At 65.2% G+C, this 113527-nt stretch carries 104 protein-coding genes and 1 pseudogene (1 of these 105 cut by a window edge); 45 read left to right on the top strand and 60 right to left on the bottom strand.

What is annotated here, in order from left to right; translation table 11 throughout:
- The 9 genes from B7Y64_RS07930 to B7Y64_RS07890 all read left to right on the top strand — a co-directional run.
- Positions 1-779: the end of an AMP-binding protein gene (locus B7Y64_RS07930; protein ID WP_291328635.1), read on the top strand. 1156 nt of this gene lie to the left of the window's left edge; only the last 779 of its 1935 coding nucleotides appear in the window; the start codon falls outside the window, past its left edge; the stop codon is at positions 777-779.
- A gap of 18 nt (positions 780-797) precedes the next feature.
- On the top strand, positions 798-1583 hold the full coding sequence (locus B7Y64_RS07925; RefSeq protein ID WP_024813131.1) for an ABC transporter ATP-binding protein: 786 nt from the start codon (positions 798-800) through the stop codon (positions 1581-1583).
- 109 nt (positions 1584-1692) lie between these two features.
- Complete coding sequence (locus B7Y64_RS07920) at positions 1693-2622, top strand: branched-chain amino acid ABC transporter permease (RefSeq protein WP_024813132.1); 930 nt, start codon at positions 1693-1695, stop codon at positions 2620-2622.
- 117 nt (positions 2623-2739) lie between these two features.
- Entirely contained in the window at positions 2740-3816 is a 1077-nt protein-coding gene (locus B7Y64_RS07915; RefSeq protein WP_024813133.1) for a branched-chain amino acid ABC transporter permease, read from the top strand.
- A gap of 122 nt (positions 3817-3938) precedes the next feature.
- The gene (locus B7Y64_RS07910; protein ID WP_291325877.1) at positions 3939-5267 is read left to right on the top strand and encodes an ABC transporter substrate-binding protein; all 1329 of its coding nucleotides are present in this window, start codon (positions 3939-3941) and stop codon (positions 5265-5267) included.
- A gap of 210 nt (positions 5268-5477) precedes the next feature.
- Complete coding sequence (locus tag B7Y64_RS07905) at positions 5478-6287, top strand: ABC transporter ATP-binding protein (protein ID WP_024813135.1); 810 nt, start codon at positions 5478-5480, stop codon at positions 6285-6287.
- A gap of 227 nt (positions 6288-6514) precedes the next feature.
- A complete protein-coding gene (locus B7Y64_RS07900) occupies positions 6515-7762 on the top strand; it encodes an AMP-binding protein (RefSeq protein ID WP_291325879.1) in 1248 nt (415 codons plus the stop codon).
- 250 nt (positions 7763-8012) lie between these two features.
- On the top strand, positions 8013-8999 hold the full coding sequence (locus B7Y64_RS07895; RefSeq protein ID WP_291328633.1) for a tripartite tricarboxylate transporter substrate-binding protein: 987 nt from the start codon (positions 8013-8015) through the stop codon (positions 8997-8999).
- Positions 9000-9189: 190 nt separating this feature from the next.
- Entirely contained in the window at positions 9190-10215 is a 1026-nt protein-coding gene (locus B7Y64_RS07890) for a tripartite tricarboxylate transporter substrate binding protein (RefSeq protein ID WP_111867444.1), read from the top strand.
- A gap of 25 nt (positions 10216-10240) precedes the next feature.
- On the opposite strand, the gene B7Y64_RS07885 is transcribed toward B7Y64_RS07890, so the two are convergent.
- The 3 genes from B7Y64_RS07885 to B7Y64_RS07875 form a co-directional block, all read right to left on the bottom strand.
- The gene (locus B7Y64_RS07885; protein ID WP_291325883.1) at positions 10241-10555 is read right to left on the bottom strand and encodes a DUF1840 domain-containing protein; all 315 of its coding nucleotides are present in this window, start codon (positions 10553-10555) and stop codon (positions 10241-10243) included.
- On the bottom strand, positions 10516-11832 hold the full coding sequence (locus tag B7Y64_RS07880; RefSeq protein WP_291328631.1) for a class I SAM-dependent methyltransferase: 1317 nt from the start codon (positions 11830-11832) through the stop codon (positions 10516-10518). The genes B7Y64_RS07885 and B7Y64_RS07880 overlap by 40 nt, the downstream gene beginning before the upstream one ends.
- A gap of 338 nt (positions 11833-12170) precedes the next feature.
- Positions 12171-13136: an EamA family transporter gene (locus tag B7Y64_RS07875; protein ID WP_291325887.1), complete on the bottom strand. Its 966-nt coding sequence runs from the start codon at positions 13134-13136 to the stop codon at positions 12171-12173.
- A 97-nt stretch (positions 13137-13233) separates the two neighbouring features.
- Between B7Y64_RS07875 and B7Y64_RS07870 the strand changes: the two genes are divergently transcribed.
- From B7Y64_RS07870 to B7Y64_RS07855, 4 genes are all read left to right on the top strand, one after another.
- The gene (locus B7Y64_RS07870; RefSeq protein WP_291325889.1) at positions 13234-13695 is read left to right on the top strand and encodes an Lrp/AsnC family transcriptional regulator; all 462 of its coding nucleotides are present in this window, start codon (positions 13234-13236) and stop codon (positions 13693-13695) included.
- A gap of 52 nt (positions 13696-13747) precedes the next feature.
- A complete protein-coding gene (locus tag B7Y64_RS07865) occupies positions 13748-14473 on the top strand; it encodes a DUF1045 domain-containing protein (RefSeq protein ID WP_291325891.1) in 726 nt (241 codons plus the stop codon).
- A 136-nt stretch (positions 14474-14609) separates the two neighbouring features.
- Entirely contained in the window at positions 14610-15032 is a 423-nt protein-coding gene (arsC, locus tag B7Y64_RS07860) for an arsenate reductase (glutaredoxin) (RefSeq protein ID WP_114656290.1), read from the top strand.
- Positions 15033-15092: 60 nt separating this feature from the next.
- On the top strand, positions 15093-16310 hold the full coding sequence (locus B7Y64_RS07855) for an MFS transporter (RefSeq protein WP_291325892.1): 1218 nt from the start codon (positions 15093-15095) through the stop codon (positions 16308-16310).
- A 49-nt stretch (positions 16311-16359) separates the two neighbouring features.
- Here the strand turns inward: B7Y64_RS07855 and B7Y64_RS07850 are convergent, their stop codons facing one another.
- Both B7Y64_RS07850 and B7Y64_RS07845 read right to left on the bottom strand, forming a co-directional pair.
- Positions 16360-16719 (bottom strand): hypothetical protein, encoded by a 360-nt coding sequence (locus tag B7Y64_RS07850; RefSeq protein ID WP_111867454.1) that lies wholly within the window; start codon positions 16717-16719, stop codon positions 16360-16362.
- A 55-nt stretch (positions 16720-16774) separates the two neighbouring features.
- Positions 16775-17434, bottom strand: coding sequence for a DNA-3-methyladenine glycosylase I (locus B7Y64_RS07845; protein WP_024813147.1), 660 nt, complete (start codon positions 17432-17434; stop codon positions 16775-16777).
- Between the two features lie 164 nt (positions 17435-17598).
- On the opposite strand from B7Y64_RS07845, the pseudogene B7Y64_RS07840 reads away from it, so the two are divergent.
- The 3 genes and pseudogenes from B7Y64_RS07840 to B7Y64_RS07830 form a co-directional block, all read left to right on the top strand.
- Positions 17599-18681, top strand: a pseudogene (locus B7Y64_RS07840) (aminopeptidase); the annotation flags it as partial.
- Between the two features lie 15 nt (positions 18682-18696).
- Positions 18697-19098, top strand: coding sequence for a polyhydroxyalkanoic acid system family protein (locus tag B7Y64_RS07835; protein ID WP_024813149.1), 402 nt, complete (start codon positions 18697-18699; stop codon positions 19096-19098).
- 1 nt (position 19099) lies between these two features.
- A complete protein-coding gene (locus B7Y64_RS07830) occupies positions 19100-19819 on the top strand; it encodes a nitroreductase (protein ID WP_291325894.1) in 720 nt (239 codons plus the stop codon).
- Between the two features lie 84 nt (positions 19820-19903).
- On the opposite strand, the gene B7Y64_RS07825 is transcribed toward B7Y64_RS07830, so the two are convergent.
- The 3 genes from B7Y64_RS07825 to B7Y64_RS07815 all read right to left on the bottom strand — a co-directional run bounded on the left by B7Y64_RS07825 (position 19904) and on the right by B7Y64_RS07815 (position 22664).
- Positions 19904-20158 (bottom strand): acyl-CoA-binding protein, encoded by a 255-nt coding sequence (locus tag B7Y64_RS07825; RefSeq protein WP_024813151.1) that lies wholly within the window; start codon positions 20156-20158, stop codon positions 19904-19906.
- A gap of 66 nt (positions 20159-20224) precedes the next feature.
- The gene (locus tag B7Y64_RS07820) at positions 20225-21343 is read right to left on the bottom strand and encodes a M14 family metallopeptidase (RefSeq protein WP_291328629.1); all 1119 of its coding nucleotides are present in this window, start codon (positions 21341-21343) and stop codon (positions 20225-20227) included.
- 115 nt (positions 21344-21458) lie between these two features.
- Positions 21459-22664, bottom strand: a complete 1206-nt coding sequence (locus B7Y64_RS07815) for a M20 aminoacylase family protein (protein WP_291324094.1) — start codon at positions 22662-22664, stop codon at positions 21459-21461.
- Positions 22665-22741: 77 nt separating this feature from the next.
- On the opposite strand from B7Y64_RS07815, the gene argE reads away from it, so the two are divergent.
- The gene (argE, locus tag B7Y64_RS07810; protein ID WP_291324095.1) at positions 22742-23899 is read left to right on the top strand and encodes an acetylornithine deacetylase; all 1158 of its coding nucleotides are present in this window, start codon (positions 22742-22744) and stop codon (positions 23897-23899) included.
- A gap of 25 nt (positions 23900-23924) precedes the next feature.
- Here argE and B7Y64_RS07805 read toward each other — a convergent pair whose 3' ends face one another.
- Entirely contained in the window at positions 23925-25073 is a 1149-nt protein-coding gene (locus B7Y64_RS07805; protein ID WP_291324096.1) for an ABC transporter substrate-binding protein, read from the bottom strand.
- A 124-nt stretch (positions 25074-25197) separates the two neighbouring features.
- On the opposite strand from B7Y64_RS07805, the gene B7Y64_RS07800 reads away from it, so the two are divergent.
- Positions 25198-27279, top strand: coding sequence for a molybdopterin oxidoreductase family protein (locus tag B7Y64_RS07800; protein WP_291324097.1), 2082 nt, complete (start codon positions 25198-25200; stop codon positions 27277-27279).
- Positions 27280-27445: 166 nt separating this feature from the next.
- On the opposite strand, the gene B7Y64_RS07795 is transcribed toward B7Y64_RS07800, so the two are convergent.
- The 4 genes from B7Y64_RS07795 to B7Y64_RS07780 all read right to left on the bottom strand — a co-directional run bounded on the left by B7Y64_RS07795 (position 27446) and on the right by B7Y64_RS07780 (position 31418).
- On the bottom strand, positions 27446-28126 hold the full coding sequence (locus tag B7Y64_RS07795) for a type 1 glutamine amidotransferase domain-containing protein (protein WP_291324098.1): 681 nt from the start codon (positions 28124-28126) through the stop codon (positions 27446-27448).
- A gap of 77 nt (positions 28127-28203) precedes the next feature.
- Positions 28204-29364 carry an iron-containing alcohol dehydrogenase gene (locus tag B7Y64_RS07790; protein WP_114656300.1) on the bottom strand — a complete coding sequence of 387 codons (1161 nt, stop codon included), beginning with the start codon at positions 29362-29364 and terminating at the stop codon, positions 28204-28206.
- Positions 29365-29484: 120 nt separating this feature from the next.
- Positions 29485-30129, bottom strand: a complete 645-nt coding sequence (locus B7Y64_RS07785; protein WP_291324099.1) for a TetR/AcrR family transcriptional regulator — start codon at positions 30127-30129, stop codon at positions 29485-29487.
- Between the two features lie 275 nt (positions 30130-30404).
- Entirely contained in the window at positions 30405-31418 is a 1014-nt protein-coding gene (locus tag B7Y64_RS07780) for a fumarylacetoacetate hydrolase family protein (RefSeq protein WP_291324100.1), read from the bottom strand.
- A 103-nt stretch (positions 31419-31521) separates the two neighbouring features.
- Here B7Y64_RS07780 and B7Y64_RS07775 point away from each other — a divergent pair, with 103 nt between their 5' ends.
- The 3 genes from B7Y64_RS07775 (at position 31522) to B7Y64_RS07765 (ending at position 34022) form a co-directional block, all read left to right on the top strand.
- Entirely contained in the window at positions 31522-32304 is a 783-nt protein-coding gene (locus B7Y64_RS07775) for an IclR family transcriptional regulator (protein ID WP_024813161.1), read from the top strand.
- A gap of 20 nt (positions 32305-32324) precedes the next feature.
- Positions 32325-33548 (top strand): DUF3108 domain-containing protein, encoded by a 1224-nt coding sequence (locus tag B7Y64_RS07770; protein ID WP_291324101.1) that lies wholly within the window; start codon positions 32325-32327, stop codon positions 33546-33548.
- 177 nt (positions 33549-33725) lie between these two features.
- Positions 33726-34022, top strand: a complete 297-nt coding sequence (locus tag B7Y64_RS07765; RefSeq protein ID WP_024813163.1) for a DUF3567 domain-containing protein — start codon at positions 33726-33728, stop codon at positions 34020-34022.
- A 71-nt stretch (positions 34023-34093) separates the two neighbouring features.
- Here B7Y64_RS07765 and B7Y64_RS07760 read toward each other — a convergent pair whose 3' ends face one another.
- From B7Y64_RS07760 to B7Y64_RS07685, 16 genes are all read right to left on the bottom strand, one after another.
- Positions 34094-35161 (bottom strand): AbrB family transcriptional regulator, encoded by a 1068-nt coding sequence (locus B7Y64_RS07760; protein WP_291324102.1) that lies wholly within the window; start codon positions 35159-35161, stop codon positions 34094-34096.
- A gap of 153 nt (positions 35162-35314) precedes the next feature.
- Entirely contained in the window at positions 35315-35875 is a 561-nt protein-coding gene (locus B7Y64_RS07755; RefSeq protein WP_291324103.1) for a hemerythrin domain-containing protein, read from the bottom strand.
- An 8-nt stretch (positions 35876-35883) separates the two neighbouring features.
- Positions 35884-36297: a ribonucleotide reductase subunit alpha gene (locus B7Y64_RS07750; protein ID WP_291324104.1), complete on the bottom strand. Its 414-nt coding sequence runs from the start codon at positions 36295-36297 to the stop codon at positions 35884-35886.
- Positions 36298-36332: 35 nt separating this feature from the next.
- Positions 36333-37004 (bottom strand): nitroreductase, encoded by a 672-nt coding sequence (locus tag B7Y64_RS07745; protein WP_291328627.1) that lies wholly within the window; start codon positions 37002-37004, stop codon positions 36333-36335.
- Positions 37005-37019: 15 nt separating this feature from the next.
- On the bottom strand, positions 37020-38351 hold the full coding sequence (locus B7Y64_RS07740; RefSeq protein ID WP_291328625.1) for an NnrS family protein: 1332 nt from the start codon (positions 38349-38351) through the stop codon (positions 37020-37022).
- Positions 38348-40780, bottom strand: coding sequence for an adenosylcobalamin-dependent ribonucleoside-diphosphate reductase (locus B7Y64_RS07735; RefSeq protein ID WP_114655312.1), 2433 nt, complete (start codon positions 40778-40780; stop codon positions 38348-38350). Before B7Y64_RS07735 ends, B7Y64_RS07740 begins: the two co-directional genes overlap by 4 nt.
- Before the next feature lie 56 nt (positions 40781-40836).
- Positions 40837-41517: a carbonic anhydrase gene (locus B7Y64_RS07730; protein WP_111866300.1), complete on the bottom strand. Its 681-nt coding sequence runs from the start codon at positions 41515-41517 to the stop codon at positions 40837-40839.
- Between the two features lie 24 nt (positions 41518-41541).
- On the bottom strand, positions 41542-42303 hold the full coding sequence (locus B7Y64_RS07725; RefSeq protein ID WP_236637053.1) for a peptidylprolyl isomerase: 762 nt from the start codon (positions 42301-42303) through the stop codon (positions 41542-41544).
- A gap of 202 nt (positions 42304-42505) precedes the next feature.
- Positions 42506-43240 (bottom strand): respiratory nitrate reductase subunit gamma, encoded by a 735-nt coding sequence (narI, locus tag B7Y64_RS07720; RefSeq protein ID WP_024813172.1) that lies wholly within the window; start codon positions 43238-43240, stop codon positions 42506-42508.
- On the bottom strand, positions 43237-43938 hold the full coding sequence (gene narJ / locus B7Y64_RS07715) for a nitrate reductase molybdenum cofactor assembly chaperone (RefSeq protein WP_291328623.1): 702 nt from the start codon (positions 43936-43938) through the stop codon (positions 43237-43239). Before narJ ends, narI begins: the two co-directional genes overlap by 4 nt.
- Positions 43939-43958: 20 nt before the next feature.
- Positions 43959-45482, bottom strand: coding sequence for a nitrate reductase subunit beta (gene narH, locus B7Y64_RS07710; protein ID WP_291327093.1), 1524 nt, complete (start codon positions 45480-45482; stop codon positions 43959-43961).
- A gap of 20 nt (positions 45483-45502) precedes the next feature.
- Positions 45503-49303 (bottom strand): nitrate reductase subunit alpha, encoded by a 3801-nt coding sequence (locus tag B7Y64_RS07705; RefSeq protein ID WP_291327095.1) that lies wholly within the window; start codon positions 49301-49303, stop codon positions 45503-45505.
- Positions 49304-49337: 34 nt separating this feature from the next.
- Positions 49338-50750: a NarK family nitrate/nitrite MFS transporter gene (locus tag B7Y64_RS07700; protein ID WP_291327097.1), complete on the bottom strand. Its 1413-nt coding sequence runs from the start codon at positions 50748-50750 to the stop codon at positions 49338-49340.
- Positions 50751-50767: 17 nt separating this feature from the next.
- Entirely contained in the window at positions 50768-52060 is a 1293-nt protein-coding gene (locus tag B7Y64_RS07695; protein ID WP_291327099.1) for a nitrate/nitrite transporter, read from the bottom strand.
- 158 nt (positions 52061-52218) lie between these two features.
- Positions 52219-52932 (bottom strand): response regulator, encoded by a 714-nt coding sequence (locus B7Y64_RS07690; protein WP_291328621.1) that lies wholly within the window; start codon positions 52930-52932, stop codon positions 52219-52221.
- A gap of 17 nt (positions 52933-52949) precedes the next feature.
- A complete protein-coding gene (locus tag B7Y64_RS07685; protein WP_291326996.1) occupies positions 52950-54857 on the bottom strand; it encodes a type IV pili methyl-accepting chemotaxis transducer N-terminal domain-containing protein in 1908 nt (635 codons plus the stop codon).
- 72 nt (positions 54858-54929) lie between these two features.
- Between B7Y64_RS07685 and B7Y64_RS07680 the strand changes: the two genes are divergently transcribed.
- The gene (locus B7Y64_RS07680; protein ID WP_291326998.1) at positions 54930-55754 is read left to right on the top strand and encodes a ChaN family lipoprotein; all 825 of its coding nucleotides are present in this window, start codon (positions 54930-54932) and stop codon (positions 55752-55754) included.
- Positions 55755-55806: 52 nt separating this feature from the next.
- Here B7Y64_RS07680 and B7Y64_RS07675 read toward each other — a convergent pair whose 3' ends face one another.
- Positions 55807-58491 (bottom strand): bifunctional diguanylate cyclase/phosphodiesterase, encoded by a 2685-nt coding sequence (locus B7Y64_RS07675; protein ID WP_291328619.1) that lies wholly within the window; start codon positions 58489-58491, stop codon positions 55807-55809.
- 51 nt (positions 58492-58542) lie between these two features.
- Between B7Y64_RS07675 and purU the strand changes: the two genes are divergently transcribed.
- From purU to B7Y64_RS07660, 3 genes are all read left to right on the top strand, one after another.
- Positions 58543-59391: a formyltetrahydrofolate deformylase gene (gene purU / locus B7Y64_RS07670; RefSeq protein WP_111866313.1), complete on the top strand. Its 849-nt coding sequence runs from the start codon at positions 58543-58545 to the stop codon at positions 59389-59391.
- A 199-nt stretch (positions 59392-59590) separates the two neighbouring features.
- Positions 59591-60496, top strand: coding sequence for a LysR substrate-binding domain-containing protein (locus tag B7Y64_RS07665; RefSeq protein WP_291326999.1), 906 nt, complete (start codon positions 59591-59593; stop codon positions 60494-60496).
- A gap of 287 nt (positions 60497-60783) precedes the next feature.
- The gene (locus tag B7Y64_RS07660) at positions 60784-62289 is read left to right on the top strand and encodes an FAD-linked oxidase C-terminal domain-containing protein (RefSeq protein WP_024813184.1); all 1506 of its coding nucleotides are present in this window, start codon (positions 60784-60786) and stop codon (positions 62287-62289) included.
- 191 nt (positions 62290-62480) lie between these two features.
- Here the strand turns inward: B7Y64_RS07660 and B7Y64_RS07655 are convergent, their stop codons facing one another.
- The 9 genes from B7Y64_RS07655 to trpE form a co-directional block, all read right to left on the bottom strand.
- Complete coding sequence (locus B7Y64_RS07655) at positions 62481-63200, bottom strand: uracil-DNA glycosylase (protein ID WP_291327009.1); 720 nt, start codon at positions 63198-63200, stop codon at positions 62481-62483.
- A gap of 226 nt (positions 63201-63426) precedes the next feature.
- Positions 63427-64227 (bottom strand): indole-3-glycerol phosphate synthase TrpC, encoded by an 801-nt coding sequence (trpC, locus tag B7Y64_RS07650; protein ID WP_111866317.1) that lies wholly within the window; start codon positions 64225-64227, stop codon positions 63427-63429.
- Positions 64228-64253: 26 nt separating this feature from the next.
- Positions 64254-64865 (bottom strand): hypothetical protein, encoded by a 612-nt coding sequence (locus tag B7Y64_RS07645; RefSeq protein ID WP_291328617.1) that lies wholly within the window; start codon positions 64863-64865, stop codon positions 64254-64256.
- Positions 64862-65020: a hypothetical protein gene (locus tag B7Y64_RS07640; RefSeq protein ID WP_291327003.1), complete on the bottom strand. Its 159-nt coding sequence runs from the start codon at positions 65018-65020 to the stop codon at positions 64862-64864. Before B7Y64_RS07640 ends, B7Y64_RS07645 begins: the two co-directional genes overlap by 4 nt.
- A gap of 65 nt (positions 65021-65085) precedes the next feature.
- Positions 65086-65301: a hypothetical protein gene (locus B7Y64_RS07635; protein WP_111866321.1), complete on the bottom strand. Its 216-nt coding sequence runs from the start codon at positions 65299-65301 to the stop codon at positions 65086-65088.
- Positions 65301-66335, bottom strand: coding sequence for an anthranilate phosphoribosyltransferase (trpD, locus tag B7Y64_RS07630; protein ID WP_024813191.1), 1035 nt, complete (start codon positions 66333-66335; stop codon positions 65301-65303). The genes B7Y64_RS07635 and trpD overlap by 1 nt, the downstream gene beginning before the upstream one ends.
- Before the next feature lie 138 nt (positions 66336-66473).
- Complete coding sequence (locus B7Y64_RS07625; RefSeq protein WP_291327005.1) at positions 66474-67061, bottom strand: aminodeoxychorismate/anthranilate synthase component II; 588 nt, start codon at positions 67059-67061, stop codon at positions 66474-66476.
- 4 nt (positions 67062-67065) lie between these two features.
- Positions 67066-67395 carry a chorismate mutase gene (locus B7Y64_RS07620; protein ID WP_024813193.1) on the bottom strand — a complete coding sequence of 110 codons (330 nt, stop codon included), beginning with the start codon at positions 67393-67395 and terminating at the stop codon, positions 67066-67068.
- Complete coding sequence (gene trpE / locus B7Y64_RS07615) at positions 67392-68891, bottom strand: anthranilate synthase component I (RefSeq protein WP_291328615.1); 1500 nt, start codon at positions 68889-68891, stop codon at positions 67392-67394. Before trpE ends, B7Y64_RS07620 begins: the two co-directional genes overlap by 4 nt.
- A gap of 345 nt (positions 68892-69236) precedes the next feature.
- Here trpE and B7Y64_RS07610 point away from each other — a divergent pair, with 345 nt between their 5' ends.
- Positions 69237-69836 (top strand): chalcone isomerase family protein, encoded by a 600-nt coding sequence (locus tag B7Y64_RS07610; protein ID WP_291325709.1) that lies wholly within the window; start codon positions 69237-69239, stop codon positions 69834-69836.
- A 225-nt stretch (positions 69837-70061) separates the two neighbouring features.
- Positions 70062-71717, top strand: coding sequence for a methyl-accepting chemotaxis protein (locus B7Y64_RS07605; protein WP_291325711.1), 1656 nt, complete (start codon positions 70062-70064; stop codon positions 71715-71717).
- Between the two features lie 13 nt (positions 71718-71730).
- Here B7Y64_RS07605 and gph read toward each other — a convergent pair whose 3' ends face one another.
- Positions 71731-72429, bottom strand: coding sequence for a phosphoglycolate phosphatase (gene gph, locus B7Y64_RS07600; protein WP_291325713.1), 699 nt, complete (start codon positions 72427-72429; stop codon positions 71731-71733).
- Positions 72430-72445: 16 nt separating this feature from the next.
- Entirely contained in the window at positions 72446-73129 is a 684-nt protein-coding gene (rpe, locus tag B7Y64_RS07595; protein WP_114655298.1) for a ribulose-phosphate 3-epimerase, read from the bottom strand.
- Positions 73130-73158: 29 nt separating this feature from the next.
- On the opposite strand from rpe, the gene apaG reads away from it, so the two are divergent.
- The 5 genes from apaG to thiL all read left to right on the top strand — a co-directional run bounded on the left by apaG (position 73159) and on the right by thiL (position 79162).
- Complete coding sequence (gene apaG / locus B7Y64_RS07590; RefSeq protein WP_291325715.1) at positions 73159-73566, top strand: Co2+/Mg2+ efflux protein ApaG; 408 nt, start codon at positions 73159-73161, stop codon at positions 73564-73566.
- On the top strand, positions 73563-75542 hold the full coding sequence (locus B7Y64_RS07585; RefSeq protein WP_291325717.1) for a site-specific recombinase: 1980 nt from the start codon (positions 73563-73565) through the stop codon (positions 75540-75542). Before apaG ends, B7Y64_RS07585 begins: the two co-directional genes overlap by 4 nt.
- 167 nt (positions 75543-75709) lie before the next feature.
- Positions 75710-76966 (top strand): cation:proton antiporter, encoded by a 1257-nt coding sequence (locus B7Y64_RS07580; protein ID WP_024813249.1) that lies wholly within the window; start codon positions 75710-75712, stop codon positions 76964-76966.
- On the top strand, positions 76956-78077 hold the full coding sequence (locus tag B7Y64_RS07575) for a YbdK family carboxylate-amine ligase (RefSeq protein WP_291325719.1): 1122 nt from the start codon (positions 76956-76958) through the stop codon (positions 78075-78077). Before B7Y64_RS07580 ends, B7Y64_RS07575 begins: the two co-directional genes overlap by 11 nt.
- 104 nt (positions 78078-78181) lie before the next feature.
- Complete coding sequence (gene thiL / locus B7Y64_RS07570) at positions 78182-79162, top strand: thiamine-phosphate kinase (protein ID WP_291325721.1); 981 nt, start codon at positions 78182-78184, stop codon at positions 79160-79162.
- Here thiL and B7Y64_RS07565 read toward each other — a convergent pair.
- Positions 79144-79824 (bottom strand): TetR/AcrR family transcriptional regulator, encoded by a 681-nt coding sequence (locus B7Y64_RS07565; RefSeq protein ID WP_291325722.1) that lies wholly within the window; start codon positions 79822-79824, stop codon positions 79144-79146. The two genes, thiL and B7Y64_RS07565, sit on opposite strands and share 19 nt — an antisense overlap.
- 151 nt (positions 79825-79975) lie before the next feature.
- Here B7Y64_RS07565 and B7Y64_RS07560 point away from each other — a divergent pair, with 151 nt between their 5' ends.
- From B7Y64_RS07560 to B7Y64_RS07525, 8 genes are all read left to right on the top strand, one after another.
- Positions 79976-81721: an alpha/beta fold hydrolase gene (locus B7Y64_RS07560; protein ID WP_291328613.1), complete on the top strand. Its 1746-nt coding sequence runs from the start codon at positions 79976-79978 to the stop codon at positions 81719-81721.
- A 2-nt stretch (positions 81722-81723) separates the two neighbouring features.
- Complete coding sequence (locus B7Y64_RS07555; RefSeq protein ID WP_291328611.1) at positions 81724-83184, top strand: efflux transporter outer membrane subunit; 1461 nt, start codon at positions 81724-81726, stop codon at positions 83182-83184.
- Positions 83185-83205: 21 nt separating this feature from the next.
- A complete protein-coding gene (locus tag B7Y64_RS07550) occupies positions 83206-84279 on the top strand; it encodes an efflux RND transporter periplasmic adaptor subunit (protein WP_291326843.1) in 1074 nt (357 codons plus the stop codon).
- A gap of 3 nt (positions 84280-84282) precedes the next feature.
- On the top strand, positions 84283-87060 hold the full coding sequence (rbbA, locus tag B7Y64_RS07545; RefSeq protein WP_291326844.1) for a ribosome-associated ATPase/putative transporter RbbA: 2778 nt from the start codon (positions 84283-84285) through the stop codon (positions 87058-87060).
- 2 nt (positions 87061-87062) lie between these two features.
- Positions 87063-88193: an ABC transporter permease gene (locus B7Y64_RS07540; RefSeq protein ID WP_291326846.1), complete on the top strand. Its 1131-nt coding sequence runs from the start codon at positions 87063-87065 to the stop codon at positions 88191-88193.
- Positions 88194-88373: 180 nt separating this feature from the next.
- Positions 88374-88775, top strand: a complete 402-nt coding sequence (locus B7Y64_RS07535) for a universal stress protein (RefSeq protein ID WP_291326848.1) — start codon at positions 88374-88376, stop codon at positions 88773-88775.
- A 206-nt stretch (positions 88776-88981) separates the two neighbouring features.
- Entirely contained in the window at positions 88982-89455 is a 474-nt protein-coding gene (locus tag B7Y64_RS07530; RefSeq protein WP_111866409.1) for a phosphatidylglycerophosphatase A, read from the top strand.
- Positions 89456-89556: 101 nt separating this feature from the next.
- Positions 89557-89976: a CinA family protein gene (locus B7Y64_RS07525; protein WP_291326878.1), complete on the top strand. Its 420-nt coding sequence runs from the start codon at positions 89557-89559 to the stop codon at positions 89974-89976.
- A 92-nt stretch (positions 89977-90068) separates the two neighbouring features.
- Here the strand turns inward: B7Y64_RS07525 and B7Y64_RS07520 are convergent, their stop codons facing one another.
- From B7Y64_RS07520 to B7Y64_RS07465, 12 genes are all read right to left on the bottom strand, one after another.
- On the bottom strand, positions 90069-90914 hold the full coding sequence (locus B7Y64_RS07520) for a UPF0149 family protein (RefSeq protein WP_291326850.1): 846 nt from the start codon (positions 90912-90914) through the stop codon (positions 90069-90071).
- Positions 90915-91007: 93 nt separating this feature from the next.
- The gene (locus B7Y64_RS07515; protein WP_291328609.1) at positions 91008-91550 is read right to left on the bottom strand and encodes a putative toxin-antitoxin system toxin component, PIN family; all 543 of its coding nucleotides are present in this window, start codon (positions 91548-91550) and stop codon (positions 91008-91010) included.
- The gene (locus B7Y64_RS07510) at positions 91540-92838 is read right to left on the bottom strand and encodes a THUMP domain-containing protein (protein ID WP_291326852.1); all 1299 of its coding nucleotides are present in this window, start codon (positions 92836-92838) and stop codon (positions 91540-91542) included. The genes B7Y64_RS07515 and B7Y64_RS07510 overlap by 11 nt, the downstream gene beginning before the upstream one ends.
- A 23-nt stretch (positions 92839-92861) precedes the next feature.
- Positions 92862-93311, bottom strand: a complete 450-nt coding sequence (locus B7Y64_RS07505) for a thioesterase family protein (RefSeq protein ID WP_114656249.1) — start codon at positions 93309-93311, stop codon at positions 92862-92864.
- An 89-nt stretch (positions 93312-93400) separates the two neighbouring features.
- On the bottom strand, positions 93401-94999 hold the full coding sequence (locus B7Y64_RS07500) for an RNA polymerase factor sigma-54 (protein ID WP_291328607.1): 1599 nt from the start codon (positions 94997-94999) through the stop codon (positions 93401-93403).
- Positions 94999-95781, bottom strand: coding sequence for an LPS export ABC transporter ATP-binding protein (lptB, locus tag B7Y64_RS07495; RefSeq protein ID WP_291326854.1), 783 nt, complete (start codon positions 95779-95781; stop codon positions 94999-95001). The genes B7Y64_RS07500 and lptB overlap by 1 nt, the downstream gene beginning before the upstream one ends.
- Positions 95778-96428 (bottom strand): lipopolysaccharide transport periplasmic protein LptA, encoded by a 651-nt coding sequence (gene lptA, locus B7Y64_RS07490; RefSeq protein ID WP_024813267.1) that lies wholly within the window; start codon positions 96426-96428, stop codon positions 95778-95780. The genes lptB and lptA overlap by 4 nt, the downstream gene beginning before the upstream one ends.
- 95 nt (positions 96429-96523) lie before the next feature.
- The gene (locus B7Y64_RS07485; RefSeq protein ID WP_291326856.1) at positions 96524-97180 is read right to left on the bottom strand and encodes a thiol:disulfide interchange protein DsbA/DsbL; all 657 of its coding nucleotides are present in this window, start codon (positions 97178-97180) and stop codon (positions 96524-96526) included.
- Positions 97181-97265: 85 nt separating this feature from the next.
- Positions 97266-97931, bottom strand: a complete 666-nt coding sequence (locus tag B7Y64_RS07480; RefSeq protein WP_291326858.1) for an SPOR domain-containing protein — start codon at positions 97929-97931, stop codon at positions 97266-97268.
- 12 nt (positions 97932-97943) lie between these two features.
- Positions 97944-99653 (bottom strand): arginine--tRNA ligase, encoded by a 1710-nt coding sequence (gene argS, locus B7Y64_RS07475; RefSeq protein WP_291326860.1) that lies wholly within the window; start codon positions 99651-99653, stop codon positions 97944-97946.
- A 148-nt stretch (positions 99654-99801) separates the two neighbouring features.
- Positions 99802-100248, bottom strand: coding sequence for a DUF2214 family protein (locus tag B7Y64_RS07470; RefSeq protein ID WP_291326862.1), 447 nt, complete (start codon positions 100246-100248; stop codon positions 99802-99804).
- A 58-nt stretch (positions 100249-100306) separates the two neighbouring features.
- A complete protein-coding gene (locus B7Y64_RS07465) occupies positions 100307-101230 on the bottom strand; it encodes a LysR family transcriptional regulator (protein ID WP_291326864.1) in 924 nt (307 codons plus the stop codon).
- 276 nt (positions 101231-101506) lie between these two features.
- Here B7Y64_RS07465 and B7Y64_RS07460 point away from each other — a divergent pair, with 276 nt between their 5' ends.
- A complete protein-coding gene (locus B7Y64_RS07460) occupies positions 101507-103714 on the top strand; it encodes a malate synthase G (protein WP_291328605.1) in 2208 nt (735 codons plus the stop codon).
- A 100-nt stretch (positions 103715-103814) separates the two neighbouring features.
- Here the strand turns inward: B7Y64_RS07460 and B7Y64_RS07455 are convergent, their stop codons facing one another.
- From B7Y64_RS07455 to B7Y64_RS07430, 6 genes are all read right to left on the bottom strand, one after another.
- On the bottom strand, positions 103815-104156 hold the full coding sequence (locus B7Y64_RS07455) for a Na+/H+ antiporter subunit G (protein ID WP_114656257.1): 342 nt from the start codon (positions 104154-104156) through the stop codon (positions 103815-103817).
- A 10-nt stretch (positions 104157-104166) separates the two neighbouring features.
- Complete coding sequence (locus tag B7Y64_RS07450; protein WP_111866376.1) at positions 104167-104442, bottom strand: K+/H+ antiporter subunit F; 276 nt, start codon at positions 104440-104442, stop codon at positions 104167-104169.
- Positions 104439-105014, bottom strand: a complete 576-nt coding sequence (locus B7Y64_RS07445; protein ID WP_291326868.1) for a Na+/H+ antiporter subunit E — start codon at positions 105012-105014, stop codon at positions 104439-104441. Before B7Y64_RS07445 ends, B7Y64_RS07450 begins: the two co-directional genes overlap by 4 nt.
- On the bottom strand, positions 105011-106645 hold the full coding sequence (locus tag B7Y64_RS07440; RefSeq protein ID WP_291326870.1) for a monovalent cation/H+ antiporter subunit D: 1635 nt from the start codon (positions 106643-106645) through the stop codon (positions 105011-105013). Before B7Y64_RS07440 ends, B7Y64_RS07445 begins: the two co-directional genes overlap by 4 nt.
- Positions 106645-107031, bottom strand: a complete 387-nt coding sequence (locus tag B7Y64_RS07435; RefSeq protein ID WP_291326880.1) for a Na+/H+ antiporter subunit C — start codon at positions 107029-107031, stop codon at positions 106645-106647. Before B7Y64_RS07435 ends, B7Y64_RS07440 begins: the two co-directional genes overlap by 1 nt.
- Positions 107032-107092: 61 nt before the next feature.
- Positions 107093-109936 (bottom strand): monovalent cation/H+ antiporter subunit A, encoded by a 2844-nt coding sequence (locus B7Y64_RS07430; protein WP_291326872.1) that lies wholly within the window; start codon positions 109934-109936, stop codon positions 107093-107095.
- Positions 109937-110480: 544 nt separating this feature from the next.
- Here B7Y64_RS07430 and B7Y64_RS07425 point away from each other — a divergent pair.
- From B7Y64_RS07425 to B7Y64_RS07410, 4 genes are read left to right on the top strand one after another with little or no spacing between them, the layout of a single operon-like run.
- Positions 110481-110723, top strand: coding sequence for a cysteine-rich CWC family protein (locus B7Y64_RS07425; protein ID WP_111866383.1), 243 nt, complete (start codon positions 110481-110483; stop codon positions 110721-110723).
- Positions 110724-110750: 27 nt separating this feature from the next.
- Entirely contained in the window at positions 110751-110939 is a 189-nt protein-coding gene (locus B7Y64_RS07420; protein ID WP_291326874.1) for a 4-oxalocrotonate tautomerase, read from the top strand.
- Between the two features lie 10 nt (positions 110940-110949).
- Positions 110950-112419, top strand: a complete 1470-nt coding sequence (locus tag B7Y64_RS07415; RefSeq protein ID WP_291326876.1) for an MFS transporter — start codon at positions 110950-110952, stop codon at positions 112417-112419.
- A 38-nt stretch (positions 112420-112457) separates the two neighbouring features.
- Positions 112458-113237, top strand: coding sequence for a class II glutamine amidotransferase (locus B7Y64_RS07410; protein ID WP_111866388.1), 780 nt, complete (start codon positions 112458-112460; stop codon positions 113235-113237).
- The last annotated feature ends 290 nt before the right edge of the window (positions 113238-113527 follow it).

The raw sequence follows: 113527 nt of genomic DNA, 5'->3' as shown, positions 1-113527 counted from the left end.
GCATCCAGAAGAACGGCCAGGTCAAGCTCAACACCGTGGGCCAGGCCGCGCCCGGCATTGAACTGAAGATTGCTGACAACGGCGAAGTGCTGGTCAAGGGCGTGTCGGTGCTCAAGGAGTACTACAAGCGCCCCGACGCCACAGCCGAGGTCATCGATGCCCATGGCTACTTCCACACGGGCGACGCCGGCGTGCTTGACCAGGACGGCCACCTGCGCATCATCGACCGCGCCAAGGACGTGGGCAAGCTCATTGGCGGCGCCATGTTCGCGCCCAACTACATCGAGAACAAGCTCAAGTTCTTCCCGCAGATCAAGGAAGCCGTGTGCTTTGGCCATGGCAAAGACCAGGTCTGTGCCTTCATCAACATCGACTACGAGGCCGTGGGCAACTGGGCCGAGCGCCAGGGCCTGCCTTACGGCGGCTATGTGGACCTGGCCTCCAAGTCGCAGGTGCTGCAGCTCATTGCCGAGTGCATCGGCCAGGTCAATGCCGACCTGGCAGGCGAGCCTGGCATGTCGGACACGCAGGTGGCACGTTTTCTGGTGCTGCACAAGGAACTCGACCCCGACGACGACGAACTGACCCGCACCCGCAAGGTGCGCCGCGGCTTCATCGCTCAGAAGTACGGCGTGCTGGTGGATGCGCTCTACGGCGGGCGCACCGAACAATTCATCGAAACCCAGGTCAAGTTCGAGGATGGCCGCACCGGCAGCGTCAGCGCCACGCTGCAGATCATCGACGCCAAGATCCATGCGCCTGCCAAGGTCAGTGCCTGAGACACCGGAAAGCACCCCATGACCCAGAAAAAGATTGGCGACGTCATCCTGGACGTCAAGAACATCAGCCTGCGCTTTGGCGGCGTGAAGGCCCTGACCGACATCTCGTTCAACGTGAAGGAGCATGAAATCCGCTCCATCATCGGCCCCAACGGGGCCGGCAAGAGCTCCATGCTCAACTGCATCAACGGCGTCTACACGCCCTCGGAGGGCTCCATCACCTTCCGTGGCAAAACGTTCGACCACATGAACAGCCGCCAGGTGGCCGAGATGGGTGTGGCTCGCACCTTTCAGAACCTGGCGCTGTTCAAGGGCATGAGCGTGATCGACAACATCATGTCGGGGCGCAACCTCAAGATCAAGAGCAACCTGTTCCTGCAGGCGCTGCGCTGGGGCCCGGCAGAGCGCGAGGAAATCGCGCACCGCGAGAAGGTCGAGCACATCATCGACTTCCTCGAAATCCAGGCCTTCCGCAAGACCCCCGTGGGCCAATTGCCCTACGGCCTGCAAAAGCGCGTGGACCTGGGCAGGGCCCTGGCCATGGAGCCGCAGGTGCTGCTACTTGATGAGCCCATGGCCGGCATGAACGTGGAAGAAAAGCAGGACATGTGCCGCTTCATCCTGGACGTGAACGACGAGTTCGGCACCACCATCGTCCTGATCGAGCACGACATGGGCGTGGTGATGGACATCTCCGACCGCGTGGTGGTTCTGGACTACGGCAAGAAGATTGGCGACGGCGCGCCACAGGAAGTCCGCGACAACGAAGACGTGATCCGCGCCTATCTTGGCACCAGCCACTAAAAGTCTATGACCCCGACGCTTATCACTTCGAGCAATGCGCTGCCCCTCAAAAGGGCCTCGATCGCCTTGGGGCGGCCCGGCGCCGACCGACTTTGAACGGAACAAACAAATGGCATTCTTTCTTGAAACACTGATTGGCGGCCTCATGGCCGGCATGCTCTATTCCCTGGTGGCCCTCGGCTTCGTGCTGATCTACAAGGCCTCGGGCGTTTTCAACTTCGCGCAAGGAGCGATGGTGCTGTTCGCAGCGCTGGCCATGGCCCGGTTTGCCGAGTGGATTCCCCAATGGACCGGCATCGACAACATGATCGTTGCCAACCTGCTGGCCTTCGTGATCGCGGGCATCTGCATGTTTGCAGTGGCCTGGCTCATTGAGCGCCTGGTGCTGCGCCACCTGGTCAACCAGGAAGGCGCCACGCTGCTCATGGCGACGCTGGGCATCACCTACTTTCTTGAAGGCTTGGGCCAGACGTTTTTTGGCAGCGACATCTACAAGATCGACGTCGGCATGCCCAAGGAGCCCGTGTTCCTGCTCGAATCGATGTTCGAGGGCGGTGTGCTGGTGAACAAGGAAGACGTGATCGCCGCCGGCATTGCGGCCGCGCTGGTGGTGATATTGAGCATCTTCTTCCAGAAGACCAAGACCGGCCGCGCCCTGCGCGCCGTGGCCGACGACCACCAGGCGGCGCAATCCATCGGCATTCCGCTCAACCGCATCTGGGTCATCGTCTGGTGTGTGGCGGGTGTCGTGGCCCTGGTGGCCGGGATGATCTGGGGCTCCAAGCTGGGTGTGCAGTTCTCGCTGACCACCGTGGCGCTGCGCGCCCTGCCGGTGGTGATTTTGGGCGGCCTGACCTCGGTGCCCGGCGCCATCATCGGCGGCCTGATCATCGGTGTGGGCGAGAAGCTCTCCGAGGTGTACCTGGGCCCCTTCGTGGGCGGTGGCATCGAAATCTGGTTTGCCTATGTGCTGGCCCTGGTGTTTCTGCTGTTCCGGCCCCAGGGTCTGTTTGGCGAAAAAATTATCGATCGTGTGTGAAACACACGATTCGCCCGAAGGGCGCTTCGCGCAGCGAAGAATGATTTTTCGGCGAAGGGCACGCAGTGCCCGCAGCCAAAAGATCATCGCCCTTGGTTGAAAGTTTAGGAGTAAATAATGTTCTACCGCGAAAACGGCCAGTTCAAGACCAGCTACCGGGCTGACCAGCAGGTCTTTCCGATCGCCCAGGACCGCATCGCCATTGCCCTGCTGCTGGCGGTGGCCTTCCTGGTGGTGCCCATGCTGGCCACCGATTATTTTTACCGCGCCATCCTGATTCCGCTGGTCATCATGTCGATGGCGGCCCTGGGCGTGAACATCCTTGTGGGCTACTGCGGGCAGATTTCGCTGGGCTCGGGTGCCTTCATGGCAGTGGGTGCTTACGGCGCCTTCAACTTCTTCGTGCGCTTTCCGGGCATGCCACTCATCCCCGCGCTGATCCTGGGCGGACTGTGCGCCACGTTCTTCGGCATCCTGTTCGGCCTGCCCAGCCTGCGCGTCAAGGGCCTATACCTCGCGGTGGCCACGCTGGCCGCGCAGTTCTTCAGCGACTGGATGTTCCTGCGCATCAAGTGGTTCACCAACAATTCCGATTCGGGCTCGGTGTCGGTGAACAACCTGCAGGTCTTTGGCATACCCATCGACAGCGCCATGAGCAAGTACATCTTCTGCCTGGCGCTGCTGGTGGTGGTGGCCATGCTGGCAAAGAACCTGGTGCGCGGCGCCATCGGCCGTGAATGGATGGCCATTCGCGACATGGACGTGGCTGCTGCGGTGATCGGCATCCGCCCCATGTATGCCAAGCTCAGCGCGTTCGCGGTCAGCTCCTTCATTGTCGGCATGGCCGGTGCACTGTGGGCCTTCGTGCACCTGAGCTCGTGGGAGCCGGCAGCGTTTTCTGTCGAAATCTCGTTCCGCCTGCTGTTCATGGTGATCATCGGCGGCATGGGTTCCATCATGGGCGCGTTCTTTGGCGCTGCCTTCATCGTGGTACTGCCCATTTTCCTGAACCAGTTTCTCCCGGCACTGGCCTCAACGTTTGGATTTGACATTTCCACGGCGGCGGTGTCGCACGCCGAATTGATGATTTTTGGCGCCCTGATCGTCTGGTTCCTGATTGTCGAACCCCATGGACTGGCAAAGCTGTGGTCCATCGGCAAGCAGAAGATGCGCCTGTGGCCGTTCCCACACTGATACCCGCCACTGCAGGAAACCACTTACACGCAATTCCGGATACCGGCAGCCCTGATGGGCGCGTCCACTACCCATTTCGCATTTCCCCCGCGCTTCAATACTTTCATTCAAAGGAGACATCCATGAAGCTTTCGAAACTTGTGATTGCCGCAGCCGCCGTGGCCGCCTGTGCATCGTCGCTGAGCACCAGCGCTTTCGCACAGGCCAAGGAGCAGTTCTTCCCGCTCCTGTCCTACCGCACCGGCCCCTACGCGCCCAACGGCACGCCCTGGGCCAACGGCAAGCAGGACTACATCAAGATGATCAACGCCCGCGATGGCGGCATCAACGGAGTGAAGATCGCCTTTGAAGAGTGCGAAACCGGCTATGCGACCGACCGTGGTGTGGAATGCTACGAGCGCCTCAAGAGCCGCCCGGGCGTCGCCATGTTCGATCCGCAATCGACCGGTATCACCTTCGCCCTGACCGAAAAAGCCCCTGCCGACAAGATCCCGCTGATGACGCTGGGCTATGGCCTGTCGGTTTCGCAGGACGGCATGGCATTCAAGTGGAACTTCCCGCTGATGGGCAGCTATTGGACGGGCGCCGACATTTTGCTGCAGCACATTGGCAAGGGCCTGGGCGGCATGGACAAGCTCAAGGGCAAGAAAGTCACCCTCGTGTACCACGACAGTCCGTTCGGCAAAGAGCCCATCCCGCTGATGCAGGAACGCGCCAAGATGCACGGCTTCGAGCTGCAGATGCTGCCTGTGACTGCCCCTGGCGTCGAACAGAAGGCCACCTGGCTGCAGGTGCGCCAGAGCCGCCCCGACTACGTGCTGCTGTGGGGCTGGGGTGTGATGAACTCCACCGCCCTGAAGGAAGCCCAGGCTACGGGTTACCCACGCGAGAAGATGTATGGCGTGTGGTGGGCCGGTGCCGAACCCGATGTGCGCGACGTGGGCGAAGGTGCCAAGGGTTACCACGCACTGGCGCTCAATGGCTCGGGACAGCAGCCCAAGGTGATCCAGGACATCCTCAAGAACGTGCACGACAAGGGTCAGGGCACGGGTCCCAAGGACGAAGTGGGCTCGGTGCTGTACACCCGTGGCGTGATCATCCAGATGCTGAGCATCGAAGCCGTGCGCCGCGCGCAGGAACGCTTCGGCAAAGGCAAGGTCATGACCGGCGAGCAGGTGCGCTGGGGCATGGAAAACCTCGCCCTCGACCAGAAGAAAATCGACTCCCTGGGCTTCAACAACGTCATGCGCCCTCTGTCTACCAGCTGCGCCGACCACATGGGTTCGTCGTGGGCTCGCGTGCAAACCTGGGACGGCAAGAAGTGGGACGTTGGCGCCGACTGGTACCAGGCGGACGAGCAGATCCTCAAGCCCATGGTCAAGGCTGGCTCTGAGAAGTATCTGGCCGACAAGAAGATGACGCGCCGCGATGCGGCGGACTGCCAGAGCTAAGGACATCCCCCTGAGGCGCTGCGCGCCTTCCCCCTTCTCTTGCAGCGCTACGCGCTGCGGAAGGGGGACAACGCCAGCGCTGCGGGGCGGCCCTTGCGCGGCGTTCCTGGCCTGGGCCGCGCCAGTTATTACCGGCTGTGTTTACAGCCGCCAATTGAAAGGGCTGGCATTGCCGCCAACCCTTTCAATTGGCAAAGCGAAGGCAACACAATGGACTCCAAAAACATCGTTCTGAACGTCAACGGCATCGAGGTCATCTACAACCACGTGATCCTCGTGCTCAAGGGTGTCTCACTGCAGGTGCCCGAGGGCAGCATCGTCGCCATCCTGGGCGGCAATGGCGCCGGCAAGACCACCACGTTGCGCGCCGTCTCCAACCTGCTCAAGGGTGAACGGGGCGAGGTCACCAAGGGCAATATCGATCTGCGCGGCGAGCGCATCGAGAACCTCTCGCCGGCCGACCTGGTCAAACGCGGCGTGGTGCAGGTGATGGAAGGGCGTCACTGCTTTGCCCACCTCACCATCGAGGAAAACCTGCTCACCGGCTCCTACACGCGGTCGAGCAAGGCCGAGATCGCTGCCAACCTGGAAAAGGTCTACAACTATTTTCCGCGCCTCAAGACGCGCCGCACCTCGCAGGCGGCCTACACCTCAGGGGGCGAGCAGCAGATGTGTGCCATTGGCCGCGCCCTGATGACCAACCCCAGCATGGTGCTGCTCGACGAGCCGTCCATGGGCCTGGCGCCCCAGATCGTGGAAGAGGTGTTCAACATCGTCAAGGACCTGAACACCAAGGAAAAAGTGACCTTCCTGCTGGCCGAGCAGAACACCAACATGGCCCTGAAGTACTCCGACTACGGCTACATCATGGAATCGGGCCGCATTGTGATGGACGGTCCATCCTCCGACCTCGCCAGCAACGAAGACGTGAAGGAGTTCTACCTGGGCGTGGGCGGTGGTGAGCGCAAGAGCTTCAAGGACGTCAAGAGCTACAAGCGCCGCAAGCGCTGGTTGGCTTGAGGAGCCCCCTGTGGCACTGCGCGCCTTCCCCCTCAGGGGGACGCACCCGGTGGCCTGGCAAAGCCAGTTCCACGGGTGCGCTGGCGATCGCCGCGCCGGGATTCAAGGCAGCGCCCTTTGTTGATCTCAGTTCAAAACGTTTTCGCTCTTAATTTGATAGCTGCTTGCGCTTTATAGATAAGCGCCAGAGGCATTTTTGACTCAAACCTACCCAAAGGAACCCAGGCATGAGCACGTTCTATGACGCCTTGGAAACGCGCAGCCCAGCAGAGCGTGAAGCGGCGCTGATGGCGGCGCTGCCGCAGCAAATCGCCCATGCCCAGAAGGCATCACCCGCATTTGCCAGCATTCTGGCGGGGGTGGATGCCGGGTCCGTCACCAGCCGCGAGGCGCTGGCTGCGCTGCCGGTCACACGCAAGCACGAGCTGCTGGAGCGCCAGCAGGCTGGCCGCGCCACCAACGTGTTTGGCGGCTTCAGCGCGCTGGGCTTTGGGCCGGGCATGACGCGCGTGTTTGCCAGCCCTGGAACCATCTACGAGCCCGAGGGCACGCGGCCCGATTACTGGCGCATGGCGCGGGCCATCCACGCCGCAGGCTTTCGACCCGGCGAGTTGATACACAACAGCTTCAGCTACCACTTCGTGCCCGCAGGCTCCATGATGGAAACCGGCGCGCATGCGCTGGGCTGCACGGTCTTCCCCGGCGGCACGGGCCAGACCGAGCAGCAGGTGCTGGCCATGGCCGAACTGCAGCCTGCGGGCTACATCGGCACGCCCAGCTTCCTCAAAATCATTATCGAGAAAGCTGCTGAACTGGGCGTGCCCCTGCCGAGCGTGAAAAAGGCCCTGGTCTCTGGCGAGGCGTTTCCACCCAGCCTGCGCGACTGGTTCGCCGAACGCGGCATCGCCGGCTACCAGTGCTACGCCACGGCCGATCTGGGGCTGATTGCCTATGAGACCACGGCACGCGAAGGCCTGGTGCTGGACGAAGGGGTGATCGTCGAGATCGTGCGCCCCGGTACGGGAGACCCGGTGCCGGAGGGCGAGGTGGGGGAAGTCGTGGTGACCACCCTGAACCCCGACTACCCGCTGATCCGTTTTGGCACCGGCGACCTGTCTGCCGTGATGCCCTGCATGTGCCCCACCGGCCGCACCAACACGCGCATCAAGGGCTGGATGGGGCGTGCCGACCAGACCACCAAGGTGCGCGGCATGTTCGTGCACCCGGGCCAGGTTGCCGACATTGCCCGCCGGTTTCCACAGGTGCTGCGGGCCAGGCTGGTGGTCAGCGGCGAAATGGCCAACGACGAGATGGTGCTGCAGGTCGAGACGCACGAAACCGCCGAGGGCCTGGCGCAACAGCTGGCCGAGGTCACCCGCGAAGTGACCAAGCTGCGCAGCGAAGTGCAAATGGTGGCCCCAGGCTCCCTGCCCAACGACGGCCGCGTCATTGAAGACGCACGCAGCTATCGCTGAAATGCCACACCGGGGCTGGCGCGGTTTGCTCCAGCGCAAAAACCCGGTGGTGGATCGCGCGCAGGGAGTGCAAAGTTTGCCTAGCGTTTACCCTGATTTTGCTATGTTATTAATAGCATAACACGCTTACCACATAAGCGCTAGGCGGTGATATTAATAAAATTCATCCCTGACAAGCGCTAAGTGATTTCCTCAATACGCCCTTTGGGAGGGCTCGCTATCATGGCGCGTCCAAGTACAGGAGCCTTTCATGAAAAAAATGCCGAAACTCGCACTGATTGCCATCGCTGCGGCCGCCTCGCTGGGTGCCCACGCCCAGGATTACCCCGCCAAGGACAAGACCGTCACTCTGGTGGTGCCCTTCACTGCAGGCGGCCCTACGGACCGCGTAGCGCGTGACCTGGCCGAAGCCTTGCGCAAGCCGCTGGGCGTTACCGTGGTCGTGGACAACACGGCAGGTGCAGGCAGCTCGATCGGTGCAGCCCGCGTGGCCCGCGCCACCCCCGATGGCTACACCCTGCTGCTCAACCACATCGGCATGTCCACCATGCCTGCGCTGTATCGCAAGCTGTCGTTCAGCGTGCCCAACGATTTCGAATACCTGGGCATGGTCAACGATGTACCCATGACCCTGATCGCACGGCCCAACATCCCTGCGAACAACATGAAGGAGCTCACCGGCTGGATCGCCCAGAACAAGGGCAAGATCAATCTGGGCAATGCAGGCTTGGGCGCTGCGTCCCACCTGTGCGGCCTGATGTTCCAGAACGCCATGCAGGTCGAAATGACCACGGTGCCTTACAAGGGCACGGCGCCAGCCATCACCGACCTGATTGGCGGCCAGATCGACCTGCTGTGCGATCAGACCACCAACACCACTTCGCAGATTGAAGGCAAGAAGGTCAAGGCCTTTGCCGTGACCACCTCCAAGCGACTCACCACCCCCGCACTCAAGGACCTGCCCACGCTGGCCGAATCGGGGCTGAAGAACTTTGAAGTGACCATCTGGCACGGCCTGTATGCGCCCAAGGGCACGCCAGCGGCCATCGTGACCAAGATCAACGATGCCCTCAAGCTTGCCTTGAAAGACCCCGAATTCATCAAGAAGCAGGAGGGTCTGGGTGCCGTGGTGGTAACGGACAAGCGCATCGAGCCCGCAGAGCACAAGAAGTTTGTTCAGGCTGAAATCGACAAGTGGGGCGCCGTCATCAAGGCCGCTGGCACCTACGCCGACTGAGCCTCAACAGCGTTCCGCCTATTGGCTTAAAGCCGCCTGCCCCTAACGGCCAGGCGGCTTTTTTCATGGAACATGCCCGCCACACCACCGCCTTCGTGGGCATTAGGGCAGCAGTGTGCCTGGGGTTATCCACCTGCACCGCCCGGCACAGGACGCGTAGAACCAAGGGGTCTTCACAGAAAGGAACACCATGACCCCACGCATCAACACCTTCCGTCGCCGCAGCCTTGCCACCGTGGCGGCTGTCACGTTCGGCTGCACATTCGCGGTGCTGCCATCCGCGCATGCCCAGGGCGTTTGGCCCACCAAGCCGGTGCGCATCGTCGTGCCCTTTGCGCCCGGTGGCACTACCGACATCCTGGCGCGTGCGCTGGTGCCGGACCTTAGCCGTGCGTTTGGCCAGCAGTTCATCGTGGACAACCGGGCGGGCGCCGGAGGCAACGTGGGCGCAGAGATCGTGGCCCGGGCGCCCGGCGATGGCTACACCCTGCTGATGGGGACCGTGGGAACGCACGGAATCAACCGGGCCCTTTACGCCAAGCTGCCCTACGACCCCATCAAGGACTTTGCCCCGGTGACGCTGGTGGCTGCGGTGCCCAATGTAATGGTGATGAATGCCGACAAGGCCATGGCGTTGGGCGTGAAAAACGTGCAGGACTTCATCCGTGTGGCCAAAGCCAGTCCGGGAAAGATGAACATGGCGTCCAGCGGCAACGGCACGTCCATCCATCTGGCGGGAGAACTGTTCAAGAGCATGACAGGTACCTACATGCTGCACCTGCCGTACCGAGGTTCAGGGCCGGCGCTGATGGACATGGTGGCGGGCAATGCCGATGTAATGTTTGACAACCTGCCATCGTCCATGGCGCAGATCAAGGCAGGCAAGCTGACCGCGCTGGCGGTGACCAGTGGCGAGCGCTCTGCCGCGCTGCCCGACGTGCCCACGGTGGAGCAGGCCGGGGGCCCCGCGCTCAAGGGCTATGAGGCGAGTTCATGGTTTGGCCTGCTGGCGCCTGCAGGAACGCCACCCGACATCGTCAACCGCATTCAGCAGGAAGTGGCCAAGGCCCTGGCATCACCGGCCATGAAAGAGCGGCTGCTGGCGCAGGGGGCCATCCCCGGAGGCAATACCCCCGCCGAGTTCACCCGGCATATTGACAATGAGCACCGCAAATGGGCGGGCGTGGTGAAAGCCTCGGGCGCAAAGGTCGATTGAGGACTGCGCAAAACCAGGGGTCGCTTCAGGCGCCCCACACCACGTCGTGCTCTTGCGCCACAGAACGGCGCAGCATTTCAAGAAACGGCGCCGCGCGCTGGTGCAGGCGCACGGTGTCCGGGCGCTCGACGGCCTCATCGTCCGTCGGCTCCTGCGCATCGGTTAGCGCCTCGTCGGCCGCAACAGCGGCTTGCAGCGCAGCCATGGCCGCCGGAATCTGTGCGGCCGTGATGATGCCGGTGGGACCGGGCGTCTTGCCGAGAATCTGAAGGATCTGGCGCCCGTGGGGTTCGAGCATGATCAGATCGGGAGCGGAGCGGGATTTGAATTTGTAGAGCATGAAGTGGGTGCCTCGGTGTAGATGTAGTCGCGCGTGAACGGATAAGCCGATTGTGCCCCCGTCAACGTGCCAGAGCCCATGTTGCCATCGGGGTGCACTGCCAGCATCTGGTGCAGTGCCATCCAGCCGCGCTCAAACCCCAGGGCACTGCCCGCCAGATACAGACGGTAGGCGCGCAATGCCTTGTCTGCCCGCTCCGGCCCCGTCTGCGCCAGCAGCACCTGGCGTGCAGGTTCCAGCGCGGCTTCCAGCGCATCCGACCAGGCCCACAGCGTGCGAGCGTAATGGGGGCGCAGATTTTCGGTGTCCACCATCTCCAGCCCGGCCTGCGCCATGTCGTGCAACACGGCACTGGCGTGCAGTAACTCGCCACCCGGAAAGATGTATTGCTCGATGAAATCGCCCATGCCGGCGCCCAGTTGCGCGTTGTCCACACCACCGGCGGTGATGCCGTGGTTGAGCAGCAGTCCGCCGGGGTGCAAGAGGTTTCGCACGGTGGCGAAGTAGGCGCTCATCTTCGCCCGCCCCACATGCTCGAACATGCCCACGGATGCCACCTTGTCGAAAGGCTTTTCGGCCTGGAGTTCCCGGTAGTCGCACAGCTGCACGCGCACCCGCCCCGCGAGCCCGCGTGCCGCTATGAGTTGCTGCACATGCGCATGCTGGTTGCGCGATACCGTGATGCCCGTCGCATCCACACCATAGTGCTCCGCAGCCCACAGCAGCAGGGCACCCCAGCCGGCGCCTATGTCCAGAAAACGCTCACCCGGCTGAAGACGCAGCTTGCGGCAGATCAGATCCAGCTTGGCCTCCTGCGCGCGCGCCAGCGTCATGGTGGGGTCGCGAAAATAGGCACACGAATACACCCTGAGCGGGTCCAGCCAAAGCGCATAAAAATCATCCGACAGGTCGTAGTGAAACTGCACCTGGCGCGCATCCTGCGGCACGGAGTGCACCGCCATCGATCGCGCACGCGCCAACACCTGGCGCCACCAGTGATGGCGCGAGTCCTGCACCGGGTTGCGCGCCAGCAGCCCGGCGGCAGCGGCCATCAGTGCGCGCATGCTGCCTTCCAACGCCACCTTGCCCTCGACAATCGCCGCACCGACCTTGCCAATTTCCCCGGAGGCCAGGGCCACCAGCGCCATGCGGTCCCGAAACCGCAAAGTTACGACCGCGTCACGCGCACCCAGCTGCTGCCCCGCAGGCAGCTGAACCGCCATGCGGACCGGCAGCGTCTGAAGACGCCCTTCCAGTATGTGCAGCAAGTGCTTCATGGTTGCGCATTCTTGAAGTTGCCATCCGGCGCGTCAACACGCCATCGGCGCATCAAAGGAATGCGCCACTCAGCGGCTCAGCCCCGCCTGTGGCCAGCAGCAGGCCTCTCGCCGCCCTCCCGTTGGAGGGGCACGGGTCTGAAACCCGTTTTTGGCGCAGCAAAGGTTCGATCTACTTACCTTTGGTTTCTGCGTTCCTGCGTACCCAAAAATTCGCGCCTGCATCCGCAACGCCCGGGTGAATCCCGGCAACCCTGCAGTGCATCGAAAGTACCGAACGCTCGCCACCAGCACGTCAACTTTGCCGGGCAGCGCGCACCGCGCCCACCCGGCAAACGTCAGGCAGGGGGCCGCTGCACCTCACAGGCCGGGTGTGGGGCCACACGCCGCCATTTCACCCACCAGACCCGCATCGCCGAGCCATACAGAATGAATGCCAGCGCAGCTCCCACCAGCGGTAGCGCAGCGAACACCCAGCCCGTCAATCGCTCGCCCCCCATGCCCACGCCAACCAACAGAGCCACGGCCGGATTCACAAACGAATAGCTGCCAGCCAAAGCAGCCGAGGTGTTTTGCAACAGCCACAGGTAGGCATTGAGCGCAACCAGGGTTCCAAAGACCAGCAGGTACACCCAGGCCATCCACGAAGCGGCACTCACCTGCGCCAGTGCACTCAGGGGCTCCACCCACAAGGCCACGCCCAAACCCATGGCACCTCCCGTGAGCCATTGCGCTGCTGAAGCCATGGCGGGCGCCGGCAACAACAATTTGCGCGAGGCGTAGGAGCCGACGCTCCAGCACAGCGGCGCACCAAAGGCCAGCAGCGCACCGAGCCAGGTGGCCGAGAAATCTCCCGCCAGCGCCAGCAGCAGTGCACCGGCCACGCCCAGCGCCAGCCCGATCCAGCTCGTGGATGGCACCCGCTCGCCGCCCCAGCGCGACCACAGCGCCAGCCACATGGGCATGGTGGTGACCACGGTGGCCATCAGGCCCGAACCGATGCCCAGCTTTTGCGCAAAGCCGATCAGGTTCATGGCCAGAAACACCATCAGCCCGCCAACCAGGGCCGAGTTGCGCCACTGCTGCGCCGTTGGCAGCGCATGTCCCTGCATGGGGGCGATCAGCAGCATCACGCCGCCGGCGCACAGGAAGCGGATCGCGTTCATCAGCAGGGGCGGCATGGTCTGCAGTGCGATACCAATGGCGAAATACGTGGTGCCCCACACCACATAGACCAGCAGCAAGGCCACCGCAACGGCCCAGGTGCGCTGCACACGGGCTTGCGCATTGAAAATTGCCGGCATATTCTTCCTCTTACCGAATAATTTATGGAAACCACGAGGTTTTCAGAGTTTTTACCAAAATTTAGCCGTCATGCAAGCAAATATTCAGACAGATGACATGGACGCCAGAATAATTTCGGCGCTTGGCGCGGATGGCCGGCGTTCCTATGCCGACGTGGGGACTGAAGTGGGGTTGTCCACCGCTGCCGTGCATGAGCGCGTGAAGAAGCTGCTCGACAAAGGGGTAATCCGTCGCTTCTCGATCAGCGTGGCCCCGGAGCGGGTGGGGCTGAACTTCACGGCTTTCGTGGCCATCCGCAACGACGGCGGCATCCACTGCCGTGACGTGGCACCGCGTCTGCGTGCCATGCCGCAGGTGCAAGAGCTGCACAGTGTGGCGGGCGAATACGACTTTTTGGCCAAAGTGCGCACCACCCATGCGCGCGCGCTGGAGGATGTGCTGTACGAGATCAAGGCCATTGCGGGCGTGGCACGCACCACCAGCACCGTGGTGCTCAACACCGAGTTTGAAGACCGCCCACTGGACATGGGCTGGGTGAACGGAGACAAAGGCGGCTGAGCAATGCGACCACTGCCCGCGCCCCGTTTGCAGCCCGCACCACAATCCCGCCATGCACCACAGCACGCCCTCCGCCGCCCACCGCTACGCGGTGTCTTACGCACCCAACCCTGGCAGCCTGGGCTGGCTGGCCGGAAGCCACTGGCTGGGCCGCTGCGCCGCACTGCTGCAGCCCCTGCAGCAACCAGAAATTGAAGGCGTGAGCCCGCAAGACCTGCAGCAGCTGACCGCTGCGCCACGCATCCATGGCTGGCATGCCGCACTCATGGCTCCGTTTGCGCTGGCTGCCGGCACCGACTGGGTCACGCTGCACCACGAAGTTCAAACGGTGGCGCACAGCCTGGAACCGGTGGTTTTGCCACCCCTGCATGTGGAGCGCATCGACGACTTTCTGGCGCTCGTACCGCTCGCCTCCCCCGCTGCCAATGCGCTCATCCACAAGGCTGCCGCACGGTGCATGACCCAGCTGCAACCGCTGGCAGCGCCGCCGTCCGACGCCGGTTTGGCCCATCAGCAGTCCGCAGACCTGACGCACCGGCAGGCCCAATTGCTGCAGCACCCAAGCCACCCGCTCAAGCTGGACGAGTACCGGTTTTACCTGCCCATCACCGGCCCCCTGCAACAGGTGGACGCCCAGACACAGGCCCTGGTGTTCGACGCCGCACAGGAGTTCTTCTCCGACCTGCCCCCGCTGCGTTTCAACAGCCTGGCGTTGTTCGCCCAGCCGGCACCGGGCACGGATTTCGTGCTGCTGGACCACCTGGAGATGGCGCGCTAACAGTCGCCCCTGCAAGCCGCCTGATCATGGCTACCATCTTGCCGTCGCTGCACAGGCCCGCGCCCCGCGCGGCGGATCCATTCACGCCCCGACCTGCCAGCGCCTGAAGCTGCACTCCCCCACCACCGACCCAGCCATGCCCCGCATCACCATCTATCACAACCCCCAATGCGGTACGTCCCGCAACACCCTGGCCATGATCCGCAACAGCGGCGCCGAGCCCGAGGTCATCGAATATCTGAAGACCCCACCCGACCGCGCCACGCTGCTAGCACTGATTGCGGCCACCGGCCAGCCAGTGATCAACGCAGTGCGGACCAAGGAAGCGCTGTTCACAGAACTGCACCTGGGCGCCCCTGGCGTGACCGACACGCAGCTCATTGATGCCATGCTGGCCCACCCCGTCCTCATCAACCGTCCTATCGTCGTCACGCCGCTGGGCACGCGGCTGTGTCGCCCGTCCGAGCAGGTGCTGGACATCCTGCCCACACCGCAGAAGGGAGCCTTCACCAAGGAGGACGGTGAAGTGGTCATCGATGCCAAAGGCCGACGCGCCTGACGCACCGCCCGCAGCACACCCTCGCGCCCCCCGTCTGCACACCGTGCCGCACAACCTGCCATGAGGCCATCGTCCCAACGCTGGACCGTGGCACGCCTGGGCTGCGCGCAAACGCTGGCCTGGGCCTCGACCTACTACCTGCCCGCCATGCTGGCGGTACCCATGGCGCGCGACCTGGGCGTGGCAACGTCCATGGTGTTTGCCGCGTTCTCGCTGGCGCTCATCGTGTCGGCCTTGCTGGGGCCGCTGGCGGGCCGGGCGATTGACCGGCACGGCGGCCGCCCGGTGCTGGTCGGCACCAATCTGTTGTTTGCCGCCAGCCTGGCGGGCATGGGCATGGCTCAGGGCCCCGTGGGGTTGTTCGCGGCCTGGGCGCTGATGGGCGTGGCCATGGGCTCGGGCCTGTACGAAGCGGCCTTTGCCACGCTGGTGCGTCTGTACGGCCAGGGCGCACGCGGGGCCATCACCGGCATCACCCTGATTGCGGGTTTCGCGAGCACCGTGGGCTGGCCGCTGTCGGCCTGGATGGAATTGCAATGGGGCTGGCGTGGCGCATGTTTTGGCTGGGCGGCCTTGCACCTGCTGGTGGGCTTGCCACTCAATGGCGGATTGCCCGGCATCGAGAACGCGGCAACCGGGCAGAACGCACCGGCACCGGCACCGGCACCGGCGCCCGCCTCGGAGAAAGCCACGCAGGCATTGCCGACGCCTGCGGCCTCCGACGCGCCCCACGCGCTGCGCACTGCGGTGTTGCTGTCGTTTGTCTTTGCCGTGACCTGGTTCACCAGCACGGCCATGGCCGCCCACCTGCCGCGCCTGCTGCAGGCCAGCGGCACATCACTGCAGGCGGCGGTGGCCATCGCAGCGCTGGTGGGCCCCGCCCAGGTGGTGGCACGCCTGCTGGAGTTTGGCCTGCTGAGTCGCCTGCACCCGCTGCTGTCGGCCCAGCTGGCCGCCGCCGCCCACCCGGTGGGCGCGGCCATCCTGATGGTGGTGGGCGCCCCGGCAGCGGCGGTGTTCACCGTACTGCACGGCGCGGGCAATGGCATCCTGACCATCGCCAAGGGCACGCTGCCGTTGGCGTTTTTCGGCCCGGCGGGCTACGGCGAACGCCAGGGCCTGATGATGGCACCCGCCCGCGTGGCACAGGCCTTTGCGCCGCTGCTGTTTGGACTGCTGATCGATGGCGTGGGCGCTGCGGCCTTGTGGGTTACCTCCCTGCTGGGTGTGGCGGCGCTGGCGGCGTTGTGGATGCTGCGGCCGGTAGTGCGGCAATAGTCGCTGGCACCCCGGGCCTGTCGCACCCTGATCCGCCCGTCTGCCAAGGTCAGCCCAGGAACGCCATTACTGCCGAAACAAGCGCAGCCGCCCAGCCCACACGGCGCGCAGTTTGTGCGGTCTTTCTCTCTGTCGGAAACAGCTCGCACCGGCGCCACATCCACACATTGCCCAAACCCGCCACCAGCAAGCCAGCCACCACAATCCCAACGGACGCAAACGCCGCGCCCAGCACCAGGCCACCGATCGGCGTCATCCAGGTGAACACGCCAATGGCGTTGGCCGTGCTGGCCAGCACATGCGACAGCCCGCCGCAGTCACTGCATTGCGCAGGGCCCTCTCGCGTGGACCAGCGAAGCGCTGCGTTGCTGACGCCGGGCTGCTGGCAATGGGGGCAAACGTGCTTCATGCGGGCAGGGCCGGTCGGCGGCGCAGCCTGGCATGTCGGCCGTACAGCACGGTCTTCACGGCACCACAAACTTTGCCCGCGCCTTCAAGGCCAGGGTGCGCGCATGGCAACCTTCCAGATGGTCGTTCACCAGCCCCATGGCCTGCATGAAGGCATACACCGTGGTGGGCCCCACAAAACTCCAGCCGCGCTTTTTCAGGTCTTTGGCCAGGGCAATGGACGCGGGCGACGTGGACAGGGTGCGCGCCACCTCGCGCGTGATGCGACCGGGCCGGTCGGCGGCCGCAGGCTCATGGCGCCACACGTAGTGCGCCAGCGAACCAAACTCGCGGCGCAGCTCCAGCACGCGCCGCGCATTGTTGATGGTGGACTCGATCTTGCCCCGGTGACGCACGATGGCTGCGTCCTGCACCAGGCGCTCCACGTCGCGCGCGCCCAAGGCCGCGACCTGCTCCGCATCGAAGTGGGCAAACGCCGCACGAAAGCCCTCGCGCTTGTTCAGGATGGTGAGCCAGCTCAGGCCCGACTGAAAGCCCTCCAGACACAGCTTCTCGAACAGACGTCGGTCGTCTGCCACGGGGAAACCCCATTCATGGTCGTGGTAGTGGCGATAGCCGGGGGTGGCCTGGCACCAGCTGCAGCGCGGGCAACCGGCGTCATCCACACACAGGCCCGTGGGCACATCGGCGGTCGGCTCGGGAACAACGTGGGTCATGGTGCATTCTAGGGATGACCTGCACGCGCACAACCCCGTATCCGTTTCGCAGAAACTGGTGGGCAAGCCCTGCCCGGGCCTTGTGTCTACACTGCAGACTCCCCCTTTTTTGCCCTGCCGCCATGCCCCCTTCGTTTCTGCCACGCCTTGCCCTGCTCTGCCTCATGGTGCTGGCACTGCCGGGATGCGCCAGCCAGGGCAGCACGCTCGGGTACTACTGGCAATCCGTGCGTGGGCACCTGCAGATCATGCAGGCGGCCGATCCCATCGACCAGTGGATCACCCGCACCGACACCACCCCCGCACTGCGCGAGCGCCTGCATCTGGCCCAGCGCGCCCGCGCCTTTGCCGTGGCCGAGCTGGGCCTGCCCGACAACGCCAGCTACCGCCGCTATGCAGACCTCAAGCGCCCCGCTGCGGTGTGGAACGTGGTGGCCGCGCCGCCCTATGCGCTCACGCTGCACACCTGGTGCTTCCCCGTAACGGGCTGCATTGGCTACCGCGGTTACTTCGCCGAAGCCGATGCCCGGGCCGAGGCCGCACAACTGGCACAGCAAGGCCTGGAAGTCGAGGTGTATGGCGTGCCCGCCTACTCCACCCTGGGTTACATGAACTGGGCGGGCGGCGACCCGCTGCTCAGCACGTTCATCGCCTGGCCCGAGGGCGAGTTTGTGCGCCTGCTGTTCCACGAGCTGGCGCACCAGGTGGTCTATGCACCGGGCGACACACTGTTCAACGAATCGTTTGCCACGGCGGTAGAGCGGTTGGGCAGCGCGCAGTGGCTGGCGACCCAATCCACACCACAGGCCCGCCAGGCTTTTGCCACCAGCGATGCGCGACGCAGCGCCTTCCGCGCACTGACACGCACGACGCGCGCACGGCTGTCGGTCATTTATGAGCAAAAAGAGGCTCTAGCGCTTGATGAGAAAGCGCTAGCAGCTATGAAAACAGAAGCAATGCAATCCTTTCGAAGCGACTACGCCGCGCTGCGGGCCGGCTGGCTGGAGGCCCCCAGCGATCGCCCCACCGCCATGAATGCCGCGCAGCTGGCGGGTTATGACCGCTGGGTGGCCCATGCCAACAACGCCAGCTTTGCCGCACAGGCCGCCTACGACGAACTGGTGCCCGCGTTCGAAGCCCTTTTCGCGCGTGAGGGCCACCAGTGGCCCCGGTTTTATGATGCTGTCAGACAACTGGCAAAACAGCCCGAAACGCAACGCCACCAGAGCCTGCGCGCACTATCACCCCCAAGGAGCCACCCGGTGCCTGACATCCACATCCACCGCGAACACCACCTGGGCTTCCAAGAAGCCCGCAAGGTCGGCGTGTCCTGGGCCGAAAAGGCCGAAAAAAAATTCGACATGGACTGCAGCTATGAAGAAGGCGATACGCAGGACACCCTGTATTTCAGCCGTGCCGGCGTGAAAGGCACCCTGCTGGTGGATGCCCACCAGTTTGAAATGAAGGCCGCGCTGGGCTTTTTGTTTGGCGCCTTTAAGGACCGCATCGAAGCAGAAATCGGTGAGCAGCTCGATGCACTGCTCAACGCCCCCCACCCCGCTGCGCACATGGCACCGGCGACCCAAAAGAAACCGGCCAAGGCCGTCAAAGACAGCACCACGGCCCGCCGCGCGCCCGCCAAGGCTGCGGCCCGCAAAGCCTGAAATGACAGCACCCCACACACCGCCGTCCGCCACCACACCGGCCGGGACAACGCCCGCCTACGAAACGCTGTCCGCCCTGCTGCACACCCGCTACAGCTGCCGCGCTTTCCTGCCGCAGGCGCTGGACCGCGCCACCATCGACCGCATCCTTGCCGCCGCGCAGCGCACGGCCTCATGGTGCAATGCGCAGCCCTGGCAGCTCACCATTGCCAGCGGTGCCACGCTGGCGCGCCTGCGCAGCGCCCTGCAGGCCCATGTGGCCGCCGAGTCCCCGGCGCCCGACCTGCCCTGGCCGCGTGAATACCGGGGCGTCTACCAGGAGCGGCGCCGCGAATGCGGCTGGGGCCTTTACGAAGCCCTGGGCATTCCCAAGGGCGACCGCGAGGCCTCGGCACGGCAGGCGGCCCAGAACTTCACCATGTTCGGTGCGCCGCATGTGGCCATCGTCAGCAGCGACGAGGCCCTGGGCATGTATGGCGCGGTGGACTGCGGCGCCTACGTTGGCAATTTTTTGCTGGCCGCCCACAGCCTGGGCGTGGCGACCATTGCGCAAGCCGCGCTGGCCGCCTACCCCAGTGTTCTGCGCGAGGCGCTGGGCATTGCGCAAGACCGCAGCATCGTCTGCGGCATCTCGTTCGGCCTGGCCGACCCGGCGCATCCGGCCAACGGGTTTCGCACGCAGCGCGCAGCACCGGGCGACAGCGTGACCTGGCGCGACTGACGCACTTTGGGACGCACTGTGCGCCGCATCGGCCCATGAAAAAAGCGGCATGAAGCCGCTTTTTTCATGGACGTGACCCGCGCTTCAGCTGAGCGACTCAATCAGGTCGATGTACTGCTGCTTGGCAGCATCCAGACCGGTGCCCTTGAGCTTTTCCCATGCGTCCCACTTGGCGCGGCCCACCACGTCGGAGAAGCTGGGCTTCTTTTCGGTGTTGTCGCCCGCCGTGGCCTGCTTGTACAGCGCATAGATCTTCAGCAGCGTGACGTTGTCGGGACGCTCGCTGAGGTTCTTGGAATTGGCCACAGCGGCTTCGAAAGTGGCGTTCAGGTCGGCCATGTCGTTGGTCCTTGATGGAAAAGTTGGAAAGAGAACGGTGTCGGCAAAATTTTGCTGCGCTGTATCTTAGAACGATTCACGCCCCCAGGGCCGCTTCAGTCCCTGCACCGCCTGGAACATCGACTGCCGCGCCTGGCTGATGATCTGACCCTTCCAGGCGTCGGTGTCGGTATAGAACGCCGCCAGCATCTGCGCCTTGATCTGCGCGGCCTGTACAGCGGGGGTCTCGGGATGCAGATAAAGCCAGTGCTCGGCACGCAGGACCTGCAGCACGTCCTGCAATGGCAGCGTGCCGTATTCCATGGCAATGCCGGTGAACTCGGCCTGGGGGCATTCGTCCAGGATGGCGCTCCACATCAGCCCGGTAAGAAAAGCCGAGGTGGACGAACCGTCGTAGATGGAAGTGACGGGCGTGGCGCCATCGCCTGCCCACCAGTGGCGCGCGCGCTGCACGGCGGCGGCATCGTCAGGCCCGCAGTAGATGCGCTCGCCCAGGCCACTGGGCCCCAGGCCTGTATGCAGATCAATCCAGCCCACGCGCGATGCCCGGCGGCCATGCTGGCGCAGCACCGCGCGCAGCGTCTGGTTGCTCCAGGTCGGTGCCGTGCCGCCGAAGTACAGACCCTGGGCAAACTCGTGCTGCCCGCGCGTGATGGCCGCCTGCCAGGCGGCTCCGCCATGCTCAGCGATATAGGCCTGCACGGCACGCTCGTTGTCCGCCTGCGGCGGCCACGCATCGGGCAGCAACAACGGCGCCACTTCGCGGTAGGCGGCATTGACGGGCAGGGGCTGGCGGAAGTCGTGAAAATTGCGGTTCAGATCCACGTTCTCGTGCGTGGTGCGGCGCAGGTGCGAGAACCCATAGGGGTTGAGCGCGTGGATGTAGAGCACGGCCACGCCCTGGGCGTGCGCCAGGTCGCGCCACTCCTGGTCGTGCAGCGCAAACACCTGCACGCCACTGCCGCAAAACCCCTCCACGCCATGGCAGCCGCTGCTCACGATGAGCAGCTTGTCCGCGTCAGGTGGGCCATCCCGCACCACGTCCATGGCCAGGTCTTCGCCATCGCGCCCCAGCAAAGGATGGCGGTGCGATTCGATCGGCAGGCTGGCCGTGGCGGCGGCCTCCAGAAACTGCGTGCGTGCACGCGCGTAGGTGGGAGCAAACGCCTGGACGATACCGATCATGGGGTTTCCTGAACCGATGGCAAAAAGAGCGTGCGCGGTGGTGCCGCCTGAGAACTCGCGCCCGATTCGTGAAGATGCCCAGCGTCCCGGCTGCCTTGCACCGGCCAGTCGCCGGTCAATCGCGGGCCTGCGCCAGCCATTCTTCGGCCAGCCGCACCCAATAGGTGGCGCCCAGCGGAATCAGGTCGTCATTGAAGTCGTAGCTCGGGTTGTGCAGCGTGCAGGGGCCGCCGCCGTGGCCCATGTCGCGGTGCCCGCCGTCGCCGTTGGCAATAAAGCAGTAGGCGCCGGGCCGGGCCTGCAGCATGAAGGCGAAGTCTTCGGCGCCCATGGTGGGCTCTTGCACCAGCACGTTGGCCTCGCCCACGATGCTGGCCATCACCTTGCGCGCAAAGTCGGCCTCGGCAGCCGAATTCACGGTGGGCGGGTAGTTGCGCACAAACTCGAAATCGCAAGTGGCTTCATGCGCGGCGCAGGTGTGTTCGGCCACCTGTTTCATGCGCGCCTCGATCATGTCCAGCACCTCCAGCGTGAAGGTGCGCACGGTGCCCTGCAACTCGCAACTGTCGGGTACCACGTTGGTAGCCTCGCCCGTGTGGATCATGGTGACCGAGATCACGCCCGCATCCACCGGCTTCTTGTTGCGGCTGATGATGGTCTGAAAGGCCTGCACCATCTGGCAGGCAATGGGCACCGGGTCGATGCCGGTGTGCGGCATGGCGGCGTGGCCACCCTTGCCGTGGATGGTGATCTTGAACTCGTTGCTGGAAGCCATCACCGGTCCCGGGCTCACGGCAAACTGGCCCATCTTCATGCCCGGCCAGTTGTGCATGCCAAACACGGCCTGCATGGGGAACTGCTCCAACAGGCCGTCCTCGATCATCACGCGCGCGCCGCCACCGCCCTCTTCCGCTGGCTGAAAGATCAAGTACACGGTGCCATCGAAATTGCGGTGTTTCGCAAAGTGCTGCGCCGCCGCCAGCAGCATGGCCGTGTGCCCATCGTGGCCGCAGGCGTGCATCTTGCCGCGGTGCTGGCTCGCATGGGCAAAGGTGTTGAACTCCTGCATGGGCAGCGCGTCCATGTCGGCGCGCAGGCCGATGGCACGGCCGCTGGCGCCGCCGTCCCGCCCCTTGACGATGCCGACCACGCCGGTCTTGCCCAGCCCCCGGTGGATGGGAATGCCCCACTCGGTGAGCTTTTGTGCCACCACATCAGCGGTGCGCACTTCTTCAAAACACAGCTCGGGGTGGGCGTGAATGTCCCGGCGCACTGCGGCAATACCGGCGGCCTGGGTGACGATGGAATCAATAACGTTCATGATGTGCATCCTTACGAATTCACAGTCTAGCCCGGCTTGCAGATGGCCGCCCACCCGTACGTTGACGCCCCCACGCCATGATTTCACCCCACGCCCTGGAACTTGCGCAAACCCTGGTGCGCATGAACACCGTCAGCCACCGCTCCAACCTGGAGCTGATTCATTTCATCCGCGACCATCTGGCGCAACTGGGCGTGAAAAGCCGCCTGACCTGGAACGCCGATAAAACCAAGGCCAACCTGTTTGCCACGCTGGGCGAGGGCAAGCCCGGCGGGGTCATCCTGTCGGGCCACACCGACACGGTGCCCTGGGACGGACAGGACTGGAGCATGGACCCGCTGGGCGCCGTGGTGCAGGACGGCAGGCTTTTTGGCCGTGGCAGCGCTGACATGAAGGCCTTCATTGGCATCGCCCTCTCGCAGGCCGAGCAGTTTTTGAACAGCGACGCCCCCTTTGCCGTGCACTTTGCCTTCACCTACGAAGAAGAGATCGGCTGCTTTGGTGTGAAGGAACTGATTGCCGACCTGCGCGACGCAGGCATCCGGCCTCTGGCCTGCATCGTGGGAGAACCCACCAGCATGGTGCCCGCCATCGCGCACAAGGGGGTGTACCGCTACAAGTGCTGCGTGCGCGGCAAAGAGGCCCACTCGTCGCTCACGCCGCACTCGGTCAACGCCATCGAAATGGCGGCCCGCGTGGTGGGCCGGGTGCGCGACATGGCCGAGGGGTTCGAGCGCAACGAGCCGCGCTTTGCGGGCTTTGACGTGCCGTTCTCCACGGCCAGCGTGGGCCAGTTTCACGGCGGCATCGCCGACAACGTGGTGCCGCGCGATGCCGAGTTTCGCTATGAGTTTCGCAACCTGCCCACCGCTAACGCCGCCCAGATGCAGGCCGAGGTGGTGGCCTACGCCCAGGCGCTGGAGCCGGCCATGAAGACGGTGGCGCCCGCGGCAGGTTTCAGCTTCGAGACCATCTGCGAAATCCCCAGTTTTCTGGGCAGCAAGGACGATGCCGTAACGCGCCTGGCGCAAGAGCTCACCGGCGAGAAGGGCACCACGCTGGTGGCCTTTGGCACCGAGGCCGGCCTTTTCAAGAACGCCGGCATTCCCACCGTGGTGTGCGGCCCCGGCAGCATTCAGCAGGCGCACCAGCCCGATGAATTTGTGAGCCTGGAACAGTTGGCGCGCTGCGAGGCGTTCATGCAGGGACTGGCGCGCACGCGCGCCTTGGGCTGAAAGAACGCCCGCCGCGCTGGCGGAGTCAGGTTCTGACGCGGCCGTCGCCTGTGAGCATGGACATTTCCACAAAACTCGATGCCGTGTGGTCCGAGCTGCTGAAGGACACCGGGAACCCGGAAATCACCTGCGACCCCAGCGATTCCATGCCTGCGATGAAGCTGTCGTGGCTGAGCTTGCCACCGGCCAGCGCCGGACGCAGGCCTTCGGTGAAAACGCGGGCTGCCAGGTACCCTTCCAGGCTGGAATAGTTGGCCTGCACCTTGTCGCCGCCCTTCTTGATGGCCTCCAGAAACTCGCGTGTGATCTGGCGTGAGGGCTGGTAGGGTGAGGGCACCACCTGCGACACCACCACACCTGCACCGTCCTTGCCCAGCTCGTCGGCCAGCGCCTGGGTGCCTACAAACGACACGTTATAGAACGTGCCGCCAAAGCCCGCCTGGCGCGCAGCGCGCACAAACGCAGCACTGGCCCCATAGGACGAAATCTGCACCACGGCGTCGGGCATGGCGGGCACCAGCTTGTCCACGGCGGCCTTCACGTCGGTGGTATTGCGCTCCACCGTGGCCGTGGCTACGGGCGCAAGCTTGAGATCGGCGAGCGCCTTGGTCACGCCATCCAGCCCCGCCTTGCCATAGGCATCGTTCTGGTAGAACACGGCGATCTTCTTGAGCCCCAGGTTGGTGAGCTGGCGCACGATGAGCGCGGTTTCGTCGTAGTACGAAGCGCGCACATGAAAAATCAGGCGATTGAAGGGCTGGCGCAGCGCCTCAGCCCCGGTGAAGGGACCAAAAAACGGCACTTTGGCCTGGGTGAAAATCGGCAGCGCCGCCAGGCTGGTAGGGGTGCCGATGTAGCCAAACAGCGCAAACACGTCGTCGGCAATGAGCTTTCGGGTGTTTTCGGCGCAGCGGTCGGGCTCGTAGCCGTCGTCCATGGTGCGGATTTCCACCGTGCGCCGGCCCACGCCGCCCTGGGCATTGAGTCGGTCAAAAAAGAGCTTGGCGCCCAGGTTGAACTGGATGCCCAGCTGGGCCGAAGGGCCGGTGAAGGGGGCCGACTGCCCCAGCACGATGCGGCCTTCGCCTTGCGCCTGTGCGAGATTGAAGCCGCCCAGCGCTGCAGCGCCCAAGCCTACTGAAAATTGTCTGCGCCCTATTGCCTTTTGGTTCATGGTGAAATCTCTGCTCTTGTGAATCGAGTGCGCCCCCCGGTGCTGCCGGTAGGCAGCCTTCCTGGACAGGGCACAAGGTATGCACTTTATTACCTATCCTGCAGTTTACCGACCGACCCACCAAATGCCCTCGCCATCTGCCGCTAATTTCCTGCCGTCTGCCCCCTTGCAGGTGCGTGGAGCCTGCCCGCACGACTGCCCCGACACCTGCGCCCTGCTCACCACGGTGGAAAACGGCGTGGCCACCCGCGTGCAGGGCAACCCCGACCACCCGCACACCGATGGCGTGCTGTGCACCAAGGTCTCCCGCTACACCGAGCGCAGCTACCACCCCGAGCGCATCCTCACGCCCCTCAAGCGCACGGGCCCCAAGGGCAGCGGCCAGTTTGCACCCGTCAGCTGGGACGAAGCCCTGGCCGAGATCACGCAGCGTCTCGGCGCCATCGCAGCGCGCAACCCAGAGGCCATCCTTCCCTACAGCTACGCGGGCACCATGGGCATGGTGCAGGGCGAAAGCATGGACCGGCGCTTCTTCCATCGCCTTGGCGCCTCGCAACTGGACCGCACCATCTGCGCGTCGGCCGGGGCCGAAGCCCTGGTGCAAACGCTGGGCGGCAAGGTGGGCATGAAGGTGGAGTTTTTTGCGCAGGCAAAGCTCATCCTGATCTGGGGCAGCAATTCGATTGGCAGCAACCTGCATTTCTGGCGCTATGCCCAGCAGGCCAAACGCAACGGCGCACGGCTGGTGTGCATCGACCCGCGCAAGACCGAAACCGCCGACAAGTGCCACGAGCACATTGCCCTGCGCCCCGGCACCGATGCCGCGCTGGCCCTGGCACTGATGCACGAGCTGATCAAGAACGACTGGCTGGACCACGACTACATCACCCGCCACACGCTGGGCTGGGAGCAGCTAAGCGAGCGCGCCCTGCAGTGGCCGCCCGAGCGCGCCGCCGAGGTGTGCGGCGTGCCCGTCGAACAAATCCGCCAACTGGCCCGCGACTACGGCACCACCCAGCCCGCCGCCATCCGCCTGAACTACGGCATGCAGCGCGTGCGCGGCGGCGGCAACGCGGTGCGTGCCGTGGCCTGCCTGCCCGCGCTCACCGGCGCCTGGCGCCACCGCGCGGGCGGCATGTTGCTGTCCAGCTCAGGCCAGTTTCCGGCGCAGCGCGCAGCGTTGCAGCGGCCCGACCTGATGCCTGCGCGCACGCCACGCACGCTCAACATGGTGCAAATTGGTGACGACCTGATGCGCGAGGCCTCGCCCGCTTTCGGGCCCCGCGTCGAGGCCCTGGTGGTTTACAACAGCAACCCGGTGGCCGTGGCGCCCGATTCCGGCAAGGTGGTGCAGGGCTTTGCGCGCGAAGACCTGTTCACCGTGGTGCTGGAGCATTTTCAGACGGACACGGCCGACTACGCCGATTTCATCCTGCCCGCCACCACGCAGCTCGAACACTGGGACGTGCACCTGGCCTATGGCCACACCGATGTGTTGCTCAACCGCCCCGCCATCGCCCCCCTGGGCCGGGCCCGCAGCAATGCGCAGATCTTCCGTGACCTGGCTGCGCGCATGGGGTTCACCGAGCCCTGCTTTGCCGACAGCGACGAAGCGCTGTGCCGACAGGCCTTTGGCGATGCGGTGGACTTTGCCCTGCTCGAAACCCAGGGCTTTGCCACGCTGGCGCTGCCCGACGCGCCGTTTGCCGAAGGCGGTTTTGCCACGCCCAGCGGAAAGTGCGAATTTTTCAGCGCCCGCCTGGCCGCGCAGGGCCTGGACGGCCTGCCCGACCACCTGCCCAACCACGAGCTGCAGGGCAGCTCGGCACACTACCCGCTGGCCATGATTTCACCGCCAGCGCGCAATTTTTTGAACTCCACCTTTGTGAACGTGCAAAGCCTGCGCGACATCGAAGGCCGCCCCGTGCTGGAGATCCACCCCGACGACGCACTGGCGCGCGGCATTGGTGACGGCGCCGTGGTGCGCGTGTTCAACGACCGCGGCAGCTACCGCTGCCACGCTGCGGTGTCGCTGCGCGCGCGGCCCGGCGTAGTCAACGGCCTGGGCATCTGGTGGCGCAAGCTGGGGCTCGACGGCACCAACGTAAACCAGCTCACCAGCCAGGCGCTGACCGACATGGGCCGGGCGCCCACGTTTTATGACTGCCTGGTGGAGGTGCAGGCCTGTGCCCCGCACGCGGCTTGATCCCTCGGGTGCTTTGCACACCCGGACCATTCACCTATCGTATCAAAAACCATAGCTGCTAGCGCTTATCAGATAAGCGCTAGCAGCCAATTTCTCTCAAATTTTCTCCGCCAGCGCCCGGCACCCTGCTGGCGCTCCTGCCTGCAGGCAACCGGTGCTGCGGGCTTCAGCCCAGCTTTTTCAGCAACGCATGCGCCGCGGGCTCCGACGACGCGGGGTTCTGCCCCGTGACCAGCAAGCCGTCGGTGATTGCATAAGGCTGCCAGTCACCCAGCTTGGCGTAGTGCCCGCCGTTGGCCTTGAGCATGTCTTCCACCAGAAACGGCACCACCTGGGTCAACCCCACGGCGGCTTCCTCGGTGTTGGTGAAGCCGGTCACGTTCTTGCCCTTGACCACCGATTGGCCGTCCTTGCCCTTGGGGTGGCGCAGCACGGCGGGCGCGTGGCACACGGCGGCCACGGGCTTGCCGGCGTTCAGCGTGGCCTCGATCAACGCGATGGAGTGCGCGTCTTCGGCCAGGTCCCACAGCGGGCCGTGGCCACCGGGGTAGAACACCGCGTCGTAGTCGGCGGCCTGCACGTCGGCCAGGCGCTGGGTGCTGGCCAGCTGCTTTTGCGCGGCCGCATCGGCCTTGAAGCGGCGGGTGGCGTCGGTCTGTGCGCCGGCATCGTCGCTTTTGGGGTCCAGCGGCGGCTGGCCGCCCTGGGGCGATGCCAGCGTCACGTCCGCGCCCGCGTCCTTGAACACGTAGTACGGTGCGGCAAACTCTTCCAGCCAGAAGCCGGTTTTGGCACCGGTGTCGCCCAGCTGGTCGTGGGAGGTGAGAACCATCAATATCTTTGGCATGCAATGTCCTTTGGAGTGATCTTGTGGCCGGGCCGCATGGGCGCAACGATGCGCCAGTGCCCCGGCCGCCAGCGTGCTTACAGTGCCGCTTCGAGGATGCGGCGGCTGACGGCGGGCGTCACCTCGCGTTGCTCGCCCAGTTGCACCATGCCGTGCGCTTCGAGCTGCGCCACCACGGTGTCGATGGCCTCGGCGCCCAGGCCGTAGCCCGACAGGCGTGTGGCGATGCCCATGCTTTCAAAGAAGGCGCGCGTGCGCTCGATGGCAGCGGTGATGCGTTCATCGTCAGTGCCGGTGGTGATGCCCCACACGCGCTCGCCGTATTGCAGCAGCTTTTCACGCTTGGGCAGGCGGCGTTCGTTGAGCAATGCGGGCAGCACGATGGCCAGGGTGCGCGCGTGGTCGATGTTGTGCAGCGCCGTCAGCTCATGACCGATCATGTGCGTGGCCCAGTCTTGCGGCACACCCGCACCAATCAGGCCGTTGAGCGCCATGGTGGCGGCCCACATCAGGTTGGCGCGGTCGTCGTACACGGGCTCGGGTGCCGTCAGCAGGCGCGGACCGATCTCGATCAGTGTCTGCAAAATGCCTTCGGCAAAGCGGTCTTGCACAGGTGCGTTGACCGGGTAGGTCAGGTACTGCTCTACGGTGTGCACAAACGCATCCACCACGCCGTTGGCCAGCTGCTGGGGTGGCAGCGTGTAGGTTTTGGTGGGGTCGAGCACCGAGAACAGCGGGTAGGTGTGCACGCTGCTGAAGGCCAGCTTGGCGCCCTTGCCGCGGTGCGTGATGACGCTGCCGTTGTTCATTTCGGAGCCCGTGGCGGGCAGCGTGAGGACGGCGCCAAACGGCACGGCCTGCGTGATGTTGCGCCCGCGCTTTTCGAGGATGGCCCAGGCGTCGCCTTCAAAGTGCACGGCAGCGGCGATGAATTTGACCGCGTCGATCACCGAGCCACCGCCCACGGCGAGCAGAAAATCAAAGCCGCCGCTGCGCACCTGATCCACGGCTTTCATCGAGGTTTCGAAGCTCGGGTTGGGTTCGATGCCGCTGAAGGTGGCGTGCTGGCGCTCGCCCAGTGCGGCGCGCACTTCGGCCAGCGTGCCGGTCTTTTCGGCGCTGGCGCCACCGACCAGGATCAGCACCTTGGCGGCAGCGGGCACCAGCTTGGCCAGGTCGGCCACACGGCCCTTGCCGAAAACGATGTGGGTGGGGTTGTGAAAGTCAAAATTCAGCATGGCAGTCCTTCGGGGGTTGAGTGGGAGACGGTGATCGCAGGGTTGCCGCAAAGGGAGCCGGCGCGCGAGGAAGCGTCAGTGGGGTGAAAACAAGGTGTGCCAGAACGCATGGGCCGTCTTTCAGGCGGGTGCCATGTCCAGCAGCTGCTCGGTGCTTTTCAGGGCATGTTCGAACGCCGTGCCATCGCGGCGCAGTTTGGCCAGCAGGCTGGCGCCCAGCCACAGCTCGTACAAGGTCAGGGCCAGGGCCGCCGTGTCGGCACGGGCCGGCACCGCGCCCTCGTTCTGGCATTGCTGCAGGCACAGGGCGATGCGCTGAACGATGTCGTCGGTGCCCCGGCGCAGCGCCAGACGCATGGGCTCGGACATGTCGGCCACCTCCGCGCTGAGCTTGACGATGAGGCACCGGGCGCCTGCGGCTTCGGTGGCACAGCCATCAACGGCTGCGTCAGCGGGGGCGGTGCCGCACTGCGACACGTTCCAGTAAGACCAGTAGCGCATCAGCCGCGCCCGCGCCGGGGTGCCGGCATCGTCGGGCTGCAGCAGCGTGTCGAGTTGCGCCAGATAGCGCTCCAGGTACTGCGCCAGCAGCGCTTCGCCAAAGCGCTCCTTGCTGCCGAAGTAGTGATAAAACGACCCCTTGGGTACGCCCGCCGCTGCCAGGATTTCGGCCAGGCCCACACCCACAAAGCCTTTGGCGGCAATCAGCCGCTCGCCGCAGCGCAGGATGTGGTGTTTGACGAGGGGTTGCTGTTCGGTGGTCACGGGTGCATTGTGCCGCCATTAGACCGGTCGTCTAGTTACCCCCCGAAACACACCCTTGCCATCCATGTGGCCTTTTCACCGGTACGCTCTGGCGTCGCGTGCGCCTCAGGTAGCCATGTGATTTCCGGGCACCCGCCAGGCGGCAGCCAGCGCAGGTGACAGGGTGCCAGACTGCACCGGGGTACTGTAGTATTTGCTATTATTATAATAGCTTATAGCGCTTTACCCATAAGCGCTACAGGCACTTTTCATTCACATTTTCTCGCCAACCCTGCTCACGCGCCTGCAGGCGGCGCAATGGCCTGGTCGATCGCGCCGAAGATGCTGGCGCCGTCCGGGCCCTTGGTTTCGATGCGAATGGTGTCGCCGAACTTCATGAACTCGGTGCTGGGCTGGCCGTCCTGGATGGTTTCGATGCAGCGCTTTTCGGCGATGCAGCTGTAGCCCTTGGGCCACTCGGTGCGACCGCTCTGCTCCACGCCCTTGTTGCTGACGGTGCCGCTGCCGATGATGGAGCCGGCGCGCACGTTGCGTGTCTTGGCCACATGGGCAATCAGCTGGCCGAAGTGGAAGGTCATCTCCGGGCCGGCGTCGCACATGCCCACCTTGCGGCCGTTCCAGGTGGAATGCACCACCAGGTTCAGGCGGCCGTGGTCCCAGGCGTCACCCAGTTCGTCGAGCGTCACAGCCACAGGGCTGAACGCAGTGGCGGGTTTGCTCTGCAAGAAGCCAAAACCCTTGGCCAGCTCGGCAGGAATGAGGTTGCGCAGGCTCACGTCGTTGGCCAGCATCACCAGGCGAATGCCGTCGAGGGCCTGCTCGGGGCTGGCACCCATCTTCACGTCGCCGGTGACCACGGCAATTTCGGCCTCGAAGTCAATGCCCATGGCCTCGCTGGGCACCACCACATCGTCGCAGGGGCCGATGAAGTCGTCGCTGCCGCCCTGGTACATCAGCGGATCGGTGTAAAAACTTGCGGGCACTTCGGAGTTGCGCGCTTTTCGTACCAGTTCGACATGGTTGATGTACGCAGAGCCATCGGCCCATTGGTAAGCGCGCGGCAGCGGGGCCATGCACTGCTTGGGATCGAACGGGAAGCCATGGCGCGCGCGGCCGCTGTTCAGCTGGTCGTACAGGTCCTGCAACTGGGGCGAAAGGAAGTTCCAGTCATCCAGCACCTGCTGGAGCTTGCTGGCTATGCCGGTCGCATAATGGGCCGTGCCTAGGTCGCGCGAGACGACAAGCAGCTGGCCGTCGCGCGAGCCGTCTTTGTAGGTGGCGAGTTTCATGGGGACAGAACCTTTGTCTTGGTGAAAATGGCGCTCGCGCCCAGCAAAAATTACGCTGGGTGAAATTGATTTAACTAAACAAAACTTGCAAATTTTAGTGCACATGGACAAAGAACGTGCAGGCATCCAGTCCGTGGAGGTGGGGTTTTTGCTGCTGGAGGGGCTGACGCGCTCGCGCGGGCCGCTCATGCTGAAAGACCTGGCGGCCTCGGCCGGCATGAGCGCGGCCAAGGCCCACCGCTATCTGGTGAGCTTTCAGCGCCTGGGGCTGGTGGTGCAGGACAGCCGCACCGCACACTACGACCTGGGCCCGGCGGCGCTCAAGCTGGGCCTGGCCTCGCTGTCGCGCCTGGATGCGGTGCGCCTGGCGCGCGAACGCATGCCTGCACTCATGCAGACCATTGGCCACACCCTCGCCCTGGCGGTGTGGGGCAACCGGGGGCCGACCATCGTGCACTGGGAAGAGTCGTCCCAGGCCGTTACCGCCAACCTGCGCCTGGGCGATGTGATGCCACTGCTGTCTTCGGCCACGGGCCGCTGCTTTGCCGCCCACATGCCGCGCGAGGCCGTGGCCCCCATGCTGCAGGACGAGCTGGCCCACGCCGCCAAGCTACGCCGCACCGATCTGCCCACCACCGCGGCGGCGGTCGATACCCTGCTGACCGAGGTGCGCACGCACGGATCGGCCCGCGTGGTGGACACGCTGCTGCCCGGCATCGTTGCGTTCTGTGCGCCGGTGTTCGACGCCGACGGCCACCTGGTGCTGGGCATCACCACGTTGGGCTCGGTAGCCACGTTCGATCCCAACTGGGGCGGCGCCATCGACACCCCCTTGCGCGTCGCCGCTGCCCAGCTCTCGCAAGACCTGGGCGCGGGCTGCGCCTGACACCCGCCGGAGCCCCTGTGATGCCACGCCGGCCGCTGCTTGTATTGACCCTTCTGGTGCTGGCGCTGCACTGGCTGGTGCTGCAAGGAATGCCCCTGGACTGGGACGGCACCCCATCCGCAGCCCCGGCGGCACCGGTTTTCAGCACCCGCAACATTGCCCCACCGCCGCCCCGCCCCGTGGTGGCGCAGGCATCTCCGGCACCCGCCCGCCCCGCCGCCGCGCGCAAGAAACCCGCGCCGCAGCCCCGCACCACGCTCCCCAAGGCGAAGGCAGCGGCCACCGCACCGCCGCCAGAGCCCCAGGCACAGGCCCAAAGCCCCGTCGAAACCGGTGAATCACCACCATCGGCTCCGGCGGAAGACGACCAGGGAACGCCCTCTTCCGAGGCAACCGCCGAGACAGAAGCGACAGCGCAAGCAGAGGTGGTGGCCACAGCCCCGCAGCCCCCGGCCAGTGCGGTAGCGCCACCATCCCCCAGCCCCGAAAGCCCCGCCCCTGCCACGGCCCCCGCCACAGCCCAGGACAGCGGCACGGGCGCAGGCGTGGACATCAGCCCGCCCGGTGGCGGCACGGGCCGCATGGCCAGCACAGCCGCGCCCGCCGTGCGCCTGCCCGCGCCGGTGCGCCTGACGTTTGACGTGAATGGCCAAGCGAAAAAGTTCAATTACAACGCGCGCGCCGAGCTGCTATGGAAGCACGACGGCAGCCGTTACGAAGCCCGGCAAGAGATCAGCGCCTTTCTGGTGGGCAGCCGCTCCCAGAGCAGCGTGGGCCAGGTTACGCCACAAGGGCTGCAGCCAGAGCGCTTTGCAGATCGTTCGCGCAGTGAACAGGCGGCCCACTTTGACCACGCCCAGGGCCGCGTTACCTTCAGCGCCAACACCCCGCAGGCGGCCGTGGGCCCCGGCGTGCAGGACCGCTTGAGCGTATTCATCCAGCTCGGTGCGCTGCTGGCGGCCGACCCGGCGCGGTTTGTGCCCGGCACCCAGGTCACCCTGACCACCGTCAGCGCCCGCAGCGCCGACCGCTGGACTTTCTCGATCGAGGAGCAGGAAACACTGGACCTGCCCGCCGGCCCCACCCCGGCCTGGAAGCTGCTGCGCCTGCCGCGCCGCGACTACGACCAGAAGGCCGAGCTGTGGCTGGCGCCCGATCTGGGCTATGTACCCGTGCGCATCCGCCTCACCCAGGCCAATGGCGACTTTGCCGATCTGCGTCTGAGCAGCAGCGGGCCGCCCTGATTGGCCAAGCCGGGCGTTCGGTGTTGCTTGCGGGCGCCATTGCGGCGAAAAGCCCCCACGAATCCGGCACAGCCCCTTTTTCGTGAAATACTGCAAAGCATCAGGTACCGGGAGCCGTGGGACTTGAACTCTGCCCACCCGCTGTCATCTGATTCATATATCGACTGGGGGAACTCCATGCAAATGCTCTACGACTCTGACTCTTTTGTGGTGGTCCACATGCTGCCTGATGCCGTCGAGCAAAAAGGGGGGCCACTCAATGACACCGCGCCGCCAGCACCGCAGCTGGCCCGCCACGGCTTCGAAATTGTGGACAAGCGCTCGGGCAAAGAGGTGTACCTGGACGGTTCCTGGGCCGAAATGTTCCAGCAGCAGATCCTGGCCTGGCAACGCGACACCCCAACCCAGGAAGAAGTGGAAGACGCACTGGACCGCTATGCCGGTCTGGCGCAAAACCCGGTGGTGGTGCACTGAGAAGGTGTGATCGAAAAAAAGGGGCATCGCCCCTTTTTTTCTGCCCGATGCCGGTCGCCCTGCGTCGCCGCTCAAGCCGTCGGCGGGTAAATGCGCCGGAACAAGGGCTCCACCAGCACCAGCACGGCAATCAGCCGGCACACCTGAAACGCCGTGACCACCGGCACGCCCAGTTGCAGCACCTTGGCCGTGATGGCCATTTCCGTGATTCCCCCCGGTGAAGTGCCCAGCAGCAGCGTGACCCAGGGCAGCCCGGTGGCCCGCGCCAGCAACCAGGCGAACAGCGCACATACGCCCATCAGCACCAGCGTGCCCCCGGCCACCGTGGCCAGCCAGCGCGGCGCGGTGCGCAAAAAGTCGGCGCGAAACCGCACGCCCAGGCTCACGCCAATCACCAGTTGGGCCGCGTTGACCAGCCCCTGCGGCACGGCCGACAGTGTGACGCCCGCCATGGCCAGCCCCATCGACACCACCAGCGCGCCCATGAACCAGGGGTTGGCGCGGCCCAGCCGGTCCATGACCAGCGCACCCGCACCGGTAAGAAGGGCCAGCAGCGCCAGCCCCGGCCAGCTCACTGCGCGCACGGTGGGCGGCAGGATATCGAGGCCATGCAGGCCGCTCCACTGCAGCGCAAAGGGAATGGTCACCGTGACGATCAGCAGGCGCAGGCTGTGGCTGGCGGCCACGAGGTCGGTGCGGGCATTTTCGCGCTCGGCCAGCAGTGTCATCTCAGATGCCGCGCCAATGGCCCCCGAGAAATAGCTGGTGGCCCGCATCATCGACGCCGGCACGCCATGCATACGCGGCGCATGAACCCGGTACAGCCAAACACCAAACAGCCAGCCCAGCACCAGCGCCCACACAATGCCCAGCGCGATGGCCCACCACAGGCTGGCCACCAGCGCCACCACCTGCGGCGTGAAATAAAGTCCCAGCGAGGCGCCAATCGACCACTGGCCAGCATTGCGCAGCGGGGCCCAGCTTTCGGTGGGTGCGCCACCGATGGACAGCAGCGAGGTGACCAGCAGCGGGCCGATCATCCAGGGCAGCGGGGTGTGCAGTGCCACACAGGCGGCGGCGGCAGCCCAGGCCAGGGCCAAGGTGATGGCCACGCGGGCAAAAAGCAGAGGGTTACGCATACGAGCCCGCCAGTATCCAGCGTGCACGCCCCAGCCTCGTGCAGCGCGCCCATGCCCTTGGGGCATGGCAGGCGTCGCTCTTTGCGAAGCGATTTTTAGGCAAATCGAGCTCTGGCGCTTATCCAATAAGCGCGAACAGCTATCTTTTTTGAATTATTGCCGCACTGGCGGCGGCGCCTTGCGTCGGGCAGCCATTTCGTTGCCCATGGCCTGCAGCGCAGGCGTTGCCAGCAGGGCTTGTGCCGAAGGGTAGGCCACGGTTTCCTCGTCGGCGATGTGCCGGTCGTACCGGGCCGTGAATTGGTCAAACGCTGCACCATCGGCATCGCTGAACCCCTTCAGATCGCTATCGACCAGGGCCTGAAGCGCCTTGCGTGCATCAGCCCAGTCGGCGGCCATGCAGGCATGGTCGTCCTGCAGGCGCCGCACCAGCGCAGCCACGTCAGGGGAGCCTTGCGCCAGGAGCAGCGGAAACACATGCAGCTCCTCGTCTTCATGGTGCAGGGGCGCCGCGATGTCAAAGTAGCGCAGCACGTCGCGCGCGGCCTGCTGTGCGGGCACATCTGCGCCGTGCTCCAGCACATGGGCGCGCAGCCGCTGCAGCAGGGCCAGCGTGCGCTGCACGCGCTCGTGGCATGCCTCCAGCATGGCAAAGGGCTGCTCAAACCCCACCGAAGGGGCATTGAAACCGGGCAAGGCGGAGGTCGTGCCCATCTCGGCGCTCACCCGAACCGGACCGGCTGACCCTGCCGGTCAAACGGAATGTAGGCACCATGCGCGCCGCCCTTGATGGCATCGACCATGCGCTGCAGGGGCGCCTCGGCATCGGCGCTGCTGGGGGCCTGGTTCAGCGTGCCCGACAGGGCCGCAGCGAACACGATGGCCCAGTCGTGGCCGGGGGCAGTGAACTGGCGGGCCTCTTCCACCAGGGCACTGAACGAGGGCAACTCCTGTGGGGTTTTGTCCACACACATCAGCGGCACCAGGGCGCCGCCCTGCCCGGCTTCAAAGCGCGCGCGCTGGGCGGGGGTGGCATCGTCGGGCAATTCAACCGCTGCAAACACAAACAGAAGACGCTGGGGTTCGGGCTGCATGCGCGCGGCTTGCAGCAGATCGTCGAAGCTGGAAATATCCATGGAAAAAATCTCGCAATGAAAGAAGTTGGCAAGGGTCAGAATCCAGGCACCACGCCCCGGTCTGCGTCCAGCGTGCTGACGTAGGTGCCTGCCATGGGGCGCGCACGCGCCGCCTTGCGCGACAGCACGGTGCCAATGCTGATAAAGCACAGGGCCTGCTCGCAAGCCGACAGCCGAAACAACGCCCGCAGGCTGGCCGCCTTGAGGGCTTTGCCGCTGGTCAGCGCCGATCCATAGCCCTGTGCGGTGGCCATCAGCAGCATGTTCTGCACGGCGCAACCCGCTGAAAGCAGCCGCTCGGCCAAGTCAATCTCGGGGTCGCCGCGTTCGCCATCCACCACCACCAGCATCAGCACTGGCGCACGGAAGGCTTTTTCGCGGGCCTGGCCGCACTGCTCGGGCGTGGCACCGGGATCACGCTCCAGCAGCGCCTGCGCAAACACCTCGGCCAATGGAGGGCGCGCGGCCTCGGGCACCAGCACAAAGCGCCAGGGCAGCAGCTGGCCATGGTCTGGCGCATGCGCTGCGGCATTGACGATGGTGGCCAGCTCGGAAGCCCCCGGACCGGGGGCGCCCAGCCGCTTGGGCAGGATGGTCTGGCGCGACTGCATCAGCGCCGTGGCCATGGCGGCCACTGCGCCGTCGTCCGAGACAGCGGGGTGCGCCGCAACGGGCACGTTGTTCAATGGCACGGGCGTGTCAGCCATGGGCAGATCCATGCATCAGCCCGGTCGCCCATCGGCACGCAGGCAACCGTACCAACGCCCCAGCCGCAGCCCCCAGACTCCCATGGTGCCAGCCCACAGGCCGGCCGCCACGGGCAACAACCACGGCAAAGAGAGCCCGGCGATGCCCGGAACAGACGCTGCGATGCGCAGCAGCGCAGCCGCCTGCAGGCACCAGAACAGCGACCAGGCAATGCGGTCAGCCACCAGCGCGCGGCCGCTGTGGCCGCAGGACACACGCGTGACCATGGCCAGCATCAGCGAGGCGAGGCAGCCCATGGTCAGCGCGTGCAGCGCTCCCAGTGCCAGCACTCCCATGCCCAGCGTGCCCACCAGCCACTGCGACACCCCACCCAGCAGGAACGCCACACCCAGCCACAGAAAGCCGATGTGCAACATGGCCAGCAACTTGTTCTTCAGGCTTTGCACCAGCCCCCACACCCAGGCCAGCCAGACCAGCACGCCGCCCACCATCAATTGCAGCGTGCCGTGCACCAGCAACCATGCCGTGCCAGCCGCGCTGGACGGCACTCCAGCCAGCTCCAGCCAAGCAGCCAGCACCTGCAGCGCCGCCGCCGCCAGCATCAGCCACAGCACCCAGAACGGGCGCCAGGCCTGAACCATGGGCATGGCACTGGAGGTAAAAAACGGAATCATGCGGTGCGCCACGGTGACATAGACCACCACCACAAAGCCCCAGAGCCCCGTGAAGATCCACGCGCGCGCTGTCGCATGCGCTTCGAAAACCACGCTGAGCAACAGCCCTGCCAGGCTGACACACCCCACCACACAGGCGGTGCCGATCACTCGGGCATGGAGCTGATCCTCCGCCTGGCTGCGCCGGATACGCCCCCAGAACTGCACGGTCATCCAGACCAGCCCGGCACAGGCCAGTGCCAGCCCTGCCCATGCCACACCTGCGTGCAGGTGCGCGCCGACCAGCCACAGCAGCCAACCCGCCGCCAGCGAGAACAGCGGCACGCGCAGGTCCTTCGCCAGCGGGGCCTCCACGCCCAGCCATTTGGGGCCGGCGGTGAAAAGGAATCCCGAAAAGAACAGCGGAATAAAGCCAAACGCCATGACCGCCGAATGCACCAGCGTGGGTGATATCACCGAGGGCAAGGCAAGCCAGCCGGTGGACCGATCGAGTTGCACCAGCGCCCACCACAGGCCCGACGCCACCAGCACCACCATGGCCAAAAAGAAACCGAGGCGGTGCGGCGCCAGCATCAGGTAACGCACGCGCCAGCGCTTGTCCATGTTTGCCAGCGCCTGCGCGGAAGGTTTACCGGACGCCACCCGCACCGGAATGACGGGCCGGGTTGTCACCCACAGGTCCCCAGGTGGCCGCACTGCGTGCAGTAGTCGCAGCCATCCTTGCGGATGACGGCGTGCGCACCGCATTCGGTGCACTTCTTGCCCGCCATGGCGGGCGGCATGCCACTGACCTGCGATGCCGGCTCCTCCAGGGGCAGCACCTGCTGCACCGGATCGGTCACGCGCCGCGCCAGGATGTTCTGGACGGCATAGGCCATGGCCGCCACCTCGGAGTCGTGCCACATGGGCACGCGGGTGCCGTCATCCTTCTGGTGCGTACCCAGGCGCACGGGGCCGCGGTCCCATGCCACCTTGCGCATGTCAGAAAGTGCCCGCTCCAGAAAACCGCCACGCGCCGCCAGGGACAGCAAACGCATGCTGGCAGTGATCCACTGTTGCGACTCGCCACTTTGGCCCACCGGCATGAAGAACTCAATGGCGCGATCGACCGTTCCCGAGCCAACGCCCGTGGGCACCGGGAGGAACGAGACAATGAGGTACAGCGTCTTGTGGCCCTCTTGCGTCCAGTACTCCACCTTCTCGGCCACCGCGGAAAGCCCACCCTTGGGTCGGCTCTCGATCACCGTGCGCATGGGATCCACTGACGGGGTTGCAGGCGCAGCCACCGGTGCAGGCTCTGCCGCATGGGTTTCGAGCACCGAACCCAGGATGGCATTGGGCCGGTAGGTGGCCAGCCCCTTGAGTCGGGCGCGCCAGGCCTGCAGATACAGGTCCTTGAAGTCATCGTAGGGGTAGTCGGCCGGGATGTTCACGGTCTTGGAGATGGCCGTGTCCACAAAGGGCTGCACTGCTTCCATCATGGCGATATGCCCTTCGGCAGGCATGGCCAGCGCCGAGATGAAATAGTCGGGCAACGCATCCACGTCGCCGCCCAGGTCGCGGTAAAGGCGCCAGGCATGGTCTTCCACCGCGTACTCGCTGGTGCTGCCGTCGGCCTCGCGCTTCTTGCGCTTGTACATCCACGAAAACGGTGGTTCGATGCCGTTGGAGGCGTTGTCGGCAAAGGCCAGGCTCACGGTGCCCGTGGGGGCAATCGACAGCAGGTGGCTGTTGCGGATGCCGTGCTTGCGAATGGCTTTCTTGATCGGCTCTGGCAGGCGGCTGGCAAAGGTGCCGGCCGCCAGGTAGGGCTCGGCCTCGAACTTGGGGAAGGCTCCCTTTTCGCGGGCCAGCTCCACCGAGGCGAGATAAGCCGCATCGCGCATGGATTGCGCAATGCGCGCCGCCATCGCGCGCCCTTCCTGCATGTCGTAGCGCAGGCACAGCATGGCCAACGTGTTGCCCATGCCGGTAAAGCCCACGCCAATGCGGCGCTTGGCCATGGCCTCGTCGCGCTGCTGCGGCAGGGGCCAGAAAGTCACATCCAGCACATTGTCGAGCGCGCGGACCTGCAGGGCCACCACTTTCTCGAAGGCCTCGAAGTCAAATGCCGGCAACCCGTCGAATCCGAACGGGTGGCGCACAAACCGCGTCAGGATGACAGGGCCAAGGTCGCAGCAACCATAGGACGGCAGGGGTTGCTCGCCGCAGGGGTTGGTGGCGGCAATGTCTTCGCAGTAATTGAGGTTGTTGTCCTCGTTGATGTGATCGAGAAACAGGATGCCCGGTTCGGCAAAATCGTAGGCCGACTTCATGATGGTGTCCCACAGCGCCCGCGCCTGCACGGTGGAATAGACCCACATGCCATCGGCGCGCTGGTAGGCGCCCTGCGCCATGGCCACAGCGCCCGGACGCGCACGGTGCACCAGCTCCCAGGGTTGGCCCTGCTGGACAGCCTCGATGAAGGCATCCGACACCCCCACCGACACATTGAAATTGTTCCAGCGCCCGGGTGTGCGCTTGGCCGTGATGAACTCGTGCACATCGGGATGATCGATGCGCAACACACCCATCTGCGCACCGCGCCGCGCCCCCGCGCTTTCGACGGTGGAGCACGACTGGTCAAACACGTTCATGTAGCTGCACGGGCCCGAAGCCACGGATGCCGTGGCCTTGACCTGGGCGCCCTTGGGCCGGATGCGCGAAAAATCGTAGCCCACGCCACCGCCGCGGCGCATGGTTTCGGCGGCCTCGCGCAGGGCTTCATAGATGCCGGGAAAGCCCTCGTCGTCCACGCCCTGAATGCAATCGCCCACGGGCTGCACAAAACAGTTGATGAGCGTGGCCTGGATGTCGGTACCGGCCGCGCTCATGATGCGCCCCGCGCCGATGGCACCCGCATGCAGGTTCTCCAGGAACAGCGTTTCGTACTTTTCGCGCAGGTCGGGCGCTTCTACCGAGGCCAGGGCGCGGGCCACGCGGCGGTAGAGGTCTTCGGCGCTGGTTTCGCCGGTTTTGAGGTATTTTTCACGCAGCACATCCAGGCTGATGGGCTGCAACGAAGAGGTGGAATTCATGGGGGGATTGGGTTCGCGCTTCATGGTTTCGGATGATTGGATATTCGCCTTCAGGTGGCCTGCGATCCGTCAAGAAGGAATCAAAGCTCGTCCAAAAGAACCTGCCCGTCATGTTCCACATAGGGGTGGTACGGCCCCGTACCACTGTTGTCAGCCAGCGACGCGGGCACAAAGCCCCCCGTCTTGACGTCAAACACATGCACTTCCCCCTCCTCGATCACGTAGTGCCAGCCGTGCAGGCTGATCTGACCTGCCTGCACTCGGCTACGGACCATAGGATATTCCATCAGCCGCTCCAGCTGCAAAATAACGGCCCTTTGCTCGGTGCGACGCAACGCTTCCGGTCCGGGTTGCACCGGCAGCAGGGCCTCGCGGCCCAGATCGAGCCAGCGTTCCAGGTTGGGAGCCTCAGGCGACACTTCACCATACATCGCCTTGATAGCCCCACAATGACTGTGGCCACAAACGATGATGCGCTGAACTTTCAGGTTGAGCACCGCGAATTCAATCGCCGCCGTGGTGCCGTGATGGCCATGCGATCCGTCGTAAGGCGGAATGAACGCCCCCACATTGCGCACAAGAAACAGCTCCCCGGGCCCTGCCCCGGTCAGCAGGTAAGGAACCAGTCGGGAGTCAGAGCAGCCGATGAAAAGCGTGGTGGGATGCTGCCCCTCGTCCACCAAGTCCTGGAACTGCTGGCGGTATTGGGGGAAAGCATCGTCATGGAACCGACGCAGGCGATCGAGCAACTCATCCGGCATGACATTCGCCCATACCCTTGAAAACTACTGAACCAGCGGCGAATCCGCCGCATCCAGCACCACGCCCTCCACCACGGCGGCGCCCGCCAGCAACTGAAGGTATTGCCGCAGGGCGTTGACCCAGGCCTGCTGGCGCAAGGTAAGACCAATCGCCTGCCGCACCTCTTCAAACGAAGGCTGCTGCCCCGCCTCGCGGGCTACCACTTCGACCACATGCAGGCCGAAACGGCTATGCACCAGCCGTGCGAGCACACCAATTTCGGCACTGCCGAACACTTCCCGGGCGAACTCGGGCGCGCAGTCGGCCCGGGTCAGCCAGCCCAGGTCGCCACCTTGTTGCCCGCTGGGGCAGTTGGACCATTGTTTGGCAGCCTCTGCAAAGCGCACGCCGCCGTCGTCTGCACAACGCAGGTCAATCAGCATTGCCTCTGCGCGTAGGCGCAGCTGTTTCACATCCACTCCGGGCGTCACGGCAAATAGCACATGCCGCAGCTGTGCACGCTCGCCATGGGCGTGCGCGGCAGGATGGGCCTCATGGTAGCGACGGCACGCCTCTTCGGAAGGCTCTGGAATGGGCAACTCCCGCTCCAGCAATTGCTCGATGGCGGCGGAAGCCGCAGCGCTGGTGGCACCGTCGGTACCCGGCATGTCATCTGACGACAGCAGGCCCGCTTGCTGGGCCGCCTGGCGCAACAGCTCTGTGCACGCACGCTGGCGCAGCGTTTCCTCGTCCAGCAGCTGCCCCACTTCATGCAAGGCAATGCCGTTGATGGCGGCCAAGGGCATCACCTGCGCCACGCCTGCCGGCGCCTGTGAAGACTGGGCCACGGGTGCCGCCTCCATGGCCGTTGCCAGGGCTTCGTACGCCACGGCCTGTTCGGCGGTGAGCGTGCTTGCGCCCGTTTCCTTTTCGTTTCCGGTGGAGGCGCAGCCGCAGCCTCCCGATCCACATCCATGGCTCATGTTGTGCTCCTTGACAGTGTGGACATCAGGCGCGGCGCTGGTCATTGGGCTGCATGTGGCCTTGCGGCAAATTCATGCGGCGCGCACGCACCAGCTGATAGGGGCGCAGCACATAGGCCAGCGTGCCAAAACCGCTCCACACATGCACCAGTCGAGTGAACGGGAAGATCAGAAAAATGCTCATGCCCAGCGCCATGTGGGCCTTGAAGATCCAGCCGGCGTCCGCCAGCAGCTCTACCCCACCCGTACGGAAGGTCACGATGCGTTGCGCCCACTCGGCCAGATTCATCATCATGGAACCATCCAGGTGCTGGGCCGACAACGGAATCGTGGCCAGCCCCAGAGCCAGCTGCAGCCACAGCAAAAGCAACAGCACGATGTCGCTCGTCTTCGAGGTGGCGCGGATGCGCGGGTCCGACAGACGGCGGTGCAGCAGGACAGAAACCCCCACAAACCCCAGCAGCCCGGCGATACCGCCCGACACCATGGCCATCACCTGCTTGTTGCCCGCGCTGATGAAGGCTTCATACATGAAGTGCGGCGTGAGCATGCCCACGGTGTGGCCGAAAAACAGGAACAGCACACCAATATGAAACAAGTTGCTGCCCCAGCGCAGACTGCCCGTGCGCAGCAGTTGGGACGAATCGCTTTTCCAGGTGTACTGGTCGCGGTCAAACCGCACCCAGCTGCCGATGAAAAAGACAGAAAGGCAAATATAGGGATAGATGCCGAACAACAGGGTATCAAGCCAGGCGGTCATACGGAGACTCCTTCTGGTGCCCGCTCGGGGCGGGGGGTACGAACAAAATGAACAGGCTGTGGCTGGTCAGGCTTGGCCTGGCCCTGGGTGCTGCAACCGCCAAACGCTTCGGGCTCTGCCCAGACCTCATCCATGGGCGGCTCGGGCGTGAGCGCCACCGACTGCACGCGCTGTCCCGACACTTCGAGCACGGCGGCAATCACGCTGGCATAAGGGCTGCTCCTGGCCACCAGCGCGCTGAAAAGTGCATTCAGGATGTGGGCCATTTCGCCCAGGAACTCCTTGGCCACTTCGGGCGGCTGGGTGGAGGCGAACTCCAGCACCACCGGCAGGTGGTCGGGCAGCTCGTCGGCCTGGAATTGCAGGCCGGCCTTTTCGTAGGTCTGCATCAGGTCGATGAGCGCCGGGCCGCGGTCGCGCGAGTCGCCGTGCACATGCTCGAACAGGTGCAGAGAGGTCTGGCGGCCCCGGTCGAAGTTGTCCACGTAGCGAGCTTCGGCTTCCAGCGGGTCGAGTGCTGCAAGGTGCTGGCACACGGCTTCGAGCTCGGCCATGCGTTCGGTGGTCAGGGCCTGCTCTACCTGCAGCGCGTCGATGAGCTGCGGCATCACGCTGCGCAGTTGCGCATCGGGGTAGCTCAGCAGGTAGCCCAGGGCGCGCAGGGTCAGGCGCACAGAGGTCGGGTTCTTCTTGAACATGGTGGTTCCTTCCGTGTCGCTCAAACAGTCGCTTTGATGGGAATGGTCCGCGGCTTCTTGCCACCGAACATGCTGACCTCGCTGGCGCCGTCCGAGCAGCCGTTTCCAAACGAGAAGCCGCAGCCGCCCCGGATGTCAAACGCGTTCTCAGCGTACTCGCGGTGGGCCGACGGAATCACGAAGCGGTCTTCGTAGTTGGCGATGGCCATCACCTGGTACATCTCCTCGACCTCGGCCAGCGACAGGCCTGCCTGCTTGAGCACAGACAGGTTCTGGCGCTGCTCCACATGCTTGTCGCGCTGGTAGGTACGCATGGCCAGCATGCGCTCCAGTGCCCGCACCACAGGGCCGGTGTCACCGGCGGTAAGCAGGTTGGCAAGGTACTGCACCGGAATGCGCAGTTGCGACACGTCGGGGATGTCGCCATTGACCCCTACATGGCCCGCGTTGGCGGCAGCCGTGATGGGCGACAGTGGCGGCACATACCAGACCATGGGCAGCGTGCGGTATTCGGGGTGCAGCGGCAGGGCCACCTTCCATTGCACCGCCATCTTGTAGACAGGGCTGTTGCGGGCGGCTTCCATCCAGCTGTCAGAAATACCGTCGATGCGTGCCTGGCGGATCACATCGGGGTCGTTCGGGTCCAGGAAGATGTCGAGCTGCGCCTGGTACAGGTCGCGGTCGCGCTCCACGCTGGCGGCTTCCTGGATGCGGTCTGCGTCATACAGCAGCACACCGAGATACCGGATGCGGCCCACGCAGGTTTCGGAGCACACCGTGGGCTGGCCGGCTTCGATGCGCGGGTAGCAGAAGATGCACTTCTCGGCTTTGCCCGACTGCCAGTTGTAGTAGATCTTCTTGTAGGGGCAGCCCGAGACGCACATGCGCCAGCCACGGCACTTGTCCTGGTCGATCAGCACGATGCCGTCTTCCTCGCGCTTGTAGATCGAGCCGCTGGGGCACGATGCCACGCACGCCGGGTTCAGACAGTGCTCGCACAGGCGCGGCAAATACATCATGAAGGTGTTTTCGAACTGGCCGTAGATGTCTTTTTGCACATCGTCGAAGTTCTTGTCCTTGCTGCGCTTGCTGAACTCGCCGCCCAGGATTTCTTCCCAGTTCGGGCCCCATTCGATCTTCTCCATGCGCTTGCCGGTGATCAGGCTGCGCGGACGGGCCGTGGGCGCAGCCTTGCTCTCGGGCGCCGACTGAAGGTGGTCGTAGTCGAACGTGAAGGGCTCGTAATAGTCGTCGATCTGCGGCAGGTTGGGGTTGGCGAAGATGCGCATGAGCAGCTTCCACTTGCCGCCCTGGCGGGGAGCGATGGAGCCGTCCGGGTTGCGTACCCAGCCGCCGTTCCATTTATCCTGGTTTTCCCATTCCTTGGGATAGCCAATGCCGGGCTTGGTTTCAACGTTGTTGAACCAGGCGTACTCCACCCCGGGGCGGCTGGTCCAGACGTTTTTGCAGGTGACCGAACAGGTGTGGCAACCAATGCACTTGTCCAGGTTCAGCACCATGCCGATTTGTGCGCGAATTTTCATCGTTTTTCTCCTTGCGGGGCTCAGGCGTGTGCGCCGGTGTCAGACACTTCGTCGTCCAGCCAGTCCACGCGGTCCATCTTGCGCACCAGCACAAACTCATCGCGGTTGGTGCCAATGGTTCCGTAGTAGTTGAAGCCGTAGCTGTATTGCGCGTAGCCGCCAATCATGTGGGTGGGCTTGAGCACAATGCGCGTAACCGAGTTGTGGATGCCGCCGCGGGTACCCGTGATCTCGGAGCCGGGGGTGTTGATGATCTTCTCTTGCGAGTGGTACATCATCACCATGCCGGGGTTCACACGCTGGCTCACCACCGCACGGGCTGCAATGGCGCCGTTGGCGTTGAACAGTTCGACCCAGTCGTTATCCACAATGCCAGCGCTGGCCGCGTCGTCTTCGCTCAGCCACACCACCGAACCGCCCCGATTGAGCGTGAGCATCATCAGGTTGTCGCTGTACGTGCTGTGGATGCCCCACTTCTGGTGCGGCGTGATGAAGTTGAGCGCGATCTCGCGGTTGCCGTTGGGCTTCTTGCCTTCGACTTCGTGCAGCGCTTTCAGGTGCACCGGCGGGCGATAGCTCACAAAACCTTCGCCAAAGTCGCGCATCCACGGATGGTCCTGGTAGAACTGCTGGCGGCCCGTGAGGGTGCGCCATGGGATGTATTCGTGCACATTGGTGTAGCCCGCGTTGTAGCTGACCTTTTCGCTTTCCAGGCCTGACCAGGTGGGCGAACTGATGATCTTGCGCGGCTGCGCCTGGATGTCGCGGAAGCGGATCTTCTCGTCCTCGCGGTGCAGCGCCAGGTGCACGTGGTCGCGCCCGGTCTGCTTGCCCAGGGCCTCCCAGGCCTTGCAGGCCACATGGCCGTTGGTTTCGGGAGCCAGCATCAGCACCACTTCGGTGGCGTCAATATCGCTCACGATGCGGGGCATGCCCTGCGTCACGCCCTCTTCCTTCACACGGCCGTTCAGGTCGCCAAGCTGGCCGACTTCGGTTTGCGTGTTCCAGCCAATGCCCTTGCCACCGTTGCCGGCCTTGTCCATCAATGGGCCCAGGGCTGTGAAGCGTTTGTACAGGTTGGGGTAGTCGCGCTCGACCACCGTGACCTGCGGTGCCGTCTTGCCGGGGATGAGCTCGCACTCGCCCTTCTTCCAGTCGCGCACGCCATAGGGCTGGGCCATTTCGCCGGCCGTGTCGTGCATGATGGGGGTGAGCACCACGTCTTTTTCGACGCCCAGGTGGCCCACACTCACTTCGCTCACCGCCTTGGCAAAACCCTTGTAGATCTCCCAGTCGCTCTTGGCCTGCCAGGCAGGGTCCACCGCTGTGGACAGCGGGTGAATGAAGGGGTGCATGTCGCTGGTGTTGAGGTCGTTCTTCTCATACCAGGTGGCCGTGGGCAGCACGATGTCGGAGTAAAGGCAGGTCGTGCTCATGCGGAAGTCCAGCGTGACCAGCAGGTCCAGCTTGCCTTCGGGCGCATTGGCATGCCACTGCACTTCTTCGGGCTTGGCTTCGTCGCGGCCCAGGTCCTTGCCCTGCACGCCGTGCGTGGTTCCCAGCAGGTGCTTGAGGAAATACTCATGCCCCTTGCCCGAGGAGCCCAGGATGTTGGAGCGCCACACGAACATGTTGCGCGGCCAGTTGTCGGGATGGTCCGGGTCCTCGCAGCTCATTTGCAGGCTGCCGTCCTTGAGCGACTGCACCACATAGTCCTTGGCGTCCATGCCCTTAGCCGCAGCGTCCTTGGCCACCTGCAGCGGGCTGGTTTTGAGCTGGGGCGCCGAAGGCAGCCAGCCCATGCGCTCGGCGCGCACGTTGTAATCAATCATCGAGCCGCTGTAGGACTTCTTGTCCGCCAGGGGCGAGAGGATCTCTTCCATGCCCAGCTTTTCGTAGCGCCACTGGTCGGTGTGGGCATAGAAGAAGCTGGTGCTATTCATCTGGCGCGGTGGGCGAATCCAGTCGAGCGCAAAGGCCAGCGCCGTCCAGCCCGTCTGGGGGCGCAGTTTTTCCTGGCCCACATAGTGCGCCCAGCCGCCGCCGCTTTGGCCAATACAACCGCACAGCATCAGCATGTTCATGATGCCGCGGTAGTTCATGTCGCAGTGGTACCAGTGGTTCATGGCCGCACCGATGATCACCATGGACTTGCCATGCGTCTTGTCGGCGTTGTCGGCAAACTGCCGCGCCACGGCAATGATCTGCTCGCGCGGCACACCGGTGATGGATTCTTGCCATGCGGGGGTGTAAGGGCGGTCAGCGTCGTAGCTGCCGCCGGGTTCTTCACCAGGCAGGCCGCGGTCGATGCCGTAATTGCCGGCCAGCAGGTCGAACACGGTGGCCACCATCACGCGGCCCTGGGCTTCGTGTCCGGCCAGTTCCAGGTGACTCACCGGCACGCGGCGCACCATCACATCGCCACCTTGCTCGTTGGCCGTGAAGTTAGGCGTCTGCACACCGCCAAAGTACGGGAAGGCCACGTCAGCCACGTCGTAGGCCTGCTCGCCATCTTCGATCACCGAGAGCTTGAGCTTGACAGTGTTGCCGGTGCGCGCTTCCTTGTTCTCCAGGTTCCACAGGCCCTCGTCGGCGCGGCCATCAGCGCCCCAGCGGAAACCGATGGAGCCATTGGGCAGCGTGACCTGGCCCAGTTCGTCGTAGCCCACGGTCTTCCAGTCGGGGTTGTTGGACTGGTCGAGCTGGCCGGGAAAGTCGCTGGCGCGCACATAGCGGTCGGGCACCATCACCGTGCGACCATCGGGCAGCGTCTTTTCCTTGAGCACCACCAAGAGCGGCAGGTCGGTGTAGCGGCGTGCGTAGTCGTCAAAGTAGGTGCTGCGGCCCTTGCCGCCGTCCTTGAAGTAGAACTCCTTGAGGATCACATGGCCCATGGCCATGGCCACGGCGGCATCGGTGCCCTGCTTGGGGTGCATCCACAGATCACCGAGCTTGGCCACCTCAGAGTAATCGGGCGTGATGGACACGACCTTGGTGCCCTTGTAGCGCACTTCGGTCAAGAAGTGCGCATCGGGCGTGCGTGTCTGGGGCACGTTGGAGCCCCAGGCAATGATGAAGCTGCTGTTGTACCAGTCGGCCGATTCGGGCACGTCGGTCTGCTCACCCCAGACTTGCGGGCTGGACGGGGGCAGATCGCAATACCAGTCGTAAAAGCTCATGCAGACGCCGCCAATCAGGCTGAGGTAGCGGCTGCCGGCGGCGTAGCTGATCATGCTCATCGCCGGAATGGGCGAGAAACCGATGATGCGGTCAGGGCCATGCTTCTTGATCGTGTAGACGTTGGCCGCCGCGATCATCTGGTTGACCTCATCCCAGGTGCTGCGCACAAAGCCACCCAGGCCGCGCTGCTTTTGCCACTCGCGTTTGGCCGATTCGTTTTCAACGATGTTCGCCCAGGCATCCACCGGGCTCTTGGCCAGCAGGAGGGCGGCGCGCCAGTGCTTGAGCAGGCGGCCGCGCACCATGGGGTACTTCACACGGTTGGCGCTGTACAGGTACCAGCTGTAGCTGGCGCCGCGCGCGCAGCCACGGGGTTCGTGGTTGGGAAGATCGGGGCGGGTGCGGGGGTAGTCGGTCTGCTGGGTTTCCCAGGTGACGATACCGCCCTTGACGTAAATCTTCCACGAGCACGAACCCGTGCAGTTCACGCCGTGGGTGCTGCGCACGATCTTGTCGTGCGCCCAGCGGTCGCGGTAGGCGTCTTCCCAGGTGCGGTCTTCACCGTTGGTTTGGCCGTGGCCCTGCGCAAAGGTCTCGCGCGGTTGCGAAAAGTACGTAAGACGATCGAGGAAATGGCTCATCGGGGGCTCCTTTTTCTATCGGTTCGGTGGGCGGTCAGCAAGGCATCTCGGCATGCTTGCGGGCGTAGTACCACCAGGTGATCACAATGCAGATGACATAGAAGGCAACGAAGGCCCACAACGCTGCTTCGGGACCACCCGTCAGCGCAATGGAGCTGCCGTAGCTCTTGGGGATGAAGAAGCCACCGTAGGCGGCCATGGCGGCCGTGAACCCCAGGGTGGCGGCACCCAGGGTGTTGCCCTCCTTGTTGGCCTGGGCAACGGCGGCGGCATTGTTGCGGTCCACGCCCTGCATCGCTTCGGCCAGAAAAATCACCGGAATCATGCGGAAGGTGGAGCCGTTGCCGATCCCCGTGGTCAGGAACAGCACCAGGAAGCACACAAAGAAGCCTGCAAACTGACCTTCATTTCCCGCCGAGGGCAGGAAGAACGTGACACCCACCACGGCCAGCGCCATGACGATGAAGTTCCACAGCGTGACGCGCGCGCCACCCAGCTTGTCTGCCAGCCAGCCGCCAAAAGGCCGCACCACAGCACCGACCAGCGGCCCCAGCCAAGCATAGGCCAGCGGATTGATGCTGGGGAACTGGCTCTTGATCAACAAGGGGAACCCGGCGGCATAGCCAATGAACGAGCCGAACGTGCCGAGGTACAGCACGCACATCAGCCAGTTGTGCTTGCGCCGGAAAATGGCGGCCTGCGTGGCAAACGACGCCTTGGCGTCGGCAATGTCGTTCATGCCAAACCATGCGGCCAGCGAAGCCAGCGCGATCCATGGCACCCAGATGAAGGCGGCGTTCTGTGTCCACACCTGCACGGTCTGGCCGTTCTTCACGATCGTCTGAGCATCGCCACCAAAAATGCCGAAGATGCCTGCCGTGACCACCAGCGGGCTCAAAAACTGCACCACCGACACGCCCAGGTTGCCCAGGCCCGCATTCACCCCCAAGGCCGAGCCCTTGCGTTCTTTCGGAAAGAAGAAGCTGATGTTGGCCATGCTGGAGCTGAAATTGCCACCGCCCAGGCCACACAGCAGCGCCAGCACCAGCATCGTCGGATAGCTGGTGGTGTTGTCCTGCACCGCGTAGCCAATGCCAATGGCGGGGATGAGCAAGGTAGCAGTGGATATCGATGTCCAGCGACGGCCACCGACCAGCGGCACCATGAACGAGTAAAAGATGCGCAACGTGGCGCCGCTGAGCGCAGGCGCCGCGGCAAGCCAGAACAGCTGGTTGGTGGAATATTTGAAACCCAGTCCCGGCAGACTCACGGCCACAACGCTCCAGACTTGCCAGATGGCGAAGGCCAGAAACAATGCAGGCACCGAGATCCACAGGTTGAGCTTGGCGACGGCTTCGCCCTCCCGCTCCCAGAACGATTTGTCCTCGGGGGCCCAGATGGTGAGCAGACGCCCCTGGCGGCCGCTGCTGTGTTGGTTGGCAGACATGGTGATACCTTAAAAATTTAGCGGACGGCTTGCTGCGCCGAAGCACTTGCCGGGTCCATCACATCGGTGCGGCGCACTTCGGTGAAGTACATCCAGATCAGCGAAACCCAGACCACGCCATACATCAGCATGAAGGCGCTGGAACGAACGCCAGTGAAGTCCATCAGGGCGCCAAACATGATGGGCAGCACGAAGCCACCAAGACCACCCGCCAGGCCCACGATGCCGCTGATGGCGCCAATGTTTTTTGGATAGTCATCGCTGATGTACTTGAAGACACTGGCCTTGCCGAAGGCAAAAGCCACGCCCAGCACCCCCATCAGCGCGGTGAAGGCATAGACGTTCAAACCGATGTGAAACGTGGTGGGGCCATTGACCGTGAGGATGGTGAAATCGGTCTGCGGATAGCTCAGCAGGAACAGGCAGATCCAGCTCACCCACATCACCCACCAGGTGACGCTGTGGGCGCCATACTTGTCACTGAGCACGCCGCCAATGGCGCGCAGCACACCGCCGGGCAACGAGAAGCAGGCCGCCAGCAGCGCCGCCACACGGATGTCCAGACCGTACTCGCCCACGTAGTACTGCACCATCCACAGCGACAGGGCCACGTAACCACCAAACACAATGCTGTAGTACTGGCAGTACTTGATGACCTTGGGGTCCTTGAGCGCCTTGAGCTGGTCGGTGAACTTGACGTTACTGGGCACCAGATGGGCCGGGTCGCTGTAGCTGAACAGCCAGAACAGCACCAGGGTACCCAGCATGATGGCTGCGTACACCTGCGGCACCATGGCCCAGCCAAAAGCCACTAATAGAACCGGCGCCACGAATTTGTTCACGGCAGCGCCCGAATTGCCCGCGCCGTACACCCCCATCGCCATGCCCTGCCGGTTCTTGGGGAACCAGCGCGCCACATAAGGCGTGCCCACCGAGAACGAACCACCCGCCAGCCCGACAAACAGGCCAATCGTGAGGAAGTGCCAATACTCGGTGGCATAGCTCATGAGCCAGATCGCCGGCACGGTGAGTGCCATCAGCACGGTCATGACGATCCGGCCGCCAAATTTGTCGGTCCAGATGCCCAGTGGCACGCGCACCAGCGAGCCGGTGAGCACCGGCATGGCCGTGAGCAGGCCGAATTGCGTGGAGCTCAGGTTGAGCATCTTCTTGATCGGGATGCCGATCACCCCGAACATCATCCACACCATGAAGCAGACGGTGAAGGCCAAGGTGCTTACCAAAAGCACAGACCAAGCCTGCCGGGTGCGTTGCGGACTTTCGCCCGCCGAAAGCGATGCGTTTGCCATGGACATTCCCTCTTGTTCCTGTATGGCATGCATCGTCCCGCGAAGGCAGGGTTTTGCCTATCCCTCTTCAGGATGTGTCAGCAGGGCAAAAAGGACGAGGGGATTGCAGCACCATAGTTCGAAAGAACTACGAGGGAGTAGAAAACAGAGGGTGCGGCCTACCGCTGGCGATCCGAGGCGTACACGGCGGCCTGCACGCGCGAGCTCAGGCCCAGCTTGCGCAGGATGTGCTGCACATGGATCTTCACCGTGGTCTCGGCAATGTCCAGTGCCCTCGCGATCTCCTTGTTGCTGGAGCCCCGGGCAATCTCGCGCAGCACGTCTTCCTCGCGCGGCGACAGCGGCGTGCTCGACCCTGCCGCGCCGGGGGCCGTCTCCGATTGCGCCTTGCCTGGCAGAGGCGACTCCAGGGCGTCCACCTCCGGCACCCCCTGCGACTGGAAGGCGGCCACCAGCTTGCCCATCAACTCTGGGCTGACCACGGGTTCTCCGGCAGCAGCGCGGCGAATGGCCTGCGCCAGCAAATCCCCGTCGATGGTCTTGAGCAGATAGCCCTGTGCGCCATTGCGCAGCGCCATTGACAGATCCTGCGCGTCTTCGCTCAAGGTCAGCATGAGTACGCGCGAGGCTGGGGACACTTCACGCAAGCCCCGAATAGCGTCCACCCCCGTCACACCGGGCAAATGGTTGTCGAGCAGGATCACATCCGGGCGCAGTGCGGGTGCCAGACGCATCGCCTGCGCGGCATCGCCCGCCTCGCCCACCACCTTCAGACCGGGGTCCTGTCCCAGCAAGGCCACCAGGCCACGGCGAAACAGGTTGTGATCATCCACGACAAGCAACGTCACAGGCGGCAAATCAGGCATAGGCATCAATGGACTCAATCGACTCAATGGGCAATGGCGGGCACAGGCATTTCTCGGGGTTCCTGCGCGGCGGACAAGGTGGGAAGCTCGATGCACACGCGCACGCCCGCACCCGGTGTCGACTCGACCTGCACCATCGCGCCGATGCGGTGTGCGCGTTCGCGCATGATGCCCAGGCCGACGTGCACAGAGTCGGGCGGCACCGCCCCCACATCAAAACCGACGCCATTGTCCTGCACCTCGAAGCGCCAGCGGGGATGCCGATAAACGCGCAGCTCCACCCGGGTCGCCCCCGAATGCTTGCGCACGTTCGACAAGGCCTCCTGCACCATGTGCAGAACCTGGATCTGCACATCGGGTGCCAGCGGCAGGCCATGTCCTGCCATGGTGAGCGTGGCGGCGATCCCGGTCTGGTGCTCGAACTTGGACAAGGTGGCACGCAGGGCCGCCTCGATGTCTTCTTCGCTGGTGCGCGTGCGAAAGTGCACCAGCAGTTCGCGCACATCCGAATAGCACTCCCGCACGCCCACATCGAGCTCGCCCATGCTGCGGTCGCGCGCCACAAGGTCGCCCTTGGCCACAGCATCGCGCAGCAGCTGCGTCTGGATCTTCAGGAAAGCCAGCGACTGCGCAATCGAGTCATGCAGCTCGCGCGCCAGCAGGCTGCGCTCTTCCGATACGGCGGCCTCGCGCTCCAGGGCGTTGGCGCGCAGGCCCTCCATGGCGCTGGCAAGGTGGCGCGTCATGGCTTCCAGAAGATCGCGCACCTCGTCGGTCAGCTCCACCGGAGAGCGAAAAAACAGGTTGACCTCGCCGAGCAACCGCTGCTGCATCTGCACCGGCACAGCCACCATGGTCTGGAAACCGGCGTCGCGGCAGTGCGGAAACGCGAGCGTGGTGGCCGCCATGATCGGGATGACCCGGGTGCGTGCATGGCTTTGCGGCTGGCCGCACATACAAGCGCCCGTGTGCAGGCAATGCTCCTCCTCGGTCATGATGCGCGGCATGCCGTCGCCGGCCAGGAGCACGTAGCGTTCATTGGCCTCGTCCGACCAGCGCACCGCGGCCGCATCAGCACCCGCCACCCTGCGGATCTGCTGCACAAAGCCCTGCGCCAGCGCCTCCAGCCCGGTTGCCGTGGAGGCCAGCGCGCTGACCTCGTAAAGCGCCGCCAGGCGCTGGTTCTGCACGGCAATGCTGGCGGTCTTCTCGCGCACCTTTTGCTCCAGGCCTTCGTGCGAGACCTGCAGCGACTGGGCCATCTGGTTGAACCCCGCGGCGAGCTGGCCAAATTCGTCATCGGTCTCTACCGGCAACCTCGTCCCCCACTCGCCCTGGCGCAACCGCGCCAGCGCCTGCTGCAGTTGCGACACCGGATTGAGCACCAGCAGATAGCTCACCGCCATGAAGGTGACCGCAGCGGCAATGGCCACCGCCATCATGACGAGCTGAAAGAGATGCAGCACGGCGGTCCAGCCCGCAATCTGGATTTCGATGGCCTCGACAAAGCCGTCCACTTTCTGCACAAAGCTGTCGGCCTGGGCCAGTGAGCGGGCTCGGTCTGGCGGCAAGCCAATGGCCCATTCCTTGCGTATGCCTCCCCAGGTGGCGCGGATTTCCTCGAAGCGCACCCGCGTGTCTGCCCCCCAGGGCACAAACAGGGGGCGCGAGGGATCGCCCGTGCGCAGCAACTCCAGGCTGGCGTCAAACTGCCGCGCGTGCATCTGCACATCCTCAGGCGACTCGGTCTGCTGCACCAGCACCATGCGCAGCATGTTCATGCGCAGGCGCCCGGCTTCGTTGACGGCGGCAGCCCCGCCCTCGAGCTGCCAGGCCACCCACAGCGTCAACCCGATGGAAGCCATGGCCACCAGCAGGAACCCTCCGCCCATGGCCAGCAGCTTGAAGGTCAGCGGGGACTTGGTGCGCATGGGCGCAGTGTAGGAAGGGTGTCCCACCCTTGTCTTGATGCGAATCAATTGCAGGGCGCGTAGCATGGCTCCATGCTGCCTGCTTTTCCCCGATTCAACACACGCCTGGGAGCCGCCATCGCGGCCCTGGCCCTGGCTGGCTGCGCCAGCCACCCCGCCGTAGTGCCCTCTGCCCAGTGGCCCGCGCAGCTTGAAAGCGCACTGCCCACCGACGTTCTGCTGCTGGGCGAGCAGCACGACGCCCCGGACCACCAGCGCCTGCAGCGCGACACCGTGCAGTGGCTGGCGGCGCGCGGGCGGTTGGCGGCCGTGGTGCTGGAAATGGCCGAGCGCGGGCACTCCACCGCAGCGCTGGCGCGCGACGCCACCGAAGCGCAGGTGCAGTCGGCCCTGCAATGGAACGACGCGGCATGGCCCTGGTCCGCCTACGGCCCCGTGACCATGGCCGCCGTGCGCGCCGGGGTGCCCGTGCTGGGGGGCAACCTGCCGCGCAGCGCAATGGCCGCGGCCACGCAGGAGATCCGCTGGGACAACCACCTTGCCGCATCCGCCCGCCAGCAACTGCTCGATGCCCTTCAGGACGGCCATTGCGGCCTGCTGCCCGCGGCGCGACTGCCCGCCATGGCACGCATCCAGATCGCGCGCGACGCCAGCATGGCCCTCACAGCCCTGGAAGCGGTGAGCCCCGGCCAGACCGTGCTGCTGGTGGCCGGTGGCGAGCATGTGCTGCGCCACAGGGGAATTCCAAGCCATTGGCCAACCAATTTAATATCAAAAGTGGCTTCAGCCCTTACTGATAAAGCGCAAGCAGCTACAATAACAGGAGCAGATATCGTCGTCACCACAGCGCCCCTGCCGCCGCACGACGCGTGCGAGGTGCTGCGCCTGCCGAATTAGCCCGCACCGGCACGCCCCGCAGGCAAGCCCAGCCGCGCGTGCCGCCCTCTATTTACCGGGCCTGCTGCGCCCGCACCAGGGCGGCAAACGACTCGGCCGGCACGGGGCGACTGCAGAAATACCCCTGGTAACTGTCGCAGCCGCGTTCGCGCAGAAAGGCCAGCTGTTCTGCCGTCTCGACCCCCTCGGCCAGCACCCGCAGGTCCATGCTGTGGCCCATAGCGATGATCGCCGCACTGATAGCCATGTCGTCCGAGCTTTGCGGAATGTCGCGAATAAACCCCTGATCGATCTTGAGCACGTCGATGGGAAACCGTTTGAGCTGCGCCAGCGATGAATAGCCGGTGCCGAAATCGTCCACCGCCAGCCGCAAACCCAGGTCGCGCAGGCGCCGCATGGTCAGCAACGCCTCGTCTTCGCGCTCGGCCAGCGCGCTCTCGGTGATCTCCAGCTCCAGCATCGCGGCAGGAAATCCGGTTTCTCTCAGCGCCGACGCGGTGCAGCCCACCAGATCGGTCAGCTGAAACTGGCGCGGCGACACATTCACCGCCACCGTCAGCGCGGGCAGCCCTTCTTCGCGCCATCGCTGCCCCTGGCGGCAGGCCTCGCCGATGATCCATTCCCCCAGGGGGCCGATGATGCCCGAGACCTCGGCCACGGGGATGAAGCGGCCTGGCGGAATCAGGCCCTCCTCGGGGTCGTTCCAGCGCACCAGCGCCTCGGCGCCCACGATGCGCCCCGTGGCGATGTCGATCTGCGGCTGGTAATGCAGCACCATGTGCCCGTGCGCCAGCGCCAGGCGCAGGCGCGACTCCAGCGCCAGCCGGTCGCGCGCCGACTGGGTCATTTCCTCGGTATAGAAACACCAGGCCCCGCGCCCCAGCGCCTTGGCCCCATAAACGGCGGCATGGGCGCCCTGCAACAGGGTCTGGGCCGTGGCCGCATGTTCGGGAAACATGCAGATGCCCACACTCACGCCGGCCACCACTTCAAAGCCCTCGGGAGATCGCCAGGGCTCGGCCACCGCCGCGATCAACTGGCGCGCCACCGCTGCAGCGCCGTCGGCGTGGCGCAGATGGCGTGCCACCACCGCCAGTTCGTCACCCGCCATGCGGCCCAGCAGGTCGCCCGGCCGCATGGCCGCCTGCACGCGGCGGGCGATGTCCTTGAGCACCTGGTCGCCAATGGCATGGCCATAGCTGTCGTTCACGTCCTTGAATCGGTCGAGGTTGAGCTGCAGCACGGCCATGCGCTCGCCGTTGCCGCGGGCCTGCACTACCGCGTCTTCCAGCTGCCCGCAAAACCACAGGCGGTTGGACAGGCCGGTGAGCGCATCGTTGTTCGCCAGATACTCCATGCGCTGGTGTTGCGCCTTCTCGTCGGAGATGTCGGTGAACATGCACACATAGTGCGTTGCCGTGCCAGCGGCATCGCGCGCCACGCTCATGGACATGTGTTCCGGAAACACCTCGCCGTTCTTGCGCCGGTTCCAGATTTCGCCCTGCCAGCGGCCGGTGCGCTTCATCGACTCCCACATCGCCTGGTAAAACGCCCGGTCGTGCCGATCCGACTTGAAGACGCGCGGCGTCTTGCCCAGCAGTTCTTCCTCGGTGTAGCCCAGCAACCGCGTGACCGAGGCATTGACCGAAAGGATGCGGTTGTTCGTGTCGGTCACGATCACCCCCTCGCTCATGTTCTCCATGACGGTGGCGGCGAGCCGCTGGCGCTCATCGATCTGGCGCTCGCGGGTCAGGTCGGTCAGGATGCCCGAAAAGCGCTCAGGCTGCCCCGCATCGCTCAGATGACGCACCCCGCGTGCCATGAACCAGCGGTAGTTGCCGTCAAAGCACTGCAACCGCAGCTTCTCGACGAACGGCTCGCCCGAGGTCAGGGCGTATTGCAGGGCCAGCCGTACGCGCTCGCTGTCGTCGGGGTGCAGGCGCTCGCGCATGCGGAAATCACGGGAGAAATCGTCGCCCGTGTAATGCACCATGCGCGCCACGGTGGGCGAATACACGGTCTGGGCCCGCGCCAGGTCGTGGTCCCACATGCCGCTGCCGCTGCCCTCGACCGCCAGGCGAAGGCGCGTCTCGCTGCGCTCAAGGGCGGTGCGCGCGGCCTGGATCTCGCCCATTTCTTGCAACACGCAGTCCAGGTGGGCCGGTTCGTCGCCCTCCTCGGGCACGTAGGTCACCGTGTTGAGCACATGCACCACATGCCCGTCAGACGGCCGGATGAAGTGCCTCGGCCCCAGGTAGTGGTCAATCTCGCCCGCCAGCAAGCGCGCCAGCTGCTGCGCGGCGTGGTTCGGGTCGTCAGCCAGCACGGTTTTGCGGAAATTCAGAGTCTGCAACTGCGCCAGATCCATGCGCAGCATCCTGCACAGGCAGCCATTGGCCCAGAGAATGTGCCCATCCAGTGCCACGCGCGCCATGCCCACCGGCGCGTGGTGCACTATCTGCGCCAGCTCGCGCGCCACCGCCGAGCGTTGCCGCGCCACCGCCGAGCGTTGCCGCTCCACCTTGCGCATGCGCGCCAGCAGCCAGCCAGCCAGGGCACTGGTGAAGAGCACATACAGCCAACCCTTCCAGGTCTGAAAATGCGCAATCTGCTCGGGCGTGCCAGACCATTGGGCCAACAACGAATCTCCCGCAAACACCCATGCAACGCCAAAGGCGAGGTACAGCACCACACCCCACCAGGGAGTGAGTTTCGCAACGAAACACGGGATGTACATGAAGTTCCTTATTCCAGCACCTGCGGGCCTTGCTGCGACAATGGCACAGCTATGACCCACGCTTACATCCTTACTCTCTCGTGCCCCGACCGCCTGGGGCTGGTGCACGCCGTCTCCGGTTTTCTGCTGGAGCATGGCGGCAACATCGAAGAAGCCGCCCAATACAACGACAACGCCACGGGCCTGTTTTTCATGCGGGTGCAGTTTGCCTGCGACCAGCACGACCACGCCACCCTGAAGACCCGCCTGGCCACCTTTGCAGAGCCCCACCAGATGTGCTGGAGCCTGCATGCCACGGCCCAGCCCGTCAGAACCGTGCTCATGGTCAGCAAGGAAGGCCATTGCCTGAACGATCTGCTGTTTCGCTGGAAGAGCGGCCTGCTGCCCATCGACATCCGCGCCATCATCAGCAACCACCGCGACTTCTACCAACTGGCAGCCAGCTACAACGTGCCGTTCCACCACATTCCCCTCACCGGCACCACCAAGGCGCAGGCCGAGGCCAAACAGTACGAGATTATCGAGGCCGAAGGGGCCGAACTGGTGGTGCTGGCTCGTTACATGCAGATACTTTCACTTGATCTTTGTCAAAAACTAGCCGGACGGGCCATCAATATCCACCACAGCTTCTTGCCAAGCTTCAAAGGTGCCAAGCCGTATTACCAGGCACATGACCGTGGCGTGAAGCTCATCGGCGCCACAGCCCACTACGTCACCGCCGACCTCGACGAGGGCCCGATCATCGAGCAGGACGTGGCCCGCGCCGACCACACCGACACCGTGGAAGACCTCACGGCCCGCGGCCGCGACACCGAAAGCCAGGTGCTGGCGCGCGCCGTGAAGTGGCACAGCGAGCACCGCGTGCTGCTCAACGGCCACAAGACCGTGATCTTCCGCTAGAGATATGGAACACCCCCCTGAGTCGCTTCGCGCCTTCCCCCCGCTCTCGCGGCGCTGCGCGCCGCAGGCAGGGGGACGCCGCCAGTGCACGCCAGTGAAACGCCTCCTACGCGGCATGGCGGCCCTTGCGCGGCGGCCTTCGCTTGAGCCGGGCCTGTCTCAGGCGCCACGGGCAGCACACATTCCAGGGGTTTGCTAAATGGCCACGGCAGCACCGTCCTCTTTCCTCAGCAGCGCGGCGCGGCGCATTCCGCCCATCCAGTGCCTGCTGACGTTTGAAGCCCTGGCCCGCCTGCGCAGCGTGACGCAGACGGCCGAAGAGCTGTGTGTCACGCCCAGCGCCGTGAGCCACCGGGTCAAGCAGCTGGAGCAGATCCTGGGAGTGCGGCTGTTTGGCCGCGCTGATTTTTCGCTGACCACCGAGGGCAGCGCCTACCTGGCCCATGTGCGCGAGGGGCTGGGCGCGCTGCAGCGGTTTCCGGGCCAGGCAGCGGCGCCGGGGCGGCGGCGGCTCAAGCTGGCAGTCACGCCCACGTTCGCACGCACCATCCTCATCCCGCGCCTGCGCCAGTTCACCGAGGCCTACCCCGAGATCGACCTGGCCTTGCAGGTGTCCATTCCGCTGCTGGACGTGGTGGCCGAAGATGCCGACCTGATGGTGCGCTTTGGCGCGGGCCACTATGCCGACGTGGAGCATGTCGAGATTGCCCGCGACGTGGTCACGCCCCTGGCCTCGCCCGCCTTCGTGCGCGAGCACGGGCCGTTCGAGCGGCCCGAAGACTTGGAAGGCGTGCCCCTGCTGCGCAGCCCGCTGGAGCCCTGGCGCACCTGGTTTGCCGCCACCGGCCTCGATTGGGCCGAGCCCAGCGAGGGCTCGCAGTTCAACGACATCGGCCTGATGTGCGACGGCGCCGCAGCCGGCATGGGCGTGGCGCTGGTTCGCCTCAAGCTGGGCGCGCCCTGGCTCGAAAACGGCACGCTGGTGCGCCTGTTTGCCACCGACACCGCCAGCCCGCACGCGCACTACCTGTGCTGGCGCACCGGCACCATGGACCGCTGGGAGTGCGCCGCGTTTGCCGAGTGGCTGCGCAAGACCATGGCGTAGTAGAGGCATCCCCCTGAGTAGAGGCATCCCCCTGAGTCGCCTTTGGCGCCTTCCCCCTTCTCTCGGCTGCGCCGGGAAGGGGGACGCAGCCCTCGCTGCGGGGCGGCCCTTGCTCGGCTGCCCTCGCCCGAGCCGCGCCCTCCTCCACCAAGTTCAGGCAAAAATCAGCCCCAGCGCTTGTCCATCAAGCGCTAGAAGCTATCAATTAGTGAGCATTTCGGTATTTTTCACAAACACCTGCAGAAAACCTCACACCCCGCCCGTCCCCATCCCCTACAGTGGCGACCATGAACACCGACAGCATGTCCGTTGCCGCCCCTTCGCCCGCCGAGCGCTCTGCGCGCCAGGCTGAAGTCGTGCAGGCCCTCACCCGCGTGGTGCCCCAGCATTCCCTGCTCTGGCACAGCGAAGACACCACGCCCTACGAATGCGATGGCCTCACCGCCTACCGGCAGCGCCCGCTGGTGGTGTGCCTGCCCGAAACCGAGACGCAAGTGCAGGCCGTGCTCAAGGTGTGCCACCAGCTCCAGGTGCCCGTGGTGGCGCGCGGTGCGGGCACGGGCCTGTCGGGCGGCGCCATGCCGCACGCCATGGGCGTGACGATGTCGCTGGCCCGCTTCAACCGCATTCTCGACCTGAACCCCGAAAGCCGCACGGCCGTGGTGCAGTGCGGCGTGCGCAACCTGGCCATCAGCGATGCGGCGGCGCCCTATGGCCTGTATTACGCGCCCGACCCCAGCAGCCAGATCGCCTGCACCATCGGCGGCAACGTGGCTGAAAACTCGGGCGGCGTGCACTGCCTCAAATACGGCCTCACGGTGCACAACGTGCTCAAAGTGAAGGGCTTCACGGTGGAAGGCGAACCCGTCGAATTTGGCAGCGCGGCGCTCGACGCACCCGGCTACGACCTGCTGGCCGCCGTGATCGGCAGCGAGGGCATGCTGGCCGTCACCACCGAGGTCACCGTGCGCCTCATCCCCAAGCCCATGCTGGCGCGCTGCATCATGGCCAGCTTTGACGACGTGCGCAAAGCGGGCGATGCCGTGGCCTCCGTCATTGCCGCCGGCATCATCCCCGCCGGGCTGGAGATGATGGACAAGCCCATGACGGCCGCCGTGGAAGACTTTGTGCACGCAGGCTACGACCTGACGGCCGAAGCCATCTTGCTGTGCGAAAGCGACGGCACCCCCGAAGAGGTGGAGGAAGAAATCGGCCGCATGAGCGAGGTGCTGCGCGCTGCGGGCGCCACCGCCATCTCGGTCAGCCGCGACGAAGCCGAGCGCCTGCGTTTCTGGAGCGGGCGCAAGAACGCCTTTCCAGCCAGCGGCCGCATCAGCCCCGACTACATGTGCATGGACTCGACCATCCCGCGCAAGCGCCTGGCCGACATCCTGCTGGCCATCCAGGAGATGGAGAAAAAATACCAGCTGCGCTGCGCCAACGTGTTCCACGCGGGCGACGGCAACCTGCACCCGCTGATTTTGTTTGATGCCAACGACGCCGACCAACTGCGCCGCTGCGAGCTGTTTGGCGCCGACATCCTGGAAACCAGCGTGGCCATGGGAGGCACGGTGACGGGCGAGCACGGCGTGGGGGTGGAAAAGCTCAACAGCATGTGCGTGCAGTTCAGCGCCGAAGAAAACGCGCAGATGTTTGGCCTGAAATACGCTTTCGACCCGGCCGGCCTGCTCAACCCCGGCAAGGTGATCCCCACGCTGAACCGGTGTGCGGAGTACGGGAAGATGCTGGTGCGGGGCGGGCAGATCAAGCACCCGGAGTTGCCGCGGTTTTGAGGGCGGTGCGGGCTGACAATTTGAGCCTATTTGGCTGCTGGCGCTTATACATAAAGCGCTAGTAGCTATTGTTTTTATAGCTTGTAGTGTGCCTTTGCCGAGTGCGGGGGCCGGGTCTCGCCCTTAAGAGCACAGCAAAAACTATAAAAACATAGCTAAAACCGCAGACCCATCAAGCGCAAAGCACGAAATCAGCCCTCAACCTGCCCCTCCCGAAACCCCCGCGCCAATCCAAAATGCCCGCAGCCAATGAAAGGCACCGGCGGCCGCAGCGCCGACAGCGGCGAGGGATGGTTGGCACACAACACCAGGTGCCCCCGGTCCGCAGGAATGACGGCGCGCTTGCTTTGCGCATGCGCGCCCCAGAGCATGAACACCACCGGTCGCGGCCCTTCGGCCACATGGCGGATGACGGCGTCGGTCAGTACCTCCCAGCCCTTGCCCGCGTGGCTGGCGGGCTGGCCTTCTTCCACCGTGAGGGTCGTGTTGAGCAGCAGCACGCCGCTCGTCGCCCACTTCACCAGACTGCCGCCGGGCAGCGGAAACGCGGGCGGCGGCGTGCCCAGGTCGCGCTGCAGTTCCTTGAAGATGTTGCGCAGCGACGGAGGCAGCGCCACGCCGGGTGCCACCGAGAACGCCAGCCCCTCGGCCTGGCCCCGGCCGTGGTACGGGTCCTGCCCCAGGATGACCACGCGCACCTCGTCGGGCGGCGTGAGTTCCAGCGCGCGCAGCGGGCGCGGCGGAAAAATGACGGCCCCGGCCTCGAGCCGCGCCTGCAGGAAAGACCGCAGCTTGCCGCCCACCGCTCCCTCAAAGAATGCCTGCACCAGCGGCTGCCAGCCCGGCGCCACGGGCCAGTCGGCGGGGTCAGCGCTTAGCAGTTGCGTCGGCGCCAGTGCGGCGTCGTTCAGTACAGAAAATTGAGTCAAATCGGCCTCCAGCGCTTATTCAGCAAGCGCGAGCAGCTATAACTTTTGCAGTCAATGGCGCCCCCCGTTCTGCAACACCCGCGATCCCCGGCACTGACGCAGCCCAGGCCAGCGGCCACCGTGCAAGTGCCGCCCCGCCGCACGGGTGGCGTCCCCATGCCCCCAGCGATGCGAGAGCGGGGGGAAGGCGACTCTGGGGAAGTTAATTTCAAGCAAACAGCTTGGCCAGCTCCAGCCCCGGCTCGGGGGCGCGCATGAAGGCCTCGCCCACCAGGAAGGCGTGCACGCCGGCATCGCGCATGGTTTTGACGTCGGCAGGCTTCAGGATGCCGGACTCGGTGACCAGCAGGCGATTCTTGGGAACGTCGGCGAGCATGCCCAGCGTGGTGTCCAGCGTGACCTCGAAGGTTCGCAGGTTGCGGTTGTTGATGCCGATCAGCGGCGTCTTGAGCTTGAGCGCCCGCTCCAGCTCGGCGCGGTCGTGCACCTCCACCAGCACGGCCATGTCCAGCCCACGCGCGATGGCCTCGAAGTCTGCCATCTGGGCATCATCCAGGCAGGCGGCGATCAGCAAAATGGCGTCGGCACCCATGGCGCGGGCCTCGTACACCTGGTACGGGTCCACGAGGAAGTCCTTGCGCAGCACAGGAAGCTGACAGCTGGCGCGCGCCTGTTTGAGGTAGTCCACGCTGCCCTGAAAAAACTGCTTGTCGGTCAGCACCGAGAGGCAGGCCGCGCTCACTTTGCCGTCGCCGTCGGCGTAGCTTTGGGCAATGTCGGCCGGAATGAAGTCGGCGCGGATCACGCCCTTGCTCGGGCTGGCTTTCTTGATCTCGGCGATCACCGCCGCCTGGCCCTTGGCGATTTTTGCGCGCAGCGCGCCTTCAAAGTCGCGCGTGAGCACGCGGCTCTCGGCGTCGGCGCGCATGGCGGCCAGGGGCAGGCGCTTTTGGGCGGCGGCGACTTCTTCGTGCTTGACGGCGACGATTTGGTTCAGGATGTCAGACATGGTTTAAGAGGGAAATGGTGGAATGGTCAATGGGCATGGGGCACGTCTGTACCCGTGAGCAGTGGCGCGCCCGAGCGGCGGATCCGCAGGCGCTCTGCCAGCGTGTCCACGCAGCGGTCAAGAATGCGCAGGTTGCGCTGAAACGGCCGGGAGGTCAGATGCACCAAGGTCAATGCGGCCACAGGTCCACGGCGAACATGCCGCAGTTCCAGCAAGAAGGATGCCCCCGTTTCTCTGGTGGCGGCCGGGTAGCAACCCAGGCTGTATTGGGCAGGGTCCATTTGAATGCGCTCGCGTTGGGCAAGACCTACCGGTGTCAGGCTGCCCTGCTGAAAATCAACGACCCAACCCCGGCGCGCCTGCCTGCCCCGCCATTGCAGATGCATCGCCAGCACGATCAAACCCGTGCAAAGGAGCGCAACAACCCAAAATGCGGGGCCTTCTTTCAGACCGGTCATCCACAACACGGATGCGCTGCAAAACAAACCCGACAGCGCAGTCGTCAGGATGATTTCGCGTCTGGAAGCAGCCGACTCCAGCTTTTCGGGCAGCCATACCCTTGGCTGCATGGCCAGCATCCCGGCCCACACCGGCAGGGATGTGGGCCTGATCGGAAGGCGGGGTGGTAGCGGTGTCAAGGCGCATCCTTTGGCGGCACCGACTGATCGGCATCCACTGCCGGAGGCTCCGGCGTCTTGAGCACCCGCATAAAAACCCGGTGCATGACGAACCCGGCCACGACGAAAAGCGCCGAGACGCCCAATGCGATCCAGGTACCAGGGTCCTGCCACATGGTGCGCGTCCGGGATCAGGCCGTCGGCGCGGGGGTGCGCGCGACGATGCGCTTCAGAACATCGTTCATGGTGTCTGGTGGTCTTGCGGCCGTGGGGTGGCAGCCGAGGCGCCTGGCGCGGCGGGCTTTGACGATGACGGCTGTGGGGCGCTGGTCTCAGCCGGGGGGCGGCGCAGCGTGCGGTGCAGGGCCAGCGCAAACAGCACAAAACCGACCACCATCACGGCCGTGATACCCAGCCAGACCCAGGTGCCGGGGTAGTTCCAGATAGATGTTTCCATTACAAGACTCCCAGTGAATGGGTGAGCGTTACCAATTGATCGAGTTTGGCGAGTGCCGCGCCCGATGTCAGGGCTGCGCGGGCGCGGGCCAGGCCGTCGGGGATGGAGCTGGCCACGCCAGCGGCATACAGCGCGGCACCGGCGTTGAGGCAGACGATGTCACTGGCCGCGCCAGGTTTGCCATGGAGCACGTCGAGCATCATGGTGCGCGACTGCTCGGGGGTTTCCACGCGCAACTGACGGGTGCTGCTCATGGCCAGGCCAAAGTCTTCGGGGTGCACTTCGTATTCGCGGATGGCGCCGTCCTTGAGTTCACCCACCAGGGTGGAGGCACCCAGGCTGATCTCGTCCAGGCCGTCGCGCCCATAGATTACCAGCGCGTGCTGCGCGCCCAGGCGCTGCAGGGCACGCACCTGGATACCCACCAGGTCTTCATGGAACACGCCCATGAGGATGTTGGGGGCGCCCGCGGGGTTGGTCAGCGGACCCAGGATGTTGAAGATGGTGCGCACGCCCAGCTCTTTGCGCACGGGCGCCACGTTCTTCATGGCGGGGTGGTGGTTGGGCGCGAACATGAAGCCGATGCCCGCCTCGGCAATGCACCGGGCAATGGCTTCGGGCGACAGGTTGATGTGAATGCCCAGGGCCTCCATGGCATCGGCGCTGCCGCTTTTGCTGGACACGCTGCGCCCGCCATGCTTGCTGACCTTGCCGCCGGCGGCCGCGATCACAAAGGTGGCGCAGGTGGAGATGTTGAAGGTGTTGGCACCGTCGCCGCCAGTGCCCACGATGTCCACCATGTGCGTGGTGTCCTGCACATGCACCTTGGTGGAAAACTCGCGCATCACCTGCGCGGCGGCGGTGATTTCGCCAATGGTTTCCTTCTTCACGCGCAGACCGGTCACGATGGACGCCAGCATGACGGGCGAGAGCTCACCCTGCATGATCATGCGCATCAGGTGCAGCATTTCGTCGTGAAAGATTTCGCGGTGCTCAATGGTGCGCTGCAGCGCTTCCTGGGGGGTGATGGACATGGGGCCTCTGCCAAAAATAGTGTCTTTTAGGGCTCTGGTGCTTATAGGATAAGCGCCAGCAGCTATCAAAATTAAAGTACCTTGACACACCCAGAGCGCAGACAGTGCCGCTGCCCGGCGCGGTGCCAAACGCGGCCCTCAGGTGCTGCGCTGCTCCAGGAAGTTGCGCAGCATGGCGTGGCCGTGCTCGGTGAGGATGCTCTCGGGGTGAAACTGCACCCCTTCGATGGCCAGCGTTTTGTGGCGCACGCCCATGATCTCGCCGTCTTCGGTCCAGGCCGTTACCTCCAGCACCTCGGGGCAGGTGGCGCGCTCGATGGCCAGCGAGTGGTAGCGGTTCACCGTGAACTTTTCTGGCAGCCCGGCAAACACGCCTTTTTGCGTGGTGGTGATGACGCTGGTCTTGCCGTGCATGAGCTGTTGGGCCCGCACGATGATGCCGCCAAAGGCCGCGCCGATGGCCTGGTGGCCCAGGCACACGCCCAAAATTGGCAGCTTGCCGGCAAAGTGCTGAATGGCCGCCACCGAAATGCCCGCCTCGGCGGGCGAGCAGGGGCCGGGCGAGATCACGAGGCGATCGAGCTGACCGGCGTTGAGCCGCGCCTGGATGTCGGCCACGGTGATTTCGTCGTTGCGAAACACCTCCACCTGCGCGCCGAGTTCGCCGAAATACTGGACGATGTTGTAGGTGAAGCTGTCGTAGTTGTCGACCATCAGGAGTTTCATGGCTTCAACCTTCCTGTGTGGCGGTCTGGCGCAGGCGCGCGAACTCGCGGTGCTCGTGGGCAATGTAGGCTTCCATCATGCTGCGGTAGATGGCCTCCATCACGTCGGGCTCGCCACCCTCGATCTGGGTGCGTGCACGCACGCGGTCCACGATGGCCTGGATGCGTTCTTCATCGCGCACCTGCGATGCATCCTGCTTGATGCGCGCGGCCTGGGTCATGTAGCCGCCGCGTGTGACCAGCAAGGGCACCAGCACGTCGTCCAGCGCATCAATGTGGCGACGCACATCGTCCATGGTTGTGCAATGCTGCACGTTGTTGATGGCCTGGGTCATTCCAGCCCCTCCTCGACAAGTTCGGCGGCACGCAGCAGTGCGCGTGCCTTGTGTTCGGTTTCCTTCCACTCCAGCTCGGGCACCGAGTCGGCCACCACGCCAGCAGCCGCCTGCACATACAGGGTGCCGTCCTTGATGATGCCGGTGCGGATCGCGATGGCCACGTCCATGTCGCCCGCATAGCTCAGGTAACCGCAGGCACCGCCGTACACCCCGCGCTTGACGGGTTCGAGCTGGTCAATCAGCTCCATGGCATGCACCTTGGGCGCGCCTGTGAGGGTGCCTGCCGGGAAGGTGGCCTTGAGAACGTCCATGCTGGTCATGCCCTCGTGCAGCAGTCCTTCGACATTGCTCACGATGTGCATTACGTGGCTGTAGCGCTCGACCACAAAGGCTTCGGTCACCTTGACGGTGCCCGTCTGGGCGATGCGCCCGATGTCGTTGCGCGCCAGATCGATCAGCATCACATGCTCGGCACGCTCTTTCGGGTCGTTGATGAGTTCCACCTCGGCGGCCTTGTCCTTCTCGGGCGTGGCACCGCGCGGGCGTGTGCCAGCCAGTGGCCGGATGGTGACTTTGGTGCCTGCATCGGTGTGCTCCTGGCGCACCAGGATCTCGGGGCTGGCGCCCACCACATGGAAATCTCCAAAGTTGTAGAAATACATGTACGGCGAGGGATTCAGCGAGCGCAGCGCGCGGTACAGGCTCAGGGGGCTTTCCGTGTAGCGCTTGTGGATGCGCTGGCCCACCTGCACCTGCATGAAATCACCGGCGGCAATCAGCTCCTTGGCCCGGTCCACGGCCGCAAGATAGTCGGCCTTGGCAAAGCTGCGCTGTGCGGGGTGGTTTTCGGTGGCTTTGACCACCGGGGCACTCACCGAGTATTTAAGCTGGTCCTTGAGATCGCGCAGCCGCTTTTTGGCCTTCCCATAGGCTTCGGGCTGGGCCGGATCGGCATAGACGATCAGGTAAAGCTTGCCCGAGAGGTTGTCGATAACAGCCAGCTCTTCGCACTGCAGCAAAAGGATGTCGGGGGTTTCCAGCGCATCGGGCGGGCAGGTGGTTTCGAGCTTTTTTTCGATGTAGCGCACCGTGTCATAGCCAAAGTAACCCGCCAGGCCACCACAAAAGCGCGGCAGGCCCGGGCGCAGGGCCACCTTGAAGCGCTTTTGGTAGCTCTCAATGAAATCGAGCGGGTTGCCGCGCGCGGTTTCCACCACCTGGCCGTCGGTCACCACCTCGGTTTTGGCGTCTGCACCAAAACCGCTGGCGCGCAACAAGGTTCGGGCGGGCAGACCAATAAAGCTGTAACGGCCAAACCGCTCGCCGCCCACCACCGATTCCAGCAAGAAACTGTGCTTGCCGCCGTCTTTGCTGTGCGCAAGCTTCAGGTAAAGCGAGAGCGGGGTTTCAAGGTCCGCAAAGGCTTCCGCCATGAGCGGGATGCGGTTATAGCCTTCACCGGCCAGGCTTTTGAATTCAAGTTCCGTGATCACGGGGAGAGCTCCCAGCTGAGGCAGCGCGTTGTACAAAGCGCCGCTGTTCATTCGACAGGCCCCGGCGGGGCCACGGGTGCACGCTGGGAAAGAGGCCCAGGTGCCATCAGGCGTTCAAAAAGACAGGCTTACGCCAGGGCCAGGCTCCCCGGTCGCTGCAACCTGTAATGAACACGTGGTGTATGAACATGGGCCAAAGTGTAGCAAATGCGCGCCTGCGGGCCGACGACAACGCATGGCGATCTTGGCGGGCACATTCCCTGGGAAAACCCCGATGTACGCCACCCTGCGCAAGCGCACAATTTGTTGCATTAAATGAACGGCCGTGCTTTTTTGAGGATTCTTATGCGCACAACATTGCATGCCCTTTTTCTCGCCGCCGGCCTGTGCTGGGGCTCGGCAGCCACGGCCGCCGTTGCGGTTGAACTGGCAGGCGTCAAGGTGGAGGATTCCGTCACCATCAACGGCGCCAGACTGCAACTCAACGGCGCTGGTATCCGTTACAAAGGCCCGTTCAAGGTGTATGTGGGTGACCTCTACACGACGCGCCCGGTATCGTCCCTGGACGATTTGATTGCGGCCCCCGGCCCCAAGCGGCTGTCCATGACGTTTTTGCGTGAGATCAACTCTACAGAGTTTGGCAAGTTGCTGACGCGCGGCATGGAAGACAACGTGAGCAAGCAGGATCTCTCCAAGATCATTCCCGGCATGATCAAAATGGGAGACATCTTTGCGGCCAACAAGTCGTTTGCGCCCGGCGATGTCTGCTCACTCGAATGGGACCCCGCCAAAGGACTGAGCGTCTACGCCAAGGGCAAGTTGCAGGCCGAGCCTTTCAAGGACCCTGCCTTTTATCGCGCCCTGATGTCCATCTGGTTTGGCAACACGCCGGCCGACTGGAAGCTCAAGGACGAACTGCTGGGCGTCAAACCGCAGCCACAGTGACGCGCGCTTGTTGCGCCCTGGACTGAGCCTGCCCCCAAAGGCAGGTTTTTTTTGCGCTTGGCCGCCCCGTTCGCCGGTCCGACAGGCATAAAGGATTGCGCTAACAACCCGGCGACGCGCCCCGCACCACCCAGCTCCTGAAGCATTTTTAGCCGCAACACCAACGCCTGGGCAGGCTTGGTGGACCGCCCCCACCGCAGCCCCCTATCGCTTATCAAGGCCACCATGAAACTCAGCAACCTTCCCGTCGGCCTGCGTCTGGGCCTTTCTTTCGGCGCCATTCTGGTCATCACGGCGCTCATTGCGGCCATGGGCATGTGGCGCATTTCCAGCCTGCAGATGGCCAGCGAGAGGGTGGCCACCCAAGAGATTGAACAGCAGACGCTGGTGGAAGACTGGGCATCCGACATCCGGCTGAACTGGGTGCGCACCGAAGCGTTCCTCAAGGCCATCGATCGCGACTACATGGAAAAGCTCACGGCCGACACCCAGGCCACGGCCACCAGCATGGAGAGCAAGGTCAAACGCATTGAGGGCCTGGTGCAGGATGACCAGGCGCGCGCCCTGCTGACAGCCATTGCCGCGGCGCGTGCCGCCTACAGCGACAAACTGAACGAGATCCGTGAACTGCACCGCGGCGGCGAGCCCAATGTGCCCGCCATGGTGGACACAGACCTGCGTCCCCTGGCCGACAGATACCTCGGGGCACTGGACGATCTGCGCAAAACCATGGCCACGCAGCTGGCCGACAGCCAGCGCGACACCAGCACCCTGGCCCGAGGCAGCCAGATGCTGCTGGGGGTGGGCACCCTGGTCGCGGTAGCGCTGGGCGCCTTGCTCGCCTGGACGGTGACACGATCCATCGTGCGTCCCGTGCAACTGGGCAGACAAGCTGCTGAGCGCATTGCCAACGGCGACCTCACCTGCCCCATTGCCTGCGACAGCCGCGACGAAACCGGCCAGTTGCTGCAGGCGCTGGCCACCATGCAATCACGCCTGGCGGCCATTGTGGGCAATGTGCGCAACAGCGCCGAGGGGGTTGCAACCGCCAGCGTGGAAATCGCCACAGGCAACAACGACCTCTCTGCCCGCACCGAGCAGCAGGCCAGCGCCCTGGAAGAAACCGCAGCCTCCATGGAAGAACTGGGTTCTACCGTGCGCCAGAACGCCGACAACGCGCGCCAGGCCAATCAGCTGGCCATGAGCGCGTCAACGGTGGCCGTGCAGGGTGGCGACGTGGTGGCTGAAGTGGTGGACACCATGAAGGGCATCAACGACAGCAGCAAGAAGATCGCCGACATCATTGGCGTGATCGATTCCATTGCGTTCCAGACCAACATCCTGGCGCTGAACGCAGCGGTGGAGGCCGCCCGCGCAGGCGAGCAGGGCCGAGGTTTTGCCGTGGTGGCCGGCGAAGTGCGCAGCTTGGCGGGCCGCAGTGCCGAGGCCGCCCGGGAAATCAAGAGCCTCATCGGCGCGAGCGTGGAACGGGTGGAACAAGGCACCCGGCTGGTGGACAAGGCCGGCACCACCATGACCGAAGTGGTCGCGTCCATCCGCCGCGTGACCGACATCATGGGAGAGATCAGCGCCGCCAGCAGCGAGCAAAGCTCGGGCGTCTCGCAGGTGGGCGAGGCCATCACCCAGATGGACCAGGCGACCCAACAAAACGCGGCCCTGGTGGAGCAAAGCGCCGCAGCCGCAGACGGTCTCAGGCTCCAGGCCGGGCAACTGGTCGACGCCGTTGCAGTGTTCAAGCTGGCCTCTGGCCTGCACACGCCCCTGGCGGCACCGGCGCAGCGCCGCCAGGCCGCTACGGCGGCAGCCCCCGCAGGGCACATTGGCTACAGCGGGCAAGCCGTCATCGGGGCAGGCGCCTGACGGGCACCCCGGCTCACGCCAGCAGCAACTCCAGCGAAGCCACGTACCCGTCTGCATCCACCGCCTGCGCCGGCAGGCCGTGGTTGTAGCCGTAGGTGACCAGCACCACAGGGCAGCCAGCAGCGCGAGCGGCCTGCGCATCGTTGGACGAGTCACCCACCATCAGCGTGCGGGCAGGCGCGGTTTGCAGGGCCTCGCAGGTTTTCAGCAACGGCAACGGGTCGGGCTTTTTTTTGTCAAAGCTGTCACCCCCGAAAACCTGCTCGAAATAGCCCTCCAGCCCCTTGGCGCGTAGCAACGGCAAAGCAAACGAAGTGGGCTTGTTGGTCAGGCATGCCAGACGCAGGCCAGCATGGCGCAGGGCCTGCAGGCCTGCCTCCACGCCGGGATAGACGCGCGCGTAGTGTCCATTGATGGCCAGATAGTGCCGCTGGTAGCTGGGCCAGGCATGGGCGTAGAGCGCTTCAATTTCAATAGCTGTAGGCGCTTTACCCATATGCTCTAGCACGTGATTGAGCACTGAACGCAGCAAATGTTCAGAGCCCTTGCCCACCATGCGTTCGATGTGCTGCGCCGCAATGGGTGGCAGTTCCAGATCGCCCAGCATCCGGTTGAGGGCTTCGGCAAAGTCGCCCAAGGTGTCCACCATCGTGCCATCCAGGTCGATGATGGCGGCGTCGTAGCGGAGGTGGCTCAACTCCATGGCATTCATCACTCGCCCCGCAGCTTCAGCCAGCAAGCGCCCCGCGCATCGCGTCCACCACACCCTTGTAATCGGGTTTGCCAAAAATGGCGCTGCCCGCCACAAAGGTGTCGGCACCCGCATCGGCCACACGGCGGATGTTGTCGGCCTTGATGCCACCATCCACCTCCAGGCGGATGTCCTTGCCCGAGGCGTCGATGCGCTTGCGCACGGCTTCGATCTTGCGCAGGGCCGAGTCAATGAAGCTCTGGCCGCCAAAACCGGGGTTCACGCTCATGATGAGGATGAGGTCGATGTCGTCGATCACCCAGTCCAGCACATCCAGCGGTTCGGCCGGGTTGAACACCAGGCCGGGTTTGACGCCCTTGCTGCGAATGGCCTGGATGCTGCGGTGCACATGGCCCGAGGCGTCGGGGTGAAAGCTGATGTAGTCGGCGCCCGCGTCGGCAAACGCGGCAGCCAGGGCGTCCACGGGCTGGATCATCAGGTGCACATCAACGGGCACCGCCACGCCGGCAGCCGTTTTGGCATGCGGCTTGAGGGCCTGGCAGACCATGGGGCCAAAGGTGAGGTTGGGTACGTAATGGTTGTCCATCACGTCGAAGTGAATCCAGTCGGCACCGGCGGCAATGACGCTGCGCACTTCTTCGCCCAAACGGGCGAAATCGGCTGAGAGGATCGAGGGGGCAATGCGAAAAGGTCGGCTCATGGCCCGATTGTCGCAGTTACCATTCGCCCATGCCCAAGTACCAGTTTGATGTGGAAGTACAGCCAGAGTACCTGCCGGAACAGTCCTCCCCGGACTCTGGCGTCTTCAGCTTTGCCTACACCATCACCATCACCAATGCAGGCGAAGCGCCCGCCCAGCTGATCTCGCGCCACTGGATCATCAGTGACGCCCGGGGCCACACCGAAGAGGTCAAAGGCCTGGGCGTGGTGGGCCAGCAGCCTTTGCTCAAACCGGGCCAGTCGTTCCAGTACACCAGCGGTTGCGGTCTGCGCACCGCCAGTGGCACCATGCACGGCACGTTTTACTGCGTGGCAGAAGACGGCGAACCATTCAGCAGCCCGATCCCCTTGTTCGTGCTGGAGGCGACCACCCCCGGACCCTCGGGTCAGCCCATGAACGGAAGGGTGCTGCATTGAAGCGGCCGGCCCCGGATTTGGCGGAGCTGCTGGCGGCCCTGGACCCACACGCAGGACTTGGGCAGCGCCATGTATGGCTGATTGACCTGCTCGACTGGGTGCGTGGCGCGCGCGATTCGGTACCGGGTTCCACGTCCCGGGTCCAACTGTTTCTGGAAGCGGTCGAGGCGCGCCCCGATGTGCAGCGGCAGCTGCAAACCTGGTGGGCCACCCTTGTGGAGTCGGTAGACATCACCACGCTGCTGGCTGATTTTGGCTTTGCCAAGGACACGGCACTGCTCAGCGAAGCCGCAGAGCGACTGCGCAACAAGCTGCTGCCGCACAGCCCCGAAACCATTGACGCATCGGAGCTCTTCGTTCTGGCCCTGCCCAGTGCTTTCGATGCAAAGTGGCTCGGCGCACTGGACGAAGCCACGCTGAACCGGCTGGTAGCCCTGCTGACGCCGAAAAGCCCTCAGGGCGCATCGCGCTGGCAGCACGCACTGCTGGACGCCATCACCTACTGCGCGGGGCAGATCCTCTCGACCGGCTTTGCGCCGGGGTTGCGCCTGCGCATGAGCGAATCGGCCCGCGAGTCGCAACCCTTTCATGCGCTGATCCGTGATGTGGAAAGCCTGCGCGTGGAAGTGTTGCATGCGCTGCGCACCCCCGACCGGCTGCAGGAGGCAGCCCGGCGACTGCGCGAGCGCCTGGAAGCCTGCCGTGCCGCCGCTGCCACCGTTTACACGCACTTTGAAGACAACGGAATTTCCGTGGACCTGGTGTTTCGGCTGCGCCAGTTGCGTGCGCGCATCCTGCGGGTGCGCGAGTTGCTCGACTGCCTGCTGTCCCCCCAGCCCGCCGTCACGGCGGCCCGCCTTCTGGCGCATCTGGTAGAGGTGGGGCAAGAGCGGCGCAGCCTGCGGGCGCTGCTGGCATCCAACTCGTCACTGCTGGCCGCCAAAGTGGCCGAGCGCAGCGCCGAGACGGGCGAACACTACATCACGCGCACGGCGGTCGAATACCGCTCCATGGTGAAGAAAGCCGCTGGCGGCGGCGCCGTGATGGCCTTCACCACGCTGGCCAAGTTTGCCCTTTACGCAATGGCGCTGTCGGCGTTTTGGGGCGGCTTCTGGGCGGGGGCGAACTATGCCTTGAGCTTTGTGCTGGTGCAGTTGCTGCACTTCACCGTAGCCACCAAACAGCCGGCCATGACCGCCCCCGCCATGGCGGCCAAGCTCAAGGAGCTGGCCTCGGGCGAGGCCATTGAGTCGTTTGTCGATGAAGTCACCCACCTGGTGCGCTCACAGGTTGCAGCCGTGCTGGGCAATGTGCTGGTGGTGTACCCCCTGGTTCTGGGCCTGGCGCTGCTGATTGCATGGGCCAAGGGCTCGCCCGCCATCAGCACGAAAGAAGCCGGCCATGTGCTGGAGTCGCTGCACCTCCTGGGTCCGTCGCTGCTGTTTGCAGCATTCACGGGCGTGCTGCTGTTTGCCTCCAGCATCATCGCGGGCTGGACCGAAAACTGGTTTGTGCTGCACCGGCTCGACTCGGCCGTGCGCTACAACCCGCGCATCACCGCCCGGCTGGGCAAGGAACGCGCGGCGCGCTGGGCGCACTTTCTGCGCGAGAACCTGTCGGGCTTTGCCGCCAACATCTCGCTGGGCTTCATGCTCGGCCTGGTCCCGGCGTTTGCAGGGTTTTTCGGGTTGGGGCTGGACGTGCGCCATGTCACACTGTCTTCAGGGCAGTTGGGCGCGGCCACGGCTGCGCTGGGCTGGGACGTCATTCACCAGAGTGCGTTCTGGTGGGCCGTAGCCACCATTCCCCTGCTGGGCGCCCTCAATGTCGGAGTAAGCTTTTACATGGCTTTCCGCTTGGCATTGCGAGCCCACAACGTGAGCGGTGTTGACCGCTCTCGCATCTATGCAGCAATGCGGCACCGCCTGCTCAAGGCGCCGTTGAGCTTTTTCGTGCCTGAACGCCAGGCCGCCTGATTCAGGCGCTTCTGGCCTGCGCAAACACGGGCGCCGCTGTCCTACAGGGCACTGTCGTTTGCGCATGTAAATTCAGGTAACCGCCGGGAAGGACCGTGGCGCCAGCAGGCGCAGCCTGTCTTTCCCGCCCACCGGGCGCTGCCCGTCTGATGGAGAGGACCCATGACATGAACGAAATCCTGAGCTTCTGGGCGCAGTGGCTGCGCCCTTCGGCCGGGTTGCCCACGGTGCAATGGTCGCTGTTGCTGGCGGTGGCCGCTATCGCGGGTTATCTGTGCCAGCGCCACACAGGCCTGCCCAAAGTGGTGGGCTACTCCCTGGTGGGCACCGCTGCCGGTCTGGCAGGCTTCAGCGGGGCGGTGTGGCCGCTTCAGGGCATCGGGCTGTTTCTGCTGGAGCTGGGCATCTCCATCGTGCTGTTCGAGTGCGGCGGGCGCATTCCGCTGCGCTGGTTTCGCCACAACCCCATGGTGCTGGTGCAGAGCATTGCCGAATCGGCACTGACCTACTTTGCCGTCTACTGGGTGCTGGTGTGGCTGGACATGCCCGCGCATGTGGCTGGCCCGCTGGCCCTGGTGGCGCTGGCCGCATCGCCCGCCGTGCTGACGCGCGTGGTGGCCGACACCCGCGCGGCTGGCCCCGTCACCGAGCGCGCCATTGTGCTCGCCACCCTGTCCACCCTCTATGCGCTCACCCTGGGCAGCGCCCGTGCCGAGCAGATCAACCGCCAGAGCGTCACGTTGCTGGACACCATGTATCCCGTGGTGGTGGTGCTGGGCGTGTCGATCATCGTGGCGGCTGTGCTGTCGCTGGCGCTGCGCATGGCCTTGCGCTTCATGAGTCCGACCAGCGAAAACACCTCGATGCTGCTGCTGGCCCTGATCGCCGCTGCCACCGCCGTGGCAGCGCACATGGGTGGCTCCGCGCCGCTGGCGGCCCTGCTGGGCGGCATGCTGCTCAAGCAGCTCAACCCGCGCCCGTGGGCCTGGCCGCGCCAGCTGGGCAACGCCTCGTCGCTGCTCACCATGCTGATGTTCGTGCTGGTGTCCACCGTGGCGGCGCAGGCCGACTGGAGCGGCCCCGTGGTCGGCGTGGTGCTGGCACTGATCGCCGTGCGACTGGCCGCAAAGGCCGTGGGCGTAGGGCTGGGCAATGTGGGCAGCGGTGCCAGCTGGCGCCAGGCCCTGTGGGTGGGCTGCGCCATGACACCCATGTCGTCCATTGCACTGCTGATCGCCTCGCAGTTCGTGGTGGCATCCCCCTCCACGGGCCACCTGATTGCCCGCGTGGCGCTGCCCGCCATCTTGCTCATGGAAGTGCTGGGCGCCGTGATCGCCACGGTAGCCATCTACCGCGCGGGCGAGAGTTCCAAACCTTGGGCCCCGCTGTCGCGCGGCGGCAATGGAGACCGCAGTGAGTCTTGAAGCCTTTACCCATTCCGAACCGCTGACGCTGGGCGTGGAGCTGGAGCTGCAGCTGGTCAACACCCACGACTACGATCTGGCGCCCTACGCCGAAGACATGCTGCGCCTGATGCGCAAGGTGCCGCTGCCTGGCAGCGTAGTGCCCGAGATGACGAACAGCATGATCGAAATCTCCACCGGCATCTGCCATTCGGCCAGCGAGGTGCTGGGGCAGCTCAGCCCCATCCGCGACGCGCTGGTCAAAAGCGCGGACAAGCTCAACATTGCCGTGGTGGGCGGCGGCACGCACCCGTTCCAGCAGTGGCACGAGCGGCGCATCTACGACAAGCCACGCTTTCAGGAGCTGTCGCAGCTGTATGGCTACCTTTCCAAGCAGTTCACCATCTTTGGCCAGCATGTACACATTGGCTGCCCCGATGCCGACGCCGCGCTCCTGATGCTGCACCGCATGTCGCGCTACATCCCGCATTTCATTGCGCTGTCGGCCTCCAGCCCCTACGTGCAGGGACAGGACACGGCGTTCGACTCGGCGCGGCTCAACTCGGTGTTCGCGTTTCCCCTGTCGGGCCGCGCGCCGTTTGCACTGACCTGGGACGATTTCACCACCTACTTCAACAAGATGACCCGCACCGGTGTGGTCAAGAGCATGAAGGACTTTTACTGGGACATCCGCCCCAAGCCCGAGTTCGGCACCATCGAGATCCGGGTGTTCGACACGCCACTGACCATCGAGCGTGCCGCCGCGCTGGCTGGCTTCGTGCAGTCGCTCGGCGCGTGGTTCCTGAACGCGCAACCCTTCATGCCCCAGGAGGACGACTACCTCGTCTACACCTACAACCGCTTCCAGGCCTGCCGTTTTGGCATGGACGCCGTGTATGTCGACCCTGCCACCGGCGACCACATGCCGCTGCGCGACCATATCCGCATGACCATGGACCAGATCGCAGGACACGCGGCCATGCAAGGCGCTTCCAACGCCATGCACATGCTGCGCACCGAAACCGAAGCCGGACAGAACGACGCCCGCTGGCTGCGCGAGCGCCAGCGCGAAGAACAGCTGCTGGCTGAAGTCAGCCGCCAGGCCGCATTGCGTTTTCGAGGCACCAACTGACCCGCCCGATGCCACTGTGCACAAGGTGCGGCGGCGGGTAACCAGCCAAGCCTGCGCCACCGCGCCGATGCTCGGATGCGCGACACACCGCACAATTCGTCCCCATGGGTGAATTCGACCTGATTGCACGCTACTTCACGCGGCCCGTGCGCCGCGCCGCCCTGGGCGTGGGCGACGACTGCGCGCTGCTGGCGCCCGCGCCGGGCATGCAGCTGGCCGTCTCCAGCGACATGCTGGTGCAAGGCCGCCACTTCTTTGCCGACGTGGACCCCGAGCGCCTGGGGCACAAGGCGCTGGCCGTGAACCTGTCGGACCTGGCGGCCTGCGGCGCGCGCCCGCTGGCCTTTACGCTGGCCCTGGCACTGCCCCGCGTGGATGCACCCTGGCTCGAAGCGTTTTCGCGCGGGCTGCTGGCCCTGGCCGACGGACACGGCTGCGAGCTGGTGGGCGGCGACACCACGCAAGGACCGCTCAATATCTGCATCACGGTGTTTGGGGAGGTGCCCGCAGGCCAAGCCTTGCTGCGCAGCGGCGCGCGGCCTGGCGACGACATCTATGTCAGCGGCACGCTGGGCGATGCCCGGCTGGCGCTGGAGGCATTGCAAGGGCACATCGCCCTGCCCGCCGATGTGCTGGCCGCCGCCCGCCTGCGCCTGGAGCGGCCCACGCCCCGCGTGGCGCTGGGCCTGGCGTTGCGCGGCGTGGCAAGCAGTGCCCTGGATGTGAGCGACGGGCTGCTCGGCGACCTGGGCCACATCCTGCGCGCCTCGGGAACAGGCGCCTGCATCGATACCTCAATTACTACTGATTTGATAGCTGCTAGCGATTTTCCCATAAGCGCTAGAAGCCAATTTGACCCTGAACTGCTTCACCAGTGCACTCTGGCCGGGGGCGATGACTACGAACTGGCCTTCACCGCCCCGGTGGCCCGCCGCGCTGCGGTGGCCGCTGCGGCACTGGCCAGCAGCACGCCCGTCACGCGCATCGGCCGCATCGAGGCCGAACCCGGCCTGCGACTGGTGGACGCGCAAGGCCGGCCCGTGGTGCAGCGCTACGCATCATTCGATCACTTCGCCGCAGGCTGAGCCGGCGGCAGGATGCGGGATGCAGGGTCCAGCAGTTCGCACAGCAGGGCGACATGGCCCTGGCGGTAGTGCGCAAGTTCTTGTGGGTCTGCATCGCCCAGCACCACCTGCGACAGCAGGGCATGCACCACCGGCGAGACCACCAGCCACGGCTCTTGCGTGATCACGCTGGGAACCCACCCCTCCTGCACGGCGTGGGCACGCAGAATGTCGCCCAGCAAGGCCAGATGGGGCTGCACCACGTTGCGCTTCCATAAGGCAACGAGGTGCGGCACACGCGCACTTTCAGCCACCAGCAGGCGCAGCGTGGCCACCGCGCCAGGGCGGCCCAGCGAGTCATAGAGCTTGTCTACCACCCACTGCGCCAGCGGCCGTATGCCGTTGCCCAGCACCGGCATTTGCCCAAAGTCGGGTGGCGCGAGCGAGCGGGTCAGCAGTGCCTCGAACACTTCCTCCTTGCCCGCGAAATGGGCGTAGAGGCCGCCTTTGGAGAGCCCGCAGCGGCGCGCGATGTCGTCCATCCGGGCTGCGGCAAAGCCCCGCTCGGAGAATTCGACCAGCGCGGCGTCCAGAATCTGCAGCACACGCACCTCGGGGGGCAGGCGCTGTCGCAGCGGCACGACGGCCGGGGCCGCGCCGGAGGGTGGCAGTTGCTGGGTCATCGTTTTGTCTCGCGTTCTGGCTATGCTCGGCATTATTATCTACCGACCGGTCGGTAAGCAGATAAAATTGATACATCTCAAGTCACTCATCGTCTGGCCTGCGTAAAGTGCAACGGCACCATCGGCCCGCTTTTCATCTGGGACTCCATTCATGCCAACCCCTGCGAACACCACCCTGTCCATGGCCGAACGGCTCGACCCCACCGTGCACGCGGCTATTGCCCGCAGCGTTGCGTCGCTGTCCCACGCCTCCGCCCTGATGGCGGGCAGCGACTGGGCCCTGCATCTGGCCGCCTCACCAGGCAAGTGCATGGACCTGGCGCACCTGGCGCTGCGCCAGGGGCAGGAATTGGCCGCCTATGCCCAGGCACGAATGGCTGCCGGCCCTGACAAAAAAGCCCGCCATGCCGTGGCGACCCCTGCCCAGGACCGGCGTTTTGCCGACCCCGCATGGCAGCAGTGGCCGTTCAACCTCGTGCACCAGTCCTTTGTGCTCACCGAGCAATGGTGGGCCGCCGCAACGCATGGTGTCTGGGGTGTGGACAAGCACCACGAAGACATGGTGGCCTTCGCGGCCCGGCAGTTTCTCGATGTGTTCTCGCCCGGCAACCAGCTGGCCACCAACCCCGTGGTGCTGAACCGCACGCTGGCGCAAGGTGGTGCCAACCTGGCGCGTGGCGCGCTCCATCTGCTGGACGACGCCCGGCGCCACGCCGCAGGCATGCCGCCCGCTGGCGCCGAGAATTTTGTGGTCGGCCGCGACGTGGGCATCACCCCCGGCAAGGTGGTGCTGAAGAACCGCGTGATGGAACTGATCCAGTACACGCCCACCACCAAAGCCGTGCACCCCGAGCCGATCCTGATCGTGCCGGCGTGGATCATGAAGTACTACATCCTCGATTTGTCGCCCCACAACTCGCTCATCAAGTATCTGGTGGACCAGGGGCACACGGTGTTTTGCATCTCCTGGATCAACCCCGGCGCCGAGGACCGTGATCTGGGCATGGACGATTACCTGGACCAGGGCTTTCACGCCGCACTGAACGCCGTCAACACCATCGTGCCCCAGGCCAAGGTGCACGCCGCCGGCTACTGCCTGGGTGGCACGCTGCTGTCGATTGCGGCCGCCGCCATGGCGCGCGACGGGGATGAGCGCCTGGCCTCCATGACGATGTTCGCGGCGCAGACCGACTTCACCGAGCCAGGCGAACTGGCCCTGTTCATCGACAACAGCCAGATCAGCCTGCTGGAAGCGCAAATGGCCCAGACCGGCTACCTCACGGGGGCCCAGATGGCCGGCGCGTTCCAGATGCTGCGCTCCTACGACCTGCTGTGGTCGCGCCTGGTCAGCGAATACCTGCTGGGCGAGCGGGCCCCCATGAACGACCTGATGGCCTGGAACGCCGACACCACGCGCATGCCCGCCAAGATGCACTCGCAGTACCTGCGCCGGCTGTTCCTCGACGATGACCTCAGCGAGGGCCGCTACCCGGTGGACGGCAAGCCCGTGACGCTGGGCGACATCACTTTGCCCACCTTCATGGTGGGCACCGTCACCGACCACGTGGCGCCCTGGCGCTCGGTCTTCAAGCTGCAGCAGCTGAGCCCCGCCGAAAACACCTTCGTGCTCACCAGCGGCGGCCACAACGCCGGCATCGTCAGCCCGCCCGGCAACCCGCGCCGGCATTTCCAGATGCTGACCCGCCCGGCAGGCGGCAACTACCTGCCGCCCGACGAGTGGCTGGCCGCTGCCCCGGACACACCCGACTCCTGGTGGCCCGCCTGGCTGGCGTGGCTCAAGGCGCGCTCGGGCACCCCGGTCAAACCGCCCCGCGCAGGCGCTACCGCCTACCCTCCCGTGGGTGACGCCCCCGGCACCTACGTGCTGGAAAAATAGCCATGGCCACGCCCCCTGCAACGGCCCGCCGCGCTGCTTGCGCCCTGGCAGCCGCCACGCTGGTGCTCACCGGTTGCGCATCGATGGCACCGCCTTTTGAGACGCCCGCCTTGCCAGTGCCCGCGCACTACGCCACACCGGGCACGGACACCGGCACGCCGGCCGCCACCACCGGCTGGCGCGACTATTTCACCGACCCGCGCCTGCAGGCCCTGATTGCGCAGGCGCTGGAGAACAACCGCGATCTACGCACCACCGCGCTGCGCGTGCAGGAGGCGCGGGCCGCCTATGGCATCCAGCGCGCCGACATGCTGCCCACCCTGGGGGCCCAGGCCGGCATGGACCGCTCGCGCGTGCCGGCCGACCTGAACCTGACGCGCCAGCCCTTGCTGGGCAGCCAGTACCAGGCTGGCGTGGGCCTGGCCAGCTGGGAAATCGATTTCTGGGGGCGCGTGCGCAGCCTGAACGACGCGGCCCTGCAAAACTACCTGGCCAGCGATGCGGCCCGGCGCGCCGTCACGCTGGGTCTGATCGCACAGGTCGCCCAAAGTGAACTGGCGCTGCGTGAGCTGGAGGAGCGCCTGCTGCTGGCGCACCAGGCCATCGCCAGCCGCAAGGAAAGCCTGCGCATATTTCAGCGGCGCGTGGACGTCGGGTCCGCATCGCGGTTGAACCTTACCCAGGTGCAAACGCTGCTCTCGCAGGCCGAGGCACTGGGCGCCCAGCTGGAGCAGGCCCGCGCTCAGCAGGCCAACGCCCTGGCGCTGCTGGTGGGTGCGCCGGTGGGGCCAACACCTGCCACCGTGCGCCTGGACACCCTGCAGATGCCGCCACTGCGCGTGGGCCTGCCGTCCGACCTGCTGGCCCAGCGCCCGGACATCATGGCCGCCGAGCACCAGCTCCGGGCGGCCCAGGCGCAAATCGGCGCAGCGCGTGCGGCGTTTTTCCCTCGCGTGGCGCTTACAGGCTCGCTGGGCACCGCCAGCGCCGAGCTGGGCGGCCTGTTTGACAGCGGCAGCCAGGCCTGGACGTTTTCGCCCAGCATCTCGCTGCCCCTCTTCAACGGAGGGCGACTGCGCAACAACCTGAACCTGGCCGAGGTGCGCCGCGACATGGCCGTGGCCAACTACGAGAAAACCGTGCAGGGCGCGTTCCGCGATGTATCCGACGCACTGGTGGCGCGCGAGGCCCTGGCCGCCCAGCTGGCCATTGCGCAAGATGCGCGGGCCGCCCAGAGCGAGCGCGCGCGCCTGTCCCAGTTGCGCTACGACCATGGCGCCGCCGCCTTCCTGGAAGTGCTCGATGCCCAGCGCGACCTGCTGGTGGCCGACCAGCAGGTGGTGCAGTTGCGCCGCGCCCTGCTGTCGAGCCAGGTCAGCCTGTATGCCGTGCTCGGTGGTGGCACGCTGGCCGAGGCCCCCACTTCCGCAAGTTCCGCAACCGCACCCCGTCCCGCTCCCTGAGCCAGCCCCCTTACAAGCACCATGAACTCCACCCTCAAGCACCGGCTGATTCTTCTGGCCGTCCTGGCCTCCGTGGCGGCCGTCGGCGCCTATGCCTGGACCACTTTGCGCCAGCAGGGCCCCGGTGAAGGTTTCGTCAGCGGCAACGGCCGCATCGAAGCCACCGAAATCGACGTGGCGGCCAAGCTGGGCGGCCGCGTGCAAAGCATCGTGGTGAAAGAGGGCGATTTCGTCACCGCCGGCCAACCCCTGGTCCACATGCAGATCGACACCCTGCAGGCCTCGCACGACGAAGCCAGGGCGCGGCACCAGCAGGCCGTGGCCGCCGTGGCCAACGCCGAAGCCCAGGTGGCCGTGCGCGAGAGCGACCGCCAGGCAGCACTCGCCCTCGTGGCACAGCGGCAAAGCGAACTGGATGCGGCACAGAGGCGCCTGGCCCGCTCGCAGACGCTGGTGCGCGAAGGCGCCTCGTCCGACCAGGAAGTGGACGACGACCGTGCCCGCGAGCGCAGCCTGCAAGCGGCCGTGGTGGCTTCCAGAGCACAGGCCGAAGCCGCACAAGCCGCCATCACGGCGGCGCGCACCCAGGTAGCCAGTGCGCGCGCAGCCGTCACCGCAGCGCAAGCCACCGTGGCGCGCATCAAGGCCGACATCGACGACAGCGCCCTCGTGGCCCCCCGCAGCGGCCGCGTGCAATACCGCATTGCCCAGCCCGGCGAAGTCATCGGCGGTGGCGGCAAGGTGCTCAATCTGGTGGACCTGTCCGACGTTTACATGACCTTCTTCCTGCCCGAACCCGTGGCCGGCAGGCTGGCCCTGGGCAGCGAGGTGCGCATCGTGCTCGATGCGGCGCCTCAACTGGTGATTCCGGCCAAGGTTTCGTTCGTGGCCAGCACCGCGCAATTCACCCCCAAGACGGTGGAAACCGCCAGCGAGCGGCAAAAGATGATGTTCCGCGTCAAGGCACAGATCGCCCCCGAATTGCTGCAAAAGCATGTGCAACTGGTCAAGACCGGCCTGCCCGGCATGGCCTGGCTCAAGCTCGACGCAAACGCCCCCTGGCCGGCCCATCTGGCCGTGAAGCTGCCGGAGTAAGGCGTGGCAGCAACGTCCCCCAGCGTGGTTCAGCTGGCCGGTGTGGGCCTGCGCTACGGCAAAACCGTGGCGCTGGCGGACATACAGCTCGACCTGCCCGCCCAGCGCATGGTCGGGCTCATCGGGCCCGATGGCGTGGGCAAATCCAGCCTGCTGGCACTGGTGTCCGGCGCGCGGGCGCTGCAGCAGGGCAGCCTGCAGGTGCTGGGCGGCGACATGCGCAGCCCGCAGCACCGCAATGCGGTCTGCCCGCGCATTGCCTACATGCCGCAAGGCCTTGGGAAAAACCTGTACCCCACGCTCTCGGTCGAGGAAAACCTGCAGTTCTTCGCCCGCCTGTTCGGCCACGGTGCGGCCGAGCGGCGACGGCGCATCGATCACCTCACGCACAGCACCGGCCTGCACCCCTTTCTGGCGCGCCCGGCAGGCAAGCTCTCGGGCGGCATGAAGCAAAAGCTGGGGCTGTGCTGTGCGCTGATTCACGATCCCGACCTGCTGATCCTGGATGAACCCACCACCGGCGTGGACCCGCTGGCGCGCGCACAGTTCTGGGATCTGATTGCCAGCATCCGACAAGAGCGCCCGCAGATGAGCGTGGTCGTGGCCACCGCCTACATGGACGAGGCCCAGCGCTTTGACTGGCTGGTGGCCATGGACGACGGCCAGGTGCTCGCCACCGGTGCGCCCCACGAGCTGCTGGAACGCACCGGCACCCGCAACCTCGAGGCCGCCTTCGTCGGCCTGTTGCCCGAGGCAAAAAGACGCGGCCACCAGCCCGTGGAGATCACACCGCTGGCGCTGGGCGACAACGCCGAGGTCGCCATCGAGGCGCAAGGTCTGACCATGCGCTTTGGCGACTTCGTGGCCGTGGACCATGTGGATTTCCGCATCCGCCGCGGCGAGATCTTCGGGTTTCTGGGCTCCAACGGTTGCGGCAAGTCCACCACCATGAAAATGCTCACCGGCCTCTTGCCGGCCAGCGAGGGGGATGCCTGGCTGTTTGGCCAGAAAGTGAACCCCAAAGACATCGAAACCCGCCGCCGCGTGGGCTACATGTCCCAGGCGTTCTCGCTGTATGGCGAGCAGACCGTGCGGCAAAACCTGGTGCTGCACGCGCGCCTGTTCCATGTGCCCGAAGCCCAGGTGCCAGGGCGCGTGCAGGCCATGGTCGAGCGCTTTGGCCTGCAGGAAGAGATTGACAGCCTGCCCGATGCCCTGCCCCTGGGCCTGCGCCAGCGCCTGTCGCTGGCGGTGGCCATGGTGCACCAGCCCGAGCTGCTGATCCTGGACGAGCCCACCTCGGGCGTGGACCCGGTGGCGCGCGACAACTTCTGGCGCCTGCTGATCGAGCTGTCGCGGCGCGACCGGGTCACGATCTTCATCTCCACGCACTTCATGAACGAGGCCGAGCGCTGCGACCGTATCTCGCTCATGCACGCCGGCAAGGTGCTGGTCAGTGCCAAGCCGGCAGACATTGCCATGCAGCGCGGCGCGGGCTCGCTGGAGCAAGCCTTCATTGCCTACCTGGAAGACGCCTCGGGCACCCGGCGGGCCGTGCCCGCTGAACGCACGCCAGCGCCCGCCCCCACGCCGGGCGCCACCGAGGCTGCCCCCGCACGGAACGCCGAGCCCCACGCCGCGCCGCCGAGCCGGAGTTTCTTCAGCCTGGGGCGCGCCCTGAGCTACATGTGGCGCGAGACGCTGGAGCTGCGGCGCGACCCGGTGCGCGCCACGCTGGCGCTGCTCGGAACCGCCCTGCTGATGTTCATCATTGGCTACGGCATCAGTATGGACGTGGAAGACCTCAGCTATGCGGTGCTGGACCACGACCAGACCCTGCTGAGCCAGAACTACACCCTCAACCTCGCGGGCTCGCGCTACTTCATTGAAAAGCCCCCGCTTCGCAGCCACGCCGAGCTGGACCAGCGCATGCGCAGCGGCGAACTGGCGCTGGCCATCGAAATTCCGCCCGGCTTTGCGCGCGACCTGCAGCATGGCCGGTCGGTGCAGGTGGCCGCCTGGGTGGATGGCGCCATGCCCATGCGCGCGGAAACCGTGCGCGGCTATGTCGGCGCCATGCACCAGATGTGGCTGGCCGACCTGGCGCAGCAACGGCTGGGCGTGCGGCTGGCGGCGGCCAGCTCGGTTGAGACCCGCTTTCGCTACAACCCCGACGTGCGAAGCCTGCCCGCCATGGTGCCGGCCGTGATTCCGCTGCTGCTGATGCTGATACCGGCCATGCTCACGGCGCTCTCGGTGGTGCGTGAAAAAGAGCTGGGCTCGATCATCAACCTGTATGTCACACCCGTTACGCGCACCGAATTTCTGCTGGGCAAGCAGCTGCCCTACATCGCGCTGGCCATGTTCAACTTTCTGCTCATGACCGCGCTGGCCGTCACGGTGTTCGATGTGCCACTCAAGGGCAGCTTTGCCACGCTGGCGCTTGCGGCACTGGTGTTCGTTGTGTCGTCCACGGGCATTGGCCTGCTGGCCTCCACCTTCTCCCGAAGCCAGATTTCAGCGATGTTCGTCACCATGATCGGCACCCTGATTCCGTCCATCCAGTATGCGGGGCTGATCAACCCGGTGTCCTCGCTCGAAGGCGTGGGCGCCTTCGTTGGGCGCATTTTTCCGGCCACGCATTTCCTCACCATCAGTCGGGGCGTTTTCAGCAAGGCGCTGGACCTGGGCAGCCTGCTGCCTTCGTTCTGGCCCTTGCTGATCGCCGCGCCGGTCATCGTCGGCACGGCCATCTTGCTGCTGCGAAAGCAGGAATCGTGAACATGCACGCTGCATCCATTGCCAACATCTGGCGCCTGGGGATCAAGGAGCTGTGGAGCCTGGTGCGCGACCCCATGATGCTGGTGCTGATCGTCTACATCTTCACGGTGTCGATCTACGTGGCCGCCACGGCCATGCCCGAGAGCCTGCGCAAGGCCACCATCGCCATCGTGGACGAGGACGACTCGCCCCTGTCGGCGCGCATCGTGGCCAGCTTCTACCCGCCGCACTTCACCACCCCGCGCCTGATCACGCTGGCCGAGATGGATGCCGGCATGGACAACGGCACCTACACCTTCGTGCTCGACATCCCGCCCAACTTCCAGCGCGAGGTGCTGGCCGGGCTCGCCCCTGCAGTGCAGCTCAACGTGGACGCCACGCGCATGAGCCAGGCGTTCACCGGCAGCGGCTATATCCAGCAGATCGTGGCGGGCGAGGTGGGCGAGTTCGTGCAGCGCCACCGCAGCGCCGCGCAGCTGCCGGTGGACCTGAACGTGCGCATGCGCTTCAACCCGAACCTCGAACAGGCCTGGTTCGGATCGCTGATGAAGATCATCAACAACGTCACCATGCTGTCCATCATCCTGACCGGGGCGGCGCTGATCCGCGAGCGCGAGCACGGCACCATCGAGCATTTGCTGGTCATGCCCGTGACGCCCGGCGAGATCATGCTGGCCAAGGTGTGGTCCATGGGGCTGGTGGTGCTGCTGGCGGCGCTGGTGGCGCTGGTGTTCGTGGTGCAGGGCGTCCTTCGGGTGCCGGTGCAGGGCTCGGTGCTGCTGTTCATGGCGCTGTCGGCGCTGCACCTGTTTGCCACCACCTCCATGGGCATCTTCCTGGCCACCGTGGCCCGCTCCATGCCGCAGTTCGGCATGCTGCTGGTGCTGACCCTGTTGCCACTGCAATTGCTGTCGGGCGGCGTCACGCCGCGCGAGAGCATGCCGGAATTCGTGCAGCAAGTGATGCTGGCCGCGCCGACCACGCACTTCGTCACCGCCGCACAGGCCGTCCTGTACCGCGGTGCCGGCCTCGACATGGTGTGGCCGCAATTGCTGTCCATATTGGTAATTGGCGGTGTGCTGTTCACTGCCGCCCTGGCCCGTTTTCGCAAGACCATCAGCCAGATGGCCTGACCTTTTTTTTCCGTTCCCCGGCGGGCTGTGCCAGACTGGGTTCATCCGCTTTCACCTGTTTTTGCCCCTATTTGCCCATCTTTGCAAAAGGCCCCTCATGTACGAAAAAATCCTGGTTCCCTTTGACGGCAGCCCCACCTCCGAACAAGCCTGTAAGAAGCCGCCGGCCTGGCGCTGAAAATGGGTGCGCAGGTGCGGCTGCTGCACATCATCGACCCCCTGACACACGCAGTCGGCTTTGTGCGCCCAGAGGTCTACCAAAGCGACTTTCTCCCCGCCGCCATGAAGGGGGCCGAGACCATGCTGCGCAAGGCCTGCGATCAGCTCACCGCGCAGGGCATCCAGGCCGAAATCCGGCTGCTGGAAAACCTGGACGCCCAGGTGGCACCGCTGGTGATCGACGAAGCCCGGCAATGGGGCGCCCGCCTGATCGTGCTGGGCACCCAGGGGCGGCGAGGCCTGGCGCGCATGTTCCTGGGCAGCGATGCCGAGCAAATTGCGCGCACCTCCCCCGTGCCGGTGCTGCTGGTGCGCCTGCCTGCAGCCGCGCCCGCCAACACGCAGCCCGGCGCCCCGGCCTGAGCGTGCAGCCGGCGCGGAGGTTGTGCCGTTGCGCCCGCCGCCGGGGCAAACGCGGCTGCTAGCATTCCCCCTTCTGATGCACCCCCCGAGGTTCCCGCGTGATTCCCACCCCATCTGGCGCCCCCCGCGACACGGTCGATGTGACCGATGCCACGCCGCGCGCCCCCGGCACACCGCCACCGCCGCGTCGGCCCACTGCCGCTTTCATGCTGCAACACCCGGCGCACTGCCTTGCACTGGGCTTTGGCGCGGGCCTGAGCCCCAAGGCGCCGGGCACCGTGGGCACCCTGTGGGCCTGGCTGGCGTTTCTGGTGCTGCAGCACTGGCTGGACCCGCAGCAAATGGGCCTGCTGATCGGCGCGGGCACGGTGGTGGGCTGGTGGGCCTGCACCATCACCGCGCGGCACATGGGCGTGTCCGACCCCGGCAGCATCGTCTGGGACGAGGTCGTGGCCTTCTGGCTGGTGCTGTGGCTGGCCATGCCCATGGGGTTGTGGGGCCAGGCCGTGGCGTTTGCCCTGTTTCGCTACTTTGATGCCGCCAAGCCCGGGCCCGTGGGCTGGGCCGACCAGCTGTTCAAGGGCTTTGGCTGGCGCGGCGGCTGGGGCATTTTGTTCGACGACTTTGTGGCGGCGTTTTGCACACTGCTGGTCATTGCGGTGTGGAGGTTCTTCTGGTGACCGCCACATCACTATCAAAAGAAGAGCTGCTGGCGCTTGATGGTAAAGGGCTAGAGGCTATTTTGATTCAAATTTCTGCCCAACTGCTCACGCGCGGCTGGATGCTGGCCACCGCCGAAAGCTGCACTGGCGGCATGATCGCCGCCGCCTGCACCGACCTGGCAGGCTCCAGCCAGTGGTTCGAGCGCGGCTTCGTCACCTATTCCAACGCTGCCAAGACCGAGCTGCTGGGCGTGCCCGCCGCGCTGATTGCGCAGCACGGCGCCGTCAGCGAGCCCGTGGCACGCGCCATGGCAGAAGGCGCGGTGGCGCACGCGCACGCCCAGGTGGCCGTGGCCGTCACCGGTGTCGCTGGCCCCACGGGCGGCAGTGCCGACAAGCCCGTGGGCATGGTGTGGTTTGGCTGGTGCGTGGCCGGGCAAACGCACAGCCAGGTGCAGCACTTTGCGGGCGACCGCGCCGCCGTGCGCGCTGCCACGGTGCGCCATGCGCTGGCGCGGCTGCAGGCGCTGCTGGCGTAGCGGCCCGCGCGCCTTCCGTCGGAATTCAAGCCAAATAAGCCTCCAGCCCTTGCCTGGAAAGCGCTAGCAGCTCCTTTTTCAGGAGCACGTATTCACGCGCCGTGGCACTTCTTGAACTTCTTGCCGCTGCCGCACCAGCAAGGCTCATTGCGACCAGGTTCGGCCAGCTTGCGCACGGTTTCGATGCGCGGGCCCAGGCTTTTCCACAGCTGGCGCAGGTCGTACACGGCCCAGATGGCTTCGCCGAAGGCTTCCACGCGCGCCTGGCTGGTGCTGGGTGGGCCGTCTTCGCTGAACATGCAGACCTCGGGCTTGCCGGTGTCGTCCTCGGTCAGGGCGACGATGCTGTCCAGGGCATCGTCAAGCCACTTGGCGGCTTCCTTGTCGCGTGGGGCGGCCCAGTCCTCGGGCCAGTTTTCCACGGCAAACATGAAGCCCAGTGCCCACACCTGGCCAAACGAGGGGATTTCCTGCCCGGCCATTTCGGCGCGCTGGTCTTCAGGCAGGCTGGCCACGGCGCCGCGCATGTCCATGGCTTCGGGCTGAAAGGTGCGGTCGTCGTCCAGCTTTTCGACCGGGGCGTCGAGCTGCGCCTCGACCTCGTTCCAGCGCAGCATCCACAGCTCCATGAACCGCGCCTGCTGGGCGGCATCGGCAAACGCCGGCAGCAGCGGCAGCGGCTCGTCTTCGGCCAGATCGATCGCTGCGCCATCGCCCAGCAGCATGGGCAGGTATTCCGATGGCGGGATGGGGCGGCGGCTGCAGATCAGCGCCGTGAGGAAACCATCGCAAAACTCCCACTGCGGAATCTCTTCGCCCCGCGTGCGCAGGTCGTCCAGCAGCGTGTCGATCTCGTCGAGTTCGTCGGGGCCCAGGGCCGGTGCGGCAGATGCGGATGCTGCGGCGGCGTCCGAGGGTTCTTGGTGGGGGGTGTTCATAGCGGGGCTCCAGTCAGCGGGGCCGTTGGGCTTGGATGCTGCCCACGGCCCCTTGCAAAGGCGGCCAGTGTAGCCGCCCGCCAAGGCAAAAAGTCAAGCCGCCAGCACGGCCAAGGGCGTGGTGGCTGCGCCCACCGGCGACACCCCGGCCCACCCATCTGCCTCAAAAACTATAGCTGTTGCCGCTTGCGCACCAAGGGCTAGCAGCCTTTTTTGCATGCAAAGAACCGCCTTGTCCTTGCTGAGCAGGATGGCGCGGTGGGCTACGGCCAGGTCGATGAAATGCTGGTCGTCGGCATCCTTGCACACGGCCGACACGCGCGGCGCCACATCCACCCAGCGCACCTGGGCTTCGTAGGACTCCAGCAGCTCACCAGCGGTCAGCCCATAAAACGCCAGCCGCGGCGCAATCTGCGGATAGGCCAGCACGCGCGCGAGCTCGTCGCGCATGGGCGGTGTGGCCACCCAGCACAGCCGCTGGGCCTGGAGCAGGGTGCGCACGGGCGCCACGGCCGGGTCGGCAAACACCAGCAGGTCGAGCACGATGTTGGTGTCCAGCACCAGCGCGCGCGCATCGGCGCCGGCGTGGCCGTGCTCGGGCAGCGGCAGCACGCAGCGCGGGGGCTTAGCCGCCATGTGCCTTGGGTGTAGGGGCGGTCGGTGCGGCTGCGTCGCGCGGCGTACGCACCGAGCCCTTGACCATGTCGAAGCGGAACAGGCGGCATTCGATAGGGCCGTTCCACATCGGCACGCGGCGCGATTCCTTCAGGCGCATCTTGCCGGGCAGCTTGAGGTCGGGCGTGAGCATCCAGGCCTGCCAGCCGGCGTAGTTCTTTTTCCAGTGCGCGGCCAGCTGGCTGAAGAACTCGCCACCATCGTCGGTGTGCGCTTCTTCGCGGCCCACGGCCAGGCCCTGGGCGCGGTCGGCGGCGCGCTCGCTGGCGTTGCGGCCCGCCGTTCCGGCAGCGGCGATGCGCTCGCCATAGGGTGGGTTGAGCAGCATCACACCCGGCTGCTCGCAAGGCGGCATGCGCTGCAGGGCATCGCCGCCGCGCAGCTGCACGGCATCGGCCACGCCCGCGCGCTCGGCATTGCGCTGGGCAAAATCGACCATGCGGTGGGCCACATCACTGCCAAATATGGGTACAGCGCTTGTCTGTATTGCGCCTTCAGCTTCGTTTTTAATAGCACTCCAGACATGTACCTGGAACGGCAGCAGTTTCTCGAACGCAAAACGGCGCAGCATGCCGGCCGGGATGCGGCAGGCGATCTGCGCGGCCTCGATGGCGATGGTGCCGCTGCCGCAGCAGGGGTCGTACAGCGGCACCGGGTTGTCACCCAACGGGTCCCAGCCGCTCGCAGCGATCATGGCGGCGGCGAGGGTTTCCTTCAGCGGGGCGTCGCCCTTGTCCTCGCGCCAGCCGCGCTTGAACAGCGGCTCGCCACTGGTGTCGATGTAGATCGTGGCTTCGTCGGTGGTCAGGTGCAGGTGGATGCGCACATCGGGCCACTGCGTGTTCACGTCGGGGCGCACGCCGCTCTTGGCGCGAAAGCGGTCGGCCACGGCATCCTTGACCTTGAGGCCCGCGAAATTGAGGCTCTGCAGCGGGCTGTGCTGGGCCGTCACCTCGACCTTGAAGGTCTGGCGCGTGGTGAACCAGATTTCCCAGGCCACATCGCTGGCAGCGGCATACAGGTCGTTTTCAGAGCGGTAGGGGCGGTGTGCCAGCTGCACCAGCACGCGCTGGGCCAAGCGGCTGTGCAGGTTGAGCAGCAGCGCATCGCGCCACGAGGCCCGCAGCAGCACGCCGCCCCGCCCCGTGAGCAGGTCTTGCCCCGTGAGGCCGGTGATGGCGTGCACTTCGTCGGCCAGATAGCTCTCGACACCAGCGGCGCACGGCAGGAAAAGTTGGAGTTGGTTCATAGACAGGGCAAAAGGATACGCGCCTATGGCTGGGCGGCAAAAACAGGTGGGCGGCTGAGCAGCGCGCGGATGTGTGCGGGCAGCAGCGCCACCTTGCGATCGGACTTGTTGATGAAGACGATACCGGTCTTGCCGCGTGCCACTTCGCGGCCCTGCGATTTTTCGGTCATGCGAAACACCAGGTCAAAGCCGTAGGGGTTGAAATCGGCGGGAGTCATCTCCACACGCATGGTCTCGCCATGAAAGCCCTCGGACTTGTACTGCGCCACGATGTCGCCCACCACGATGGCCAGGCCACCCACATCCGCCTCGGGATAGCCCTGCGCCTGGAAAAAGCGCACGCGCGCCTCGGACACCAGGCTGAGCAGTTGGGCATTGTCCAGATGCCCGCCCTGGTTCACATGGCTGATGTAGATCTGCATCTCGGTCGAAAAGACAAAGTGGGCAGGAAGATCGAAAACGATGCGGGCCATGGCGTGAGAGACAAATAAAAAACAGAACAAAGGGATGACAAACGGCAGCTGACAGACGCACAACCCACGCGCTCGGCGGGCAAAAACGTCTACAGCGCCTTGCGCAGGTTGGCCGGCGCGATTTTGAGCGCCTCGCGGTATTTGGCCACGGTGCGGCGCGCGCACTCGATGCCCTGCTCCTTGAGCATCTCGGCAATCTGGCTGTCGGACAAGGGTTTGGCGGGGTTTTCGGCGGCAACGAACTGCTTGATGAGCGCGCGCACCGCCGTGCTCGATGCGTTGCCGCCGGTCTCGGTGCCCAGGCCCGAACCAAAGAAGTATTTCAGCTCGTAGGTGCCGATCGGCGTGGCCATGTATTTAGCGGTGGTCACGCGGCTGATGGTGGACTCGTGCAGGCCCAGCTCGTCGGCAATGTCGCGCAGCACCAGCGGGCGCATGGCCAGCTCGCCGTGGGTGAAGAAGTTTTTTTGCCGCTCGACGATGGCGCGCGAGACGCGCAGGATGGTGTCAAAGCGCTGCTGGATGTTCTTGATGAACCAGCGCGCCTCCTGCAGGCGCTGCTGCATGCCCTGGTGGCCCTCGCCGCCCTTGTGCCCGCGCAGGGCGCCCGCGTAGATGTCGTGCACGCGCAGGCGGGGCATCACATCGGGGTTGAGGCTGACGATGAAGTTGTGCTGGCCATCGCGGCCCCGCTGCGAGCCTTCGCGCCCGGCTTTGCGCACGATCACATCGGGCACGATGATGTTGCGCTCTACATCGGCAAAGCGGCGGCCGGGGCGCGGCTCCAGGCGGGCGATCAGCGCCATGGCGGCGCGCGTGCGCTCCTCGCCATCGCCGCACAGCTGCGTCAGCCGGCGGATGTCGCGGCGGGCCAGCATCTCCAGCGGCTGCTGGCAGATGCGCAGCGCGGTCTGCACGGCGTCGGGGTCGATCGCGCTGTCTTCGTCGGCGGCCAGGGCCTTGAGTTGCAGCGTGAGGCACTCGGCCAGGTTGCGCGCGCCCACGCCCACCGGCTCCAGGCTTTGCAGCAGGCGCTGCGCCACGGTGAAGCGGTGCACCAGCTCGTCGATCTGCTCCAGGTTGCCCTCGCCAGCCAGTCCCGTGGCCAGCTCTTCGAGTGGCTCTTCAAGGTAGCCGTCGTCGTTGAGCGATTCGATCAGAAAGCGCAGCGCGGCGCGGTCGATCTCGGACAGGCGCAGCGCCAGGGCCTGGCGGTGCAGGAAGGACGTGAGTGACTCGTGCGAGCGGGCCAGCTCGGTGGCATCGGCCTCGTCGCCCTCGGAGTCGTTGCGGTTGCGGGCCGGTGCGTCGCCGCCCCACTCGGCGTCGTTGGGTGCCATTTCCACCGTGCCGTCACCGCTCCAGTCGGGCTCGTCCACGCTGGCGCTGGGCGTTTCAGCATCATTTTGGCCTTCAGCGCTTGTGCTGCTTGCGCTGGTAGCTCCTGAAAATATAGCATCATCGGCGCTGTAGTCGTCGGTCTGCGCGGGGGTGTCGGCCGCTTCAAGACCAAACTCTTCGCGTGGGGCTTCTTCGGGCGTGCGCTCGAGAAACGGGTTCTCGTCGAGCATCTGCTCGACTTCCTGCGAGAGTTCGAGCGTGGACAGCTGCAACAGCCGGATGGATTGCTGCAACTGCGGCGTAAGCGACAGGTGCTGCGAGACGCGCAGCGAAAGACCAGGTTTCATCACATCCTGAAATGTTCACCCAGGTACACCCGACGCACCTCGGCGTTGTCGACGATTTCAGACGGGGTGCCCTGGGCCAGGACGCGGCCGTCGCTAATGATGAAGGCGTGGTCGCAGATGCCCAGGGTTTCGCGCACGTTGTGGTCGGTGATCAGCACGCCGATGCCGCACGCCTTGAGAAAACCGATGATGCGCTGGATCTCGATCACCGCGATGGGGTCGATGCCGGCAAAGGGCTCATCGAGCAGGATGAAGCGCGGCTGGGTGGCCAGGGCGCGAGCGATCTCGACCCGGCGGCGCTCGCCGCCCGACAGGGCGAGGGCCGGCGACGCACGCAGATGGTCCACGCGCAGCTCCTGCAGCAAGGACGTGAGGCGCTCTTCGATTTGCGCCCGGCCCAGCGGCTTGCCGTCATCGCCCCGCTGCAGCTCCAGCACGGCGCGCACGTTCTCTTCGACGTTGAGCTTGCGAAAGATCGATGCCTCTTGCGGCAGGTAAGACAGCCCCAGGCGCGAGCGCCGGTGGATGGGCATGTCGGCCACCGAATGGCCATCGATGCGGATATCCCCCCCGTCGCAGCGCACCAGGCCCACGATCATGTAAAACGACGTGGTCTTGCCCGCGCCATTGGGCCCGAGCAAACCCACCACCTCGCCTTTTTGCACAACCAGCGACACATCCTTGACAACCTTGCGGCTGCCGTAGGATTTTTCGAGGTGCGAGACTTCCAGACGGCTGCCGGCCTGGGTGTCAGGGCCTCCCGCCACGGTTGCGGTACTCACTTGCTTGCGCCGCCGAGGGAGTTGCTGGGACGCAGCACCGGCCCGCTTGCGGCATTGGCCGGAGCGGCAGCGCCGGAAGGCTGCTCTTTGGGTGACAGCACGGCACGCACCCGCCCGCCCGCAGCAGGCGCATCGCCCGCCCCGCTGGCGGCCGCCTTTTTCTGGCCATCCACCGTGAAAACGTCGGTGAGGTTGTTGTACACAATGACGGCGCCCGAAAGCTCGTCGGTCACCACGGATTCGCGGTAGCGGCGCATCTCGGCGCGGGTGATGAAGCGCACGTTGTCGGCCTTGCCGTCGTACTCGATGACTTCGCTCTCGCCTTCGATGAACTCGTCGGGTGCGCCCGCCACGGTGTCGCGCTTTTGCCGGAAGAATGCGCGCTTGCCAGGCTCGGCCGTCACAACGCCGTACTGGTAGCCGTCGGCATCCTGGCGCACATCCAGCCGCGCCCCGCGCAGCACGATGGAGCCCTTGGTCATGACCACCCGGCCCGTGAAGACGCTGGTTTGCTTGAGTTCATCGTGGCGCAACGCATCGGCCTCGATGTTCATGGGTTTGTTGCGGTCGGCCTTTTCGGCCTGGCCCACGCCAGGGGCGCAGGCAAGGGCGGTCAGCAGCAGGATCGGGAGGAGGCTTTTTTTCATGAGGCACGAATCTTGCACTCATTGTAGCCATGCACCGGTGCCGTCGCCCATAAAAAAGCCCGCTGGCGCGGGCTTCTCGGGAGCGGGTTGCGCAATCAGCCCTTGCGTGTCACGCCCGCCAGATGCTCCACCACCTGCAGCACGGTCTGCATGCTGCCAGCCATGGTGCCATCGGTATAGAACCGGCCGGCAACGCCCATCGACGGCACGCCTTCTACGCCGTAGCCCTCTTGCAACGCCGTGGCACGACGCACCTGGCTGGCCACCGTGAAAGAGCTGTACATCTCCTTGAACTTGGCGATGTCCACCCCCTGCTGGGCCACCCAGGCGAAGATTTCATCGTCCTTGGCCAGCTTTTGCTTTTCAACGTGGATGGCGCGGAATACCTTGCCATGCACGGTATCGAGCTTGCCCATGCCTTCCAGCGTGAAATACAGCTTTTGCTGTGGCACGAAGCTGGCATTGAACGCCACCGGGATGCGACGGATGCTCAGATCCTTGGGAGCGGCCTTGATCCAGGACTCCAGCGCTGGCTCGAATGCGTTGCAGTGCGAGCAGCTGTACCAGAAAAACTCGATCACATCCACCTTGCCAGCAGGCGCATCGGGCGTCAGCGGCTTGGCGAGCCTGGTGTAATCCTTGCCCTCCTTGAACTGGCGCGCCTGTGCCATGGCCGGCGTGGCCAGCGGCAAAGTCAGGGCGGAAGCGGCAACCACCGAAGCGGTGGACAGGGAAAACTCGCGGCGTTTCATGACAGGGACACTCCTTGTTCGGGTCTGGGGGTGTGAGCACTCCCCCCATGAAAAAGTTCAGACAATGCTGATGGGCTTTGCTGCTTTAGCGCTGCACGCGCACCATCGCGGACTCTACGCCCGCGCCTTCCAGCTTTTCCTTGAGCTGCTCGGCGTCGTCGCGCTTGGAAAAAGGACCCACGCGCACACGGTACACGGTGCGGCCATTCTGCTCACGCTCGCTCACGCGGGCTTCCCATCCCAGCATGGCCAGCTTGGCGCGCTGGGCATCGGCCCCCGCCTGGTTGGGGAACGCTCCGGCCTGCACGAAATAATCAAACGGATCCACCGCCGCCGACTTGGCCTTGGCCAGATCGCCCAGCGGGTCTGCCGAGGCGGCGGGTTTGGTGTCGGCCTTTGCTGCGGACTTGGCATCGGCCGTTGCGGGCTTGCTAGCGGGGGTCCGCGCAGCGGTGACCTCGGCGGCTGGAGCCGTGCCGTTAGCGCCGTTAGCGCTGGCCGGGGCCGCCGGTGTGGGCCCGCGCGCAGGGCTTTGTGCAGAGCCCTTGCCGGTGAGCAGCGAGTTCGGGTCCCAGTTCTTGTTTTTTTGCGCTTCAGCCGCGTCCTGGTCCACGCCCCGCACACCCCCCTTGTTGAGGAATGGCACGGGCACCTTGGTCACATACACGGCCACGACCAGTGCGGCACCCAGGCCCACAAGGACTCCGAAAATAAAGCCGATGATGGTGCCACCCGTCTGTTTTTTCTTCATGGTAGTAACTGCTTACATTCTGGCTGGAGCCGATACGCCCAGCACGGCCAGGCCATTGTGCAACACCTGCGCAGTGGCAGCGACCAGTGCCAGGCGGGCGCGCTTGACGGTTTCATCCTCCACCAGGATGCGCTCTGCATCGTAGTAGCTGTGGTAACTGGCGGCCAGGTCGCGCAGGTAGAAGGTGACGTCGTGCGGCGCCTCGCCGTCGGCAGCGGCGGTCAGCATTTCGGGGTATTTGGCCAGCTGCAGCATCAGTGCCTGGGCCTGCGGTCCTTCGAGCGCCGACAAATCCACATCCTTGAGCGAAGCCACATCGCTGCCTCCAGCCTCCTGCCAGGCCCGCAGCACCGAGCATATGCGCGCGTGGGCGTACTGCACGTAATACACGGGGTTGTCGTTGTTCTGCGCCACGGCCAGATCGACGTCAAAGGTGTATTCGGTGTCAGGCTTGCGGCTGAGCAGAAAGAAACGCACGGCGTCCTTGCTGGTCCACTCGATCAGGTCGCGCAGCGTGACGTAGCTGCCCGCGCGTTTGCTGATCTTAACCTCTTCACCGCCCTTGACCACGCGCACCATGGTGTGCAGCACGTAGTCGGGGTAGCCCTGGGGAATGCCCACATCGGCCGCCTGCAGCCCGGCGCGCACGCGCGCGATGGTGCCGTGGTGGTCGGTGCCCTGGATGTTGACGACCTTCGTGAAACCGCGCTCCCACTTGGTGATGTGGTACGCCACGTCGGGCACGAAATAGGTGTAGCTGCCGTCGCCCTTGCGCATGACGCGGTCCTTGTCGTCACCGTAGTCGGTGGACTTGAGCCACAGCGCGCCGTCCTGCTCGTAGGTCTTGCCGTTGGCAACGAGCTTGTTGACAGTGGCTTCGACACGGCCGCTGGTGTACAGGCTGGATTCGAGGTAGTACTCGTCAAAGTGCAGATTGAAGGCTTGCAGGTCCTTGTCCTGCTCGTTGCGCAGGTAGGCCACGGCAAACTGGCGGATGTTGTCGTAGTCCTCCACGTCGCCGTTGGCGGTGAACTCACGGTCGTCGGCCTTGACGGTGGCCTTGGCCTTGAAGGCCTCGGCAATGTCGGCGATGTAGTCGCCGTTGTAGAAGGCCTTGCTCGCCGGGTTTTCCGGGTCGATGGGCCAGCATTCGTCGCCGGGTTTGAAGCCCTTGGCGCGCAGCTGGGTGCTGTGGGCCAGGGTCTGAATCTGCACGCCTGCGTCGTTGTAATAGAACTCGCGGTGCACGCTCCAGCCCTGCGTGGCGAACAGGTTGCTGATGGCGTCACCAATGGCCGCCTGGCGGCCATGGCCGACGTGCAGCGGCCCGGTGGGGTTGGCAGAGACGAATTCGACCAGCACGCGCGCATTGCGCGGGCCCTGGAAACCGAAGCGCTCCCCGGCAGCCAGCACCTCGCGCACGATTTCCTGCTTGGCCGCCGGTTTCAGGCGAATGTTGATGAAGCCGGGGCCCGCGATGTCGATGTCGGCAACCCAGCGCTGGTAAACCGGCGTGGCAAGCAGGGCGGTGCGCAGGCCCTCTGCCACCTGGCGGGGATTGAGCTTGAGTGGCTTGGCCAGCTGCATGGCCGCGGTGCAGGCGAAGTCTCCATGGGAGGCCACCTTGGGCGATTCAAATGCGGCCTTGGCGCCCGCGCCGGGGGTGAGGGTTTCCAGCTCGGCCGCGAGCGCGGCCAGCAGATCTTGTTTGACAGAGAGCATCGGGCGATTTTACGGGGCAGGTGCCAGGCGGCTGCGCGGCCGAGGGCTTTGAAGCGACAAACGCCTGCCCGCATGTGCCATCGGCGCGGTGGGCCAGGCCGTTACGGGGCGCAATCGGGCAGAAAGCGCTACCCACTGCGGGGCCTGCCTACCAGCCACGTGCCCAGAACAGGGCAATGACGGCAACCACGGGCAGGATGTGCGACTGCACCATGACCAGCCGTCGCACCCGCCCCACCTCGCGGGCCTGCGGCAGCGCGCCGGTGGCACGCAGCTGGCTGCGCCAGCGCCGGAACGACAGCGTGGGCCAGATGGAAAGCAGCACCATCACCACGAACAGCGTGACCTTCACATGGAACAGGGGCTGCGAGACATACCAGGACATGCCCTTGATGCCCCACACCACGCGCGCCAGGCCCGTGAGCAGCAGCACGAGCGCCGTCACGTTGTAGATCACGTCCAGGCGCACCAGCCGCTCCACCACGGCGGCATTGAGCCATTCGATGCGGCACAGCGCCGCCTGGCTCGACATGAAGACCACCAGGGTCAGGATGGCCACCAGATGCAGGCTGGCCAATACGGCTTCGAGAGTCATTGCAGATCCTTGTGAATTGCGGCGGCAGGGAGCGGTTCGCAACGCCCCGCGGTGCGGGTCATGCGGCGGTCCAGAAACCGGGTTGGCTGTAATTGTGCTTGAGGAAGTCAATCCACAGGCGCACCCGCAGCGGCATGTGCTTGCGCTGGGGGAACACCACGTAGATGCCGTTGGGCGGTGCGGCATATTCCTCCAGCACTTCCACCAGCCGGCCGGCGGCGATTTCCGCCTCCACCTCCCAGGTGCTGCGCCATGCCATGCCGTAGCCCGCCAGGCACCAGTCGTGCAGCACCTGGCCGTCTGAACAATCGAGTGGCCCGCCGGGCTTGAGGTGTACCACCTCGCTACCACCGTCCGGGGACGGCATGCGAAAGGCCCAGCCGCGCGTCTGCGAGGCTTCACTCGACAGCGTGAGGCAGTCATGGCCCGACAGCTCGCTGGGGTGGCGCGGTACCCCATGGCGTTGCAGGTAGGCGGGCGTGGCCACGCACAGGCGGCGGTTGTCGGCAATGCGCACGCTTACCAGCGACGAATCGGGCAGATCGCCCACGCGCACGGCGCAGTCAAAGCCCTCGCCGGCCAGGTCCACCACGCGGTCGCTGAGGTTGAGCGAGATCGTCACATCGGGGTGCGCCAGCCGAAAACGCGGCACCAGCGGCGCCACATGGCGGCGGCCAAACCCTGCGGGCGCGGTGATGCGCAAGTGCCCCGTGGCCTTGACGCCGCCTTCCGACACGCTGGCTTCGGCGTTGGCCACGTCGGACAGCAGGCGCTGGCAGTCCTCCAGGAATGCACTGCCCTCGTGCGTGAGGCTGATGCGCCGCGTGGTGCGCACCAGCAGCTTCACGCCCAGGTGCTCTTCCAGGGCATCCAGCCGCCGCCCCATGATGGCGGGCGCCACGCCTTCGGCCTTGGCCGCAGCGGTGAGACTGCCGCGCGTGGCCACTGACACAAAGGATTCGAAGGCCTTGAGTTTGTCCATGGGCGCTGATTATGGAGACAAACATGCGCAAGGCAGCGGGGCAGAGTCCCGCAGCAGAATATGAATAAAAATAGCATTTAGCCCATATATAACAAGCGCTGATAGCTATTAAATATATAGCATGTTATTGATCCACTTTTGCTTAAAAGTCATTGGTTTCAAGATATTCAGGGGGTTTATGCCACCAAACAATTGCAATACAGTCTGTCCATGTCCCGCACCGGCGGTCCCGCTGGCTGGTTCTTCCTTCATTTTTCATTCGTTAGGCATCGCACCATGACCACACGCACCTCTGTTCACGGCCTGCAAGTGGCCACCTCCCTGTTCCGCTTCGTGGAAGACAAGGTCTTGCCCGGCACCGGCGTGCAGAGCAGCGCCTTCTGGAAGGGCTTTGACGCCATCGTGGCCGATCTCGCCCCCCGCAACATCGCCTTGCTGGCCGAGCGTGACCTCCTGCAGACCGAGCTGGATACCTGGCACAAGGCCCACCCCGGCCCGATCACCGACATGGCGGCCTACCGCAAGTTTCTTGAAACCATCGGCTACCTGGTCCCCCAGCCCGTCGACGTGCAGGTCACCACGTCCAATGTGGACGACGAGCTCGCCGTCCAGGCGGGCCCCCAGCTGGTGGTGCCCATCCTGAATGCGCGCTATGCCCTGAACGCAGCCAACGCCCGCTGGGGCAGCCTGTACGACGCGCTGTACGGCACGGATGCCATCCCCGAGACCGATGGCGCCGAAAAGGGCAAGGGCTACAACCCGGTGCGCGGCGCCAAGGTGATCGAGTTCGCCCGCAACGTGCTTGACCAGAGCACGCCGCTGGCAACCGGTTCGCACAAGGACGCCACCGGCTACCGCGTGGAAGCCGGCCAGCTGGTGGTGGCCCTGAAGAATGGCAGCACCTCGGGCCTGAAGAACCCCGCCCAGTTCACCGGCTACCAGGGCAACGCCGCTGCGCCTTCGTCGGTGCTGCTGCAGCACAACGGCTTGCATCTTGATATCCAGATCGACCGCAGCACCCCCATCGGCCAGACCGATGCCGCTGGCGTGAGCGACCTGGTGCTGGAAGCCGCCCTGTCCACCATCCTCGACCTCGAAGACTCGGTGGCCGCCGTGGACGCCGAAGACAAGGTGCTGGGTTACAGCAACTGGCTGGGCATCCTCCAGGGCACGCTGACCGAATCGTTCTACAAGGGCGGCAAGCAGCTCACGCGCGGCCTGAACCCCGACCGCCTCTACACCGCACCCAGCGGCGCGGGCGAAGTGCGCCTGCATGGCCGCTCGCTCATGTTCCTGCGCAACGTGGGCCACCTGATGACCAATCCGGCCATCCTCTGGACGGACGCCCAGGGCCAGCAACGCGAGATCCCCGAAGGCATCATGGATGCCGTGGTGACCACGGCCATCGCGCTGCACGACCTGCAAGGCCACGGCGCCAATGGCGTCCGCAACTCGCGCAAGGGCTCGGTGTACATCGTCAAGCCCAAGATGCACGGCCCCGCCGAGGTGGGCTTTGCCGCCGAGCTGTTCGGCCGCGTCGAAAAGCTGCTGGGCCTGCCGGACAGCACCGTCAAGCTGGGCATCATGGACGAAGAGCGCCGCACTTCCGTCAACCTCAAGGCCTGCATCGCTGCGGCATCGAGCCGCGTGGCCTTCATCAACACCGGCTTCCTGGACCGCACGGGCGACGAAATGCACACCGCCATGCACGCCGGCCCCATGATCCGCAAGGGCGACATGAAGAGCAGCGCCTGGATCCAGGCCTACGAAAAGAGCAACGTGCTGGTGGGCCTGTCGTGCGGCCTGCGCGGCAAGGCCCAGATTGGCAAGGGCATGTGGGCCATGCCCGACCTGATGGCCGAGATGCTCAAGCAGAAAATCGCCCACCCCAAGGCCGGAGCCAACACCGCCTGGGTGCCCAGCCCCACGGGCGCCACGCTGCACGCCCTGCACTACCACCAGGTCAAGGTGAGCGACATCCAGATCGAGCTGGAAAAGACCGACGCCAATGCCCTGCGCGATGACCTGCTGACCGGCCTGCTGACCATTCCCGTCTCGGCCAACCCGAACTGGAGCGACGAGGAGATCCAGCAGGAGCTGGACAACAACGCCCAGGGCATTCTGGGCTACGTGGTGCGCTGGGTGGACCAGGGCGTGGGCTGCTCCAAGGTGCCCGACATCAACGACATCGGCCTGATGGAAGACCGTGCCACGCTGCGCATCAGCAGCCAGCACATGGCCAACTGGCTGCTGCATGGCGTGGTGAGCGAAGGCCGCGTGCGCGCCACCTTCGAGCGCATGGCCGCCAAGGTGGACCAGCAAAACAGCGGCGACCCGCTCTACCAGCGCATGCACGGCCGCTTTGCCGAATCCATGGCCTACCAGGCCGCCTGCGATCTGGTGTTCAAGGGCGTGGAGCAGCCCAGCGGTTACACCGAACCCCTGCTGCACGCCTGGCGCCTGAAGCTCAAGGCGTCGGCGTGATCGATTGCTATTGAGTTAATAGCTCTCAGCGCTTTATGGACAAAGGCTGAAGGCTGTTTTGATGAACAACGGCACCTTCGGGTGCCGTTGTTCATGGCGCTCAGCCCTGGCGGCGCTCGGGCACCGCGTCGTCGGGCACGGGCGCCCGCGATGCCAGCCGAAGGTGCAGCGCCGCCTGGGCCATGAGGTTGGCCGACACCGGCGCCGTGACGAACACAAACAGCGTGATCAGCAGCTCGGCAATGCCGGGGCGGCCCTGGCTGAATGCCACCAGCATCGATGCAATCAGCACGCCGCCCACACCCAGCGTGGATGCCTTGGTGGGTGCATGCAGGCGCATGAAAAAGTCGGGCAGGCGGGCCAGGCCAATGGCGCCCACCAGCAGGAAGAAGGCCGCGATCACGATCAGCGCGGCAGCAGACCATTCGATCAGAGGGTGCATGGTTACTCCTTCATTCCACCACGTCGCCGCGGCTCAGGTAGCGCGCCAGCGCCACGGTGGAGGCAAAGCCCAGCATGGCCACCAGCAGGGCGGCCTCGAACAGCAGCGCGGTGTTCCAGCGGATGCCCAGCAGCACGATCAGCGCCACGGCATTCATGTAGAGCGTGTCCAGTGCCAGCAGGCGGTCGGTCATTTCGGGCCCGCGCAGCAGGCGCCAGGCACACAGCACCACGGCCACCGTCACGGCAGCCACGCCGATGTTCAATGCGATGTCGAGTGCGTTCATGGGGCTCTCCCGGCGTTGGTGCCAGCGCCCGGCGCGGCATCGCGCGGCTGCTGGCGAAAAATCTGGAGCAAAGGCGCTTCGTAGCGCGTCTTCATGTCGTCGATCATGGCCTGCGCGTCGTCGCAGGTCAGTGCATGCACCAGGATGAGATGGCGCTGCTCGTCCACCACGCACGACACCGTGCCCGGTGTGGTGGTGATGATGGTGGCAAACAAGGCATTCACGCGCGGGTGGTCGCAGGCCAGCGGCACGGGTAGCCAGGCGGGCTGCATGCGCGGCAGGGGGCCCAGCACCAGCCGGGCCACGGTGATGTTGGCCAGCACAATGTCCTTGAGCACCACGGCGGTCAGCCGCACGGCGGCCCCCCAGTGGATGCTGGAGTGTTCGCCCAGAAACGGGTGCAGCAGGCGCGGCACGATCAGGGCGATCAGCAGCGCCGACAGGAGGTGCACGGGCTCCAGGCTGTGCGAAAGCGCGAGCCAGCTGGCGCCCAGCAGCAGGGACAGCAGCGGATGGCTGAGCCAGCCCGGCTTGCGCGCCGGATTGGCGGGGGGCGAGGTGCTGGGGTTCATCGGATCTCCTCGGGTGGGGCGGCGGCCGGTGTGCGTTGGCCGTGATAGGGCCGGGTGGTGGGGGCGCCGGTCATGCCCAGCACGGCGCGGGCGTAGGCGGCCTGGTGGGCCAGCTGCCGGGCAGTGGCGTCGGTGTAGCGCTTCACGGGGGACGCCAGCACTGCCATGGCCAGCGTCAGCGCCATGAAGGACCACACGGCCGACAGCAGCTTGACGCTGGAGCCCGAGGTGGGCTCGCCCCGGCCTTCGTCGGGCTGGATGTGCCAGAACACGATGACCCCGGCGCGTGCCAGGCCCACGATGGTGAAGAAGCCCACGCTGAGCACCACCGCCCAGACCCAGGCCTGGGCGGGCAGGCCCGACGAGCTCTCCAGAATCATCAGCTTGCCCAGAAAGCCCGGCAGGGGGGGCAGGCCAGCGGCCGAGGCCGCGCCAAAAATCATCATCAAGCCCAGCAGCACCGGCTCGCGCACCGCCGCAGCAGGCCGCAGTTTGTCCAGTGCCTCACCGCGCTGGGCGGCCATCAGCTCGACCAGCAGGAACAGGCCCGCAATCACCACCGTGCTGTGCAGCGTGTAGTACAGCGAAGCCGACAGGGTGTCAGGGGAGTACAGCCCCACGCCCGTCAGAATGGTGCCCACCGACGACACGGTGAGGTAGGCCACCAGCCGGCCCATGCTGTGCGCGGCCAGCGCACCCAGCACGCCGAGCACGCTGGTGGTCAGGGCCAGCGGCAGCAGCCAGGCCTGGGCCGCAAAGGCGGCCTCACCGGCCTCGGCGCCAAAAATGCCCCAGTGCACGCGGATGATGCTGTACACGCCCACCTTGGTCATGATGGCAAACAGCGCGGCCACCGGCGCGCTGGCCGACGCGTAGGTGCCCGGCAGCCAGAAGTACAGCGGCACCAGTGCCGCCTTCAGGCCAAACACCACCAGCAGCACCAAAGCCGCTGCCCGCGCCAGCACGGCGCTGTCGCCCGTGAGCTGGCCCACGCGCAGGGCCACGTCGGTCATGTTGAGCGTGCCGGTGACGGCGTACACCAGCGCCAGCCCGATCAGGAACAGCCCCGAGGCCGCGAGGTTGAGCACCACATAGTGCACGCCCATGCGAAACCGCTCGCGGCCCTGGCCGTGCACCAGCAGCACATACGAGGCGATCAGCAGCACCTCGAAGAACACGAACAGGTTGAACAGGTCGCCGGTCAGGAAGGCGCCGCACAGGCCCATCAGCTGGAACTGGAACAGGGCATGAAAGTGGCGGCCCCGGGTGTCCCAGCCGCCGGTGGCATACCAGAGCACCGGCACCGCCACCAGGTAGGTCAGCAGCACCATAAGGGCCGACAGGCGGTCAAGCACCAGCACGATGCCAAACGGCGCGGGCCATTCGCCCAGCTGGTACACCAGCAGCTCGCCGCCACTGGCGTGGCGCACCAGCTGAACGGCCATGAACAGGCCCAGCAACACCGACGCCATGGACAGCCGTGCGCCCCAGCGCTGGCGGCCGTCCGCACCGGTGCCACCGGAGCTGGCCGAATCACCGATCAGCAACAGGCCCACGGCCGTGAATACCGGCAACAGCACCGACAGCACCGGGGCGTGCTGCAGCCAGAAAGCAGAGATCACATCCCACATCAGGCCGGACCTCCACTCTTGCCCGCAGGTGCCTGTGCGGCGCTGCGGTAACCCGGGGCGTGGCCGGGCTCGTGCCCGTCCACGTGGTCGCTGCCGCTCTCATGGCGGCTGCGCAGGGCCAGCTCGATCACAAAGCCGGTGGTGGCAAAGCCGATCACGATGGCGGTGAGCACCAGCGCCTGGGGCAGGGGGTCGGCCACGGGGCCATCACCCACCAGGATGGGCTGGGCGTTGGACCACAGGCGGCCCATGGCAAAAATGAACACGTTCACCGCATAGCCCAGCAGCGACAGGCCCAGCACCACGGGAAAGGTGCGCCCGCGCAGCATCAGGTAAATGGCGCAGGCAGTGACAAAGCCGATGCCGGTGGCCAGCAAAAATTCCATGCTCATGTGGGTTCCTTGGTGTGTCGCACGGCGGGCGAGGGGTGACGGGGGCCTGCGGCGTTCATGCAGCAGGCTCCGGTGGCCGCGGGGCGGCGGGTTGCGGGCTCTCGCGGCTCACGGTGCCCAGCACCGAGATGGTCAGCAGCGTGGCGCCCACCACCACAAGGTAGACGCCCAGGTCAAACAGCGCAGCCGAAGCCAGCGGCAGCTCGCCCAGCAGGGGCACATGGGGGTGGCCATGGGCGCTGGTCAGGAAGGGGCGGCCGAACACGAACGCGCCCACGCCGGTGAGTCCGGCAATGCCCAGACCGGCACCGATCCATTTCACGAAGCGGCGCCCGCCCTGGCCGCGCAGCAGCAATTCGGCCTTGACCTGTCCCATCGACATGAACTGCAGCACCAGCGCCACGGCCGTGATCAGGCCGGCAATGAAGCCGCCGCCCGGCAGGTTGTGGCCGCGCATGAAGATGTAGAGCGTGAACACCAGCGCCACCGGCAGCACCACCGCCGCCGCCACGCGCAGCAGCAGGGGTTGCTCGGCAAAGGTCCAGTTGCGGCCCTCGGTGTCGGCCGTGGGGCGGCGCGTGCGCATGCCTTCCATCAGCGCCAGCACGCCAATGGCAGCAATGCCCAGCACGGTGATCTCACCAAAGGTGTCGTAGCCCCGGAAGTCCACCAGGATCACATTGACCACATTGGTGCCCCCGCCCGCTGGCAGGGATTTGTCCAGGAAATACCATGAGATGGAGTCGTGGTCGCGGGTGAGCAGCACCCAGGCCAGCCACGACATGCCCGCACCCCCGGCCAGCGCCAGTGCGCCGTCGCGCACGCGGCGCAGGCTGCCGGACTCGCGCGGCGAGTGCTGGGGCAGCAAGGCCAGGCCCATGAGCAGCAGCACGGTGGACACCACCTCCACCGACAACTGGGTCAGCGCCAGGTCGGGTGCAGACAGGCTGACAAAGGTCAGCGACGTGACCAGCCCCACCACGCCCACCAGCACCACCGACTGGAACCGCTGGTGGTGCGTCGCCACCAGCGTCAATGTGGTGCCAGCCAGCAACAGCCAGATGGCAATGGCCAGCGGCGAAGCCGGCAACAGCTCACGCGGCCCGGTGCCCATGGGGCTGCCACTGCCCAGCACGGTCACCGCCACCACGGCAATGGCGGCGCCCAGCGTCCAGGCCAGGTAATGCTGCAGCGAGCCGCTTTCCAGCCGCTCCGAGATGCGCCCCGCCAGGCCGAACAGCCCGTCGATCAGGCGGTCGAAGATCTGGCGCCCGGTGGCCGCGCCAAACCAGGCCTCGGACTCGATGCGGTGCAGCCGCTTGTGGGCTGCCAACAGCAGGTACAGGCCCACCCCCGCCACCAGGGCGATGGCGCTCATGAGCAGCGGCAGGTTGAACCCGTGCCAGAGGGCCAGGTGGTACGCGGGCAATGGCTTGCCGGCCAGGGCCGTGGCCGCCACGTCCACCAGCGGGCCGAAGGTGATGGCGGGCAGCAGGCCGACCGCGATGCACATCGCCACCAGCAGCATGGCGGGCAGCTTCATGCCCAGCGGGGGCTCGTGCGGGTGGGTGTTGGGCACATCGCCCAGCGGCCCGTTGAAATACGTGTCGTGCACAAAGCGCAGCGAATACGCCACGCTGCAAATGCCGGCCAGCGTCACCGCCGCCGGCACCAGCCAGGCCCACACACCGGTGGTGCCCACCACCGCTTCGGTGAAGAACATCTCTTTGGACAAAAAGCCGTTGGTCAGCGGCACACCGGCCATGGACGCAGCCGCCACCATGGACAAAGTGGCCGTCCAGGGCATCAGCGCCCACAGGCCGCCCAGCTTGCGCATGTCGCGGCTGTGGGTTTCGTGGTCCACGATGCCTGCGATCATGAACAGCGAGGCCTTGAACGTGGCGTGGTTCAGCACGTGGAACACCGCCGCCACCGCAGCCAGCGGCGAGCCCAGCCCCACCAGGAAGGTGATGAGGCCCAGGTGGCTCACGGTGGAGTACGCCAGCAGCCCCTTGAGGTCGTGCTTGAAGATGGCGATGAAGGCCGCAAACAGCACCGTGACCAGGCCCACGGTGGTCACGATCACTTCAAACCAGCCCGAGCCCGCCAGCACCGGGTACATGCGCATGAGCAGGAAAACGCCGGCCTTCACCATGGTGGCCGAGTGCAGGTAGGCCGACACTGGCGTGGGGGCGGCCATGGCGTCGGGCAGCCAGAAATGGAACGGAAACTGCGCGCTCTTGGTGAAGACGCCGATCAGGATCAGCAACAACGCGGGCACAAACAGCGGGTCGGCCTGGATGGCGGCCACCTTGCCCAGCATGGCGCTGAGTTCGTAGGTGCCTGCGATCTGGCCCAGCAGCACAAAGCCCCCGAGCATGGCCAGCCCGCCGCCGCCGGTCACGGCCAGTGCCTGGCGGGCACCGGCGCGCGCGTCGGCCCGGTGGCTCCAGTAGCCCACCAGCAGGAACGAAGACAGGCTGGTGAGTTCCCAGAACACCACCAGCAGCAACAGGTTGTCTGACAGCACCACACCCAGCATGGCGGCCATGAACAGCATCATCTCGCTGTAGAACTTGCCCGCCGAATCCTTGGGGCTCAGGTAGTAGTGCGCGTAGATGACGATCATCAACCCGATGAACAGGATCAGCCCGGCAAACATCATCGACAGGCCGTCCAGCCGGAAGGTGAGGTTCAGGCCGATCTCGGGCACCCAGTCCCAGGCGTTCAGGATGACCTCGCCCGCCATCACCGCTGGCGCGTGGCCCAGCAGCAGGCCCAGACTCGCCGCCGTCACAGCCCCGGCCGTCAGCGCAGTGAGCCAGCGCGACCGCGAACCCAGCCACAACGTGGCAGCGGTGCCCAGGAAAAGCGGAAGCAAAACGATGAGTAACAGCACGGCTCTCCCTTTGGTTGTCTTTACCCCCGGCTTTGCCGCCGGGTGCGATGGTGCGCATCGCTCTCATCGCTGCGGCAAGCGGTGCTCACCATCGTGCGCAGGCGGGTTGACTGTCTGGTGAACTTTGCGCCTCTGCGTTGCCGGGCGACTGCGACGGTCCCGCTGGTGGACGCGGGAGGGCGGACAGGGCGCACATCAACGGCGTGACCGGTGAATGTACAGTCGGTGCGCCGGACTTCGGGCACAAAAAACAGTCCAACCGCTGGGGAATTCCCTGCACGAAAGGCTGCAGTCAGGCGTTTGCTGCGGTTCCACCCCCCCTCCGCACGGGGTGCCTCCTTCGATCGCCATCGACCCGCGCGGTCGGCGCACTGCTGCCGCTGCGGGGATGAGGGGTGCTTCATCATCTGCTATTGATTAAATAGCTGCTTGCGCTTTATTTATAAGCCTTGTAGCCTGTTTTTATCTAAAATTCAACAACAGCTTCGGGTGCCGTTGCGTCGGGCCTTGGCCTACACTCCAAGTTCGCGCTGCCCCTCTTTTCATGAACCCCTCGCCCTCTTCCCCCCCGAACGCCTGCCCCGCCTGCGGCCAGCCCAACGAATGCGCCATGGCCTCGGGTGCCGACCCGCAGGACTGCTGGTGCCTGCAGGTTACGGTGTCCAGGGCTGCACTGAGCCGCCTGCCAGAGCAGGAGCGCGGCCAGCGCTGCATCTGCCCGGTGTGCGCCCGCACCCCCGACCCCGCCGACATGACCACGCCCGGGCCGCAGACCGCGCATTTATGATTGATTTTTGCCCAGGAGTCCCCCCCCATGCCGACCTACCGCGTCGAAATGATTGAAGGCCGCACGGTCGAACAGAAGAAAAAACTTGTCGAAGAAATCACCCGCGTGTCGGTCGAGGTGCTAGGAGGTACGCCCGAGATGGTGGACATCCTCATCACCGATGTGAAGCGCGAAAACTGGGCCACCGGCGGCAGGCTCTGGACCGAACGTTCCTGAGCGCGGCACCATGACACAGCCGCCCGGCTCGATCACCGTGCTGCGCGAGCGCTACGGCGATCGTTACCGCTGGCTGCTGCTGCTTTCCGTCATGGTGGGCACCATGGCGTCCATCATGTCGTCCACGATCGTCAACGTGGCGATCCCGGACATGAGCCATTACTTCATGCTCGGCCAGGAACGTGCCCAGTGGGTCACGTCGGGCTTCATGGTGGCTACCACCGTGTCAATGCTGACCACGCCGTGGCTGCTGTCACGCTATGGCTACCGCGCCACCTATGTGGGTGCCATGGTTCTGCTGCTGGCAGGGGGCATCGCGGGTGGGCTCTCCGGGCATTTCGGTCTGGTGCTGGCCGCACGTGTCGCCGAGGGTCTGGCGGCCGGGGTGGTGCAGCCCATTCCCGCCGTGATCATTTTGTATGCGTTCAAACCCCACGAGCAGGGACGCGCCAGCGGCATTTTCGGGATGGGGGTGGTGCTGGCTCCCGCTATCGGACCCAGCGTGGGCGGGCTGCTGGTCGACTGGTTTGGCTGGCGATCCATCTTCTTCATGGTCGTGCCGTTTTGCCTTGCATCGATTGCCCTAGCCTATAAGTTCGTACCCACTACCGCACCCGGTGGCGTGCCTGCGGATCGCCGGGGTGAGCCACTGGACTGGCGCGGCTTGATGCTGGGCACGCTGGGTACGCTGTGCCTGCTGAACGGCCTGGTGGCAATGCACAGCGGGCCCTACGCCCAGGCCGCCCTTTTGATGAGTGGCGCAATTCTGTTTTTTGTGCTGTTTCTTTGGTGGCAGCGTCGCGTATCAAGGCGCGGCCTCCAGCCGCTCATGGACCTGCGCGTCTTTAGCTACCGACAATTCGCCATGGGCAGCGTGGTGGCCTTCATCTACGGCACCGCACTGTTCGGTTCCACCTATCTGCTGCCAGTCTTCATGCAACTGGGGTTGCAGCTGTCGGCCTCCCACGTAGGCACCATCATGCTGCCTTCCGGGATCGTGCTTGCGATGACCATTCCTTTGGTCGGCCGACTGGCTGACCGGGTTCCCACCCACTGGCTGGTCAGCACAGGCCTGGCGCTGCTGGGCGCTTCGTTTGCACTGATGATGCTGGTGGGCCTGCAGTCGGCACTTTGGATGCTGGTGCTGTTTGCCGTGCTGGGCCGCATCGGCCTGGGCTTTATCCTGCCTTCACTCAACCTGGGCGCCATGCGCCCCCTGGACAAAACACTCATATCCCAGGGATCCAGTGTCATTGGCTTTGTGCGCATGCTGGGGGGCGCTGCGGGCGTGAGCCTTTGCGGAATCGTGCTGGAATGGCGTTTGGGCGTGCATGGCGATTCCTTGGCGACCGCCGCCACCAGCGCCGCACGCATCGCAGCATTTGGCGAAACCTTTCTGATGCTGGCAGGGCTCTGCCTGCTCGCCCTCATTGCTGCCTGGCAGTTGCGGGGTGCACCTGCACAGACCGACGCACCGTAGCGCCAATTTCTTCAGTCTCCACACCAACGGATTTATTTATGTGCCAGCTGCTTGGTATGAACAGCAATACCCCCACGGACATTACGTTCAGCTTTCGGGGGTTTGCCCAACGGGGCGGCAACACCGCCGATCACGCCGATGGATGGGGCATCGCTTTCTTTGAAGACCGCGGTTTGCGCCACTTCGTTGACCATCAACCCGCGGCGAACTCGCCGATTGCCGAGCTGATCCGGGGCTATCCCATCAAGAGCTTTAATGTGATTGCCCATATCCGCAAGGCCACGCAAGGCCCTGTGAGCCTGCAAAACTGCCACCCTTTCGTGCGCGAACTGTGGGGACGCTACTGGGTTTTTGCACACAACGGCGATCTGAAAGAATTTCGCCCCAGATTGCATGCGCATTTTCACCCGGTAGGCACTACTGACAGCGAGCACGCATTTTGTTGGCTCCTGCAAGAACTTGCAAAATCGCATGCCGGAATGCCCAGCATTGAAGAACTCACACACACGCTGCGCGAACTTGCTCCACACATTGCAAAGCATGGAACGTTCAATTTCTTACTGTCCAATGGGGAAGCACTGTGGGCCCACGCTTCAACCCACCTTTATCACCTCGAACGCCGGCATCCTTTTGCTGTAGCCCAACTGTCCGATGAAGACCTCTGCATTGATTTTGCGCCACTCACCACCCCCTCAGACAGGGTGCAATTGGTGGCAACAGAGCCACTGACGACCAACGAGGGCTGGAAAGCGTTCGGAGCGGGTGAGCTGAAGGTATTTGTGCACGGCACCGAGGCAGACATGGGGCAGGCTACCTAGCGCCTTCTGGCTGCGCGCATACAGGGCCACGGCCCGAGCATATGCGTGCGGGCAACCTTGCCGCCAAGCCCCCTCTGCTCTGTCCCTTCACTTGCCCCGAATTCTGTTGCCCTGAATTCTGGATGGCTTGGCGCCCTGGCGACCTTAAGCCCCCGCAGTCGAGCTCTGGGCTGTCTTGGCTGATAAGGTGCAAAGCAGACTCACCGGATACGACGTTTGCCGGGTAACTTGGCAGGTATTGAGTTTGGTGCGCGGTGTTTTGGCAATTCCAAAGCAGAAACGCCCCCTTC

Origin of the sequence: Acidovorax sp. 35-64-16, assembly GCF_002281195.1 — a bacterium.
Lineage (GTDB): Bacteria > Pseudomonadota > Gammaproteobacteria > Burkholderiales > Burkholderiaceae_C > Acidovorax > Acidovorax defluvii.
Note: the sequence above shows the minus strand (reverse complement) of the source record. Positions and strands in the feature narration are given on the sequence as shown.

Excerpts from the sequence above, each read along its gene's own strand:
- B7Y64_RS07925 (WP_024813131.1), top strand. The coding sequence starts at position 798 with ATGACCCAGAAAAAGATTGGCGACGTCATCCTGGACGTCAAGAACATC.
- B7Y64_RS07920 (WP_024813132.1), top strand. The coding sequence starts at position 1,693 with ATGGCATTCTTTCTTGAAACACTGATTGGCGGCCTCATGGCCGGCATG.
- B7Y64_RS07915 (WP_024813133.1), top strand. The coding sequence starts at position 2,740 with ATGTTCTACCGCGAAAACGGCCAGTTCAAGACCAGCTACCGGGCTGAC.
- B7Y64_RS07910 (WP_291325877.1), top strand. The coding sequence starts at position 3,939 with ATGAAGCTTTCGAAACTTGTGATTGCCGCAGCCGCCGTGGCCGCCTGT.
- B7Y64_RS07905 (WP_024813135.1), top strand. The coding sequence starts at position 5,478 with ATGGACTCCAAAAACATCGTTCTGAACGTCAACGGCATCGAGGTCATC.
- B7Y64_RS07900 (WP_291325879.1), top strand. The coding sequence starts at position 6,515 with ATGAGCACGTTCTATGACGCCTTGGAAACGCGCAGCCCAGCAGAGCGT.
- B7Y64_RS07895 (WP_291328633.1), top strand. The coding sequence starts at position 8,013 with ATGAAAAAAATGCCGAAACTCGCACTGATTGCCATCGCTGCGGCCGCC.
- B7Y64_RS07890 (WP_111867444.1), top strand. The coding sequence starts at position 9,190 with ATGACCCCACGCATCAACACCTTCCGTCGCCGCAGCCTTGCCACCGTG.
- B7Y64_RS07885 (WP_291325883.1), bottom strand. The coding sequence starts at position 10,555 with ATGCTCTACAAATTCAAATCCCGCTCCGCTCCCGATCTGATCATGCTC.
- B7Y64_RS07880 (WP_291328631.1), bottom strand. The coding sequence starts at position 11,832 with ATGAAGCACTTGCTGCACATACTGGAAGGGCGTCTTCAGACGCTGCCG.
- B7Y64_RS07875 (WP_291325887.1), bottom strand. The coding sequence starts at position 13,136 with ATGCCGGCAATTTTCAATGCGCAAGCCCGTGTGCAGCGCACCTGGGCC.
- B7Y64_RS07870 (WP_291325889.1), top strand. The coding sequence starts at position 13,234 with ATGGACGCCAGAATAATTTCGGCGCTTGGCGCGGATGGCCGGCGTTCC.
- B7Y64_RS07865 (WP_291325891.1), top strand. The coding sequence starts at position 13,748 with ATGCACCACAGCACGCCCTCCGCCGCCCACCGCTACGCGGTGTCTTAC.
- arsC (WP_114656290.1), top strand. The coding sequence starts at position 14,610 with ATGCCCCGCATCACCATCTATCACAACCCCCAATGCGGTACGTCCCGC.
- B7Y64_RS07855 (WP_291325892.1), top strand. The coding sequence starts at position 15,093 with ATGAGGCCATCGTCCCAACGCTGGACCGTGGCACGCCTGGGCTGCGCG.
- B7Y64_RS07850 (WP_111867454.1), bottom strand. The coding sequence starts at position 16,719 with ATGAAGCACGTTTGCCCCCATTGCCAGCAGCCCGGCGTCAGCAACGCA.
- B7Y64_RS07845 (WP_024813147.1), bottom strand. The coding sequence starts at position 17,434 with ATGACCCACGTTGTTCCCGAGCCGACCGCCGATGTGCCCACGGGCCTG.
- B7Y64_RS07830 (WP_291325894.1), top strand. The coding sequence starts at position 19,100 with ATGACAGCACCCCACACACCGCCGTCCGCCACCACACCGGCCGGGACA.
- B7Y64_RS07825 (WP_024813151.1), bottom strand. The coding sequence starts at position 20,158 with ATGGCCGACCTGAACGCCACTTTCGAAGCCGCTGTGGCCAATTCCAAG.
- B7Y64_RS07820 (WP_291328629.1), bottom strand. The coding sequence starts at position 21,343 with ATGATCGGTATCGTCCAGGCGTTTGCTCCCACCTACGCGCGTGCACGC.
- B7Y64_RS07815 (WP_291324094.1), bottom strand. The coding sequence starts at position 22,664 with ATGAACGTTATTGATTCCATCGTCACCCAGGCCGCCGGTATTGCCGCA.
- argE (WP_291324095.1), top strand. The coding sequence starts at position 22,742 with ATGATTTCACCCCACGCCCTGGAACTTGCGCAAACCCTGGTGCGCATG.
- B7Y64_RS07805 (WP_291324096.1), bottom strand. The coding sequence starts at position 25,073 with ATGAACCAAAAGGCAATAGGGCGCAGACAATTTTCAGTAGGCTTGGGC.
- B7Y64_RS07800 (WP_291324097.1), top strand. The coding sequence starts at position 25,198 with ATGCCCTCGCCATCTGCCGCTAATTTCCTGCCGTCTGCCCCCTTGCAG.
- B7Y64_RS07795 (WP_291324098.1), bottom strand. The coding sequence starts at position 28,126 with ATGCCAAAGATATTGATGGTTCTCACCTCCCACGACCAGCTGGGCGAC.
- B7Y64_RS07790 (WP_114656300.1), bottom strand. The coding sequence starts at position 29,364 with ATGCTGAATTTTGACTTTCACAACCCCACCCACATCGTTTTCGGCAAG.
- B7Y64_RS07780 (WP_291324100.1), bottom strand. The coding sequence starts at position 31,418 with ATGAAACTCGCCACCTACAAAGACGGCTCGCGCGACGGCCAGCTGCTT.
- B7Y64_RS07775 (WP_024813161.1), top strand. The coding sequence starts at position 31,522 with ATGGACAAAGAACGTGCAGGCATCCAGTCCGTGGAGGTGGGGTTTTTG.
- B7Y64_RS07770 (WP_291324101.1), top strand. The coding sequence starts at position 32,325 with ATGCCACGCCGGCCGCTGCTTGTATTGACCCTTCTGGTGCTGGCGCTG.
- B7Y64_RS07765 (WP_024813163.1), top strand. The coding sequence starts at position 33,726 with ATGCAAATGCTCTACGACTCTGACTCTTTTGTGGTGGTCCACATGCTG.
- B7Y64_RS07760 (WP_291324102.1), bottom strand. The coding sequence starts at position 35,161 with ATGCGTAACCCTCTGCTTTTTGCCCGCGTGGCCATCACCTTGGCCCTG.
- B7Y64_RS07755 (WP_291324103.1), bottom strand. The coding sequence starts at position 35,875 with ATGGGCACGACCTCCGCCTTGCCCGGTTTCAATGCCCCTTCGGTGGGG.
- B7Y64_RS07750 (WP_291324104.1), bottom strand. The coding sequence starts at position 36,297 with ATGGATATTTCCAGCTTCGACGATCTGCTGCAAGCCGCGCGCATGCAG.
- B7Y64_RS07745 (WP_291328627.1), bottom strand. The coding sequence starts at position 37,004 with ATGGCTGACACGCCCGTGCCATTGAACAACGTGCCCGTTGCGGCGCAC.
- B7Y64_RS07735 (WP_114655312.1), bottom strand. The coding sequence starts at position 40,780 with ATGAAGCGCGAACCCAATCCCCCCATGAATTCCACCTCTTCGTTGCAG.
- B7Y64_RS07730 (WP_111866300.1), bottom strand. The coding sequence starts at position 41,517 with ATGCCGGATGAGTTGCTCGATCGCCTGCGTCGGTTCCATGACGATGCT.
- B7Y64_RS07725 (WP_236637053.1), bottom strand. The coding sequence starts at position 42,303 with ATGCCCTTGGCCGCCATCAACGGCATTGCCTTGCATGAAGTGGGGCAG.
- narI (WP_024813172.1), bottom strand. The coding sequence starts at position 43,240 with ATGACCGCCTGGCTTGATACCCTGTTGTTCGGCATCTATCCCTATATT.
- narJ (WP_291328623.1), bottom strand. The coding sequence starts at position 43,938 with ATGTTCAAGAAGAACCCGACCTCTGTGCGCCTGACCCTGCGCGCCCTG.
- narH (WP_291327093.1), bottom strand. The coding sequence starts at position 45,482 with ATGAAAATTCGCGCACAAATCGGCATGGTGCTGAACCTGGACAAGTGC.
- B7Y64_RS07705 (WP_291327095.1), bottom strand. The coding sequence starts at position 49,303 with ATGAGCCATTTCCTCGATCGTCTTACGTACTTTTCGCAACCGCGCGAG.
- B7Y64_RS07700 (WP_291327097.1), bottom strand. The coding sequence starts at position 50,750 with ATGTCTGCCAACCAACACAGCAGCGGCCGCCAGGGGCGTCTGCTCACC.
- B7Y64_RS07695 (WP_291327099.1), bottom strand. The coding sequence starts at position 52,060 with ATGGCAAACGCATCGCTTTCGGCGGGCGAAAGTCCGCAACGCACCCGG.
- B7Y64_RS07690 (WP_291328621.1), bottom strand. The coding sequence starts at position 52,932 with ATGCCTATGCCTGATTTGCCGCCTGTGACGTTGCTTGTCGTGGATGAT.
- B7Y64_RS07685 (WP_291326996.1), bottom strand. The coding sequence starts at position 54,857 with ATGCGCACCAAGTCCCCGCTGACCTTCAAGCTGCTGGCCATGGGCGGA.
- B7Y64_RS07680 (WP_291326998.1), top strand. The coding sequence starts at position 54,930 with ATGCTGCCTGCTTTTCCCCGATTCAACACACGCCTGGGAGCCGCCATC.
- B7Y64_RS07675 (WP_291328619.1), bottom strand. The coding sequence starts at position 58,491 with ATGTACATCCCGTGTTTCGTTGCGAAACTCACTCCCTGGTGGGGTGTG.
- purU (WP_111866313.1), top strand. The coding sequence starts at position 58,543 with ATGACCCACGCTTACATCCTTACTCTCTCGTGCCCCGACCGCCTGGGG.
- B7Y64_RS07665 (WP_291326999.1), top strand. The coding sequence starts at position 59,591 with ATGGCCACGGCAGCACCGTCCTCTTTCCTCAGCAGCGCGGCGCGGCGC.
- B7Y64_RS07660 (WP_024813184.1), top strand. The coding sequence starts at position 60,784 with ATGAACACCGACAGCATGTCCGTTGCCGCCCCTTCGCCCGCCGAGCGC.
- trpC (WP_111866317.1), bottom strand. The coding sequence starts at position 64,227 with ATGTCTGACATCCTGAACCAAATCGTCGCCGTCAAGCACGAAGAAGTC.
- B7Y64_RS07640 (WP_291327003.1), bottom strand. The coding sequence starts at position 65,020 with ATGTGGCAGGACCCTGGTACCTGGATCGCATTGGGCGTCTCGGCGCTT.
- B7Y64_RS07635 (WP_111866321.1), bottom strand. The coding sequence starts at position 65,301 with ATGGAAACATCTATCTGGAACTACCCCGGCACCTGGGTCTGGCTGGGT.
- trpD (WP_024813191.1), bottom strand. The coding sequence starts at position 66,335 with ATGTCCATCACCCCCCAGGAAGCGCTGCAGCGCACCATTGAGCACCGC.
- B7Y64_RS07625 (WP_291327005.1), bottom strand. The coding sequence starts at position 67,061 with ATGAAACTCCTGATGGTCGACAACTACGACAGCTTCACCTACAACATC.
- B7Y64_RS07620 (WP_024813193.1), bottom strand. The coding sequence starts at position 67,395 with ATGACCCAGGCCATCAACAACGTGCAGCATTGCACAACCATGGACGAT.
- B7Y64_RS07610 (WP_291325709.1), top strand. The coding sequence starts at position 69,237 with ATGCGCACAACATTGCATGCCCTTTTTCTCGCCGCCGGCCTGTGCTGG.
- B7Y64_RS07605 (WP_291325711.1), top strand. The coding sequence starts at position 70,062 with ATGAAACTCAGCAACCTTCCCGTCGGCCTGCGTCTGGGCCTTTCTTTC.
- gph (WP_291325713.1), bottom strand. The coding sequence starts at position 72,429 with ATGAATGCCATGGAGTTGAGCCACCTCCGCTACGACGCCGCCATCATC.
- rpe (WP_114655298.1), bottom strand. The coding sequence starts at position 73,129 with ATGAGCCGACCTTTTCGCATTGCCCCCTCGATCCTCTCAGCCGATTTC.
- apaG (WP_291325715.1), top strand. The coding sequence starts at position 73,159 with ATGCCCAAGTACCAGTTTGATGTGGAAGTACAGCCAGAGTACCTGCCG.
- B7Y64_RS07580 (WP_024813249.1), top strand. The coding sequence starts at position 75,710 with ATGAACGAAATCCTGAGCTTCTGGGCGCAGTGGCTGCGCCCTTCGGCC.
- thiL (WP_291325721.1), top strand. The coding sequence starts at position 78,182 with ATGGGTGAATTCGACCTGATTGCACGCTACTTCACGCGGCCCGTGCGC.
- B7Y64_RS07565 (WP_291325722.1), bottom strand. The coding sequence starts at position 79,824 with ATGACCCAGCAACTGCCACCCTCCGGCGCGGCCCCGGCCGTCGTGCCG.
- B7Y64_RS07560 (WP_291328613.1), top strand. The coding sequence starts at position 79,976 with ATGCCAACCCCTGCGAACACCACCCTGTCCATGGCCGAACGGCTCGAC.
- B7Y64_RS07555 (WP_291328611.1), top strand. The coding sequence starts at position 81,724 with ATGGCCACGCCCCCTGCAACGGCCCGCCGCGCTGCTTGCGCCCTGGCA.
- B7Y64_RS07550 (WP_291326843.1), top strand. The coding sequence starts at position 83,206 with ATGAACTCCACCCTCAAGCACCGGCTGATTCTTCTGGCCGTCCTGGCC.
- B7Y64_RS07540 (WP_291326846.1), top strand. The coding sequence starts at position 87,063 with ATGCACGCTGCATCCATTGCCAACATCTGGCGCCTGGGGATCAAGGAG.
- B7Y64_RS07535 (WP_291326848.1), top strand. The coding sequence starts at position 88,374 with ATGGGTGCGCAGGTGCGGCTGCTGCACATCATCGACCCCCTGACACAC.
- B7Y64_RS07530 (WP_111866409.1), top strand. The coding sequence starts at position 88,982 with ATGCTGCAACACCCGGCGCACTGCCTTGCACTGGGCTTTGGCGCGGGC.
- B7Y64_RS07525 (WP_291326878.1), top strand. The coding sequence starts at position 89,557 with ATGCTGGCCACCGCCGAAAGCTGCACTGGCGGCATGATCGCCGCCGCC.
- B7Y64_RS07520 (WP_291326850.1), bottom strand. The coding sequence starts at position 90,914 with ATGAACACCCCCCACCAAGAACCCTCGGACGCCGCCGCAGCATCCGCA.
- B7Y64_RS07515 (WP_291328609.1), bottom strand. The coding sequence starts at position 91,550 with ATGGCGGCTAAGCCCCCGCGCTGCGTGCTGCCGCTGCCCGAGCACGGC.
- B7Y64_RS07510 (WP_291326852.1), bottom strand. The coding sequence starts at position 92,838 with ATGAACCAACTCCAACTTTTCCTGCCGTGCGCCGCTGGTGTCGAGAGC.
- B7Y64_RS07505 (WP_114656249.1), bottom strand. The coding sequence starts at position 93,311 with ATGGCCCGCATCGTTTTCGATCTTCCTGCCCACTTTGTCTTTTCGACC.
- B7Y64_RS07500 (WP_291328607.1), bottom strand. The coding sequence starts at position 94,999 with ATGAAACCTGGTCTTTCGCTGCGCGTCTCGCAGCACCTGTCGCTTACG.
- lptA (WP_024813267.1), bottom strand. The coding sequence starts at position 96,428 with ATGAAAAAAAGCCTCCTCCCGATCCTGCTGCTGACCGCCCTTGCCTGC.
- B7Y64_RS07485 (WP_291326856.1), bottom strand. The coding sequence starts at position 97,180 with ATGAAACGCCGCGAGTTTTCCCTGTCCACCGCTTCGGTGGTTGCCGCT.
- B7Y64_RS07480 (WP_291326858.1), bottom strand. The coding sequence starts at position 97,931 with ATGAAGAAAAAACAGACGGGTGGCACCATCATCGGCTTTATTTTCGGA.
- argS (WP_291326860.1), bottom strand. The coding sequence starts at position 99,653 with ATGCTCTCTGTCAAACAAGATCTGCTGGCCGCGCTCGCGGCCGAGCTG.
- B7Y64_RS07470 (WP_291326862.1), bottom strand. The coding sequence starts at position 100,248 with ATGACTCTCGAAGCCGTATTGGCCAGCCTGCATCTGGTGGCCATCCTG.
- B7Y64_RS07465 (WP_291326864.1), bottom strand. The coding sequence starts at position 101,230 with ATGGACAAACTCAAGGCCTTCGAATCCTTTGTGTCAGTGGCCACGCGC.
- B7Y64_RS07460 (WP_291328605.1), top strand. The coding sequence starts at position 101,507 with ATGACCACACGCACCTCTGTTCACGGCCTGCAAGTGGCCACCTCCCTG.
- B7Y64_RS07455 (WP_114656257.1), bottom strand. The coding sequence starts at position 104,156 with ATGCACCCTCTGATCGAATGGTCTGCTGCCGCGCTGATCGTGATCGCG.
- B7Y64_RS07450 (WP_111866376.1), bottom strand. The coding sequence starts at position 104,442 with ATGAACGCACTCGACATCGCATTGAACATCGGCGTGGCTGCCGTGACG.
- B7Y64_RS07445 (WP_291326868.1), bottom strand. The coding sequence starts at position 105,014 with ATGAACCCCAGCACCTCGCCCCCCGCCAATCCGGCGCGCAAGCCGGGC.
- B7Y64_RS07440 (WP_291326870.1), bottom strand. The coding sequence starts at position 106,645 with ATGTGGGATGTGATCTCTGCTTTCTGGCTGCAGCACGCCCCGGTGCTG.
- B7Y64_RS07435 (WP_291326880.1), bottom strand. The coding sequence starts at position 107,031 with ATGGAATTTTTGCTGGCCACCGGCATCGGCTTTGTCACTGCCTGCGCC.
- B7Y64_RS07425 (WP_111866383.1), top strand. The coding sequence starts at position 110,481 with ATGAACCCCTCGCCCTCTTCCCCCCCGAACGCCTGCCCCGCCTGCGGC.
- B7Y64_RS07420 (WP_291326874.1), top strand. The coding sequence starts at position 110,751 with ATGCCGACCTACCGCGTCGAAATGATTGAAGGCCGCACGGTCGAACAG.
- B7Y64_RS07415 (WP_291326876.1), top strand. The coding sequence starts at position 110,950 with ATGACACAGCCGCCCGGCTCGATCACCGTGCTGCGCGAGCGCTACGGC.
- B7Y64_RS07410 (WP_111866388.1), top strand. The coding sequence starts at position 112,458 with ATGTGCCAGCTGCTTGGTATGAACAGCAATACCCCCACGGACATTACG.